The organism is Halomonas sp. ALS9 (assembly GCF_001651035.1).
GTDB lineage: Bacteria > Pseudomonadota > Gammaproteobacteria > Pseudomonadales > Halomonadaceae > Vreelandella.
The window spans coordinates 1-115343 of record NZ_LXRG01000210.1 but is presented as its reverse complement, the minus strand read 5'-3'; the positions used below and the strand labels follow the sequence as shown (position 1 = coordinate 115343).

Here is a 115343-nt window from a genome sequence, read left to right as displayed (position 1 = left end):
GCGTTCGACTTCCCCCATAAGCGGGCCATGCTCGGCATGCAGCTACGCGAACACTTTTTTAACGAGCGCAGTTGGATACCACTGCCTCCGCACCCTGGGTCAGCGCCACGACCCGACCCACGCTTCACCTTATAAACACGTAAGCCAAGAGGACTCTTATGCATATTCACGACTTGATCGGCATCGGCTTCGGCCCCTCCAACATTGCTCTGGCCATTGCCCTCGACGAGCAACGCCAGGCAGGGCAAGCACGGGATGCCTTGTTTATTGAGCGTCAGCCCTGCTTTGCCTGGCACCCGCATATGCTGCTGGAAAATGCCCATATGCAGATCTCTTTCCTCAAAGACCTGGTCACGCCCCGCAATCCAGGCAGCCGTTTCAGCTTTCTCAATTACCTCCACAGCAAAGGCCGCCTACAGGACTTTATCAACCTGCAGACCTTTTTCCCCAGCCGTCACGAGTTCAATGATTACCTAAGCTGGACGGCCAGCCACTTTGAACACCAGTGCGCCTACGGAGAGGATGTGTTTGAAGTGCTGCCCGAAACTGACGACGACGAGGTCGCCTACCTCCGCGTTCGCTCACGGGATGAAAGCGGCGCGGTACAGGAAAGGCTCACCCGTTCACTGGTGATCAGCGTAGGCGGCGCGCCCAATGTGCCTGAATGCTTCGCTGGGCTAAAAGACGACCCGCGGGTCTTCCACTCCAGCCACTACCTCCGGGAGCTGGCGAAGCAAGACGCCCCCAAACGCATAGCCGTCATCGGTGCAGGCCAGAGCGCCGCTGAGATCTTCCTTGATCTGCACAACCGCGAAGGCATTCAGGTGGATCTGATTAGCCGGGCGTGGGCCTTTAAACCCTCGGACGATAGCCCCTTTGTCAACGAGATTTTCAATCCCGAATACACCGACTACGTGTTCAACAACCCCACTGGCCAGCGGGAAGCGCTGCTACAGGAGTACAAAAGCACCAACTACTCGGCACCTGACTTGGCGCTGATTCAGGAAATTTACGATGTGTTCTACCAGCAAAAAGTGACCGGCCAGGCCCGCCATCGCTTCCGCCGCCGCCATGAGGTTATTGGCAGCGAAGCAGGCCCTGAAGGCGTTGAGCTACTTGTGCGCGATTTGGAGAGCGGCCATACCGAGTCCACCCGCTACGACGCAGTGGTGTTAGCCACCGGCTATGTGCGCGACACCCATAAACGGCTACTGGCCCCCGTTGCGAACTACCTGCCTGATTTTGCCGTCAACCGTCACTATCAGCTCTATACCAAGCCTGAGTTCAAACCGGCTATTTTCCTGCAAGGCAGTTGCGAACCCACCCATGGCTTAAGTGACACCCTGCTATCGATTTTGGCGGCACGGACAAGTGAGATTTGTGAAGTGCTTAATGAGGCGCTACCAGCAGCCCATTCAGATATGCCGATTCCATCACTGGTAGCCACAGACTAATAGCCCATCAAAGCATGGCCGCTCTCTCAGGGCGGCCCCAAATATCGAGACTTACGCCCATGATGTCCTTACATCCTGATATCGCCGCTTTCTTAGAACTGGTCGCCGATAGCGGCAGTCCGCCTTTCCACTCGCTCTCACCACAACAAGCACGCGCTGCCTACGAAGCATCCTCACAGATGCTAGATGAGCCAATATCTAACGATGCAACGTCACTAAGCATCACCTGTCGAGATGGCCACCCTCTTGAACTACGCCACTACCAAGGCGAGGAGTCTTTATCACCCACCCTGCTCTACTTCCATGGCGGCGGCTACCTACTGGGCAGCCTGGATTCCCACGATTCGCTTTGTCAGAGCATCGCTCAAGCGACTGGCTACACAGTGTTGGCAGTCGATTATCGCCTGGCTCCCGAGCACAAGTTTCCGACAGCGTTTCACGACGCTGAAGATGCCTATTGCTGGCTGCTGAAGCATGGCGAAGAGATGGGGCTCAATACCTCACGTATCGCCGTGGGTGGTGACAGTGTTGGCGGCACCCTGGCCACGGCTCTTTGCATGTCAGCGCGTGATAATGGTTGGCACCCGCCACGCTGCCAGATCCTGCTCTATCCCTGTACCAGTGCCTGGCAGGACAGTGAGTCTCACCGCCGATACGCACAAGGCTATCTGCTGGAAGCAGATACCCTGCAGTGGATGTTTGGCCACTATCTCAATAGTGATGAGGAACGCCACGACTGGCGTTTTGCGCCGCTGGAGGCTGCGGAGCTCAACAACCTACCACCTGCCTTCATCGCCCTGGCCGAACATGATCCCCTGGTTGACGAAGGCATTGCTTACGTGAACCGTTTACAGCAAGCGAACGTGGATACACAACTGACTGTTTACCCCGGCATGGTGCACGACTTCGCACGCCTGGGCAGCATTACGCCCGATGCCACCGGTCAGGTGCGTGCGGATATCGTTAAGGCGCTACGGCAACATCTCATTAACCAGCCAAGCCCAGTAGATGTCTAGTTGTCGCCGCATGGGGCACTGCATGGATGGTGAATGTAGCGCCTCTAGTCACAGGTACCTTTTTAAGCAACAGAGTGTTGCAAGAGCGTACAAATTCAGAACATAATACTAATAATAACAATTACTATTAACATACAAAATATCATGCAAGGGGATTCCTATGCACCAACTTCGTACCGGCCTGCGCAGACACCTGCTCACTGTGGCCATTGCCAATGCCTGCGCTGCATCGCTATTCGCGGCTCCGTCGGCTTTCGCTCAAGGCACCAATCTACAACCTAATGAAAGCAGCGATACAAGCACCGCACTACCTACCCTACAAGTAACCGAAAGCCGTCTCTATGAAGAAGCAACAGGGCCTGTAGATGGCTACGTGGCAACCCGCAGTGCAACGGGCACTAAGACCGACACTCCTCTTAACGAAGTACCACAGTCGATATCTGTTATTACCCGTGATGAAGTTGAAGCGCGGGGAGCTCAGTCTATCGGTGATACCTTGAGCTACACTGCAGGCGTTATTGGTAACTCTAATGGGCTAGACCCAAGACGTGACTTTGTTTCCATACGTGGTTTTAGTGCTACAGAGCTTTTTTATCGTGATGGATTACGGCTCACTGCTTTCAATAATCAGGGCAGAACCGTCTCAGAACCTTATGGTTTAGAGAGAATTGAAGTTCTCAGAGGGCCTTCCTCGGTTCTTTATGGACAAGGCGGCCCAGGAGGAATCGTCAATCTAGTTAGCAAAAAACCCACCGACATACCCCAAGGCGAAGTTAGAGTTTCTGCTGGAAGTAACGATCTGAATCAGATCGCTACCGATGTTAGTGATTACCTAGATGACCAGGGAGCACTGAAGTATCGTTTTGTAGGTTTACTAAGAGATGCGAATGCAGAAATTGACTATACAAAAAATGACCGCACCTATCTTGCACCAAGCCTCTCCTGGACACCGAATGATAGAACTTCTCTCACCTTATTAGCAGAATATAAAGAACTGGATACTGTTGGATCTTACTATGCCCTACCTCAGGCAGGTACATTGGATAGCAACCCCAATGGTGAAATCCCTCGCTCGCGTTTCATCGGCGAGCCAGGCACTGACAACTTCGAACAAACTTATTTTTCAGTCGCAAGCTTATTCGAGCATAGGTTCAATGACACAGTAACCATTCGGCAAAATACTCGCTATCGTGAAGCAGAAACAGATATTACAAATATTTATGTTGGTCAATTGATGGATGACCTTCGTACAGTACCTCGATATGGATTGAGACGAGATGAAAATGTTGATGCTATCACGACGGATAACCAGCTACAGTTTGATATAAATACGCAAGGAGTTGATCATAAAATTCTGGTAGGTGTAGATTGGCAAAAAGCCAATAACGATTTCACTGTGGACTTACCTCAAGGCCTCACACCTATAGATGTCTTCAATCCCGTTTATGGTACTAGCAGCCTCTCGTGGACGACCCAAGGCAGCGCTTCACAAGAGTTAGAGCAGACAGGTTTATATCTTCAGGATCAAATAAAAATTAATGACCGCTGGGCTTTAACACTTGCTGGCCGCCATGACTGGAGCAGTCAAACTGATCGTAATCGTCTAACAAATACAGAAAATAAAGCAAGTGACAAAGAATTCACTTATCGAGCAGGACTAGCTTACACTGCAGATAATGGATTAACACCCTACATTGGCTACTCTACCTCTTTTTTGCCAGTGGTAGGCCAAGGTGCTGATGGTGCAACTTTTGAGCCAGAAACAGCCCAGCAATATGAGACTGGTATAAAATACCTTTCTAATGACGGCAATCTTTCAATCACTGGTTCAATATTCGACTTGGCTCGCCAAAATGTTACAACTTCCGATTTAAACAATCCAGGTTTCAATCAGCAGACAGGAGAGTGGCGTTCTAGAGGTCTTGAGCTTGAAGGAAGAGCAAGTTTACCCGTTGGTTTAGATCTAGTAGCCAGCTATACTTACTTGGATCTAGAAATCACTGAAAGTAATACTGACAACCTAGGAAAAAGACCAACTGGACAGCCTGAAAATATGGCGAACCTATGGGCCAACTACAATTTTAATAGCGGAACATTGAATGGTTTAGGTCTGGGTGCCGGTGTTCGATACATAGGCTCAAGTTTCTATGATAGCGCCAATGAAAACTCACTACCTTCTACGACACTTTTTGATGCATCCATGAGCTATGATTTTTCAAGTATCGATGCTAGCTTTGAAGGCTGGCGTGCACAGGTCAATGCGAACAACGTTACAGATAAGGAGTACGTAAGTGACTGTGGATATTTTGGAAACTCGTGTAAGTATGGCGTAGGCAGGAGCGTAATAGGATCTATATCCTACGCTTGGTAAAACAAAGCCCCGAATTTAAATTCGGGGCTTTTTATTTAACCTACTCAATGTTAAAAACATGCTAAAAAAACTTCTACTTACTTTTATTGTTTGCTTATTCTCAAGCTACTCTGCTGGTTCTGAAAGACTGGCAATTGTCACTTCTGATTGGGCTACTGCTGAAACACTTAGCATGCTAGGAGTAACACCTATAGCAATCACTCAACTTAGAGGCTATCACATTTGGACTGGCAATGAGACCCCATTAGGCGACGCTATCGACATAGGCTTAAAACCCATGCCCAACTTAGAGTTAGTAGCAGACTATAACCCTACGTTTATATTTGGTGATAATTCGATTTTATTACAGCATATCTCAGGGATGGCACCAACTTCTAATATCTCTCTTTACCCATTCAAGGAAAACCCATGGGAATCTATTATAAATTTTACTTTAGTTATTGCAGCACAACTTAACCTCTTTCAAGATGCTGAGAGAATTACTGCGCAAGCAAACCAAAAAATGGCGATTTTAAGGGAAAAAATAGAAGATAAAGACACTCCAGTTCTGATTGCTCAATTCAGAGATGATCGTCATGCTTGGGTTTACGGGAAAAACAGCTTACTACAAGGTGTTATTGATGAGTTAGGGTTAACCAATGCTTGGGATCGGCCCACAAGTGATATCGGGATTTCACTTGTATCTATCGACCAATTGGCAAGATCAGGAGGCCACCTACTTATTATTGAAAGCCCTGCTTTTCAGGCAACTATCCGTAATCGCCTTGAAAATAGCGGCATCTGGCGAGTACTTATTAGCCAACGTGAAGAAAAAATCACTTATCTTCCCGCCAAGTATTGGCCAATAGGAGCTCTTCCATCCGCTCTTCGGTTTGCAGACTCTTTGACCACCGCACTGATAGACAGTGAGAATGGCTCATAAATAACTGACTCTCCCCAGCATGCAGCTGGGAAGAGAGTTGCATGGTATAAAAGCTACTTAGGCTAGGCCTTTATTAGCAATAGGTATATAACGTGAAGCCTCTCTTTCATGTAATAACTCCACTATTTGCGAAAGTAATGTTTTACCAATGATGATTGAGTAATGGTCATCAAAAGTGTTGATTGTGCGCCTCAATAGCTGGCCCAACTGATGTTCTAGAGCTTGTCGCTGCTCCTTCGGTCGTCCATCTGCCCACCAGCAGTCTGCTTTACAGCGTAGTTTTGGCAAAGTACTAGTCTGTAAGGAAAGAAGCTTCAAGTGCCGCGCTACACAAAATATCCGGGCTAATTCCTCACTACCCAATGCAGCGTAACCCTCACGGCCAGATGCATCGCATGATGCAATCAACCCCTCCAGCTTAATGGCAAACTTCTCCTCACTAGGTTCCTGCACGCCCGTCTCATTACCGCCAAGCGCTTCAAGCGATACACCTGGCAATATTACTGATGCAAAGTTAACAAAATCCTTCTGCCAAACATCAGCGCTCTTCTGGCCGCTACCGGGGATATAGGGATCCACCAGCGCCAACAGGCTCACCTCCTGGCCTTGCTTTTCAAGCCGTGCCGCAATCATTGCGGCCAAGGTACCACCTAGGGACCAGCCCAATAATCGATAGGGCCCCTGAGACTGCAAGTTTCGGATAGTTGATGCATAATCATCAGCCATCGCTTCCAACGACGTATCACAATGCTGAGGGTCGGTTAGCATTCGGCACGGTAGCCCATATACCGTGCATATTCCCTGTAGACGCCGCGCCAGCGGCTGATAGTCGTAAAGAGTGCCCATACCAGCATGCACGCAGAACAGCGGGGACTGACCCTGGCTCTCACCATTGAGCATAACCACACCATCCAGCAAGGCACCCGAAGCTTCGCTCAGCCCCAACAAGCCGGCAATGGTCGGCTTCTGCATCAGGTCGCGAAGTTTGAAATCGAGCTTAGCAGACTTAAGAGCCCGCACACGGCTTAATACCTTTAGACTTAACAGGGAGTCTCCACCCAGGTCAAAGAAGTTGTCAGTTTCGCCGACTCGTTTGACACCCAAGACCTCCTGCCAAATTTCAGCCAGCTGCCAAGCCTCTGTAGTTGAAGGTGAAATGTATTCACGGGTTTCTTCTAAATAAGTTTTTGGTAAGGCATTGCGATCCACTTTACCATTTGCATTCAGTGGTAGTGCATCAAGCATGACCACGTATCCCGGCACCATATAATCCGGCAGCTGTTTCCCCAGTCGCTCGCGTAATGCACTAGTGTCTAGCTCAATACCGGCTTGGGAGACTACATAAGCCACCAGGCTCGAACTACCATTGCCTTCTTGGGCAACCACTACTGCTTCTCGAATTTCCCGCTGCGCTAGCAGTTCAGCTTCAATCTCACCGAGTTCAATGCGTAATCCTCGAATTTTTACTTGGTGATCAAGACGGCCCAGGTACTCGAGCTGGCCATCCTCCCGCCAGCGCACTAGGTCACCAGTGCGATAGAGGCGCTCTCCCTCCGTGAACGGATCGGCGATAAAGCGCTCCGCTGTCAGATCACTGCGATTGAGATATCCACGGGCAAGGCTTATCCCGCCGAGATGGAGCTCTCCCGCAACGCCCTGTGGTACTAGGTTCAGTTCACCATCCAAGACGTAGGTTCGGGTACCGCTAATGGGTCGCCCAATGGGGATCTGGCGATGAGCCTCATCTCGGCACCACCAGTGAGTAACATGGATGGTGGTTTCGGTGGGGCCATAGAGATCATGCAGGTGGGCACCATCAAGGCACTCAGCCACATCTTGCTGTAGCGTGGCTGGAACGGCCTCGCCACCGCACATAATATGCTTGAGCCGCGTCTTGGCCTTAATATCAGGATAAGCCAGGAAGGCCTTGAGCATTGAGGGCACAAAATTGAGCGTAGTAACGCCGTGCCGCTGGATGAGCTCGATGATACGCTCGGGATCCCGATGATCGCCCGGCTGGGCGATCACCAAACGTGCCCCAACACTCAGCGGCCAGAAAATCTCCCATACAGAGACGTCGAACCCGAATGGCGCCTTATGCAGTACGGCATCAGTATCGGTGAGCTGGTAGGTCTCCTGCATCCAAACCATGCAGTTGGTCAAGGCATCATGGCGGATGGCCGCGCCCTTAGGCCGCCCGGTGGAGCCTGAGGTGTAAATCACATAGGCGAGGTGTTCGCCGTGCAGCGTCACCGCTGGATTGGTAGAAGCGTGATGCGCAACATCTAGTCGATCCAACTCAACAACGTTTAGGCCATCAGCTACCGGCAATGACGCGCGCAAGTGGTGCTGGGTGAGCAGCAGCTCGATGCCACTATCATCGGCGATGAAGGCCAGCCGCTCAGAGGGATACTCGGGATCCAGCGGCACATAGGCGCCCCCCGATTTGAGAATAGCCAAAAGGCCCACCACCATATCAATGGAGCGTTCCATGGCGATACCCACTCGAACCTCGGGTTGCACTCCCAGCCCAATCAGATAGTGAGCCAAGCGGTTTGCACGAGCATTGAGATCAGCGTAACTGAGATGCTGATCATCGAAGATAAGGGCTGTACTCTCTGGGGTTACCGTAGTTTGACACTCAATCAGGTGTTGGATTGGAGAAGTGTCGAGATACTGTTGAGTATTCTCACCCCACTTGCCCAACAGTTGTCGTTCGTCTTTTCCTAACAGACTGATCTCGCTTATTGATTGCTGAGGAGCCGTTTGAAGACTCTTCACAATCCCGGCCATAGCAGCACTCATGTAATCACACAGCCGCTGGGCGCCGATTACACGACTAACTTGCCCTTCCAGTTGGAAGCCATTACCCAGGTCATCCACCGACATAGTGATTGGGTAGTTAGTACGCTCTTGACCGCCTAACATTTCCATACCTTCCCAGGTATGAGCGGGACGTCCCTCTCGTTGAGGTGCGCTATAACGGTAATTTAACAAACTGGTAAACAGTGGGGTTCCCCCAGGTAAACCACTGCAGCGTTGTGCCAGACCGAGACTGGCATGTTCATGATGGAGTAATTCAGTCAGAACGTCATGGGTGTTACGCAGGCACTCATCTGCACCTTGTGACTTTGTTTTAATACGCACCGGTAGCGTATTGATAAACATACCCAAAGCTCGTTCGGCGCCTTCAATGCCTTGCATACGCCCGAATAGCACGGTACCGAATACAACATCGTCATGCCCTGTGGTTTTACTCAGAACCAACGCCCAGGCTAAGTGGAACAGGCTGGCCGTACTGACTCCATGCCGCTGCGCCTGTAGCCGCACCTGCTGGGCTAGCTCTGTTTCCAGAGGAACGCGCACTTCTTCAATATCCCCACCATCGCCAAGTACGTCCAGCAAACCGAAAGGCGCTGTCGGCTCTTCTATATCGCCCAGCCGCTCTCGGAAAAAGGTCTCGTGCTCTTCTAAACTTACCCCTAAACGGGCCTGAGCTACAAAGTTGCGGAATGGAATTGGTTTGGGTAACTCGTCTTCGCGGCATTGTTGAATCAGAGCGATCTCATCTACCAATAGCTCAAGGGTGGTGTGATCCATCACCAAATGGTGGCTAGGTAACTGCAAGAGCCAGCGGTTTCGCTCGGTATCACATGCAGCCACCGCTCGTAGCATGGGTGCCCGGCGCACATCGAGACGATGATATTGGGGATCCACCTCGACGTTAAGCTGTTCGGCAATACTGAGAGAGGCACCTTGGCTCACTTCCAGCCATTCAAGCACCAGAGAAGCATACTTGTACACCACCTGCACCGGTTCACGAAGCCCTTCCCAAAGTACGGCGGTACGAAGAATATCGTGGCGCGCAATGAGCTGATTGAAACTAGCAATAAACTGTTCCAACCGCTCCTGACTATCAAAGCCCAACAGCCGAGGGGTCACATAGGCATCTCCCTTCTCCTGCAACCGGTGGTGGAAGAGAATTCCCTCCTGTAGCGGTGCTAGTGGGTAGACATCCTGGATGTTAGCAGCGCCACTCGGCACTAGCGCTTCAATCGCGCTGATTTCTTCAACATTGAGTTCAATTAGCGTCAACATCTCAGGCTGCAGCGCTTGGCAATCATAAGGAATCAGGTTGAGGGGGATGACAACCTCGGCTTGCTGTGACGCTCGTAACAGCGCATGAGCGAAAGCCTCCAACTCCGGGTACTGGAACAAAGTGCGCACCTGGGCCTTCAGACCTCGATACCGCATTTTCTCCAGCACTTTCAGAGCCAGCAGCGAATGTCCGCCTAACTCGAAGAAGTTATCGTATCGGCCAACACGCTCTACGCTCAATACTTCAGACCAGATCTCTGCTAAGACTTCTTCCACTCGACCCTGAGGTGGCTCGAACTGCAATCCAATAGCTAAATCCGGCTCGGGCAACGCCTTGCGATCCACCTTGCCATTGGCATTCAGCGGCAGTGCTTCAAGCCTGACCACAGCACCCGGCACCATATAGTCCGGCAGCCGCTGCCCCAGCGTTTCACGTAGTGAACTAGTGTCGAGTACACCGTCAGCCTGGGGAACCACATAGGCCACCAGCCTAGAACCACCGGGGCCTTCTTGGGCGACAACCACCGTCTCGCGAACCTCCGGCAGAGAGAGCAGTTCGGCTTCGATCTCTCCTAGCTCGATACGCAGGCCGCGGATTTTCACCTGGTGATCAAGACGGCCCAGGTACTCGAGCTGGCCATCCTCCCGCCAGCGCACCAGGTCACCGGTGCGGTAGAGGCGTTCACCTTCTCTGAACGGATCAGCGATAAAGCGCTCCGCCGTGAGATCACTGCGATTGAGATAGCCACGGGCCAGGCTTACCCCGCCCAGGTACAACTCTCCTGCGACACCTTGTGGTACCAGATTGAGTTCCCCATCCAAGACGAAGGTACGGGTCCCGCTAATGGGTCGCCCAATGGGGATCTGTCGGTGGCCGTCATCACGGCACCACCAGTGAGTGACATGAATGGTGGTTTCGGTGGGGCCATAGAGGTCGTGCAGGTTGGCACCGTCGAGACATTCAGCCACATCTTGCTGCAGCGTGGCTGGAACGGCCTCACCACCGCACATAATATGCTTGAGTCGCGTCTTGGCCTTCACATCGGGATAGGCCAGGAAGGCCTTGAGCATTGAGGGCACAAAATTGAGCGTAGTAACGCCGTGCCGCTGGATCAGCTCGATGATGCGCTCTGGATCGCGATGGTCGCCCGGCTGGGCGATCACCAAACGTGCCCCAACACTCAGCGGCCAGAAAATCTCCCATACAGAGACGTCGAACCCGAATGGCGCCTTATGCAGTACGGCATCAGTATCGGTGAGCTGGTAGGTCTCCTGCATCCAAACCATGCAGTTGGTCAAGGCATCATGGCGGATGGCCGCGCCCTTAGGCCGCCCGGTGGAGCCTGAGGTGTAAATCACATAGGCGAGGTGTTCGCCGTGCAGCGTCACCGCTGGATTGGTAGAAGCGTGATGCGCAACATCTAGTCGATCCAACTCAACAACGTTTAGGCCATCAGCTACCGGCAATGACGCGCGCAAGTGGTGCTGAGTCAGCAGCAGCTCGATACCACTATCTTCGGCGATGAAAGCCAACCGCTCCGAGGGATACTCGGGATCCAGCGGCACATAGGCGCCCCCCGCTTTGAGAATCGCCAGCAGCCCTACCACCATTTCGATAGAGCGCTCCGCTGCGATACCCACCCGAGTCTCAGGTTTTACACCTAGCCCGATCAAGTAGTGGGCCAAACGGTTGGCGCGGTCGTTGAGTTCGGTATAGCTGAGTGACTGATCTTCGAATACTACTGCTGTGGCCTTTGAGATTGCCTCAGCCTGTCGCTCAATTAGGTGATGGATTGACGCAGCCTCGGAAGACTGTTGAGTACTCTCTCCCCACTCGTTCAACAGCTGCCGCTCATTTTTACCTAGCAGGCTGATCTCACTTATCGCTTGCTGTGGCGCATTTTGCAGGCTTGCTACGATGCCGGACACAGCCGACTGCATGTAATCACACAATCGCTGAGCGCCTATCAAACGGCTCACCTGTCCTACTAACTGGAAGCCCTCTCCGAGATCATCTACCGCCATAGCAATTGGGTAATTGGTACGCTCCTGGGCACCCAGCACTTCCATTCCCTCCCAGACATGATTGGAACTACCGTCGTGCTTAGGTGCGCTATAGCGATAGTTCAGAAGACTGGTGAATAGCGGCATGCCACTAGGCAGCCCACTACAGTGCTGAGCAAGGCCAAGGTTAGCGTGCTCGTGATGCATTAACTCAGATAATGCATCATGAGTACGCCGCAAGCTCTTATCGATACTTTGAGAGCCCATCTTGATACGCAAAGGGAGCGTATTGATAAACATACCCAGCGCCCGCCCGGCACCTTCGATCCCCTGCATCCGGCCGAAAAGCACGGTGCCGAATACCACATCATCTCGCCCGGAGGTTTTACTCAGCACCTGCGCCCAGGCCAGATGGAACAAGCTGGCCGTACTCACGCCACAGCGCTGAGCCTGTTGCCGCACCTGTTGGGCTAGTTCTATATCCAAAGGAACGCGAACTTCCTCTATTTCGCTGCCATCGCCGCGAACGTCTAGTATCCCAAAGGGCGCTGTCGGTTCATCAATATCGCCCAACTGCTCTCGGAAGAAAGCCACATGCTCTTCCTGATTAACTCCTAGACGGGTCTGGGCAACGAAATTACGGAATGGAAGTGGTTGGGGTAGCTCATCTTCGCGACCTTGCTGGATCAAGGCAATCTCTTCTACCAGTAGCTCGAGAGTGGTGTGATCTATGACCAGGTGGTGGCCGGGCAGTTGCAGCAGCCAGCGCCCAACCTGGGCATCATGCGCAGCCAGAGCCCGAAGCATAGGTGCTCGGCATACATCGATACGATGGTGCTCAGGATCTACCTGGGTATATAACCATTCGGTCACACGGCCGGTGGCCTCATCCGGCACCGTTGACCATTCGATATCTAACGCAGCATGTCGGCAAACCACCTGCACCGGCTCACGCAGATTTTCCCAAAGCACAGCAGTGCGCAGAATATCGTGGCGGGCAATCAGCTGGTTAAAACCATCAATAAAGGCTTCCAGCCTTTCCCTGCTATCAAAGCCCAGCAGCCGGGGCGTGACATAGGCATCGCCCTGTTCCTGCAGCCTATGGTGGAAGAGAATCCCCTCCTGCAGTGGTGCCAGTGGGTAGATGTCCTGAATATTGCTAGCGCCACCGGGCACAGCGGCTTCGATCTCACGAAGTTCTTCGGTATTGAGCTCGATTAGCGTCAACATCTCGGGCTGGAGAGCCTGACAATCGTGAGGAATCAAATTGGGTGGGATGGTGATCTCAGCTTGCTCGGGCGCTTTCATCAACGCTTGAGCCAAGGCTGTTAGTTCCGGGTGTTGGAACAGCGTGCGTACCTGCGCCGCCAGTCCCCGATGCCGCATTTTCTCAAGCACCTTCAGAGCCAACAACGAATGGCCCCCTAGCTCGAAGAAATTGTCGTGACGACCGACCCGCTCAACGCCCAAGACTTCTGACCAGATTGCCGCTAACGCTTCTTCTACCTCGCCTTGGGGTGGCTCGTACTGCGAGCTACCGACCAAATCCGGTACAGGCAGGGCCTTGCGATCCACCTTGCCATTAGCATTCAGCGGCAGCGCTTCGAGGGCGACCACAACTCCCGGCACCATGTAGTCCGGCAATCGTTGCCCCAGCACCTCACGTAGTGAGGTGCTGTCGAGTTCGCTGTCCGATTGGGGAACCACATAAGCGACTAACCTAGAACCACTGGGGCCTTCTTGAGCGACCACTACTGCCTCGCGAACCTTAGGCTGAGCTAACAACTCAGCTTCGATTTCACCTAGTTCGATCCGCAAACCACGGATTTTTACCTGATGATCCAGGCGACCCAGGTACTCGAGTTGGCCATCCTCCCGCCAGCGTACTAGGTCACCGGTGCGGTATAGGCGCTCGCCCTGCGCAAACGGATCAGCGACAAAACGTTCTGCAGTAAGGTCAGGGCGGTGTAGGTAGCCCCGCGCTAAGCCCACGCCACCCAGATAGAGTTCCCCCGCGACGCCAGGCGGTGCCAAGTTAAGATCGCCATCCAGTACATAGGTACGAATACCAGCGATCGGTTGACCGATTGCTACCTGGTTGCGCCCATCCTCTTGGCACGTCCAGTGGGTAACATCAATGGCTGCTTCGGTGGGGCCATACAGGTTGTAGAGTCGCGTGTGAGGCAAACGAGCGAGCACCTGATTCTGCAGTTCGGCCGGCAGCGCCTCACCACTGCATACCAAGCGTGTCAGACTGGTGCAGTCTTCTACCTCGCCATGAGCCAGGAAGGCCTGAAGCATTGAAGGTACAAAGTGCAGTGTAGTGATGTTATAGCCACGGATTAGCTCGACCAGTTGTGCCGGTTCACGGTGGGCTCCCGGCGGCGCCATCACCAGCCGCGCGCCCTGCATCAGCGGCCAGAAAAACTCCCACACCGAGACATCGAAGCTGAATGGCGTCTTCTGCAGCACCGCATCGTCGGCTGTTAGGCCATAAGCTTCTTGCATCCACTTTAGGCGATTGGTCAGTGCATGATGACGATTGGCGGCGCCCTTGGGACGCCCGGTGGAGCCCGAGGTGTAGATCACATAAGCAAGATTTTCGCCGTGCAGGGCCACGTTCGGATTGGTCGACGCATGACGCGTCACATCCAACTGATCCAGTTCAATGACATTCAGGCTTTCAGCTACTGGTAACGACTCACGAAGGTGTTGCTGGGTAAGCAGCAGTTCGATGCCACTGTCTTCGACCATATAGGCCAACCGATCTCTCGGATAATCGGGATCTAGTGGCACATAAGCACCACCCGCTTTGAGGATACCCAGTAGCCCCACCACCATTTCGATGGAGCGCTCCATGACGATGCCCACTCGGTTTTCGGGTTTTACACCTAATCCAATCAGATAGTGGGCCAAGCGATTGGCGCGATCATTGAGTTCGGCATAGCTAAGTGACTGATCTTCAAATACTAGCGCCGTGGCCTCTGAGGTTGCCACAGCCTGGCGCTCAATCAGGTGGTGGATCGTTCCAACTCCTGTTAAGTGCGGAGATCCCCGCCCCCACTCGGCCAACTCTCGTCTCTCACTGGCGCCGAGAATATCAAGCTCTCCCAGGCGACTATTGTAATTCTCGCAAAGCGTCGTCAAGACCTGCTGGTAGCGCTCGAGCAGCTTTTCAGCAGTCCCCTGCTCGAAGAGATCGGTACGATACTCCAGATCGCATTGAACGCGCTCTTTTCCAATCACACAATTGAGGGAAAGCTCAAATTTAGTCGTGCCATTTTCTGCCCTCATCGACTCAGCAATGGCGCCATCAAACTCCAGTTGCTCGACATCGCTAGACATCTGAACGGCAAACATAACCTGGAACAGTGGATTGCGCGACGGATCGCGCTGCTCACTACGAGATTCCAATAGAATCTCTAGAGGCAGATCCGCATGATTCATCAACCCGAGTGCATCTTTCCTAACCTGCTGTACGATGTCGCGAAGCGTCATAGCAGGTGCTAAGTTGGCACGAAAGGCTTGGGTCGAAACAAAGTAACCCATCAGGTCTTGCAGCTCATCGAAAGGTCGGCCAGCATGTGGTACACCAACAGCGAACTCCATCTGATCGCTGTAGCGCGCCAGTAGAACTTGCCATGCCGCTAATAGGATCATGAAGGGCGTACACTTTTCTTTCCGACAGAGTTGTCGCAACGCATCAGCAAGGTCAGCAGGCAACGCTATAGAAGAACGAGCACCGGAAAACTTCTGCTCCCCAGGCCGCTTATAGTCCGTGGGAAGTTCGATGTCTGGTATTTGATCACCAAGATAACTATTCCAATACGCTAAACTTTTCTCAAACTCACCACACTTATATCTCTCGCGTTGCCAGGCAGCATAGTCTGTATATTGGATATTCAGTTCTGGTAGAAAGACCTCTTCCTGGGATGCCGCTGCCAAGCGGTAAGCTGTTGCCAAATCCTTGGCGAGAATAGGGTTTGACCACGCATCGGAAACGATGTGGTGCATACACACCGCCAGCACTTGCTCTTGCTCACCCACTTTTATCCATTTCGCCACCAATGCTGGTGATACGGTAAGGTCAAAGACATGACCTGTGACCTCACTGATGGATGCAGTCAGCCGGTGTTCTCGTTCAGATGGCGTAAGCACCGATAAATCCTCGCACTGAAGTGCGAATTTCACATCAGGTGCAACCACTTGCATCGGTTCCCCGTCTCGTTCGACGAAACGGGTACGCAGCACGGCATGCCGTGCAATGACAGCCTGAAAAGCTCGCTCCAGTGCCTCAGGATTCACGCTCCCCTTCAGACGAAAGACCCGAGGTAGGTTATAGGCACTCAACCCTGGCTCCATATTCTGCAGTAGCCATAACTGATGCTGAGAGAAAGAGAGGGGAATGTACTCTCCTACCTGGGTGCTCGCTTCGATACTCTCTTGATACCATCCACTCTGATTAGCGGCTAGAGATTCCTGACTCATACCATTCATTGCTGAATCCTTAACTAGAGGCTGCTATTCGATTGACAAGGAAGGATGTGTCTCTTCCTGTATTCCGTATTCACTCTCGCGTAGAGCGGCACCCAGCTCAGCAGCAGTGGGATGATCAAATACCACGCCAGGAGCTATCTCGATGCCGAACTGCTTACGGATGCGGGCCACCAGTTTGATTACCAGCAAGGAGTGCCCACCCAGCTCGAAGAAATCGTCATCAATGCCTATTTCATCGCGGCCAAGCAGCTCAGTCATGGCTTGACACAGGTTGGCTTCCACGGCGTCCCGGGGCTTCACCAAGGTTTTTCTTTTCGCGGTTTTTTGGGCCACGGCTTCCAGCGCGGAGGTGTCTACCTTGCCGTTACCTAGGCGGGGGAAATGCTCAACAGGGATAAAACGAGAAGGACACATGGGTTCAGGCAGTAGCACAGTCAGCTGCTCGCGAAGCTGGGTCTGGCCCTCAGCAGACATCGCCTCGGGTTCTCCAATCAAAAACGCTACGAGTTCCTGGGTATCAGCTCCCCTACCCATCAGGCGAACCAGGCTTTGCTTAACCCCTGGTTGTGCTTGCAACACGCTTTCGATTTCTGCTGGTTCAATGCGAAAGCCGCGCAGTTTGATCTGATCGTCAGCTCGCCCAATAAGGCGTACGCCTCCCTCGGGCAGCACGCACGCCAAATCACCGGTGCGATAGAGACGCTCACCGGCAATAAAGGGATCTTCGACAAACGCCGAAGCATCGCTATTGAGATAACCACTCGCCAGTTGGGCGCCGCCCAGGTACAGCTCACCCACGGCACCGGTGGGGGTCGCGTGCAAGTTATCGTCAAGCACTCGATAGCGGCAGTTCGGCAGCAACTGAGTTAGCGGCAGCGGGCCTGCTATATCCTGCGAAAGTGATACCGGGTGCACCATCACGCCCACCGTGGCTTCTGTCGGGCCATAGTGGTTGTATAGTTGGCACTCGGGGGAGATCCGCGCGATGCTCGAAAGCAAGGTAGGTGAAGCTGCCTCGCCGCCTAGAATCAGCGTTTTCGGCAACTGGGGGGCCTCGCACTCCAGCAGGGCCTCCAGATGAGACGGCACTATCTTGAGCGCATCGATATTGGTCGCTGACATAAAGCGCGCAAAGTGGTCGCCATCCTGCATATCGTCAGGTGCGGCGATCACCAGGCGGGCACCATTGAACAAGGCGCCGAACAGCGCCGTATTGCCCAAGTCAGTGGCCAGCGACCCGGTCAATGCCCAGCGCTGGCATGCCGATAGCCCCATAGCCTTTGTGGCACCGGCTACGTAATTGAGCAGTTGACCATGCTCAATTACCACGCCTTTGGGCGTACCGGTGGAGCCAGAAGTATAGAGAAGGTAAGCCACATCGCTGAGGTCAGGCTCTGGAAACGGCAATGCGCTACTACCCGCCCCTTCCACTTCTCTTGGCAGCCCCAAACTGCGGATACCGGGAAAGGCCAGTGCTGCGAGTTCCGCCTCGCCATATTCAGTGCTCACTACTAGCGCAGGCTGGGCATCCTCAAGCACACGCCGCTTACGCTCTACGGGCCACTCTGGATCGAGCGGCAGGTAGGCGGCACCTACACGCCATACTGCCAGTAGCAGCACGACCAAATCGGTGGAACGAGGCAGGTTGAGCGCTACGTAATCTCCATGTTTGACGCCCTGACTATCCAACCACCCCGCGATACCATTAGTGCGGGCTTCTAATTGGGTGTAGCTCAGCGTGCGGCCCTGCTCCTCAATGGCGATAGCATCCGACGTCGAAGCAGCCCAAGCGGCGATATGGGTAGCTACGCTACGCTCGCCCAAGTCGAGCACATTGTCTTCAATCGTCAGTAATCCCTGCTGTTGCTCAGGGGAGATAAGCGGCACCGAAAATAGCTTTTGCGCAGGGTCAGCTAGGCCCGCCTGAAGCAGTGTCTGGAACTGATCCAGCAGGCACTCGGCCGCCGCTCGGCTATAGCGTGATGGGTCAGTGTAGAGCGTTGCCACTGCGCCGCTCTCACTGCGGCCAACGTGCAACGCAAGTTCAAATTCTGCCGATGGCCCTGGCACTTCTCGCAAGCGCCACTGCAAACCCGCCGACTTTAGCTCACTCACTTCCTCTGAAAATGCGAACCCCACTGCGAGGTGGCGCTTATCGGGCAGCGCATCAATTGACCAGTACTCTTGGGCTTGAGTATGCGCCTCTAGTTGCTCTGCTAAACGGGCAATCCAGCTAGAGAAGTCGCTATCCGCGACGCCTTCAACCAGCACCGGCAGCACCTTGTCGAAGAGCCCGATCGCCCCTTGCATCACCTCGTAATCCTGGCGGCAGTCGTGTTGCCAACCGCCTATCACACTCTCATTGCCGCTAATTCTGGTGAGTAACGCCCACCAAGCCGCCTGCAGCACTGCCTCTGCGGATACTTGAAGCTCGTCTGCCAGGCTATCGATACGCGCCACTAGATCCGCTTCAAGCTGACAGGCCACATATTCATGTTCTGCCCGCATATCATGGCGGTTCGCTTGTCTGGCAGGTAAGCGGCATGCGCCTGCCTGCTCGGCATGCTGCTGGTGCCGTTGCCAATACTCACGGCCCTCTTCGGCGTCATCGTCGTTTTCGAGAGAAGCGCGCCACTCGATAAACTGGGAATACTGTAGCGCCGACTCATCATCGGCTCCCCCGCTCTGACCGTAAGCCTCCACCAACGCTGAGAACAACGACTGCAGACTGCCGCGATCCGCCACCAACGCCGAAACAGCCAGTACTAATACCCAGGTTGTTTCGCCAGTTCGCAGGAGCGCTGGACGCACCAGTTCGCCCCTCTCGATAGCCATGGGCCGGTGCTTTAGTGCTTCGCTATAGTCACGAACATCATTGAGCAGCGCCTCCTCGTCATCGCTGCCGCGTAAGTCTTCATTCCGCCATTCGATGGCAGGTAGGTTTTCAAGCGCTTGGTGACGCAGCCCGCGATACCCCGCCACGCTTTTCAGAGCCGTAGACAGGGCTTCATGCTGCTGTCTAAGGTCGCTCAGTGCTTGCTCCAGCCGCAAGCTATCAAGTGCCCCTTGAATATCGACCACCATGACATTCGCCTGCGCCAGTGCTGCCTGCTGGGTATCACTTGCATTAGCTTCCGCCGCCACCAACACTGCACGCTGTTCAGGGCTAAGCGGCCAATGGGCGAGGTTCTGCTGTTCCGTTATTGCATTCATTTATAGACTCCCAAATCCCGTGACTTCATTGACCGACCAGCTCGGCATCGGCATTTACCCCTTGGGCCTCTTCCAGCGCCGAGCGCTCATAGATGTCTCCCATCGCCACTACAATCTTGCGTGGCCCTTCGAAGGGATCCCGGGCATGGGCCGCTAACATGTTGTCGACCATCACCACATCGCCCCGGCGCCAGTCGAAACGCACCGCACAGGCTTCGTAGGCTTCTCCGACAACCTTCATCATCTCGTCGCTAATCACGGAGCCGTCGCCGAAGTAGACATTTCGCGGTAGGCGCTCCTGACCCACCATGCCAAGCAGGTCTTCTTTCACATCAGGCTCAAGGCAGCTGACGTGGTGGAGCTGCACCTGATTGAAGAACACCCGTTCACCGGTTACAGGATGGGTGACTACCGCTGGGCAGCGTGTACGTGTCTGCAGCTCATCATCACCCAACCACTGCCACTCAATTCCCGCTTCTTTGAGCCGCGTCTCAACCTCTTCCTTGCTATCGGTTTTGAAAAAGTCTCGCCAGCTCACGTCCAGGTTGCGGGTGAAGGTGCGCACATAAAGCAGCCCTTTGCGTTCGAACTCCTCCACCACATCGGTGGGTAGTTGGCGCAACATCTCGCGGCAGTCAACGATCGGTGTGGCACCTCCCACGGGAGAGGGGAACTCACAGAAGAACAGTTGCTTGCGCGGCCAGCGCTCCAAATGCGAGCTTTCGTTGTGATAGAGAATCATCTGGCGCTCGGGATAGGGGGTTGAGCGGTAGGTATTGCGCCCCCCTTCTTTCTTGGGCAGGTCACCATAGTTGCCGTAAAGGCCCGGCTGGATAGCCTCAGCAAAGGCTTCAAACTCTTGCGGCGTGGTCAGCCCAAAGTTACGGAACAGAATGCCTGCATGCGTGCGTAAGTGTTGCTCGATAAAGTCACGCTGGGAGGCTGCCCATGCAACCGCATCAAGGTCAGCGTCCGTCGCTTCGATCACGAGAGGAAAGACTCTTTTCTCGTCGAGCAATGCCGTTCGTATCGGTGAGTCACTGTTGGTCGAGGGGCGCGCACCTGGCTGGGATTTCAGGCTGCCAAGCTTGTTGAGTTTGGAACCTTTTGAAAGCTTGTTTTGCATGGCGTGTTTCTCCATTAGGGGTAAGCGAAACTCCTCGATCGGCGTGCTGGGAGCTTCCACGATCTGCGCTAGTAGCGACTGCCAGGCACCGGTCAAGTGCTCGATGGTTTCGCGTCGATACAAGGCAGTGGCATAAACCCACTCGACTGATAGTCCGGTATCACTTTCATCAACGAATACCGCCATATCGAACTTCGACTCCTGCCGGGGTTGAGGCATTACCTCCACCTCAAGACCCGGAAGCGAGAACCGCTCGGTTGGCGTGTTTTGTAGTACGAATAGGGTTTGTATCAGGGGGGAACGATCTCGCTCACGGCTAATGCCCGAAAGCTCGACAATTCTGTCGAAGGGAACATCTTGATGATCGAACGCATCCAGCACGCTGGTCTGTACGTGCTCGAGCCAGTGGCCGAAATCAATCTGGCCATCAGCAAAGCGAGATCGTAGTGGGATGACATTGACGAAAAAGCCAATTAGCGGCTCGACATCGGGATGGCTACGGCCGGCGACATCGGTTCCCACCACTAGATCTTGTTGTCGGGTCTGGCGGTGCATCAACAGCTGAAAACTCGCCAATAGAAGCGTAAATAGCGTGGTGCCACGCTGCGCGGCAAGCTTGTTCAACGCTTGTGATAGGTCTGGACTCAGTTTCATGCTCAGAGCACTACCGGCATGCGATACTTGACTAGGCCTGGCGAAATCCGCCGGTAGAGTTGAGAGCGGTGGGGCACTGTTTAGATAGCGACGCCAGAAGGTTGCGCTTTGCTCAAAGGCCGCTCCCGAAAGTGCTTTCTCATGCCAAGCGGCATAGTCCACGTACTGAATGGGGAGATCGGGAAGCTCACTCTCCTCATCATCAATAAGCGCGCGATAGGTTGTGACGAACTCGTTGATGAAGACAGCTTCTGACCAGCCGTCGAATACAATGTGGTGAACACAGAGCAGCAGCAAATGCGACCGTGGCGATAACCTAATTACAGCGGCACGGAGAAGCGGCCCTGAGGAGAGATCGAAGGCACGCCGTGCATGCTCTTCCATAAGTTGCTGGACTTGATCACGCTGCTGGTCGCCCTTGAGATCCACCAAGTCGACCCATTCAACCTCGACAGGGTTACTGGGTGCGATGATTGCGATCGGTTCACCCACTTCGTTCTCTGGGTAACGGGTACGCAGTACTTCATGACGATCTACAATCACATCAAGCGTCGATTTAATCGCTTCTGTATCAAGCTGCCCCGTGAGGTTTAGAGCAGCGGACATGTTGTAGCTTGTTCGCTCGCTGGAAGAGCCTGCCAATCGATCGACCAGCCATAACCGCTTCTGGGCTGGAGACAATGGCATTTGCTCACTCCGAGGTATGGGAAGCAGTTGCGTATCGCCCACCAGATCATTCCCTCCTGTAGAGATAAGGAGCGCTAATTCGCGCAAAACGGGGGACTTAAATAGGTCGCGAAGGGCCAAGCTCTGAAAACCTGTCGCTCGTATGCGTGCAAGCACCTGCAATGCCGATAGCGAATGCCCTCCTAACTCGAAGAAGTTATCGTGACGACCCACTTGCTCAACACCCAGCACCTCGCTCCAAATCGCCGCTAGCGTTTCTTCCGACTTACCCTGGGGAGCCTCGTACTGTGAGCTACTGGATAAATTCGGCTCGGGCAACGCTTTGCGGTCTACTTTGCCATTGGCATTCAGCGGCAGTGCATCAAGCGAGACCAGCACTCCCGGCACCATATAGTCCGGTAGCTTTTGAGCGAGTGCTTCACTTAGCACGACGGTATCGAGTTCACTGCCAGCTTGGGACACCAAATAAGCGACTAACCTAGAACCACCAGGGCCTTCTTGAGCGACCACGACTGACTCGCGCACCTCTGGCTGAGCGAGCAGTTCGGCTTCGATCTCGCCCAGCTCAATACGCAGGCCACGAATCTTCACCTGATGATCGAGGCGGCCCAGGTACTCGAGCTGACCATCCTCCCTCCAGCGCACCAGATCGCCGGTGCGGTAGAGGCGTTCGCCAGGCACAAATGGATCAGCAATAAAACGTTCTGCGGTAAGATCTGGGCGTTGTAGGTAGCCCCGCGCCAACCCAATGCCTCCTAGATGTAGTTCACCCGCGACACCTGGCGGCGCTAAGTTAAGATCGCTATCCAACACAAAGGTACGGATACCAGCGATCGCTTGGCCGATGGCTACCTGGTTGCGCCCATCGTCTTGGCAAGTCCAGTGGGTAACGTCGATGGCCGCTTCGGTGGGGCCGTAGAGGTTGTAGAGCGCCGCATGAGGCAAGCGGGCAAATACCTGATTCTGCAGTTCTGCCGGTAGCGCTTCGCCGCTACATACCAGGCGCGTCAGGCTGGTACAGGCTTCTACCTCGCCATGCGCCAGGAAGGCCTGAAGCATTGAAGGTACGAAGTGCAACGTGGTGATCTTGTAGGTACGGATCAGCTCGACCAGTTGTGCCGGTTCGCGATGGGCACTTGGTGGCGCCATCACTAGCCGGGCGCCCTGCATCAACGGCCAAAAGAACTCCCATACCGAGACATCGAAGCTGAATGGCGTCTTCTGCAGCGCCGCCTCGTCAGCCGTCAGGCCGTAAGCTTCTTGCATCCACTGTAGGCGATTGGACAGCGCGTGATGGCGGTTGGCCGCGCCCTTAGGCCACCCGGTGGAGCCCGAGGTGTAGATCACATAAGCAAGATTTTCGCTGTGCAGGGCCACGTTCGGATTGGTCGGCGCATGGTGAGCGACATCCAATCGATCCAGCTCAATGACGCTCAACCCATCAGCCACCGGCAACGTATCGCGTAGATGCTGCTGGGTAAGCAGCAACTCGATACCGCTGTCCTCGACCATATAGGCCAGCCGCTCGCTCGGATAATCCGGATCCAACGGCACATAGGCGCCACCCGCCTTGAGGATAGCCAGCAGCCCCACAACCATCTCGATGGAACGCTCCATGGCGATGCCCACTCGAGCCTCAGGTTTTACACCTAGCCCGATCAGATAGTGGGCCAACTGGTTGGCGCGAGTATTGAGTTCAGCGTAGCTGAGTGACTGATCTTCGAAGACTACGGCCGTGGCCTCAGGTGTTATCTCGACACGATGTTCGATCAGACGGTGGATAGGGTCGGTCTTGGTATAGCGCTCACCATCGACGCTCCAAGCCTCGATTTGCTGCCGCTCTTCATCACTTAGCCACTCGATTTCCCCGACTGGTCGAGTAGCCGACTCACTCAACTGCTCAAGCGCTCTGACCAGATGTTGGATCAATAGCGCAGCAGTGGAATCGCCTAGTTTTGATCGTGAATAGCTGCAGCAAAGCTCCAACGTTTCCTTCTGGAAAATCACCAGCGTGACGGGGTAATTGGTCTGTTCGCGGTTGGCCACCTCGCCGAACACCAATTCACCCGGCAGGTTCTGATGCAATGCTGCGTCAACGGGATAGTTCTCGAATACCAGCAAACTATCGAACAGCGACTGGCCACCCTGCCCCGCCCAGCGTTGGATGTCGTAGAGCGGCGTATGCTCATGTTCGCGACTCGCCAGGTTTTGTTCCTGCAACTGGCGCAACCACTTATCGACACGCAGCGAGGGATCCAGTGAGACAATGACCGGTAAGGTATTGATGAAGGGGCCGATCAACTGCTCTGCCGCCGGTAGCTCCGCAGGTCGCCCGGCGACGGTCGCACCAAAGCAGATGCTATCTTGCCCCGTGTAACGGGCCACCAGCAGCGACCAGGCACCTTGCATTAATGTATTAAGCGTTACGTGAGCAGCCTTGGCGAAATTCTCCAGTCGCTGAGTGGTCGTGCTATCCAGTGACAGGGTGATCTCTTGATGCCCAGCTTGCGCTTCATGGGATTTAGGCATGGCGCTGACGAGATGCGTAGGCGCATCGAGATGCTGTAATTGGTCACGCCAGTAAGCTTCACTGGCCTGAGCGTCACGGCTCTGTAGCCATGCGATGTAGTCGCGATAGCGCCCTTCTGTAGGTGGCAGCGCCTCCCCGGCGTAACAGCGCAGTACCTCACCCATCAGTTGCGAAGTACTCCAGCCATCCAGCAGCAGATGGTGGCGCGTCCAGATAAAGCAGTGTCGGATATCTGCGATTTTCACCAGCGCCAAGCGCATCAGCGGCGGCGCCGTTAGATCGAATGGCGTCCGTTGCTCCTCGGCCAGCTTCTCAAGCGCCGCTGACAGATCCGCGCGTTCACGCCAATCCGCTTCGAACCAAGGCAGCTCGACGGTGCGTGCTACCCACTGCAGCGGCGTTCCGGCGGGCTCCAGGAAACCGCTACGCAATATCTCATGGCGCACGAGTACGTTTTGCCAGGCGCGCCGGAAGCGTTCGACATCCAGGTGGCTAATCTCTACCTGCAACTGGTTGAGGTAGGCCATCCCCTTGTCATCGTAGAGGCTGTGGAACAGCATGCCCTGCTGGAGTGGGGACAGCGGATAGATATCCGCCGGTTGATCGGTGGCATCCAATCGCAAGCCGTCCAACTGCGCTTGACTCAGCCCCGCCAGCGGGAAGTCCGATGGCGTGGCGCCACGAACGCCGCTATCACAGTGCTCAATCAATGCCTCTAGTTGCGCTTGGAAGCTTGCTTGCAAGGCATGCATCGCTGCCTCGCTGTGAATCTCGCGACTGTAATGCAAGTCAAAGCGCAGTTGGCCCTCCTGAACCCAGGCCACTACCTCAAGCCAGGTACGGCGCTCGCTTTGCGGTGCGCGGGGCTGCCCTGCGTTCTCTTTGGCGAGCCACCAGGCCGAATCGCCCTGCAGGAAGCGGTCAAACTGACCTAGATAATTGAAAGTGACCTGGGGGTAGGCACCACCCACCAGCGCGGGCTCCTCTTTCAAATAGCGCAGCACGCCGTAGCCGAGCCCCTTGTCAGGCACTTGGCGAAGTTGCTCTTTGATTGCTTTTAGGCTCGTAGCAGGCTCCGCATTACCCGGCGTCAGGCGAACCGGGTAGAGGGAAGTGAACCAACCTACGCTGCGACTGAGGTCGACACCGTCGAACAGGTCTTCGCGGCCATGGCCTTCCAGTTCGATCAGTACACTGTCTCGCTCCGTCCATTGGCATAGGGCACTCGACAGCGCAGTGAGGAGCAGGTCATCCACCTGGGTGCGGTAGGCTTTATGCACCGGCCCCAGCAGTTGCGAGGTCGCCTCGGTAGACAAGCTGCCAACGAGCGAGGCGGTATCGGCAACGGTGTTGCTACCCTGGAGATTCTGTGCCGGTAGGTTGGGCTCTGGCTCTTTGACGAGACTTTCCCAATAGGGGCGTTGCTCAGCCAACGCCTCCGATGTGGCGTAGTCGGCCAGGGCGTGCGTCCATTCATCTAGCGAGGTGGTTGCCGGTGGTAGGTCGATTGTCTTGCCTGCACTTAACTGCGTGTAGGCCGTTTGCAGGTCGTCGAGAATCACGCGCCACGACACGCCGTCTACCACCAAGTGGTGAGCCACTAGCAGCAGTCGTCCGCCATGCTCGCCTCCCAGTTCCATCCAGATGGCACGGAACGGCCGCGCCAGGCTTAGGCTGCGCTGTGCAGCATCGGCGGCCTGAGTGATGGCCTGCGCCGGATCCGCATGATCGCTTAAATCCACGTGCTCGAAGAGGTCTTCGGCTAGCTTGCCATAGGCTTGTTGCCAGCTGTCGCCAACGCGCTCAAAGCGCAGCCGCAAAGCGCCATGGAGATCTACCACTGCCTCAATGGCACGCCGTAACAGCGCGGCATCTACACCACTGGCCGCTTCCAGCATCAACGACTGATTCCAGTGGTGTGGCTCGGCGAAGTTCTGCTCGAAGAACCAGCGCTGCACCGGCAACAGTGCAAAGGGAGCCACCTTATCAGGCGCAGCCGCTTGTTTAGGTGCGGCCGCCGCCAGGGGCGTGGCCATCGCCGCCACGGCTGCAACGGTCTGCCCTTCCATCAACTGCTTGGGCGTTACCTTGTAGCCACGCTTGCGCGAGCGAGCGACGATTTGCAGACTAAGGATGGAGTCGCCCCCCAGCTCGAAAAAGTTGTCGTTACGCCCCACCTGCTCGCAGCCGATCACGTCAGCCCAAACCGCTGCCAACGCCTCCTCTGCTTCTCCTTGGGGAGCTTCAAAGGCTTTACCACCGCCGGTTTGCACCGGCTCAGGCAGCGCCTTGCGATCCAGCTTGCCATTGGCGGTTAGCGGCAGAGCCTCCAGCCGTACTATAGCGCTGGGCACCATATAGTCAGGCACGCGTTCGCCAAGCTGCGCGAGTAACGTGGCGTCATCGACATCACTCCCGGCGGCTATCACCACGTAGGCGAACAGTTGCGCGCGGCCTTCCTCGTTTTCCCGTGCTATCACCTCGGCCTCTGCGATGCACGATTGATCGCGCAACAGGGCAGCGATTTCGCTCGGCTCTACCCGATAACCGCGAATCTTGACCTGATCATCCACACGGCCAAGGAACTCCAGGCTACCGTCGGCCAGTTGGCGCACACGGTCACCGCTGCGATAGAGTCGCTCCCCCGCATGGAAGGGGCTGGCCACGAAACGTTCCGCTGTTTGCCCCAGCCGCTGTAGATAACCTTGAGCCAACCCAGGGCCACCCAAGTAGAGCTCGCCGGCAACGCCTTGCGGCACCGGATTAAGCCAGGGGTCGAGCACATAGGCCTGAGCATTGGCCAGCGGCGTGCCGATCGGCAGTGTGCTGGCACCTCGATCGGCCATGCCGGCTTGCTGGGTGAGAATACCTACCGTGGTTTCCGTGGGGCCATAGTGATTGAGCACCTGGCAGGTGGGCTTGAGCTCGACGATCCGCTCCAGTAGCGCCCAGTCGGTCGCTTCGCCGCCCAGGATCAGGCGCTCGCTCGGAAGTACATCAGCCGGGATTGCAGCATTCAACAGCGCACGTATGTGGCTAGGCACTATCTTGAGCACATCCACCTGCTGTTCCCGCATATAAGCCGCAAAGGCATCCGGGTCGAAGGCGCACTCGGGGGAAATGAGGTGCAAAGTGCGCCCCGTGCACAAAGCACCAAACAGCACGGTATGGCCGAGATCCGCCGCTACCGTCGACACCATCGCCATATTGCGGGCACCTTCTGGTAGCGCCAGCACCTCCAGAACGCCCTGCACGTAATTAGCCAGGGCACCGTGGCTTACTGCCACCCCTTTGGGCTTGCCCGTAGAGCCAGAGGTATAGATCACATAGGCCGTTTGGTGGGGGTGGATGACGGGTAGTTCGTGCTCTACTGACGCCGGAGAATCGTCGGCAAACGCCAGCTCTATTACCGGAACATCAGCGTTCCAATCGCAAGCCGTACTGCTCAGCATTAAGCGAGCACCACTATCAGCCAGTTGATAGGCCAAGCGCTCGCTCGGCAGTTGTGGATCCAGCGGCACGAAGGCTCCACCCGCTTTGAGTACGGCGAGGATGCCCAGCACGTACTCGCATGAACGCTCGGCGTGAATGGCAACACGTACCTCGGGGCCGACGCCCTGTGAAATTAGTGCTTGTGCCAGACGCTGGGCCTGGGCATCCAGACTGGCGTAGTTATAGCGGTATTGCCCATCGTCTACGGCTAACGCCTCAGCATTAGCTGGCACCGCTTTCGACAGCAGGGTGGGTATATCCTGAGCAAGAAATTCGCTTTGGTTGCCTTCCAGCACGGAGATAGGCTCGGGTAGCGCCAGCATCTCCGTTTGAGACTGCGGATCAGCGACGACCTGCTCAGCCAGGCACCGGAATGCCTGACAAAAACGCTCGATCGTAGCGGCATCGAACAGCTCTGCGGAGTAGGCGAATAGACCTGCTATTCCCTCAGGCTCATCGCAAAAATCGAGACTCAGATCGAAGTGGGCAATGCCCGTGAATACCTGCTCAGCTTGAACGGTCAGGCCAGCCACGTGGCGATCCGCCTGCCACATTTCCTGCTGAGTGCACTTCACCTGGAACAGTGGATGTACACCCGGTTGACGTTCGAGCTGGAGCGCTTCGACTAACTGATCGAAAGCGACATCCTGATGCAGTTGGGCATCAATCAGGGTGGCATTCACCTCCGCCAGCAGACGTTCGAAATTCGCAGTGGGATCAACCTGAGTGCGCAGCACAACGACATTGATAAGGTAACCAATCAAGCCCTGGAGCTCGGCTTTATGGCGATTGGCAATGGGAGCCCCTACCTTGATATCTGTCTCACCGCTAAAGCGATGTAGTGTCAGCTTTAATAGTGCCAAGATCACGGCGTAGAGCGAAACGCTTCGTTCACGGGATAGGCTACGTAGCTGCTCGCTCAACTCATGAGGAAGCGTAAAGCGCAGTTGGCCTTCGCTCGGTGCGGACAGAGCTTGGCGTGGACGATCCAAAGGCAATGCTAGCGGGGGATGATCCCCGGTGAGGCGTTCACACCAGTGAGCAAGTTGGCTATGTCGCTCACTGCTGTTTCGCTCACTACTATGTTGCTCACTACTACACTGCTGACACTGCTGCCAAACCGCATAATCTGCGAATTGTATTGGCAGTGGTGCAAGTTTGACTTCTCGCTGCGTGCAGGCGCCCTCATAAAGTGCGCATAGATCATCGATGAGTACTTGTACTGACCATCCATCGCCAGCAATGTGGTGCTGCACGACAGCTAACACATGGTGCTCATTGGATAAGCGGTAGAGGGCGATGGTTAAGGGAGGTGCCTGTTCAAGATCAAAAGGTTGCCGCGCTAGTTTAGTGAGTGCGTCATGCAGTGCCTGATCCTGTTCATCCGTGGTATCACCGGGTATATCGTTACAGATCAGCTCATGACTCCAGTCCTGCGCTAGCCGCTGAACAGGTTCTCCCGCCTCACTCAAGGGGTAGTAAGTACGCAAAATGTCATGTCGCTGAACCAACGCCTCCAGCGCTGCATTGAGCGCTGATAGGTTCAACACCCCCTTGAGGTGCAGTGCCCCTGCCATATTGTAACCAGCACTCTGGGGGTCGAGTTGCCACGTCAGCCATAGGCTACGCTGCCCTTCTGACAGCGTTATATCGCCTTGACGTTGAGCATCTTCAAGGCGTGGGATGACCAGAGCCCGTTGATCCGATGATGCCGCCAGGCATGCTTCGATAGCTTTGGCCATGGCAGACAAGCGCGGTTGTTCAAACAGCGCGTGCAGCGATAGCTCGACGCCCCAATGATCACTGATGGCGGCGGCTAGGCGCACCGCCGCCAGAGAATTACCACCACTAGCAAAGAAGTGGGCATTGCTCCCCAGTGGCATTTCCTTGTCATCGCCCAGTACTTGGCGCCAAAGCGTCGCTAGCGTCCGCTCGGTTTCGCTCCCAGCTTCTGCGGTAGATTGCGATGACTCTCCACCAGCAGCGTCCTCATCGTCTCCACCACTGACAAAATGCCCAAAGGCATGAATGGCGTAGGCGTCCAGGCTGCCCGCCTCCCAGCCTTGACGGCAGGCGCTGCGCTGTAGCTTGCCGCTGGAAGTTTTGGGGAGGCCACCGGGGTTGAGTAGTATCGCGACAGAAAGCGGCTCATGGCAGGCGGATCCTACTGCCTCACTGAGTGCCTCGATCAACTTCTCGGCGGGCACCAGCTTCTGCATACCGCGGGAAACTTCTGCCGCCACGCCGATCCCCTCGGCGCCTTCCGGGGTAGTCACGGCAAAGGCAGCCACGCGCCCCTTACGCACCGCTTCCACTTCCGCCTCGATAGCGCTCTCGATGTCCTGGGGGTAGACGTTATTGCCGCGCAGAATGATCAGGTCTTTAATACGCCCGGCGATATACAACTGCCCTTGGTGCAAAAAGCCTAGATCGCCGGTGCGCAGCCAGCGGGCATCATTGCCTTGTGCATCAGTATCGCGAGCGTCGCTATCACTAGCCTCGGTACGCTGCCAGCTGACCCCATCACGGGTAACAAAGGTTTTGGCCGTGGCTTCAGGGTTTTGCCAGTACCCATGTGCCACGCTAGGCCCATTGACCCAGATTTCACCGACGTCGCCTTCGGGCAGGGAGTGAAGCCCCTCTGGATCAACAATGTCGATTGCGTGACCTGGTTCCGGGGTGCCGCAGCCCACCAGCGTATTGCCTTCAACCGCTGAAGCGGCCTTACCCTCGGCCAGCGACTGTTGCGAAAAAGCCGTACCCACCACGCCTGTACCGCGTGAATTACAGCTGACCAATAGCGTGGCTTCGGCCAAGCCATAGCAGGGGGCTGCGGTGTCAGCGGCGAAGCCCGCCGGGTGAAAGCGCTCAATAAAGCCTGTGAGGGTTGCGTGGCGTACCGGCTCGGCACCAGAGAACGCGACCCGCCAGCTGGATAAATCGAGGGTCTCAATCTGATCATCGCGGATACGCTCAAGGCACAGCCGATAGGAGAAATCGGGGCCACCGCTAATCGTGCCCCTGTGGCGGGAAATCGCTTCCAGCCAGCGTACCGGCCGCTGCAAAAAGAAGGTGGGGCTCATCAATACCGCAGGGATACCGCGATAGATGGGCTGCAGCAGGCCACCGATCAGGCCCATATCGTGGTAAAGCGGCAGCCAACTAACGAAGACATCGTCAGCTCCAATCGAGAAGCCCGTTTCGATAGCACGCTCGTTGGCCATCAGGTTGCCATGGCTAACCATAACGCCCTTGGGCGTGGCCGTGGAGCCAGAGGTGTACTGCAAAAAGGCAATATCACCGCGCTTGGGGCGATGCTCGACCCAGTGTTCAGCGCGGGCCTCATCTACGCTATCCACGGGGATCAGTTCGGCGCTGCCGAACCCTTCGCTTGCCGAGGCAACCACATCGATAATCGTCGTAGAGGTAAGCACACAGGCGGCCTGGGAGTCGGCGGCAATGGCTAGCAGACGTGCCAGATGCTGCTGTTTGGCCGACTCCGGTGGAAAGACCGGTACCGCAATCACCCCGGCATATAGGCAGGCGAAGAACGCCACCACGTAGTGCTCATCGTTATCCAGCAGAATCAAGGCACGCTCACCCGCCGGGAATCGCTGCTGGAGATCGCTGGCCAGGGCGCGGGAACGCCGCTCCAAGGTGGCATAATCGAGGGTGATTTCACCTTGAGCGTTCACCACAATCAGCGCCCTGTCGCTGGGCCTTTCCCGGGCCAGTCGACTTAAATGCTCGACATAGCTTCTAAAAACGTCGTTGTGGTTTGCGTCGTTGCAAGATGGGTTACTGAAAGCTGTCTGAGCGTGCCTAATATTCATATGCGTACCTGCTGGAGCTCCTGGCCGTGGGATAAGGCGTTATGTTCAGTCGTTGGAGAGGTTGCCGTGGCCTTCTGCCATGGCGACGACGACTTTGCGCGGCCCTTTAAACGGCGTGCGCGCGTGGGCGACCAGCATGTTGTCGAGCATCAGTACATCGCCCGCTTGCCAGGGGAACATCACCGTTTCTTCGGCCAGTACGCCGCGGATCTCATCGAAAATGGCATCGTCAATGGGGCTGCCATCGGCAAAGAAGACGTTGCGCGGCATATCTTCGGGGTCGAGCAGCTCTTCGAGCGATTCACGCACTTCTGGCTGCAGGTTGGAGACATGGAAAAGATGGCCCTGGTTAAACCACACCTGCTCACCGGTGACCGGATGAGTCTCTATGCTTTGGCATAGCTGGGTGGTGCGCAGATCGCCGTCGGGTTTCCACTCACAGCGAATCCCCGCGCGTTGGCAGAATGCCTCCACTTCGGCGCGGTCTTCGGTGTTAAACACCTTTTGCCAAGGCATATCGAAATCGCCGTAGTTGCGAACGTAGAGAATGCCGGGGGCAAAGCGCTCGCGGATCTCTGCTGGCATACGGCGGTAAATGGCGCGGCTATCGGCAATCGGCGTCTCTCCCCCTTCAGGGGAAGCGGTGACACAGTGAAACCAGATTTTCATCGGCCACTCGCGGGTATAAGCCTGCTCATTGTGGAGGGGAATATGTTGGTGAGCGGGGTATTCGGTGGAGGTATAAATGCCCGATGACACCGCTGAACGTGGCGTGGAAGCGAACTCATAACTCAGCAGCGGATGACCAAACGCAGCGGCAAACCGCTGAAAATCGTCAACGGAGGGAACATCGAAACCTCTCAGTAGCACGCCGCCCACCCTGGTCACTAATGACTCGATATCCGCACGCAAATCGCCGAACGCTTCCAGCAGCGGCTGCCCTGGGTAGGCGGGGGAAATCATAATGGGCAGCTCTGAATCAGTTGGCCCCTGACGTTTGGATATGGTGTTGGCTGGTTGCGTTGGTGCTGTGCTTTGGCTGTCCATTATTAATCTCCTAAAAAGTCGTTAAGTAGCGTTAGCACTGGGCGGCATGGGCGTGGCCCGTATCGAGATAGCCCTGATCGATATAGCCCTGATCGATATAGCCTGAATCGACATACCCCAGGGCAGCGGCATAGCCACTCGGCGCGGGCAGCGGCCATGCTTGCAAAGGTGATAAAACGGGAAGCGAGTGCTCAAGGCAGTAGCTAGTGGGTGGCACTGAAGATGGGCTAACCGAAAGCGCTTGCAGGTGGTCAGCGATTCCTAACCCCAAGGTTTTGAGTACCGCTTCTTTAACCACCCAGCGCTCCATAAAGGGCAGCGTGGCGCCGCCAATGTGGTCGCGCTGCTCGCTAGGCGATAGCACCAGCCCGTGTAGCGGCGCCAATTCGACCTCGGGTCGGCGACGCTCAATATCGACCCCCACCGCGCCGCCGGGAGCGAGCGCGATCAAGGCGACATTGCCAGAGTGGGAGACGTTGAAGGCAGGCCCATCAGCGCCTTCCAGCGCTGGTTTGCCGTAGGCGTTCCGGGTGAACACCAGCTTTTCTGGTGCCACTCCGGTATGTGCGGATAGCAGCCGCCGCAGGGCAGCCCGTGTCGCCACGGCGCGCACGACATCGGCGTGATGGCGGAGCCGTTGGGCGCGCTGCCACTCGACTCGGCTCAGCAGTCGAGCATCGTCGTCGGCCACCGGGGCGTTAAGGTCGAGCGCCAGGCACCAAACCTCAAGCCCTTCGGGCACCCCTTCAGCTAACCGCAGGCGCTGCATGGTGCACCTCTTCTAACCGCAGGGTCAGCGTCTGTTCGATGGCCGCCAGCACTTCCGCTTGCTGCTGACGGATAAAGAAGTGCCCTCCCTCGAACCAGCTCAGCGAGAACGCCCCGCCCGCTTCGCGCTGCCATGCTTCCAGACGCACCTTCTCGATATCATCACCAAGGCCTGCGAAAACCTTGACCGGGTAGTCGAATGGCACACCGCCGCGATAGCGGAAACTGCGACAAAGGCGATAGTCCGCCGCCAACACATCCAGGGTGAGGCGCAGCAGCTCTGGGCTTTCGAACACCTCCTCTGGGGTGCCGCCCTGTTGGCGCAGATCCGCGATTAAGGCCTCGTCATTATCCAGCCCCGCCAAACGCTCTGGGTCGCGCATTGAAGGGGCCGCACTGCCTGAGGCGAATAGCATCCGTGGCTGAGGGCGCCCCACATCGCGCAAACGTGCCGCCATGCCATAGGCCAGCAGTGCCCCCATACTGTGACCGAACAAGGCAAAGTCGCCGCGCATCCGCGTTGCCTGCTCTTCGCATAGCCGTACCACCTGGGTCTCGAAGTCGTCGATCAGCGGCTCACCCAGGCGTTCGCCACGCCCAGGCAATTCGACGGGATATACCTCGACCCAGGCGGGCAACTGGCGTTTCCAGCGCAGATACATGGTGGCGCTGGCCCCGGCGCAGGGCAGGCAGAGCAGCCTTAAACGCTTAACCTGCATTCACCTGCTCCGCCTCGGCGCTTGCCTGCTCATCCATCCACTGGCGCAGCGAGAGTGGCCGCATATCAGTCCAGGTTTTTTCGACATAGGCTAAGCAGGTTGGCTTATCGCCAAGCACGCCGGTATCCGTCCAACCGGCAGGAATCGCCTTCCACTCTGGCCATAAGGAGTACTGCTCTTCGTGGTTAACCAGTACGCGGAAAACACCATCTTCACGATCAAAACAGCTTGTCATGGGTCTAACCTCACCGTTGCCTAAGGAATGAGAAATAAAACGCAATTGCTTCTCATTACTCAATGACGAGTGAGACGCTAGAAAATTTAGTGTTGGAGGGAAGAAAATAGAAAAATAAAGGGAGGGGGGATTAAAAAAAGGGGAACAAAAAACAGTGGCGTGTCAGCTACGCTCATCACCACTTGGGATAAAACCTGTTAGCAGCCAGAGCTGTTCTGCTTCACGAAACACTTGGCGATGCTGGGAAGAAGCCGCTAACCACTCATGCAGCGCTTCGCGATCAGCGTCACTCAACGTCTGCTCATGCTCGCGCATCAGCCAGTCCAGTGCTGTTTGCCAAACGGCATCGTCGCCGCCGCTATTGTTTTCCATCGTTACTGTCCAGCCTCGCTACTGCTATCTAACTGCTAATACCTAGCTACCAAGAGTTTCAACTTTATAGCTACTCAATAACAGTGTAACAAAGCGAAACAAAGGGGGCACCGCTAAATAACGTTACCGCCCTTGCAACGACCGACGGCAATGAGTCAGCGCATCGCGAATCATAAAGTTAACTGACGTGGTAGAAACACCTAGCTGTAGCGCCACTTCCCGCTGGGTATGGCTTCCCGAACGGTAGAGCTCAAAGGCGCGGCGCGTACGCTCTGGAAGCTCGTCCAACGCTTCAACCACCTGGGCCAAGGCCTGGCGGTCAATCGAAATCACCTCAGGTGAATGTGAGGCGTAAGAGGCGTTATCCCCCTCCTCTTCTTTAGCAAACAGCGCTGACTCAAACGCGGAACGACGGCAGCGGTCAATGGCGAGGTTGCGCACCACCCGTGACACGTAGGATATGGGCTGCTTGACCTCAAAAAGCGTGGTTGCTTCTGAAATTTTCAGATAAGCATCCTGCACCACATCGTCGGCTTGATCAGCACTGCCCAATACTCTTGCAGCGACACAGCAGAGCCTAGGCCGCTGATTAACGAAGATGTCTTCTAACTCAGCGCTCCAGGTCTGGGTATCCACAGCACGGCCTCCTGCCTTGATTAACACCACGAAATAAATGGCAATAATTATTATTTGCGTTAGAGCCCGGTAAGTCAACTGGTGAGAGCTAACTCACTTTTTATAACGATATGCTTGTTGCTAGAACGGCAGCATGAGGCACTATCCTCGCGAATACTTGTCACCTAGTTGCCATCCACGTTTTTCGCTAATTTACGCCTTAAAGCCACTAACCCCCACACTGACCATCTCGTCACTGGCCAGCACAAACTATCGACATGCTAGACTATTGGCCATATCGCTGTTTTTGCTCTGGAGGCCCACCGTGACGGATGCCCACCGCCGTAAGTTACCCATCGGGATTCAGACGTTCTCGGATATCCGCGAGGGCGACTATTATTACGTCGATAAAACTCCGCACATTGAACGTCTGGTTAACCAGAACAAATACTACTTCCTCTCGCGGCCACGCCGCTTTGGCAAAAGCCTGTTGCTGGACACCTTGCGCTGCCTGTTTGAAGGTCGCCAAACGTTGTTTGAAGGGCTTTATATCCACGATAAGTGGGACTGGCAACAGCGCTACCCCGTCATTCGTATTAGCTTCGCCGATGGCGTAATGCAGAGCCGTGAAGGACTGGACGAACGTATTCGTGAACAGCTAAGGGTTCAACGCGAGCAGCTCGGCATTACCCAGCACCATAAAACCGATATCCCTGGCGAGTTCTCCGCCCTTATCCGCGCCGCCCACCAGCAGAGCGGTCAGCGGTTGGTAGTGCTGATTGACGAATACGACAAACCGATTCTGGACAATATCCTGGCCCCCGAGCGCGCCCGGGAACTGCGCGAGGGGTTGAAGAACCTTTACAGCGTGCTTAAAGACGCCGACCCGCACCTGCACTTTGTATTGCTGACCGGCGTTTCCAAGTTCAGCAAGGTCAGCCTGTTTTCGGGATTGAACAACCTCAACGATATCACCCTGGATGCCCCTTTCAGCACGATTTGCGGCTATACCGACGAGGACATCGATACAGTTTTCGCCCCGGAACTACCCGATCTTGATCGCGATGAGATCCGCCAGTGGTACAACGGTTACCGCTGGGGTGGACGTGCGGTAACCTCCGTCTACAACCCCTTCGACGTACTGTTGCTGTTTCAGAAGCGCGAGTTTGGGCCTTACTGGTTTGAGTCCGCGACGCCGACGTTTTTGGTCGACATTCTTAAGCAGCGCGGGGTATTTACCCCTTCATTGGATCACTGGGAAACCGAGTACGAACTGCTCAGCCAGTTTGATGTTGACCAGATCAGTACCGAAGGCCTGCTGTTTCAAACCGGTTACCTGACCATTCAGCAGGTAGAAGAGCCCTTACTGGGCTACCGCCAGTACACCCTGGGCTTTCCTAACCGCGAAGTCGAAACCAGTCTCAACCATGCACTGCTGCCGTCACTGGGCGTCGAGAACGCACCACGAGAGCGCCGTACGCTGTTCCGTCATTTAAGTCAGCACGACCTTGCCGGGTTAGAAGTTCACCTCAAAGCGCTCTACGCTGGTCTCCCCCACGATTGGTACCGTAACGATCTCAAAAACAATCCGATAGCCCGCTACGAAGGGCATTATGCGAGCGTCTTTTACAGTCACTTTGCAGCACTAGGGCTGGATGTGACGGTGGAAGATGCCAGCCACCATGGCAAGGTGGATATGAGCGTGGACTTTGGCGGGCATATCTACCTGTTCGAGTTCAAGGTGGTGGAACAGTTGCCGGAAGGTAAAGCGCTGGAGCAGATCAAACACAAGGGTTATGCCGATAAACACCGCGCCTCCGGCAAACCCATTCATCTCATCGGCGTGGAGTTTTCCAGCGCCCAGCGCCAGGTTGTGGCGTTTGAGGTGGAGACCTTGGCTTAACTAGCGCCGCTGTCATCGGCTTGTCATGAATGGTTCGTTACATTGCACAGGTAAATAACCGCCATGCACTAAACACGATGAATGTTCAGGGGAAACACAATGCTCGACAGTAGCAATGACCTACTCGAAACGGTAAAGCAAGCCGCCTATGAGGCTGGCACCCTGCTGCGCGAGGGGTATTCCCAAAAGGGGCGAATTGCTTTTGAGCAAAAGGGCGCGTCAGACTTTGTCAGCTACTACGATACGGCAGCGGAAAACATCATTATCGACTGTATCAGCAGCGCGTTTCCCGATATCGCTTTCTTAGGCGAAGAGAGCGGCCTGACACCCACCGATAGCGACTATACCGTCATCATTGACCCTCTTGATGGCACCAGCAATTTTTTGCATGGGGTGCCCCACTTTTCGGTCTCCATCGCTGTCACTAAGGGCGATGAGCTGATCATCGGTGTTGTTTATCAACCCTTGCTTGATGAAATGCTGTGGGCAAGCCTTGGTTCCGGCGTTTTCCTCAACGAGACGCCGCTCACTACGCCAGCTCCGCGCCCATTAAACGAGATGCTGGTAAGCACCTGCCTGCCCTACCATGCTAAAGGCGACTGCACGACGGCCATGAATCAACTCGCCGTGCTCATGCCCCAAGTAGCTGGCATCCGCAGCCCCGGCTCGGCGGCGCTGGAGATCGCCTATCTCAGTCTAGGTCGCTTTGATGCCTTTTGGTCTCAAGGCGCGGCGCTTGAGTTTTGGGATATCGCCGCCGGCATTGTGATTGCCCGAGAGGCTGGCTACACCGTCACGGATCTCTCTGGTGAGGCGAATCTCACTCAATGGAACAGCTTACTTGTGGCACACCCCGAGAGGCATGGACAACTGCTAGCGTGTTTAAAGACCTGCTGATAAACGATCAACGTGGCCTCAAAGCACACACAATGTTTCGCGGATGTAACTAGTCACAGTTGTAAGCATCTCCCGCTTATTTTTTGTGCTTTCCTCCCTGCCGCGCTTTGAAACGCGGATTGGCCTTACAAATGACATAGAGACGCCCACGTCGTTTGACCACATGGCAATCGGGATGGCGGTTCTTGGCAGATTTGAGTGAGCTAAGTACTTGCACGCCATATCCTCTATTTAGCGTCAGAAGAGCGGCGCGAAACCGAACCGAAGCGCTGCTGAAAACGCGCCACCCGACCTTCTGCGGAGACTCTGCGTTGCTCGCCGGTATAGAAAGGGTGAGAAGCGCTAGAAACATCCAGGTCAATCACTGGGTAGGTGTTGCCATCGTCCCAGACAATTGTCTGCTTCGAGGTGCAGGTAGAACGAATCCGAAAAGTAGCGCCGCAGCTGGTGTCGCGAAATACCACATAGTCATAGGCAGGATGAATCCCCTTTCGCATGTTCGACTCCTTCAATCAAAATTGATATAAGATAACATACCAATTAAACATGATTCTCATTAGCGTGTAAAGGTTGATATCGATGAACGCGTAAAACCTGCCTACACTCAGAACACCCACTTCGTGGCAAAGAGAATTGCGCTGATGGCATATTCCGATTTTCTAGCTACCACACTATTCATTGGTGGCCTGCTGGCCGCTAACACCGCTGCCGCTCAAGAAGAGCCTGACACAAAGTTCTGGGATGATGCCCTGGTTAAGGCGGCACAGCAGGTAACGCTGGGCCCGCGCCCGCTGTTCCTGGTGAACGACATGAGCGCGGATAACGATCACGAGCGTGAACTGAAAGCCTCCTTATTGAGTTGCGCAGCTGAGCAAACTCAGTGGCAGCGGTCTCCTTTGGCGATTGGGCATCGTGGCGCGCCGTTACAGTTTCCTGAACATACTCTCGAATCTTATATTGCCGGCGCCCAAGGTGGGGCAGGCATTCTGGAGTGCGACGTCGCCTTCACCGCCGATGAGGAGCTTGTCTGCCGCCACTCCCAGTGCGATTTACACGCCACCACCAACATCGTCGAAACCGACTTAGCTGAAAAATGTAGCGTGCCTCCCACTTTTGATGAAACCAGCGGCGAGCTAAACAATGCGGCAGATATTCGCTGCTGTACCAGCGACATCACGTTAGCTGAATTTCGTAGCCTGCAAGGCACCATGGAGGGCGTGGACACCGATGCCGCCACCCTTGAAGAGTACCTGGCAGGCACGCCCGAATGGCGCACAGAGCTCTATGCTACCCGAGGCACATTGATGAGCCATGCCGACAGTATTGCTCTGTTTCAGCAGCTTGGGGTGCAGATGACCCCAGAACTAAAAGCGCCAGAAGTCGAGATGCCGTTTACCGGCCATTCAAAACAAGGCTTCACGCAGCAGGCATATGCACAAAAAATGATAGATGAGTACAAAGCGGCAGGCGTTCCCCCCAGCGATGTGTTCCCGCAGTCGTTCAACCTGGACGATGTCCGTTACTGGATTGAAAATGAGCCTGAGTTTGGGAATCAGGCAGTTTATCTGGATGGTCGCTACAGCGATGAAGGCTTTGACCACACTAACCCCGATACATGGCAGCCAAGCATGCAGTCGATGGTGGAAAGTGGTGTCCAGATCATCGCCCCGCCGACCTGGATGCTGGTCGAAGCAAATCCAGCCTTTGGAAGCGATGAACAGGCGAAGCGACTGCAACCTTCACTTTACGCCCGCCGCGCCCGGGAAGCAGGCCTAGCCATGATTACCTGGACACTTGAGCGTTCAGGGCCGTTGGAGGAAGGCGGCCAGTGGTACCACAGCACCACTGAAGATGTTATTCAGCGTGATGGCGACAAGCTGATTACCTTAGATGCCCTCGTCAATGACGTTGGCGTCATAGGCGTGTTCAGCGATTGGCCCGCCACAGTTGCCTTCTATGACAACTGTGCGCTGCGGGGCGCCCCCTAAGCGGAGGCTAGCTGACTGAGATTCATCCTTTGACTGCTTTCCCCAAGCGGCGTTTGTTTTTTCTTGCGTAAATCATTTCATTTTTTTGTTAAAAATGAGAACTATTAGCACTAGAATAGAGCCATTATCATTAACCCTATCGCCAGGAGTCATTCATGTTCGAGGTCAAAGGCGCCACTTTTGAGATTAATGGCAAGCCGATTCTAAATCCCATTGACCACAGCTTTCATGAAGGCAAGGTTTATGGCCTGATTGGCCACAATGGCTCAGGCAAGTCGACCTTGATTAAATTGATGGCCCAGCAGCAGCCCACCAGCCAAGGTGAGATTCACTTTGACCAGCGCCCGCTAAGTGATTGGGGAAACCGCGAATTCGCCCGCCAGGTGGCTTACCTACCCCAGCATTTGCCCAGTGCCGAAAGCCTTACCGGGCGCGAGTTGGTAGCTTTTGGCCGCTACCCTTGGCACGGTCTACTGGGGCGCCACACCCAGAAAGACAAAGACGCTATTGATCGCGCCATTGCCCTTACCCATACCGAGGCCTTCGCCGACCGCCTGGTCGATACGCTCTCCGGTGGTGAACGCCAACGAGTGTGGCTGGCGATGCTGCTGGCGCAAGGCAGCCGCTTTCTACTCCTTGATGAGCCACTTGCAGCGCTGGATATCGCCCACCAGATCGAAGTGTTGGCACTGATTCGCAAGCTGTGCGATGAGCTCAATCTCGGGGTGATTATCGTATTGCACGATATCAACATGGCCTCGCGCTACTGCGACGAACTGATGGCGCTGCACAGCGGCCGTCTGCTGGCTCATGGCGCCCCAAACGATATGATGTGCGACAGCACCCTAGAAGCGATTTATGGCCTACCGATGCAGGTCATGAAGCACCCCAACGGAGAGCACAATATCGCCGTTGCGCAATGACAGGTTACCTGCCCAATGGGCTGTTAGCGCTAGCCTGCGCCGGTTTTCTGGCTAACAGCCATGGTAGGGCTTCAGCGGATGTTGTGACCCTGGACTGGACGATCGCCGAGACGCTGGTTGCCCTCGACAACCCACCGGTAGGCTTAGCGGAGATTCCCTCCTACCAGCGCTGGGCGGGTGCAGAGGCGTTACCCGAAGGCGTGCGTGATGTGGGCCTTCGCTCGCAGCCTAATCGCGAACTCATCGCTCAGCAGGCACCCGATCACATCCTACTCTCGCCGCTGTTTATGCGCTTAAGCGACCAGCTTGAGGCCATTGCCCCTGTCACCGGGTTAAGCACCTATCAGCTGGGCGAGCCTTTATGGCAACGTCTTCAGAACACAACTCATAGCTTAGCTGAGCTAAGCGGTAACCAAGCGGCAGCCGCGGCGCTGGTCAACGCCGTCGAAACCTATCTGGATCAACAAAAAGCGCAGCTTGTGGAGCAGCCACCGTTGCTGGTAGTGCAGTTTATCGACGCACGGCATTTGCGCGTGTTTGGCGAGCAGAGTCTTTTTCAGGCGGTGATTGAACGCTTGGGGCTTACCAACGTTTGGCAACAGCCCACCAATCAGTGGGGCTTTTCGACGGCCGCTCTAGAAGAGCTGCTGAATTACCCCGATGCGCTTATCGTTGTCGTTGAGCCGCTACCAGTGAGCATGCGTGATGGTTTTTCTAGCAACGCGCTATGGCAACATTTACCCGCGGTGCAAGAAAACCGGGTCGTTCGCCTACCGGCCGTATGGAGTTTTGGGGGCTTGCCATCGGCGGCGCGCTTCGCTGAACGGCTCAGCGAAGCGCTATTAGCCCGCCAGGGATAATTTAGAAATCGAGCGAAGCGGAGAGTTTTACCGTGCGCGGCTCGCCCTGAGTCAAATACCCCCCGGTTGCCGAAGCCCAGTAGTTCTCATCGGTGAGGTTTTCGATATTGGCACGCAGGGTGAGCGTGTTGGTATTTAGCGGCATTGCGTAGCGAACGCCGAGATCCCAGCGGGTCCAGGCACCTACCTCAAGCTGGTTTGCGGCATCTAAATACTGGCTGCCATTACGAACGGCGCGGCCGCTGAGTGTCCAACCCGGCGCCTGGGGAATATCCCACTCGCTGCCCAAGACTAAACGATAGCCAGGCACACCCACTGAGTCGTTGCCTTGGTTAGTGCCATCGTCCGTGCGGGTCAGCTCAGGATCGATCCACATGGCACTACTCAGCAGGCGCAGCCCGTCCAGCGGTTCACCGTAAACGCTCAGCTCCACGCCACGGTTGCGCTGTTCGCCATAGTAGCCATAAACGCTGGTCTCAGGGTCGATAAAGGCGTTGGGCTGTTCGATTTCAAACAGGCTCAAACTACCGCCCAGGTTACCCAGATCGAGTTTAGCGCCTATTTCGTTCTGTTCAGCTTCAACCAAACCGATACTCTGCCCTGCATTAACCGCCGTGGTGGGTGCCGTATCGCCCGGTTGTAGTGCTTCGATATGGTTGGCGTAGAGCGATAGGGAGTCGGTCGGTTTTACTACGACGCCATATACAGGCGAAAGACGTGTATCGCTAAAGTTTGTGTCAAAGTTGCCGTCGTAATCATAGTTGCTGACGTCGACCTCCTGATAACGGGCGCCTAAGGTCAACAGCAGCCGATCATCCAGAAAACCTAGCGTATCAGACAGCGATACGCCGTTATTGCGAGTACGGCTGCGCAGGTTCGGGTTATTCATATCCCCACCTGCAAACACAGGGTCACGCAACGAGACGTCAGTGGGCTGATAAATATTGGTGGGTAAGCCCGGAGAAGCCATTTCATAAGCCGAACGCGTGGTGCGATAGACGCTGGAATAGCCTAAATCCAACTGGTGGCTGACCGCGCCGGTATCAAAGGCGCCCCGCAAACCAGCCTGCCCACCAATACTTTCAGCACGATAAGGCACTTCCATTTGCCCGATAGTGGCGGAACCATCCGCTGCATTCACTACAGGCGTTGCATACATACCACTTTCACGAGTGTCGCTGCCACCCAGCGCTGCATAGGCAGTCCAACTGTTGGCAACCTCGTACTCACCGCGCAGCATCGCAAAATTGGTCTTCAACTCGGTATTGACCCACTCCGGCGCATAGTTGCTACCTGCTGAGGGAGCATCGGGGATGTTCATCAGGCCAGCCCCAACCCTGACTACCGGACGCCCACCATTCACTGTGTGAGCTTGATGCCCTATATCCAACGAGGCACGACCGCGTTCACCGCGGTAATCCAGTCCCACCACGGCGGAGGTTGCACGACGCTCTTCATCATCAATCGCGACTTCACCCCGGCCACGCTCAATACTGGCACGAACGCCAAACTGATGCTCATCGCCAAAACGCCGCCCAAGCTCTATGCCACTTTGAACATAGCCGCTATCAGTCACCCCCGTAGTCAGTCGGTTAAGTGGAGCGTCTGCGGCCCGTTTAGGCTCAATGTTGATAGCACCACCGACGCCAGAGCCACTGGGTGAAACACCATTGGCAAAGGCATTGGCCCCTTTAAACAGCTCCACACGTTCGGCAATATTGGTCGCGACCACTTGCCGTGGCAACACGCCATAAAGTCCGCCGTAAGCGATGTCTTCGCCATCAAGTTCAAAGCCACGAATTTGAAACTTTTCGGCGTAGTTGCCATAGCCATAACCGCTTTGTACCGATGCATCATTGATCAACACATCGGCCAGCGTCTCCGCCTGCTGGTTGTCGATCAGCTCAGCGGTAAACCCAATCACATTGAACGGCACATCGGCTGCATTGCGCTGCCCCCAGGTACCAACACGTGCGCCAGCAGCTACTTGGCCACCGGCAAACACAGGTACTGGAATATCACCCCGCGCGGTCGCCTCCCCGATCACCGTTACGGTCTCAAGTGAAGTGTTGTCATTAGAGGATGCTTGAGCCCAGACAACGCTGGGCACAGGCAGCGTCCCTAGCAGCATGAACGTGAACGAGCGCCAGAAAAGAAAGGGTCGTGACATGGGGAGTTCCTATTTTAATAAGAGCAGGCAGTAGATGAATGACGCAATGAGAAGATAAACTCTACATCAAAGCAGAATCATTTGCATTTAGCATAACGACGCGTTCAAACACATATAACTATTTTAGTGATATGCATTATCGTTTATGATGGCTTCAGCCTTATATCCCCAGCGCCTTGTGTGACAGCACTGTGATAAAGCCCTGTGATGGAGACCCGCGATGCCCAACGCGCTACGTCAGCCGCAACTGTTCGAGCCTTCGTTGGCCGCCTGCTACACGGGGCCGCTAGCGAACTTTACGCCGCCCTTGATTGGCGGCACGCCCCCGCTAGAAGCGTTCAAAACAGCCCGTTGGAGGGATACCGATTGGCTCAAAGAAGATCTCGCCCGCTTCGCTGAACAGTACCCAGGTGGTGACCCGCGGGCAGTGGTATCTCTATGGTCGAAGTGGCACTTCAGCGCTCTTACCGTCCCTACGCTGACCGCTAACCTACTGCTTAACCGTGACCTGCCGGTGGGGCTAGACGATATGCAGGTTATCTTTAACGATAAGGGCGCTACCTCGCGGTTGTGGCTGCCCCACGAAGGCACGCCGCTAACCACCTACGACCCGTTTGAGCGTTTTACCACCCTGATTGAACGGCACTGGGCACCGTTGATTGAGCAGTTAGCAGCCATTTCCGGCGCCGCCCAGCGGGTGTTCTGGAGCAATGCCGGTGGTTACCTAGACTTTTACGTCAACGCGCTGGGCGAACACCCGCTGGCTAATCGGCAAGCATTTGAGGCGGCCAAGGCGCTGCTGGAAGCACGCACCCTGCCCAACGACAAGCGCAATCCGCTGTTTCAGCCGGTGCGTTACTTTACACCTAAGGGTGGTGAGGAAGTTAAGCGGGTGCGCAAGCTCTGCTGCCTGCGCTATTTACTGGATGAGTTTGATGTCTGCGGCACCTGCCCGCTAGAGGGCTGCGACCTGGAAGCGCGTAAACGCGCCAGACAGGCCGCCCGTTAAAGCGGTTTAGATATTTATTTGCGCGACAGCATCTTCACTCGCGCGCGCACGCTGCTCGCCCGTCAGCTCGCTTAACTGCCCCTTCGACATCTCCAGCAACCGGTCTGCGTGGACGAAGTAGCTGTCGTCATGACTAATAGCGAACACGGTTTTGCCCATCTCCTTTAGGTGCGGTAACAGCTCGCGGTAGAACAGCCGCCGGAACTGCGGGTCTTGATCCGCCGCCCACTCGTCGAGCAGTAAGATATCGCGCTTTTCGGCAATCGCCAGCAGCAGCGCCAAACGTTTACGCTGGCCTTGGGAGAGCTGGGTGTTGATAACGCGATCTCCCTCCCATTGCAGTTTGTGCTGCATCTGCAGCCGTTCAAGCCAAGTATCGACAACCTGCGGATCAGCGGGCAGCCCGTCAGGACCCATGGTCTGATCAAACTGGTGGAAATCGGTAAACACGCTGGCAAAGCGTGCGCGGAATGCTTCCCACTGATCAGCAGTAACCACCTGCCCATCAATCTTGATAGTACCGCTTTGGGGGCGGTATAAACCGGAAAGCAATCTAGCCAGAGTCGACTTACCGCTGCCGTTACCGCCGATCAGAAACACCTGCTCACCGCGCTCTAGGGTCATATTAAGCGGCCCTACCTGGAACCCTTCGCCTTGGGCAGTATCTGGATAGTGGTAGGTGACCTCCGCCAGCTCAAGGCGCTGCCAACCGGCCAGTGTATCGTCGACGGCAAAGCTTGGCTGATACTCGGCTAGCTCCAGGCTGCTCAATTTATCAAAGGCCACTTGAGCACTAATTAAGGTTGGCCAGGCGCCCACCGCCTGAATCAGCGGCGTGCGCAGGAACAGCAGCGTCAGCGCAAACGTTGAGGCTACCGTGGTATTGGCCCAACCCAACCCATTAGAGAGGAAAAACACCACGCCGATGGCGCCCAACATCATAATGTTAGACCAGTTATTAGCGCTTAAATGATAGGTATCAGCGCGGATAATGTGGTGACGATAGTCGCGGGCATTGGCGGTATAGCGCTCATCATAGAAACGCCGGGCACGGTCGCGGTTCAGCGCCAGCTCTTTGCGCCCTTCTATGGCGGCCTGGAAATCTTTATACAGGCTGTCTTCACTTTCACGCACCAAGCGAAAGTGGCGATACACCCGCGACACCAGCACCCACCCCACGCCCATGGTGAACGCGATCCACAGCACAGTGATCACCACCATTTGCGGTGAAAGCCAAGCCAAGTAGGCCACCGAAGCCAGCGTCAGCACTACGCCCTGAATCAGCTCTGGCAGGCGCACAAAACCAATGGTGATGTTGCGCACATCGCTGGACAGGCTGGCCAGCAGCGTGGCGTTACCCAGCTGCTCCAGGCGCTCAATATCGGTGTCGAGAATCCGCTTCACCAGCCTCGAACGTAGGTCAAACACAAAGTGGTGCCCCAGCACGGTCAGCGCCAACTGCGTACTTAGCGTAACGGCCAGTAGCACCGCCAGCAGACCTAGAAATTGCGGCAGCGCGGCCATACTGCCTACTTCAATAAGCCGTTGATTGATAAACGCAATCACCCCAACGCCTAAGCCAGCGCTCAATAGGCTTAAAGCAATGGCGCCTAAAAAGGGCCAACGGTAGTGATGAAATACTAAGCGCAGCAGTTCCATGGGGCTCCTAGCCTTCCTGTAAAGGGCGCTGAAGTCTATCAGCAGCAGCTCTTGCCAAGAAAGCGTTATGCAACAGGGTTAATCAAGATGGCTAATCAACATGATGCTACGTGCTATCAGGTCAGATGGTTATCCCAGCTGAGTTCCAGGCTGGCGAGCAGTTCGGGCGCTGCCGTGTCAGGCGTGACACGGTAGAGCCCGCCCTGGCCGGAGGAGACCAGAAAGCCGCCGTTACCATCGCAGCGGGCACCGGCGGCGTCGGGTAATTCCAGGTTGGCGTTCAGACGGCCTTTCTCCGCATCCAGCAGCAGCACTCGATTGCCGCGCGGGGCGGTCACCAGAACGCTGGCCGAAACACGGCTAAACGCCACGCTGGCGGTGTAATGGTGCAGGCTGGCGGTGACGCTCTCGGGCAGCGACAGTTCAGAAAAGTGCCCGTCGGCATCCAGGCGGCAGATCAGCGGGTGGGACTCCCACTCGGGGCCTTCAAACTGGTAGCCCGCGATCACCGTACCGTCCGCCGCCACATCAAGATGACGGCAGCTTAGCTGGTGATGCGAAGGTTCGTGACGGGCCTGGATCTCGCCGCTGTGGCGATCCATCAGCAGCAGCGCCGGGGCCATGGTGTCCAGATTAAGCTTTACCCGGCCGTAGTCAGGATGAGTCTGGATACCGCCCAAGCCAATCACCAGGGTGTCACCATCCGGCATCAGCCGAAGCTCATGGGGCCCAATACCCTCAAGCGGCATGTCGCGCACATGGACATAGTCGTTGGCAGCGTCGTAAACCCGCACTAGCCCGGCGCTATCCGCCAGACGGTTGGCGGTGACATACAGGTAGCGTCCATTCAAGTCGAACACGCCATGGCCGTAGAAGTGATAGCCCTCCCCGGCCGCAATGGTGTGGGCGAGTTGGCGGCTGTTGCCATCGATCACGTGCATCCGCGTGCCGGGGCGGCGGGCAAACAATACCGCCTCGCGGGAAGCGGGCCGCAAACAACCGCCGTGGCAGCGCTCGGGCACCTCGATCATAAAGCGGGCCTGGCCATCCAGTGCCACACCGGCGATGAAATGCCCGCCGCTGGGATCATCCACCGCGCTAAACAGCCAGTCCACCTCCTCACGGGCGGGCAGCGCCCAACTCAGCGGCGTCAGCGCCATGGCGACGCTGCCCAGGCCCACCTTGAGTACTTGCCGCCGCTGCATGGCTTAATCTCCGTCGCTGGAATTAAAGCCGCGCACCAGTCCCAGTTCGCCTGCGATCTCGTTACCTAGCAGGTGGCGCAGCTGGCTGATATCAAGGTAAAGCGACTGCAGGCCGCGAAACGCCGCTTCGTCGCCCAGAGCAGGCACCAAGCCCGGCGGCAGCTCGCTAGCTTGGGTGAGCGCCTTATCGAGCTGATCACGAAACGCCTCGGCGAGGGGCAGCGCGTCGGCCTCGCGAAGCAGTGCCGTGAGGCCGGGCAGGAAGCCGGTACGCAGCCCCTCCAGGCTGCTCTCTACTAAACGAACCGTCTGCCCACTACGCCAGGCTTCCGCCAGATAGCCGTTGGCGGGGGCGCCTTTGAGGCCCATGGGTTCACCAAGGCGCTTATCCTCAAGCAGTTCAAGGGCCTGGATGGCGCTGGCCAGGGTGGCTTCGGTGTAGTCAGAGGTATCAAGATAGTGCTCGCCAAAGGCCTGCCAGTCGCGATGCAGCGCACTGGTGGTATCCGCGATATGCGTCGTGATGGCCTGCATCAAATCGCAGGCGGCTGGATCACTAAGGGCCTGTTCGTCCATGGCCTCGTCATAAAGTAGGTACTCAAGGGCTGGAAAGCCCTGGATCGCCACACTGTCACCAGCAATCGCCTCGGCATCCGGCGCGTCGGCTGCTTTTAACCATCCGTTCACCTTGCGGCCTACCAGGTTTTTGCGATCCGGCCAGAACTGCAGCTGCCAGCCCCGGCTGTTCTGCTCAACCGGGCCAAACTGGATAAAGCGCACCGCCTGCCAGGCCTGGTAAGCGCTCAGCCAGTCATTTTCTAAACGCTGCCTGAGTGCTGCGTCGGGGCCCTGACAGAAACGTGCAGCGCTAGTCTCTAAGCGCACGGAGGCGGCACTCAGCTCAGCATACTGTAGCTCCACTGCGCCGTGCCAGATATCCCGCGGCGCGGGAGCATCCGCAGCAAAAGAGAGCGGTGCAGCCAGGAGCGTAAAGGCCAGCAACCCCAAGCGGCGAAAAGATGCGATCACATAAACTCCTTGGCGATCAAGCCTTTCAACAATTCAACAACCCCTTATAGGGATTCAAGAAAACGGATAAGTTCAGCGCGCTGGTCTTCGGGCAAGTCGCGATAGCCCTGAGTGGCCTCTTCCGCCTCGCCGCCGTGCCAGAGAATCGCCTCTTCCAAGGTGCGAGCTCGGCCATCGTGAAGAAAACCTGCCCGAGGGTTAACCGTGTGTGCCAAACCAATCCCCCACAGCGGCGGGGTGCGCCATTCGCGGCCATCGGCCTTAAACTCGCTGCGCTGGTCGGCCAGGGCGTCGCCCATATCGTGCAGCAACAGGTCGCTATAGGGCCATATTATCTGATCCGCTAGCGCCGGGCGGTCGGCATTCGCCGCAGTACGATGACGAGGCGTATGACAGCTGGCGCAGCCGAGCGCATTAAATCGCTCAGCTCCCTGTTTCACCGCTGGGTCATCCATATTTCGGCGCATCGGCACCGCAAGGCTGGAGGCGTAGAAGGTCACGAAGTCAGCTACGTCATCGCTGACTTCAGGCGTTCCGCCATTGGGAAAATCATCACAGCCCTGGCTCTCTGTGCAGTCAGTGTGCGGCACCAAACTGGAGGTTAGCCCCATATCGCCAGCAAAGGCGTGCAGGCCTTGCTGTTCAATGCTGGGCTCGCCGGCTTTCCAGCCGAAGCGCCCCATGACGGTGCTGCCAGTGCGCAGATCCCAAACCCGATTGGCGCGGCCGGAAATGCCGTCGCCATCGGCGTCGTCAGGATCGGCGGCGGCCAGCAGATCGGCTTCGGGAATCGCCTCCAGCAACCCCAGGCCAATCATCGGCGGCGCCAGCCGCGGCGAGGTCTGCAGATTCTCGGGCAACTCGCCATAGGCGGGTTCGGCAATCGAGTACAGCGGCTCCTGCAAGGTAACGCTAGAGCCATCGGCAAACGTCACTTCCCGCGGGCGATACTCGATCAGCATTTTGGCCTCTGGCTGCGCGCCAGATATCGCCGCCGTTTGTAGCTGCAAGCCGTAGTTGGGCACGGGAAGCGCACCGCGTTGTTCCAGAACCTCAGGCTCCGCTTGGCTGGAAGGCAGCGAGAGACGCAGAAAGAGCGCGATAGGGTTTTCATCGCCCGTCGGAGGATGTCCCCGGCCATCTTTTATGTGACAGCCCTGACAGCTATTGGTATTGAATAGCGGGCCCAGGCCGTCGCGGGCCTCGGTGCTGGCGGGGGCCGCCACCCAGGGGTTACGGAAGAAGCTATTGCCGACGCTGAAATCCAGCCGCTTGGTCATCGACATATTACCCAACGGCAGCGAATAGGCGTTGTGGTCGAACTGCTCCACCGAGCCATCGCCGCCGCTCATGGGCGTCGTTTGAATGGGCGGTGACTCACTGGCATATAGCGGCGCTGCCAGCAGCATCGTAAAAAAGCCGACTCGAATATAACGGCAGGGATAGACAATACGCCTACAGTGACTCATCACGCTCTACCTTGTGTACCTAATCGCTTGTCAGGAAAGCAAAAGCCGCACGACAGCGATGCTGCCGGCGGCTTACATTGCAACGCCAGTTGATCCTAGAACTGGTGACCAGCATCGTCAGGCTGCAAGGAGGTAACCCCTAACTTGCCAGCCGCCTGTTCGATGGATCCCGTTTGGGCAACGAGAGTGAGAATCGCCGCATTGATCAGTTCGCTGCCTTGCTCATTGCCCGGCGCGATCATCATGTCGAAGGCCATCGGCGAGCTCTCGGCTTCCGCCGCCTGCTTGATAGCGTCAAGACGCACCATCGTGGCGTCGAGCTGCTGAGCAAGCGTATCGGCAAGCTCGCCATCTTCCTGGGTTAGCAAGTCCTTCATTGAAGGCCCCTCTACCACGCTGCCATCAAGGCGCTGATAGGTGCCGGTGTAAATATTTTGAATACCCTGACCGTTGTAGTAATGGGAGTTGTGGGTATTGTCGCTGAAGCAGTCGTGCTCATCCTCAAAAGAGTTGGCTTCAAGAGCGACCTTTAAGCGCTCACCGGCAAGCTCCCCCAGGGACAGCGAGCCCATACCGAACAGCATGCGGCGCAAGCCCTCCTGATCACTTTCCGCCAACAGCTCCTGGCGATAGTTGCCCTCGGCATCCGGCGCCCACTGGGCGACCATCCACTCCAGGTCGTCGACTAGCAGGTCGGATACCGCGTCTAGGTACGTGCGACGACGGTCGCAGTTGCCATGGGTGCAGTCATCGCCGGTTTGGTAATCGCTGACCGGACGCTCCCCGCTACCTGCCTCAAAGCCGTTCAGATCCTGGCCCCAGAGCAAAAATTCGATGGCATGATAGCCGCTAGCGACGTTGGCTTCCGAGCCACCGATTTCATTTAGATCGGCCAGAAGTTGCGGGGTAATCTCGCTGACGTCCAGGCTTTCGCCCCCAACATTGATTTGCTCGTTGGCAATGATATTGGCCGTGGCGCCTTCGTTGCCCAGCTCGTGCTGGTAGTCATCGCCTTCGACGTAATCAATCATGCCTTCATCGAGGGGCCAGGCGTTTAGCTGCCCTTCCCAATCGTCTACCACGGCATTGCCGAAGCGAAACACTTCGCTCTGCTGATAAGGCACCCTCGCCTGCAGCCAAGCTTGCTTGGCTGCGTTCAGGGTCTCGGTAGTGGGATTGGCCAGCAATTCGTCGATGCGCTCGTTCAACACCTCGGCGGCGTTGAGTGCATCGGCGTAATTGGCATGCGCCAAGTCGGCGTAGTGGGTCACCACGGCATCGGCGCTAACGGTGTCGGCAGCAGCAGTGTTGGCAGTAAATACGGCGAAAGGCATCAGCGCGCTAAGCGCAACGATGCCAGCAAGAGGGCGACGGAGCATGATGGCGGGCATGATAGTGTCCTTTGGGCTATGGCGTTACAGAAACTGCTAAAATACACAAATAACTAAAATAAAGTGCTAAGGCATCTAGCTAGCGTTGGTGTTACATCTCAAGTTGAAATGTAATTCATTGGCCTATGAGATTCAATCCCATTAAATCTCATATTAATCGCACCGCCGGGTTTAATCGCCATTTTTTTGTTTTACGTCACTTTTTTGCTGCTATGGAATGGGAACACCGCCATGCTGGATTACAAACTACTTCACGCCTTAGCGACAGTGGTGGAATGCGCTGGTTTCGAGCGCGCAGGCGATATGCTGGGGCTTTCGCAGTCGGCCGTCTCCCAGCGCATCAAAGCGCTGGAAGTTCGCCTGGGCCAGCCAGTGCTGGTTCGCCACCCGCACTTAGCCCCCACGCCTGCGGGCCAGCGGCTGCTGACCCACTACCAGCAAGTGCAGCTATTAGAGCGAGACCTGCGGGGCTCCCTACCCACGCTGGATGATCAAGCACCGCGCCTGCGTATCGCGATCAATGCAGATAGCCTGGTCACCTGGTGGGCTCAGGCCGTCGCACATATCTGCCAGCAGGAGGGGGTACTGCTGGATCTAGTAATTGAAGACCAGGATGTCGGCCTTAAGCGCTTGCGCGATGGCGATGTAGCCGCCTGCCTATGCGCCACTCCACAGCCGATTGCCGGGGCACGCTGTGTGGCGCTAGGCGAAATGCACTACCACCCACTCGCCTCACCCGATTATGTGGCGCGCCACTTCCCGGAAGGGCCCAACGATGAAGCTTTTCAACAGGCACCTGCCATTGTCTTCGGCCCCCATGATCAGTTGCAGCACCAGTTTCTCGCCCAGTGCGGTTACCATGGCCGCTTTCCTTACCACCTTTGCCCTTCTTCAGAAGGGTTTGTGCGCTTAGCCGCGGCCGGTATCGGCTATGGCATGATGCCCCAGCTACAGGTCGGCGAATTAATGGCAAGCGGTCAATTAACCAGTGTTGCTCCCGGCCACTCTTTAGCGGTGCCACTTTATTGGCATTTTTGGCGCCACAGCGGACAGCTCATTCAGCGACTTACTCAGCATTTGAGTTATGTCACTCATTAAGTATGAGGGTTTTAGACACGATCTTTTGCCAAAGCCAACTACACTCAAAGAGCTTATCGTACGGCACAGGGAAATTTGAGCAGCTAGCGCTATGTCGACGAATTAGCGGCCCCCGGCGGGTGAGGGAACCCAGGGAACAGCGGACGGGGTAAAAAAACGAAAAAAGCGATACCCTAATGCATGCAATACGTTTAACGGCGGGTGTTTACACCGGCCTGTTGCTGCTGCTTGCGGTTTTTTTTATGCCGTGGGCCCAGGCAAGCACTCTTTTGTCCGCATCGCCAAGCCAAGCGAGCTATTCACTTGCCGCTTATAACGAGTTCTGGCACGCCGACGAAGCGTCTTTAACGATTAACGATCTACTCGCCAAACCGCGTTCCTTTAAACCTACCCACCACGCCGAAGATTTAAATTTCGGCTATACCCGAGGTGATGTATGGCTGCGCACTCAGGTGCGCAACGACTCGCCGATTCCCCAACGTTGGGTGGTGGAGTTTGAGTACCCGTTTCTGGATTACGTGACGCTTTACACGTTTCGCCAACAGCTCAGCAAAGTACAGCTGAGTGAGGTGCAACTGAGTGAAGTGCAAATAAGCGGCAGTGCGGTTCCCGTTGAACGGCGCGCGCTCGCCCACCGCCAAGCGGTTTTTCCCCTTGAGCTGGCCGCCTTTGAGACTGTTACCCTGTATACCCATGTGGCTGCATCGGGCAGCAAGATGCTTAGCTATAATTTATTAACACCCAAGACCTTTTATACTCAAAACGATCAGCATAATTTTTGGCTGGCCACTTATTTCGGCATGCTGTTGGCGATGGGTTTATACAACTTACTGCTATTTTTTGGCTTTAAAGAGCGCGTATTTCTTCACTACTCGCTATTTGTCGCTGGGTTTGGGCTTGCCATCCTGGCATTTAATGGCATTGGCACACTGATGTTTTGGAGTTTTTTGGGTGAGAACACGTCACGCTTGGTGGCACTCGGTTTCACCTTCGCCTCTACCATGGCTACGCTGTTTGCGCAGAGTTTTCTTAACACCGAGACATACTGCCCACGCTGGCATCAGATATTAAACACCTTTCGCAGTTACTGCTGGCTGGCCGTTATCGCGTCACTGCTGCTACCGATTCCTGCGGCGCTTCATCTCATGGATGTGACGGGCTTTATGGCTGCGTTACTACTGCTGATATGTGGTGGCTACTGCAGCTTAAGACGGGTGCCAAGCGCCCGACTGTTCGTGTTTGCGTGGTCAGTGTTCCTGCTCGGCGCTGGCACCTTCGCGCTGCGCAACCTGGGCGTACTGCCCGCCAACTTTATTACCCTGCACGGCATTCAAATTGGCTCTGCACTAGAAATGTTGCTGCTCTCGTTTGCTTTGGCATCACGCTTTAACAAACTTAAAAGGCAAAAAGAGCGTGCTCAAGCAGCTATGTTAACTGCACTTAAAAAGCAGGAAGCCGTGTTGGAACAAAAAGTCGCCGCCCGCACTCGTGCGCTGGAGCATTTAGCCAGCTGCGATATGCTGACCGGTTTATTAAATCGCCACGGCCTCGCCCACTGTGCAGCAGAAGCGCTGGAGCGCAATCGTCAATACAACCAACGACTGGCATTGCTGATGCTCGATCTTGATCGTTTCAAACCCATTAACGACTGTTACGGCCATGAGGCGGGAGATTTTGTATTACAACAAATAGCTAAACGCATTGCCCATCTGGCACGTACGGGCGACCACTGCGCACGCTTTGGCGGCGATGAGTTCGTTATTATCATGGAGAATATCGAACCCGACGATACGCTTGATAACATACAGGCTCGAGTCGAAGAAGCTATTCGCTCACCGATCAAGCTCCCCTGCGGGGAGCGAGTCAGTGTCAGCGTGAGCATCGGGGTAAGCACTTGCCAAGGAACGGACGACGCTACGCTTGAAAGCCTGCTGCGGGAGGCCGATAGCCATATGTACACTGTCAAATCGCGCCAAGCAGTAGAGTGTTACCGCTACGGCTCGGCGAGTTAGTCCTCGGCGATTTAGTCCTTGGCAATTTAGTCTTTAGCCATTTTCAAGACGGTTAATCAAACAGGCTCATTCGCTTCATCACGTTATCGCGCTTGATTTTCCAATGGAATATCGCCCCCGCGACGTGCAGTACCACCAAGCCTAAAATGGCCCACCCCAAACGTTCATGCCACATAAACAGCTGTTCAGATAGCTGCTCGCGCTCGCCGATTAACCCTGGCAAATGCCAGTGAAAAAACTCAACGGGGAATCCACCGCTGGCCGTTGCCGCCCAGCCCAACAAAGGCATGATAATGAGCGCTAAATAGAGCAAATGATGAACGCTGGTACTCACCACTCGCTCGAAGGCGTTTAAAGGCGGCTCATGGTCAGGCACCACGAAGGCCAGACGGGTAATAATACGTAGCGTCATTAGTAGCAGGATCAGCACACCCAGCGTTTTATGGCTGGTATACAGCAAGTTCGTGAGCATATTGCCGACTAAAGCGACGGTGCGTTCATAACCTAAAAAGCCTAACGTTAAACCGCTAGCCAAGGAGAGCAACACCGCGCCCGCCACCAGCCAGTGCAGTACCCGATGCGGGTAGATATAGTGATCCAGTTCGTGCATGTAGTGCTCCTAACAGCCATTGCATTTTTTTAGTCTAGTCAGTAACGCTCCCTTGCGCTGATTAAAGCACTACGCGGCCATCAACGCTAAACGTTACTGACGAAATACCTTATAGCGCTTGTTCAGGCACGGCCAACTGCTCGCGTATTAACTCTCCCAATCGACGCGCAGGCTCCGAAGGTCGGTGCGGTGCCCGGTGCAGCGCCAGCTCAATCATCGGCAGCGCAGGCAGCCCACTGCTCTCATCCAGCGGCCTCAACGCAGGGGTTAGCATGCTGCGAGTCACCACTACGATGGCCAGTCCAGCAGTAACAATCGGTGCTAGCCCGGCCATGGATTGGCTGGTATAGGCCACACGCCAGCTACGCCCGGCTGATTGCAACGCTTGCTCGGCTACTTCACGAAATACGTCTGCCCCCGGTGAATAGAGTGCCAGGGGCAGCGGGTCACTAAGCAGCGGCTGCTGGTTCATACCGACCGCCCACAGCAGCGGTTCCCGACGAATCACATCGCCGCCCGGTGAATTACGCTGCCGGGTCACCAGGGCGAGATCCAACTCTTTAGCCTTAACCTGCTCAACGAGATGTGTGCTGGTGCCACAGATCACCTTGAGCCCCACGGCGGGGTAGAGCTGATGAAAGTATGCGAATACTGAGGGCAGCAGCGAGGCGTAATCTTCAGGAATGCCGAGGGTCAAATCCCCTGTTACCTGTCGCGCCTGCATATCGCTCCACGCTTCATCGTTAAGCGCTAAGAGCCGCCGGGCATGGTTAAGTAGGCGCTCCCCTTCTGAGGTAAAGCGTATTCTTCGCCCTTCCCGCTCATGCAGCGTGAGCGATAGCTGTGCTTCTAATCGCTGCAGCTGCATGCTTACGGTGGATTGGGTGTACGCCAACCGTTTAGCGGCTGCGGTCACACTGCCGGTATCCGCAATGGCTACCAGGGTGCGCAGCAGGGTTAGGTCTAACGTGGGTGCACGCATATATCACCAAGCTTGATGAAACCGATCATAAAAGATCGATATTGTGATGCATTGATGATGAGTATGCTGCCCAGCAACTGCTCAAATCAAGGAGATCTCTTATGCATCCCGTTCACTCCCCCGCGTTATTCCCACGTTGGTACAGTGTTGGTGCGGCGCTGGTGGCCGTGATGCTTTGGAGTGCGGCACCGCTGCTGGCTGAATTTGCCAAAGCGTCTCCGCCCTTGCAGCTTACCGCCGTTACTCTGTTAGCGGGATCATTGGCAACGCTTCCGTTAAGCCGCCGCGTAAACGTAGCCGCCTGCGGCACGGGTTGGCAGCTCAGCGTTTGGGTGGGTATTCCGCTTCTCATCTTTGGCGCCGTCAGCACCTACTTTATTGGCATGCGGTTAGCGCCCGCTGCCGAGGCGGCGCTGATTACCTACACATGGCCGGTGCTGTTTGTGTTACTCAGCCAGTGGAGCCGTTGTGGCCGCCTGCAAATTGCTGGGGTTATCGGCGCGCTGATTGCGTTTTCGGGTGCGGCGCTGCTGCTGGTTCCTCAAGCCATCAATGGAGGTCTGGGTGGCGCCACCACAGGCTATGCGCTAGCCCTGTTGGCCGCCTGCTGCTGGGCAATCTATTCATGGTTAAGCCAAGCAGCGCCAGTAGCATTAACGCCACTGCTGCCGCGGCTACTGCTCATCGCTTGCGCTATTGCCGTAGCGGCGAGCCTGGCACTCGAAGGCACGCTGGCATTTCCCAGTGGAGAAGCATTGTTGGCAGGTATTGCCCTGGGGTTAGGGCCTTACGGAGTCGCCATGGTGGCGTGGGATAAAGCGTTGCGCTGGGGCCACGCGAGCCTAGTGGGCAGCTTGGCGTATGGCGTGCCGATCTTGGCCGCCCTGCTGCTGGTGCTGGCAGGCATGAGCGTACTCGACTGGCGTTTACCCGCCGCAGCCGTGCTGGTGGTGGTAGGCTGCCTCAAAGCTGGCCGTTAACTCCTTACTATTTATACTACTTACTATTTATACTCCTTACACCTAACAATTTACTCCTCACTACCGACCAACGCCCCTATCACGATAAGCAACAGGGGCGTTGGGCATTATCGATCAACGCTAATCATTAAAGCTAATCATCAAAGCTCTGGGGGAATATTCGTCGGTTCCATCTCAAGGCTTAGTTCGAATAAGCCGCTACCGGTAGCGCTAAAGCCCCGAGCGCTGACCGTGTAAGTGCCGGGCAGCAAGGGCTCCTGAAGCCGTGAGTCAGTACCGCCCGCGCCATCGTCATCGCTGGCGACAAAACCTTGGCCACTGATCTCTATAAAGGTATCAAAATCAGCAGAGCGCATTTCCAACGTCACTAGCGAGCTCTCAGTCACCTCCAACTGGTACGTCAGCGGTTCACCGCTGTACCAACCGTTGAGCGATTCACCAGGGGTAAGCATGCCTTCATTACGCAGATCCACATCGGGCATATCCCGCGGTTCCATGGAGAGCGTAAACATCCCACTACTCTCGCCATAGGCAGTGCGTGCCGTTAACTGATATTCACCGGGGGCAAGGAAATCAGCGATGCTGGCATCCAGATTACCGGCACTGTCATCATCTTCGCGGTAGTAACCGTTAGGCCCCTCAAGCACCAGGTAAGAATCGATGTCGCTGGAGCGCATTTCTATCTGGTACATACCCGCTTCTTCTACCTCTACTTGGTAGCTAAGATCCTGACCACTGTACCAACCGTTGAGAGAATCATCTGGGGTTAGCGCTCCATCATTACGCAGCTCACCATTACCCGGCAACTCGTGAGGCGCGACTGAGAGCGTATAAACGCCATTGCCATCACCGTAGGCGCTGCGTGCTGTCAGAGTGTATTCACCCGGCTCCAGGAAATCGGCAATGCGCGCGTCTAAATCACCAGCACTGTCGTCGTCTTCACGAGCGTAACCATTCGGCCCTTTAATCTCCAGGTAGGCGTCGAAGTCGTCAGAGCGCATTTCCAACTGGTAAAGACCCGCTTCTTCTATATTCAGGGTGATTTCACGGGCATCGCCTTGCAACCAGCTGTCGATTGGCTCGCCCACGGCCACCGTGTCGGCATCCGTCAACTCAACGGTGCGGCTGACAACGGTAAACGGGCCATAGCTATGGGCATCGACACCGCTAACCACCACCACATAGTCACCGCTCTCCTCAATACGGTGGCGCACGACAGGGGCATTATCAAGCAGCTGTAGCTGGTCATCATAAAGCGCCACAACGCCCTGCAGGGCTCCGTTGAGAGAAACCTCAACAATCTCATCCTCTTCCAGTGAAATGGCATAGCGCATAAAGCGGCTACCATCGTTACCGTTCAATTCGCTGGCCGAGGTTATTTCGCCACGCAGGCGCTCATCAAGGGTGAGCTTTTCAAGGCCAACAATAGCCTCGGCAACCGGCGGCTGATCGGTGATCTCAGCGCTTTCGGCAGGCACTTCATCGGCGGTTTGCCCTGGCAAGGGAATAATTTGAGCGGCGAGAAAACCAACGGCGGCGCCACCAACCGCCACCAATACAAACGCAAACGAAGAGGATTTAGCCATGAGCGGTTCCTTGTTGAGTCGCAATGACAATCATTAATTAGATAAGCACTTTTGATTATAAGATGCTTACTCAATTAAAGTGAGCGTTTAATGAAAAATGCTGCATTGCACAAGAATCTTTCTCTATGCGTTTCATACCTAGGCTGATAAGTCACTGAAACCCAAGGCCACATAAGTAGAGATTAAAAAATCTTGAAATTGAACCTATCTGCATCGATCTTCTCAAAGCTTGCTGACTCGTTGCGACAAGGGTAGTATCGACAGGCCTATCAGGCACCTCATCAAGAGTGCGGGATTCGCAACACGCAAAACCGAGGTACTCCTATGGGAGCCCAAAAAAGACTGATCCGAACGATTTGCTTGGCAGCAGTAGTAGTAAGCAGTGCTGCCAACAGTGCTTTTGCACATGAGACAGAAACGCAGGAAGGCGTTGCCTCCTTTTACAGTGACCGCTTTCAAGGCGCGACCACTGCCAGCGGAGAGCCCTTTGACCAGCAGGCATTGACCGCCGCACATCCGAGTTTGCCATTTGGCACGAAGGTGTTGGTGACACGCCCGGACACGGGGCAAGAGGTAGAAGTACTGATCAATGACCGCGGCCCCTTTATTCAAGGACGCATTATTGATTTATCTAAACGCGCGGCTGCGAAGCTTGGCATGATTCGCCGCGGTACAGCTCCAGTGATGGTAACGCTGTTGGATTAACGGATAACACATCCTTGATTGTTGTGTGATACCCCTTAGCCTAATCAATGTGACAGCACACAAAGCACCATTAACACAAGACAGCAAACAGACAGGGCGACCAGCGATGGTTCGCCCTGTTTTCTTATGCGGCTTACCTCATGTGACTTACTTCCCGATACATTAACGAACTTGCAAGCAGGCTAAGTGTCTCTATGCTGCAAGGAGTTCAACACGCTATTTGCAGGAGGCACTTATGCAGTCACAATTTTATACGCTTACCGATTACCCCAACGGCCTACCCGACCGCGCACTATTCAAGCTGGAAACACAAACCCTACCCGATCTAGCCGAGGGTGAAGTGCGCATTCGTAATCACTGGCTTTCCGTCGACCCCTACATGCGTGGTCGCATGAGCGGTATTCGCACTTACGTGGAGCCGTTTGAACTCGGCAAACCGATGGAAGGTGGCGCCATTGGTGAGGTGATCGAGTCCAATGATTCAAGCCTGAAAGTGGGCGACAAAGTCAGCCATATGGGCGGCTGGCGGGATGTTGCCCAACTTCCCGCACAGAGCGTCACCAAGTTACCCGATCTCGACGTTCCCGAGCAGGCCTACCTGGGTGTGCTGGGCATGCCTGGCATGACCGCCTGGACTGGCCTCAACCTGATTGCCGAATGTAAGCCTGGCGACAATGTTTTAGTCAGCGCGGCCAGCGGCGCAGTTGGCTCGTTAGCCGTCCAATTGGCTAAAGCGAAGGGCTGTCATGTGGTGGGTATTGCGGGCGCCGCTCATAAGCTCGCATGGCTGGAGTCATTGGGCGTCGAGCCGGTCAGCTACCAAGATAGAGACGCTCACGAGCTTGGCGATGCCATTAAACTCGCCAGCCCCAACGGTATCGACGTCTATTTCGAAAATGTCGGCGGCATTTGTCTTGAAGCGGCACTTAGCCAGCTTAATGAAGGCGCTCGGATTGCCGTGTGCGGCATGATTGATGGTTACAATGCCAAAGAACCTGCTCCTGGCCCTCGTAATCTTGCTCAGCTAATTATGCGCAAAGCCAAAATGCAGGGCTTTATCGTCACCGATCACTGGGCGAGCTACTCCTATTTCCTAAACGAAGTGGCTCCCCAGGTAGCGGAAGGTAAACTGGATTATAAAGAGACCGTGAAAGAGGGCTTAGAAAGCACGCCCGACGCCTTCCTCGCCCTGTTTGATGGCGGCAACACCGGTAAAATGCTGGTCAAACTGTAGCGTTCCGCTCATCTCTATACCACCCTTATTGCACCCTGGCCGCAGCACGCGTTGCGCTTCGGCCAGGGCTTCAACTAAGAAAAAATTATCAAAACGTTAGACCAATAGCGAATTGATAATTAAAATTGTCTTTAAGAAATGTGTGTTTTAACCCATCGGCGCTGTCGATGGGTTAGAGCGCGTTGTTGGTACATTGTTACAAGGGGACATCTCATGGAAGAAAGCACGCGCGATCACGGTAAAGGGCCAGCGATTGTCGCTGGCCTGTTACTACTTATTGTCGGCTTGGCGCTCGCTCTTGGCGGCAGCAAGCTCGTCAGCGTAGGCGGCAGCGCCTACTACTTAATTGCCGGACTTAGTATTATTGCCTGCGGCGTTTTATTTGCTCTGCGTCGCGGCGCCGCGCTGTGGCTCTACGCGCTGATACTTTTCGCCACTTTGGTGTGGGCATTGTGGGAGGTTGGCCTCGACTGGTGGCAGTTAGTGCCTCGCGTCGCCATTCTCTGCTTGATTGGCATTCTGCTGCTTCTGCCCTGGTGGCGTAAGCCGCTGCACTCAAAAGGCGGCAGCCTGGCGCTTGTTGGTAGCATTGCTGCCGCGGTTATCGTGGCCATTGCCAGTCAGTTTAACGACCCCGGCGCTATCGAAGGGTCGCTGGCAACTAACCGCTCATCAACGGCCGATAGCGTTAACCCTGCCCAAGTGGCGGACGATGACTGGCCCGCCTATGGCGGTACCAATGCGGGCACCCACTACTCTTCCCTTGATCAAATTACCCCGGACAACATCGGCGAGCTTGAAGAGGTATGGCGCATTCAAACCGGTGACAAAGCGGGCCCCAACGCGCCCCCGGAAATCACCAATCAGAATACCCCGCTAAAAGTGAACGACAGTTTGTATATCTGTACGTCTCACAGCCGGGCGATGGCGCTGTCTCCTGAAACAGGCGAAACCCTGTGGGCGTTTGACCCCGAAATCAGCACCATGGGGGCAGATGACTTTTCCGGCTGGGCGCATATGACCTGCCGCGGCCTCGCCTACTATGACGCCGCTAACTATTCTACTGATACTAGCGACGCTGCGACCGATAGCACAGAAGAGACGAACAGTGACGCTACCCCGAACAGTGCTACAGCGCTCTCTTTTGATATCTTCGATAGCAACGACATTTTCAGCCTGGATCTCTCCTTCTTGTCACTGATGTTTGGGGCTGAAGAAGAAAACGGCACCCCACAGCCAATGCTCAGTGAAACCGACGTTATGTGCCCACGCAGGCTCTACCTGCCGACGGCGGATGCGCGTTTGATTGCACTGAATGCTGACACGGGTGAGCGGTGCGCCAGCTTTGGCGATAACGGCGAAATTGATCTTACTAACAACATCGGTGAATTTTCTCCAGGCGGTTACTACTCCACCTCTCCGCCCACGGTCACTGAGAACCTGGTTATTCTAGGTGGGCACGTCACCGACAATAGCTCCACCGACGAGCCGTCCGGCGTTATCCGTGCCTTTGATGTGCATACCGGTGAGCTGGTATGGAACTGGGATAGCGGCAATCCCGATAACACCGACCCGCTACCAGAAGGTGAAACCTACACGCGCAACTCCCCCAACGTATGGGCACCAATCAGCGTTGATGAAGAACTGGGCCTCGTATACCTGCCCATGGGTAACGCTACGCCTGACCAATATGGCGCCAACCGCACCGAGAACGACGAAACTTATAGCGCAGGCCTGGTAGCACTTAACGTCGATGACGGTCAGGTGGCGTGGGTTTATCAGTTTGTGCACCACGACCTATGGGATATGGATACACCGGCACAGCCCGTGCTAATTGATTTGGCGACTAATGAGGGCACCCAGCCCGCGGTTATTCAGCCGACCAAACAGGGCAGCCTGTATGTATTGAACCGCGAAACCGGCGAACCGATTGTACCCATCGAAGAAGTACCGGTTCCGCAGGGCGCCGTAGAAGGCGACTGGACGGCCGAAACGCAGCCGCGCTCAGCGCTTAACCTGCTGCCATCGCCGCTCACCGAGCGCGATATGTGGGGTGCTTCACCGTTTGACCAGATGATGTGCCGCATTCAGTTCAATTCTTTGCGCTACGAAGGCCAATACACACCGCCTTCGCTGGAAGGCAGCATCGTTTATCCAGGTAACGTGGGGGTAATGAACTGGGGCGGCGTTGCGGTGGATCCTGAACGCCAAGCGCTGTTTACCGGGGCTAAATATTTGGCCTTCGTTTCCACGCTGGTGCCCCGCGAAGAAGTCGAAGAGGCTGAAGGCTCTGCCAGTGAACAAGGGCTGCAAATTAATGCAGGCGCGCCCTATGCCGTTAAATTAGGCCCGCTGCTATCAGTACTCGGCCTACCCTGCCAAGCGCCTTCCTGGGGTGACGTTGCGGGCATCGACTTGCAAAGCAATGAAGTGGTATGGAAACACCGCAATGGCACCACGCGGGACAGCATGCCGTTTGACCTGCCGATTGGTTTGAACGTCGGTGTTCCTGCGCTAGGCGGCCCATTAACCACCGCTGGCGGTGTGTCATTCTTGAGCGGCACGCTGGATCAGTACCTGCGCGGATACGACATCACCACCGGCGAGGAGCTGTATAAAGCGCGCCTACCGGCAGGTGGCCAAGCTACCCCGATGACCTATACAGGCCAAGATGGCCGACAGTACGTGGTCGTCACGGCGGGGGGCCACGGTACCTTTGGTACCAAGATGGGCGATTATGTAATTGGCTACGCGCTACCGGAGTGATCGGTTAGCTTAGCGACGCGTAAGGACAATCGCCAACGAGAACGGGCGGCCTCATCAATGAGCGCCGCCCGTTTTTATTTACAAAGCCTTTAAAACTTCTCTTTTAAAAGAGCACTTTTTTGAAACGTATCTCTTAGAAACTTACCTCTTAGAAACGCACCTCTAGCCCGCCATACACACTGCGCCCAGGAGCAGGTTCGTAGAAACGTCCAAAGGTGCCGTTCAAGCGCACGTTGGCGTAGTGCTCTTCATCAAACAGATTGCGCACACCTACGTAAGCATTTAGCCGTGTATCGCTACCCAACTGCCAACCATCCCCCACCCGCAGGTTCACCAGCCAGTAGCTATCCACCTCTGTCTCGTTAGCGTTGTCCGCCACCAAATCGCCCACATACTGGGTTTCCAGCGTGGCAAAGCGCTCATCAAGGCCTTGCCAGGTTAGCTGGTTGACCCAGGTTTGCTCGGGCAGGCCGGGAATACGGTTACCAGCGAAGCTTTCAGTGGGGGTGGCGAACTGATCAAACTCATAACGGGCTAGCGTCAGGGCGCTATTTAGCCGCCACTGGCTGGCCACCTGCCAACCCAGCGCCAGCTCAATGCCGTCACGGTCGGTGTCGCCTGCGTTTTGATAGAAAGTGCGGCCGCCGTCATCATAAGGCACCAGCTCATCGCGTACGCGTACTGAAAACAGCGCTAAATCGTAATCCATCGCCAGCGGCTCTACATAACCCCGCAGACCCACCTCACGGTTCCAGGCTTTTTGCGGTGACACCGATGGGTTAAAGCCGCCGCCCGCGGGGTTAGCAAACTCTGAGAACGTCGGCGTTTCAAAAGCGGTACCGGTATTGATATAAGCCTGATGCTGCGGGCGGTAACGATAGCTAAGCCCCGCCGAGCCGCTCCATTCGTTGAAGGTTTGCTCGCCGCTTTGATCACCATCGTCCTGATAGCGGTCATCTACCTCCAGCTCTACTCGGTCAAACCGTGCGCCAAGCGAAAGCGTCACTTGCTCGGTGAGCGCCAGATCGCCCTGGGCAAACACTCCCGCCGAGGTCGCAGTCTGCGTCTCTTCCGCCACCTGCTCGCCGATAACGCCTTGGCCGTTTACATCGTTGCGGAAGCGCTCATCGTCCTGGCGGGCCACATCAACACCGGTGATATAGCTTAACGGCAGGCTACCCAGGCTGACTTCATGGTGATACTCAGCGCTCGCGCCCAGGTAGTCGCGCTGGTAGCCGATGCGGCTATCGCCCACGTAGGGCAGTTGCTGCTCAAAATCACGCTGGGCGATAAAGCCTTTGAGATAAAGCTCGCCAGAGCCAGCGGACAAATCTTCGTACTGTAAGCCAAGCAACTGCTGATCGACATTCTGCCCTGCGTCTAGCGCCAGCGAATTAGGTGCGGCTTGATCACGGCCACTCGCCACTTCACGCGCGTTCAGCGCGCCGGGATCTTCGGAGCGCGGGTTGTCGAGCAGATTGATGATCGCGGTTAACGCCCGGTCGCTGCCTAGCTCGCGGCGCAGCTTGGCATTCAGCAGGTACTTCTCTGTGGAGCTTTGCTCCCGATAGCCATCCACATTGAGCGCCGAAAAACTCACATGGTGCGACCAATCCCCCTGAGCGCCCCCTGTTTGCACAACCGCCTTGCGGTAGCCATCGCTGCCCACTTCGGTGCGCACACTCGAGCCAGGGTTATCACGCCCATCGGCGGTGGTGACATCAATCACCCCACCCGCCGCGTTACCGTAGAGCACCGAAGAGGGCCCACGGATCACTTCAATGCGCTCTGCGCTGTCCAGATCAATGGCATCCAGCTGCGCCTGGCCGTCCGGCAGCGTATAGGGAATACCATCCACCATCACAGTAATCCCGCGCACCCCAAACGGCGCCCGGGCGCCAAAGCCGCGAATGGAGATTCGCTGGCCTTGGGCAAAGTTATCGCGATTTTGCAAAAACACCCCTGGCACGCGTACTAACGCCTCATCCAGCCGTGTACGCTGCTGCCCCTGAGCAATCGCTTCGTGGTCAAGCGTTGAAACCGCAGCGGGCGTAGCGTAAAGCTCCCGCGATAGCCGAGGCGCCGTCACTTCCAGCGTGGCCAAGTTATTGCTATCGGTCGGACTCTCTTGCGCCCAGCTTGGGCTTGCGCCCAGGCAGCTTAATAAGCAAAAAGACGTGGTAGTTACTTTTAACGGTACTTTTTTTAACGACGCTTTTTTTAACGATGCTTTGAACACGGGATTCCTTCCAAACAGCATAGAGCGGAAATAAATGGCGGAGTTGAACGAATGTCTACTCGGCTAGTCACAGAGGATTCGCCAAGGCATGGATAAATAGATAGATCGTGCCTACACTTGTACAAGTTACACCAATGAAAGCAAAGGAGGCTTCATGGCGTTTACAGCGACTGATCCAATCAAGATGATTTTTGCCGTAATACTTCCCCCACTCGGCGTTTTTTTTGAGGTCGGTTTTAAAGGGCATTTCTGGCTGAACATTATTCTAACGCTATTTGGCTTCGTACCGGGCATCATTCATGCGTTTTATGTAATATTGAAACATTAGGTTTTAACAGCCTGGTTTTAATAGCCGGTTATTGAGAGCCACGTAGCGTAAAGACGAAGCCGCCCAAGCTAACACTTGGGCGGCTTTTTTATGTCATTACGACAAGCGGGCATGGCGCCGCTTATGCAACGCGTGAACGCGCTCATCCAGCTCCGCTATCGGGCCTTCCACCTTGAGCCCAGGCACCACCTGCTGAATAGGCAGAATCGCGACTGGCGATGGGGACACACCTAAATCGTCAAGCCAGCGACTCAGCTGTTGAGATGAACTGACGTAGACAATTCGCCCAAGCCCTACCCAGCCATGGGCAGCGGCGCACATAGGGCAGTGCTCACCCGATGTATAAACGGTTGCCTTTGCTCGCGCCTCTGGCGTCATATGCTGCGCCGCCCAGCGCGCCAGGAAGAACTCAGGGTGCTGAGTTGAATCCCCACCGGCAATGCGATTACGGTCTTCTGCCAAGACATCCCCTTCGGCACTTACCAGCACGCTGCCAAAAGGTTCATCCCCCGCGTTAAGGGCCTCTTCGGCTAGCTCAACGGCACGGGTCAAATATCCAAGCTCTCGATTATCCATTGTAGGTTCTCCGCTGGATTAGTGACTGTCTCAACAACTGTCTCAACAACTGTCTCAACAACTGTCTCAACGACTTTACTCAACGACCTGCGCTGATTAGCCTTTTACTGCTTCTGGCGTGTCGCCTTCGGGCACTTCCTGTAACTGCTCACCTTCGCTTCGAGCAATGACTGAGGTGCCGACCAAGTCGCCTGTCACATTTAACGCGGTAGCGCCCATTCCCACCAGCGCATCAATCGCAGCCAGCAGCGCAACCGTCTCGATGGGCAGCCCCACTTGGGCAAACACAGTGGCAATCATGATGATACCGGCCCCTGGCACCCCTGCCGTACCTACCGATACCAGCGTGCCAATTAGCACGATCTGCACCATGCTAATGAAATCCAACGGCGCGCCAATCACATTGGCCGCAAATACCGCCGAGATAGCGATACGAATCGCTGCCCCATCCATATTTAAAGTAGCCCCTAACGGCAGGCTGAAGCCATAGATGCTTTTGGGGATCCCTAAGCGGTGGGCAGCATTAATAGTGAGCGGTAATGTACCCGAGCTACTTTGGGTGGCAAACGCAGTGGCCATCGGCGTACGGGCCTCGCGGAAAAAGGTGCGCAGCTTCACGCCAAACAGTCGCATGATGCCGCAATAAATCAGCAACTGGGTTGCTAGAGCGATATACAGTACAACCACCATATCGCCCAAAGAGAGCAGCGTTTCCAATCCCTGCTGACTCACCGTTTCAGCGACAATCGCAAACACCCCGATAGGCACATAGTGCAGCACCCCTGACATCACTTTTAGCGTGACCTCGTTGAGCGCCTCAATCACGCCATAAAGCCGTTCCCCCATGGCATGCTGACGCTCCGACTGACGCATTTTTAGCAGCGCAATACCAAACACCAGCGCCGTGAAAATAATGCCCAGCATATTGAGTTCGGCAAACGCACCAATAATATTATCCGGCACGATATTCAGCAGCGTATCCACAACGCCTGGATTCTCGGGCACCGAGAAGCTGGCACTCTCGTCCAAGGACATACCACTGCCGGGGCTAAACAGCGTGGCAACAGCCAAGCCCACCATGATCGCCAGCGCCGAAGAGGCCAGGTAATAAATGAACACCTTACCGCCGACGCGACCGGCACTGCCCTCGCGGGACTGGTTCACCCCGACCATCAGTGTGAATAGCACGATAGGCACAATCAGAAATGTAAGTAGTCGCAGAAGCAAATCCCCTAACGGCGCCAACCAAGCAGCCACTGCCTCACCACCGACAAGGCCAACCACAACCCCCAGCACTAGCGCGATAGTGACGCGTAAAATCAATGACGCCTGTGAATAGGCCTTCCAGATACTTGTCATTTAAGTCCCTAAAGATTTGAGGAAATTGGTAGGTCTAATAGTACCTACCACTCTATTAGTGTGGCACAGCGATATCTAGCAAGTGGTAAAGCAGGTAGCTTTCAAAGGCCTCACCGAAAGTGTATTGAAAATGGGCTGGTAATAGCGTCTTTCACTGACCCCATAGGTAAGATAATCCAGAAAGGCTTTGACACACGCTACGATCCATGACACTGTAGCGTCAGTTGGTTAGCAAGCAAGCATGGTTTCAGAAGTGTACGAAAAAGATTTAGAAATGTACGAGATAGACATGTACGAGATCTTTCGGCAAGACTGTAATTGTATTCCTTGTTTTATCCGCTATTAATCTGGGTGATACCAGGAACTTTACTAAGCGCTTTGCGCGAAAGGATTTTATTATGTCTACTGGCACAGTTAAGTGGTTCAACGATACTAAAGGCTTCGGTTTTATTGCTCCTTCTGACGGCGGCGATGACCTGTTTGCACATTTCTCTGAGATTCAAGCAGACGGCTTCAAAACCCTGCAAGAAGGTGCTAACGTTTCTTTTGACGTTACCCAGGGTAAGAAAGGTCTTCAAGCTTCAAACATCAAGCAAATCTCCTAACATTTATTGTTAGCAGTTTGCTCGAACCTTTCGAGGTTCGGATAACAAGGCCCGCTTATGCGGGCCTTGTTGCGTTTGGAGTATGCTGCGTTTGGAATATAAAGCAGAGGCTTCAAACCCTCAGCCACTGCACTACCCGAACATCCACCGTCACTAACAGCATCTCAAGCGCCGCCGCGCGAGCACGCCCTTCAGCGCTGGCCCGGTAAAGATGCGGCGTCATCGCCAACAGATCGGCAATTTCTTCGCTTCCCTTCAGTGTTAACGAGTAGCTTACTCTCTCGCTGCTATGGTTGGAAAAGCCTTCCGGCACTCCCACCTCATTCGAACGTTCGGGTTTTAATGTGGGATAGATAATTTCCCGCAGCTCGCGCAGGTGATCAGGCCCCGCCTCTACTTGCAGCAGCACGCCGCCCGTTTTTAGCACACGAGCAAATTCGCTAGTCACAGGAAAGCCAAACATGCACAGCACGCTATCCAGCGTTCCTGTTTGCACCGGCAAGTGCGCATTGCTACCCACCACCCAACTGCTTAGCGGTGATTGCTTAGCATCTTGTTTGGCAGCAGCCAGCACTGCCCACTTAGAGATATCCAATCCCATCAGCGAAAGTGCCCGCGCGTTAGGCGCAGCGTCAGCTAATTGGCGAAGGTAGTAACCTTCCCCACAGCCCGCATCAAGGCAGCTAAACGGCTCACTGCTTAGCGATTGAACCTCAGCATGGCCCAACACGGCATGACTGACCGCATCCGCAATGGGCTGATAGTGCCCCGCCTCAAGAAAGCACTGCCTTGCAGCCACCATTGCTTTGCTATCACCCGGATCGTGGGAGCGCTTTTGCTGCACCGGCAGCAAGTTAACATAGCCCTGCTTGGCGGTATCAAAGCTGTGCCCCTCAGGGCAGCGCCAAGCGCTGCCCGAGTGAGCTAGCGGCTTGCCATCTAATGGGCAGGCCAGCGCCTGGAAAGGAGTGATGCTCATAGCTGTTTCTGTAACCATTGTGGAAGGGCTGGAAGTGCCACGGCGCGCTGGCCATTCAGCGCGTCACCAGGACAATGCCGACCAAAATAACCCCGCCGCCGATCAGAAAATTGATGCTTAGCGGCTCATTAAGCAATAGGGTACCAAAAAGGACGCCAAAAAGTGGGCCTAGAAAAGAGAACACGCCCAACTGGGACGCGCGATAGCGGCGAAGCAGGGTAAACCACAGCATCAGCGCGGCAAATGAAATAATCAGCGCTTGAAAAGCGAGGCTAGCAACCGCCAGGGAAGTAAACTGCGCGCTCACTAACTGACCCGACAGCGCCGCCACTGGCAGTAGCAGCAGTGCCGTCACACTTAGTTGATAACTCAGAGTAAGCTCTGCTGGCGCTTCAGACAGCGATGTCTTGCGGATCACCACCGTCGTCGCCGCCCAAGAGAACCCGGCCAGCAAACCCAGCGCATCCCCGATGAGAATATCGGTGCTGTAGGCACCGCTCGGCGCCATGGCAATCACCATGCCCAGAAAGGCCAAGCCAACGCCCCACCACTGGCGAAGGGAGAGCTGCTCCCCCGGCACCCAAAGATGTAGCCCAAGCGCTGCGAAAATAGGCGCAGTATAGAGAAAGACCGACATATGCGATGCCAGCGTGTAGGTCAGCCCCCAAGCGACAAAAGCGAACTCGGCAGCAAAGCCAAGGCCAACCAGTAACCCAGGGCCCCAGTGGTGCCCCACATCCCCCCAGCGAATGCCGCGCCAATAGGCGAGCAATCCCACCAGACAACCGGCGATAGCGGAGCGCAGAGCGATCTGCACCACAGGTGAGATATCCTCAGCCACGCCTTTAATCGCCACCTGCTGAAACCCTAGCACCAGACAAAACAGTAGCATTAGCGATGCAGCCGTCGAATCCACAGACTTTCGCTGCGTACGCCCTAGCATGCTCGCAGCATGGGCATTTGAGGCTATCCTTTGATTATTCATGGTGAGCTCCTATAACATCAAGGCGCTCATTGCAGCAGGAAGCGAAACGGCATACAAACGATTACTTATCGGGCCTAGGCTTAGGAAAAGTCATGCTATGAGACATGCTATGCGAATTGAAAGGCTACCGCTGAATGCGCTGCGCGCGTTTGCCGAAGCGGTGCGAGAAAATAGCTTCAAAGCCGCCGCCTATCGTTTAGGGGTGACCCCTGGCGCCGTTAGCCGACAGGTGAAACAGCTAGAAGATCACTTGGGCGTGGTGCTATTCGAACGGCATGCCAATGGCGTGTGTGCGACCGAAGCAGGCCGGGGGCTTGCTGAAGATGTGCAAGCGGGTCTTTTGCGTATCGCCAGCGGCGTGCAGAACGTCACCGAGCGCTCCGAGGATGCTTTTCGTTTGCTATTGAGTGCGCCACCTTCTTTCCTACAGCTTTGGCTACTCCCTCGCTTACCCGGTTTTGAAGCCAATGAGCGGAAAATAGAGATCTCACTGGATGCCGAGGCGCGCTTGACGCCGCCGCTATGGATGCCCAACCGGGCGCGCTTATCGTTACGCTACGGCCAGGGGCCCTGGCCCGGCGTCACCAGCCAGCGTCTGTTTGAAGACACCCTCTTTCCTGTTTGCTCGCCCACCCTGTTAGCGCAGGAAAATATACGCACGCCCGAAGACCTGCTGGCCCAGACACTGCTCACCGTTGATTGGTGCAGCCATGCGGGTCACCCGATCCCAAGCTGGCGCGATTGGTTTAAAAACGCCGGGGTGGCAATCAAGAAGATCCCCCACCAGCGCCAATACTCGCTCTACAGTTTGGCGCTCGATCAGGCTATGGCCGGGCAGGGCGTGGTACTGGCCAGCTACCCACTGGTGGCTGACCGGCTCGCTAGCGGGGTGTTGGTACGTCCCTTTGCGGAGCACTACCCGCTCACCTCACCATTTGCCTATGAACTGATTCTGCCTTGTGAAGGCGTAACACCACCGGCGGTGGCACGCTTCATCGAGTGGCTCGAGCAAGAAGCCGCTCGCTTTCGTGGCGCAACGCTTTAGGGCTTTGCCTCGGCTTCTCGTTTGTAATCCTGAAACAGCCCATACTGCCACTGCCTTACCGCCAGCACTGACGTGGTGCCAAACCGCTGGTGAATAGGCAGCCCACTTTCTCTTTCACACAGGGAGTGGAACTCTTTAGCAAGACGCTGCATGGTCTGCTGCCATTCGGCATTACCCGCGGGCGACAGCAAGCCATTGAGTACCATCAGCTTTTCGCTGTCGCTATCAAAACGGGAGCGGAAAAACTCGTTGGCAATATGCTGCTGAAAGAAACGCTGGATCGGCCCGCCCGCCCGCCAGCGAAAATTAGCGGCTACCCTACGTCTGATGCGGTTGCCGGGGAGTAGCTCAATCAACTGAAGCCGCTCAAGCTTGAGTAACTGCCGGGTACACTCCGGTTCACTTAGCTGGTACTGGTGATGAATTTCGTCGAAGCTATAGCCATTGATAACGCACACGGCTACCAGGAACAGCTCGCGGTCATCGACGATACTTTGCTCCTGGGCCTGAGTCAGTTCCTGTAGGCGCTGCTCCCCTGCCTGCATGGCCTGCACCAGCTCAGCGAACTCAAGGTTAAGCTGATCACAGATGCACTCCAGCCGCGCCAGCGTAAAGTGCTTTTCAGCGAACAGGCGCTTCACCGAGGCCTCGCTCAGCGCTAACCACCGGGCAACATCGGCGTAGGTTTTACCCTGAACGCGCAGCTGGCGTTTTAGCGTTTCAATCAGAGAGTCGGCTTGAGACATAGAAACCTCATTAGGGGGCACGGAAGGCATTACACATAAAAGTATCGCATAATGCTACCAAGAAGCACTCATATCACAACTTTGTGCAAATGGGTTGCAACAAGTAAGCCTCATAGCGAAAGTGCTACCACTTACGGGGATTTATAAGGCTACACAACGATGCATCGACTGCTGCACTTAAAGGGCGCTTGGCCCTATCTGATCGCCATCTTTCTCAATGCCTTTGTGGATTTGGGGCACAAGATCGTCATTCAGAACACGATCTTCAAAAGTTACGATGGCGAAACCCAGGTCGTACTTACCGCGCTGGTTAACGGGCTTATCCTGCTGCCGTTTATTGTACTGTTTAGCCCGGCGGGCCACGTGGCAGACAGCTACCCCAAGGTGCGCGTTTTACGCATCTCTGCCTGGGCAGCGGTGGCGGTTTCTCTGGGCATTACGGCTGCTTACTATCAGGGCTGGTTTTGGCTGGCATTCGCGATGACGCTGCTGCTGGCTATTCAGTCGGCCTTCTACTCACCGGCCAAATACGGCTTAGTGAAAGGGTTGTTCGGCAAGCCGCGCCTGGCAGAAGCCAACGGGTTGATTCAGGCCGTCACCATTGGCGCCATTCTGGCAGGCACCGTGGCGTTTACCGCGCTGTTTGAAACCTGGGTAACACCTACTGACCAAACCCCAGCGCAGCTGTTGCGCCAGATAGCGCCACTGGGCTGGCTACTGGTGCTTAACAGCGCTATTCAGGTGGCAACGCTTTATCGTCTGCCGCTGGATAACACCACGCGCCCTGATACTCCGCTCACCTGGCATCGCTACATTAAGGGCGCTGCCCTGAAAGACAATCTGAAGATTATCGCCCGCCAGCCGGTCATCAGGCTCTCGATTATCGGTCTGGCCACCTTCTGGTCGGTGGGCCAAGTGCTTCTCGCCGCCTTTCCTGCCTATGCCAAAGATGCGTTAAGTATCGACAACACCCTGGTGCTGCAAGGTATTCTGGCGGCTAGCGGTATCGGGATTGCACTGGGTTCCATGCTGGCCAGCAAGTTTTCACATAACCGCATAGAGACAGGCTTGATCCCTGTCGGCGCTGTCGGGGTAGCCGTGGGGCTATGGTGTCTGCCGCTGTTAACCACGCCTGTTGGCCAAGCGCTGAACTTTGTGTTTATCGGCATGATGGGTGGGCTATTTATCGTACCGCTTAACGCGCTGATTCAGTTTCACGCCGCCGACAACGAACTAGGCACCGTGCTGGCCGCCAACAACTGGATTCAAAACATCGCCATGTTGGGCTTTTTGCTGCTCACGGCGCTGTTCGCTTTAGCGGGTGTGGATAGTCATTACTTGCTGTTACTCATTGCCACGGTGGCGATGGTCGGCGGCGGCTACACCATTGTTAAGCTGCCGCAAAGTCTGGTGCGCTTTCTGTTGAGCTTCCTGCTGACACGCCGCTACCGCGTCAACGTTCATGGCTTGCAAAACCTGCCCGCCCAGGGCGGTGTGCTGCTATTGGGCAACCATATCAGTTGGGTAGATTGGGCCATGGTGCAGATTGCCAGCCCCCGCCCCGTGCGCTTTGTGATGCTCAGATCGGTTTATCAGCGCTGGTACCTGCGCTGGTTCTTCAAAGCCCTCGGCTGTATTCCCATTGAGCGCGGCAGCGGTGCCGAACAGGCGCTAGCCGATGTGGCGGAACAGCTCAACGCAGGCGAGGTGGTGTGCCTGTTTCCTGAAGGGGCGATCAGCCGCACTGGCCAGCTGGGTGAGTTCCGCCGCGGCTATGAGCGCGCCTGTGAAATGGCCAACCCCGATGTAAAAATCGTACCTTTCTACCTGCGCGGTCTGTGGGGCAGCCAGTTCTCCCGCTCGTCCAGCAAGTTAAAAGAGCTGCGCAACGCGCCGCTGCACCGCTCGGTTGTGGTCGCGTTTGGCAAACCGCTGCCCAAAGATACCCCCGCTGATGTGCTTAAACGGCGCATCTTTGAACAGGCTACCCGTTCCTGGCAGCGGGCCATGGATGAGCTACCCACCCTGCCAGATGCCTGGATTCAAAGCGTTAAGCGCCGCCCTAGCGACCTTGCTCTGGCAGATACCCTGGGCCGCCCACTCAACGCAAGCCAGGCACTCACCGCCAGCCTCCTGTTAGCAAAACGTGTTCGCAAGCTCAACCCAGGACAGAACGTCGGCCTACTGCTGCCGACCAGCAGTGGCGGGGTTATCGCCAATATGGCCACGCTACTGGCGGGTAAGACGCTGGTAAATCTTAATTACACCGCCGACCAAGCGGCGCTCTCTTCTGCCCTTTCCCAGGCTGAAATTACCACCGTGTTCACCTCACAGCGATTTGTGAAAAAGCTTGAGCAGCGTGGTCTCGACGTTAACCAGCTACTGAGCGGGAAGCAGGTGGTTTTTTTAGAAGACCTGCAAACCACGATTGGCCACGCCGAGCGTTTGAGCACTTGGCTTGCGGTGCGCATATTGCCGACTTGGCTACTTCAGCGCTGCTTCTGCCGCAGCCATGATACCGACGCCACGGCGGCGATTTTGTTCTCAAGCGGGAGCGAAGGCGCGCCCAAGGGTGTGATGCTCAGCCACCGCAACCTGATGGCCAATATCAAACAGACCTCTGACGTGCTTAACACTCAGAGCAACGACGTGGTAATGGGCTCACTGCCGCTGTTTCACGCCTTTGGCCTTACGGTCACCCAGTTACTCCCGCTGATTGAAGGGCTGCCGCTGGTATGCCACCCCGACCCCACCGATGCCCCTGGCATTGCGGGCGCGATTGCCAAGCACAAGGCCACTATCATGTTTGGCACCTCCAGCTTTTTAAGGCTGTTCGTACGCAGCTCAAAAGTGCACCCATTAATGCTGGAAAGCCTGCGAGTGGTTGTGGCCGGGGCCGAGAAGCTTGATGACAACGTGCGCGAAAGCTTTGCGCTGAAATTCCACAAACCCATATATGAAGGCTACGGCGCCACTGAAATTGCCCCCGTCGCTTCGGTCAACCTTCCCGATGCCATGGGCGTTCACTATCAACAGGTGCAGCGGGGCAGCAAGCCAAGCACCGTGGGTATGCCGCTGCCCGGCACCAGCTTCAAGATCGTCGACCCGGAGAGTTTTGAAGAGTTGGCTACCGGCGAGGCGGGCATGATATTGATCAGCGGCCCGCAGATCATGCAAGGCTACCTCAATGACGCCGAGCGTACGGCCAAGGCACTCCACGAGGCCGATGACCACCGCTGGTACATCACAGGAGATAAAGGCTTTATCGACGAAGATGGCTTTTTGACCCTGATTGACCGTTACGCCCGCTTCGCCAAGATCGGTGGCGAAATGATCAGCCTCAGCGCGGTTGAGGCAGCGGTTAAAGCGGCTCTGGAAGATACAGATACGGCGGTGATGGCGGTTAGCCTTCCCGATAGCCGCAAAGGTGAGCGCATTGTGCTGCTGTCAGAAACAGCGCTGGATGCCAAAACCGTTAAGACCGCGATGCTCGCCAACGGCACCTCATCCATGATGATCCCCAGCCACTGGTTTACGGTGGAGACCGTTCCTCATCTAGGCTCTGGCAAGGCAGATTTCGCAGGGGCGAAACGTTTGGCTCAAGAACTGATAGAGGAAGAGCTGAAGTAATAAAAAAGCACCAACTAGTGCTGTACAGCAAAGCATCGCTACTCGCTGTACAGCACTCGCTCCTCGCAATATCACAGCTCAGAATCCAGCAAGCCTCTTGGCTACCAAGAGGGGCTTTTTGGGTGGGCAGAAAAGTGCTGGAGGGTGACGCCACATACAACGCCAATCAAAGGCAGGCATCCACTTACCAATACAAACTTCTTTTCGCACCAAAGCGGAGATATTCCCTAGAAACATGCACTAGGTTGAATGTTTCTACCAGTTCTTATTGACTTCAAAGCATGTATAAACTTTCACTTATATAACCAAAACAAAGGGTTAATTTAATTTGGCACATCACCTGCATACGTTCAAATGTTTCGTATATAGGCCAGATAATTAGAGCCCTGCAAATTCGTTCATCACAGCGCCTGCTGCAGTAGGACGACATCGCGCTTCTGAAAGGACTCTACTTGCCTGCCTTTGACTTCATAGCGAGGTAGCAATGTCATTCAATCCAGAAGGTGTGACGCGTCGATCTTTTTTGGGCATGGTGGGCGCGGTGGCCGGTGCAGCAGCCATGTATTCCGCAATGAGTACAATGGGCTTTGCTTCCCCATCCAATTGGCGGGGGCGTTTAAACCTTCAGGGAGCTCCCGATAACACCAATATCTTAATTTTAGGGGCTGGTTTAGCGGGCATGACGGCAGCTTTTGAGCTGCGCAATGCGGGCTACAATGTAAAAGTCCTTGAATACCGAGATAAAGCTGGTGGCCGTTGTTGGACACTACGTGGAGGAGACAGCTACACCGAGTTAGGCGGATTTACCCAGCATATCGACTTTGCAGAAGGCAACTACCTAAATCCCGGCCCATGGCGGATCCCCTCTGATCACTTTGCCGTATTGGATTACTGCAAGCGCTTCGGAGTAAAGCTAGAGCCATTTATCCAAGTCAACTACAACGCCTACTTACACGACTCTGAGGCCTTTGATGGTAAGCCTCAACGCTTTAAGGAAGTAGCCACTGATTTTAGAGGACACGTGGCAGAGCTACTTGCCAAAGTCGTTGATCAAAAAGGATTAGATCAGGAAGTTACCGCCGAAGATGCTGAAAAACTTTTGGCTGCACTGAAACGTTATGGCGCACTAAACGACGGATTTGAGTATGTGACTGGCTCTGAGTCTTCCGCCTTTCGGGGCTGGGCGCACCATGAAGGGGGCGGTGTAGACGGTAAGCCGACGCCGTCCCAGATCAATTCACTGTCAGAAATACTGAACTCAACGTTATGGCGTAACCTTACCGCTGGCGACAACTTACACATGCAGTCCACCATTTTCCAGCCGGTGGGTGGAATGGACATGATTGCGAAAGGGTTTGAAGCACAGGTTGGCGAACTGATTACCTATAACGCAAAAGTTACCCGCATTAGCCATGAAGGCGATCAAGTCAACGCTGCTTGGGTTTCAACTGATGGTAGCGGTAGTGAACAAATAGAAACCGCCGATTACTGCATCTGCACCATTCCTTTTTCGGTGCTCAGCCAAATCGACCACGACTTCTCTCCGCGTATGAGCGAAATCATTGATTCAATGCCTTATGCCTCGGCTTTCAAAGCTGGCATTGAGTTTAAAAGACGCTTTTGGGAAGAGGATGAACATATCTATGGCGGCATTAGCTATACCAATCTACCCATTACGCTAATTTCTTACCCGCCCTACAATATGTTTAGCGAGGGCCCTGCTGTCTTGCTGGCCGCTTACCCATGGGGCGCCTTCGCCTATCAATTTAACGCCCTCTCTCCCGAAGACCGTATCGCCAAGGTAATGGAGTACGGTTCCCAGATTCACCCTCAGTATTACGACGAGTTCAAAACAGGCGCCTCAGTGGCATGGCATCGTGTCCCATGGACATTAGGCTGCTACGGCCTGTGGCAAGACCGTGAAGCGGATTATCTAGATGCCACCGCAATGGACGGACGAACGCTAATGGCCGGTGAGCATATTTCATACCTTCCTGCCTGGATGGAAGGGGCTGTGCTTTCCGCATTGGATGCGGTCGAGCGCCTACACACCACCATTACTGAGGCTTGAGGAGTTCGCGATATGAAAGCACTCATCACATCAATAGCACTCACTCTCTCCATTTCGGCCCTCGCGCAGGAGACCTCCATTGATACCAGCACTTGGTTTGACGATCCTGCCACATTAACTCAAACCGATGGTGCCTCCATCTATGCAGGCGTTTGCGCTGGCTGCCATATGCCCAGTGGGCAAGGCGCCAACGGAGCAGGAAAATATCCAGCGCTTACTAACAATTCCAGTTTGATGGCGACCGCATACCCTATCAGCCTTGTTATCCACGGACACAAAGCAATGCCCCCGCTAGGAGGCTTACTGGATGACGAGCAAGTTGCCTCAGTAGTGAACTTTATCCGCACCAACTTTGGCAACAATTACGCTGACAACCAAGCTAGCGCAGAACTGGTTAAGAGTATGCGCTAGGGTTTTCCATTAGCAATACAGCGATGAACAAACTGTAAAGCAGCAAAGACTACTTTCATTACTCACCCGAAAGGAAATACATGATGAGCTTTAAAAGCACGATTATTGGCCTAACACTTCTTTCTGCCTATGCAAGCAATGCACTAGCTGAAGATATCATTCGCCACCCTATTCCAAACTCTGATTTTCCTATACTTCAAGCAGTAGAAGTACCCGCTGATAAGACAATGGTTTATCTCAGCGGCACGGTTCCTAGTGTCATTAATGAAGAAGCTGATCAAAACAGTGTTGAAGCGTTCGGAACAACCGAGGAACAGACAGTCACGGTGATGAAGCGCATTGAGGCACAGTTGGAGAGCCTTGGGTTAGGCGTGGGCGATATCATCAAAATGCAGGCATTTCTGGTAGCACCAGAGGGCGCGTCAGTCGATTTCCAAGGTTTCATGGCCGGTTATACGCAGTTCTTTGGCACTGAAGAGCAGTCAAACCTACCCGTTCGCTCCGCGATGGTCGTCGATGCACTGGTCAATCCCGGCTGGCTGGTAGAAATCGAAGTCACCGCCGTTAGGCCATAAATTTAGGGCCAGAAAAGCAAAAAAACGGCTGGCTAGATAAAAAGTAGCCAGCCGTTTTTATAACACGCTGTTAGCTGGTTATTTTTTAAGGTTTCATCAAACTCCTGGAAAAGAAGCCTAGCAAAAGCTCATAGTGCTTATTCTGCCCTGAGCTACTCGGCATATGATCTTCACCTTCGTAGTAGTGAACTTCTGGGGAGCGGCCATGCTCGCGCAGGCGTTGTTCCAGACGCTTGGTCATCTCAACCGACCACATTCGGTCTTGGGTGCCATGGGAAAGAAACAGCGGCCCAGGGTAGCGCTCAATTGCTATCGGTGTGGTGGGCAATAAGCCTTCATGGCTCCCCTGCCATGTCCAAGCGCGTTTACTGACATCCCACGCTTGCCAGCCGGGGTCACCCGCATCGCGAAAGCTGCGTGCATCAAAGGCACCGCACACCACATCGGGCGGGCTATGAGCCGCGATAGCATCTGGCGCCCCTTCGATCTTATCTCTTGCCATCAGTGAACCAAGCAATAACGCGTGCTCGGCGCCGCGTGAAAGCCCATAAAGCCCTACTCGTTCATCAACGAACTGGAATTCTCGTAGGGCTTTAAACGCCTCCGCGCTGCGTTCGAGCGGATAATCGATAATATGCCCGGCGTTCCAGGCATTACCGCCGCTTGAGTAGCCATAGGGAAAGGCCAAGAAACCATGCGCTGCGAATAGCATTGCGTCCCGGTGGCTCCACCCTGCCCACGCGCCTTCAGAACCATGCAGCAGCATGATGGCTGGAAAAGGGCCATTACCCTGCGGGCCATAAGTAACGCCCCAGCCGGGTAGTGCGCGCTGCACGATATTTAACGTCATTTAGGCAACCACACCTTCGCGATTTTTTGTCATAACTCTTTCTACCAACAATGTGTTAATCATCAACAAGTGCCAATCTTGTCATCTAAGCAGGAAACGGCAACACGCCGTTATACAGAAAATCATTGAGATAGTAGGTATGCACACCAAGTGCATCTTTGCGTTTGAACGACACTTGTTCAGCATTGGTTACGCAAAGCCATTGGCGCATGTCGGTTGGCTCATACTGTTTGAACGCCTCAGGGGTAAACAAGCCCACGCACGCACCACCCTGAACATCTCTTGCGGAGGCATACTCAAAGGCCTCAAGGTTCGCCGTGCGCATCGCACTGCCCAATTGCTGACACGGGGCGTAATCAACCGGATGCTTTAATACATCAAGGTGTTCGATGAAGGGTTGTGCATTTAACTTCACTCCCCATTTAACGGCATAGTCCACCGAAAAGAGCGTGTGTTCTGAGCGAAGTGACTCCGCCACAGGCTCCCCTTCCATTGAGCCCCAGAAGACAAGCCGGTAGAAAGCAGACTCTGCTAATGTGGTAACAATGCTTTTGCCACCATAAAAGATGCTTGGCTCAAAAGTTCGGCCAAAGCGTGATCCCCATTTGAGTGGCGGGTAGCGAAAAGGCGTTTTCAGTAGGTAGTGCAGCTCTCGCTCTTGCTGGGGATAAGGTGGCTTAGCCGTTTCAAGCAGAGCTTCAAGAAGCTCCTGCTCTTCAAGGGTATCCACGTAGCTAAGCGTTGCCACCTGCTCTTGGCTTTCTACTAATCGATAGAGGGTACCGGTGATAGGCTCGATATAACTTTCACCGCCACAGACTTCCCATAGACTCACACCTTACCCCGCATACCATCCACGAATCTTAAAACAGCAAACAGCCCCTCTAACCGTATCACCTGCTCCGCCGGTATGCCGCCGGTGACACGGTTAGACGTATGCATAAAGTGCTGAATCCATTTTTGATCGCCGCCGGTTAGAGTAAACAACGCCCGAGCCAAACGAATGAGCAGCAAGGCCAGTTCGCCCTGTTTAGAATTAGGGTCAAGCCTGAGGTTTTTCTTAAGCTGCGTAATGGTGGTGCGGTGTACGCCAAGCACTTCTGCTAAATCAGACTGCGATAACCCCAACTGCTCGGCGGCACGTAGCACCGCTTTAGCTAACACCATTTCAGAAGCGGGCTTTGTTTGAGCAAGGGCAGGCATGGCGCACCTCTACTAGATGTATTTTCATCAATCATAGCAAAAAAGTTGTTTATTCACACACCTACATCATCTTCACTTGTGAAACGAGTGCGTGCATAGTCACGCCTATTTAATTCACCTGTATCTCGTCAAGTTTATTCTATTGCTCAATTACCCAGGCAGCGGCACTTGCCGCTGCCTAATCGTCGGCTACTCAGGTGAATCTTTCTCAGCACTCTCCGTTCCCGAAGCGCGTTTGCCATGCTCACCACGGGCGATATCGTGGTGGCTGATCACCACGATCTCCCTTGGCCACCACTCGGGATGATTATCACGGATGTAAGCAAGTAACTTCTCGCGCACGCTCATCTCCGCAGCCCAACCTGCCAGCGGGTCCGAGGTCATTAAGTAGCAAGAGACGGTTTGCGCTGTACCCGTTTGCGCGGTCACATAGCACAGCAACTTGTGATGCTCGATAACGCTATCTTCTTCTTTCGCGAACTCGATAAATTTATCCCTTAATACGCCAATATCTGCGCTCAAATGCAGTGTCAGCTCAAGGAATCGGTACATCTTGGTGCTCTTGACCGACAAGTTCTCGAACGGCTTGGACGTAAAGTACGTGACAGGCACGATCAAACGCCGCTCGTCCCATGTCCTTAAGCGAATGAAGGTATAAAAGATGCCTTCTACATAGCACCACTGGTCTTCAAAAATCACCAGATCGCCAATACGAATGGGCTTGGCAAACGACAGTTGAAACGACGCTAAAATGTTGCCCAATACCGCCTGGCCCGCGACACCTACCAGCACTGCCAACACACTAGCTGAGGCCAGGATAGATAAACCTAAAGATTCAAAAAGTTGCACCTGACCAAGGATATAAATAGAAACACCTGTCACGGTGATCAGAATAATCGCCCGGCGCAACGCATAAAGAGATGTCAGCAGCCTGCGCTCATCCCTGGGTTTAGTGTCATCAATTTCGCCTACAATGCGGCGCGTCAAACGCAGCATGATGGTATCCACCAAGCGCAGCGCAATCGTGCCGACGCCCCAGGCCAAAATACTAATTAACAGCACCCGAAAGGTGGTCGTGGCGACCGCCGAAAACGACACCACATAATCCAGCAACATCTGGGTGACCAGTGACATCGCAATCAGCGCGGCAGGCATGCCAATTTGGCTGGCGAAAATACTTGATACCCCTGAAGGCAGCCATTTCGACATTAAACCAACCAGGCAATGAACTCCCCATCCGACGACACCAACGAAGATCAAAAAAATCGGAATGGCAAGCCACTCCCAAATCCTCAAGATGCCAAATGATGACTGGAGACGCTCAGGGATATAGCTTTCCAGCATCGAGGGGCCGTACTGCTCATAAAGCACCGGAATGTACGACACGCTGATCGGCATGATTAGCCACACAGGCTCCTCTTCACCGACGCGGTAACGACCTAGCCGAATATCATAGGTTTCACCATTGACTTTTAAGGATGACACTTCGATATTACGACGCGTCTCACCGACACGAGGATTTTCGCCTGCAGCGCCTTCAATTAAGGCATCTTCTCGGCCCGGTAGATCAGAGACGCTAAGCCACTCTCCGCGCTGAAGGATCTCCGCCAACTGCCGAGCTAGTTCGCTACCCTGCTCGCGCTGTTCGTCTTCTGAGAATTCGGCAAGGTTGAGCATATGCGCAGCGGCCTCATACTCTTCCTGCCCCGTCAGATCCAGAAAACTCCTGATCGACTCCCTTGGCGTTACCCGAACTGCCTCTTCAGGGGCCTCGCCAAGGCCGTTATTCAGTGAATCAACCGTAAACCACCGGCTATCCTCGCTCTCTCCTCCTTGAGTTTGCGCCGCGCATAGGTTTGAAAAGGTCAGAGCCAATACCACCAACCCCCATGCGAGCCACGAGCCGTTTGCTTTCATATATGCCTTATTCAGTAAAGTGGGCCAGTTTGCTAACCACCGACAGACTAAACACGTAGCCAGAGCCCCGTGAAAAACACGGCGCCATCCTTGGTAGTGGAAGCGCAAATTACAGCCTACCTTTCATGATGGTGCAAGGCGCAGCAGGCAATTGAACGTTAAGGCTGCGACATGCAGTTCGTCCGTCAGGGCCGATGCAGTGATCGTTGCTTACGTCGCCACGTCGCTGGAGGCTCTCCAAATGCGCGCTTGAAAGCCTTGCTGAAAGCAGCTTCAGACTCGTAACCCACTTCCAATGCGATACGCGAGATGGGGGTCGGTGTCTCGCGCAAGCGACGGGCAGCGATCTGCATACGTAGCCTTACCAAATAGCGCATCGGAGGCACGCCCACCAACTCGCTGAAACGCTCGGCAAAGGCAGAGCGAGAAAGCCCTACCTGGCTCGCCAACACTTGCGTTGTCCAGTGTCGCGCGGGGAAGTCATGTAGCTGGGTCAACGCACGGCTGATAAAGGGGTCAGCCAACCCTCCGACCCAGGATCGCTGCTCGGGCGGCAGGCGGGAGAGATAAAGCTGCGCGGCTTCGATGAACAGCAATTCGGCAAGCCTAGCCAGCAGCGCTGGCGAGCGTATCGACCCAGCGGCTAACTCAGAGGCGGCAAAGCGAAAGGAGCTTTCGATCCATGTCCTGGCTGCCCCCTCTACCACGTCCAATGCCATCACCCTGGGTAGCACGCCTATCAGTGCAGCACAGGGCGTCTCACTATGTAGAAAACCACACAGCAAGCGCGTGGTTTCACCGCCACCGCCATGAACGATCCGAGCCAGCCCGCTACCGCTAATGGGCTTTAGCAGATGGTCAACGCTGACGGGCTGAACACCCAGCTCACTGCCGAGAAGATGCGGGTCATTGCGCGGCAAGAGCACAATATGTCCTGCCGACACTATCACGGGTAGCTCCTTGCCGACCTGTAGCAACAGCCGCCCAGCACTGACGTAGTGATAGGCGAGGATACTTTCAGGCACTGGGGTGAATGGCTGGCAATCTTCTGGGGTGACCTGTGCCCTCACACACCAGGGCGCAGTGAACTCTGCATCAAGAAAGATGCCACCGGTAAAGCGAATCATGCGCAGCACATCGAGTGCAGCATCCATGGGGCTTTGCCTCTATCGCGGCGGATCGGACAACAAAGCCGGCGCCTCGACCATTAAAGTCTCCCGTACCTCATCGTAGTCTAGCAGCCTGGTGAGTGGGCTGGCCGCCGCCGAGGGGCAAAAGACTGTCACCGCCAATAATCACAACACCAAACTGGAGATACCTACTATGCTGACCGACCGCCAAGGCAACGCCCTGCCCGGCGCCACATCCGAAACCCAGGAGCTTTACCACCGCGCTATCGACGCCTTCAATCTCTACCGCGGCGACCCTGTCACCCCGTTGGATCAGGCGATTCAAGCTGCCCCAAACTTCACTATGGCGCGAATCGCCAGGGCCTATCTGTTTGCTCTGGCCACAGAACCCGCCGCTGCAGCCGCAGCCAAAGCCGACCTGGCCGCTACTAACGGTGCACGCTTGAATGACCGGGAGGCCTCCCATGCCGCCATCCTAGCGCAGTTGCTTGCCGGCGAATGGAGCGCCGCGGGGATCGCCCTGGATTACCATAATCTGCGCTACCCACATGATCTGCTGGCCCTGCAAGCCGGTCATTTAGTCGACTTCTACCGCGCTAATGCACGTAACCTGCGTGACCGCATCGCTCGCGTACTGCCTCGATGGTCATCTGATATCCCCGGGCATTCGATTGCAATGGGCATGTATGCCTTTGGTCTAGAGGAGACAGGCGACTATACCCACGCCGAGGAGGTGGGCCGACAAGCGCTGGATCTGCAACCGCTCGATTGCTGGGCGCACCACGCCGTCGCCCACGTCATGGAGATGCAGGGCCGTGCCCAGGATGGCATTGGCTGGATGACCGCACGCGAGCCTTACTGGTCGGGCGACGACAATCTGTTCAAGGTGCATAACTGGTGGCATCTCGCCCTCTGCCACCTCGATCTCGGACAGACCAGAGAAGTGTTGGCTCTCTATGACGGCCCAATCCGCCAAGAGCGCAGCGCCGTGGTGCTGGATATGATCGACGCCTCAGCGTTGCTGTGGCGGCTGACTCTCACCGGACAGGACGTCGGAGAGCGTTGGCAGGAACTGGCGGCCGCCTGGGAACAACACGCGGACGGTCAGCTTTACCCCTTTAACGATTGGCATGCGGTCATGGCCTACCTGGGCGCCGGACGCGACGGCCGGGTGGAGGCACTGCTGACGATGCTACGCAATAATGACCACAGCTCCGAAGCAGCAACCTGGGCTCGACGCATCGGGCTACCCTTAGCCGAAGGGTTTGTTGCCTTCTGGCATGGCGACTATGCCACCGCGACCGCGCGCCTGCATGCGGTACGCTTTATAGCCAACGCCTTCGGCGGTAGTCATGCCCAGCGCGACATCATCGACTGGACGCTGACAGAGGCCGCCTTGCGCGGCGGTAATCGAGAACTTGCTGAGGGAATGGCCAACGAACGCTTGTCGCTCAAGCCGCACAGCCCCATCAACCGAGATTTCCTACGCCGAGCCACCGCTTCGGCCACAGCTGAGCGTCAGATTGCTTAAGACTCGAAAGCCCTCTACGGGCTGAGGTTCGCAAAGGCTTCATCGTGTAGAGAAACGAGCAAGGGGTCACCTTGCTCGTTGACACGGAACTGCCCGTAGCGAGCAGATTCATAACGTTCGCCGTGCCCCTCCTGAAAGAAGAATGCATCGGTGGCGAAGCGTACTTGGCCGCTGCGCAGCCGGTAGCGAAGGCGCCGTTCGTCATCGCGTAAAGGCGAGCCTTCGTCCAGTCTCTGGAAGTGGGCAATACGCTGTTCATCCAAATGCACCACCACGTAGCCGTTACGTGCTTTGAGCGAGTTCGCATCATGCTCCCTCTGATGAAGCGCGCTTTGAATTTGATTACCCAGCGCAAAGTTTAGCGCCATATAATCGCCCTGCATCAATGAGCGCGGGTCGACCGGCGCCAGTTCCAAATAGACGATCTCACCCACGGCCAAGTGGCGCTCTTTCTGCCAAATCGCCCAGTTCACCACTGCAAGAACCAGCAATGTGGCCACAATAATGACAGTCCGGTGCCATTTAGCGCGACGCATCATGGTTTAAGCTCCCGCTTATCATCCAACGGACTCAACCACCGTAACAACCAACGCAGCGATAGGAGCATTACCCCTATCACAATTAGCGTTAGTGCTTTGATTAATAACGTGGTATCCAACCAGTAGTAATAACTACCCATGGCCAGCAGTAACGAAAACATGCCTAGCCCCACCAACAGGCGATGACCAATCGCGAAACCTAGTAGCAACACTACAACGCCTTGCACAACCGCTGGCAGGTAAAGAGAAATCAGCAGCATCACGGCCACACCTATAGCGGCATGCCAATACAGCATGGGTGAGCGGAGCGTGTGAAAAATGCTATACAGCAGTAATACTAGCGTCAGCGCTAACAATACAGCGCTTAACCAAGGGTCTATATCCTCAAGGTCTATCCCAAGAGCCATCCAAGCGCCGTCGCCTATTTGCTGTCCTTCAACCCCTAACCAAAAGGGCTGGCCACTATGCGCTAACCCTTGTATGACGAGTAACCCCATTAGCAAGCCGTAGCCCCACGCCTGAACACTCCTTATACGCTGCGGCCAACGAAATTCATTCAGCCAAAGCAAGGTAAGTGCTAATAGCACCAGCCCATTTGCAACGAGTTCCAAGTCGCTTACTGCCAAGGCCATATACAGCGCCAAGCTGGCGGCAAAGGCAGAAAACGTGCGATGAACCAGGCTCGGTATTACCAGCGCCAGCACCGCCTGCAAGCCAAATAGCGACCATCCCAGCAACGACCATAATGAGTAAGCGGATTCGCTCCAGAACTCTATCGCTGCCCAGGCCACTAGCAATTGCCCCGCCAGGCTCACCGCCAGCGCCAAGTGTTCAAGCACATCGCTACGCGCCGAACGTAATAGCGCACATGCAGCGCCGATCATGGCAAGCCCCAGGCCTAACGACGCCGCTGGGCTCTCCACCATAAACACCACCCCCATGGCGATAAATCCGAGCAAAAACAGCGCCGCCAGCCAGCCTGAAAACGCCTGCAGCGCACGTACAAACCAAGGGGTTTGCAACTGCGCTGAAGAGGTAGGCTCGTTTAACGGAATACCCGCTTGGCTCAGCCTAGCTTTTAACTCATTCATGTTGTTCATGGCGGGGACATCTCCCGATGCAGCCGCTTCAGCCAAACCACCGCTCCGGCGCCCATCACCAGCACCGCAATGGCGATCAGCATCAGACTTCCCTCCTGCCACTCACCCTCCCAGAGCAACATCCTGGCAAGCAGTAGCGTGGCCACCGTTAACAGCGAAATACAGCCCCCCGCGATCATAAACAGCTCAGGCCGCCAGCAACGGTAAACGCCATATAGCGCTGCCAACCAGAGCGGGTAAGCCGCCAGCACTGGCGACCAAGAGAGGCCTGAATCGGCGATCAGCGTCATCATTAACAGTGTTATTGGCACCCCACTGCCCACCGCCAGCAAGCGTACCGCCCACTGCCGTGGCCAGCTCCGGAAACGGGCGCCCCACTCCCAAATGACCAATGCTAGAGTATTGAGCCCAAACAGCCCCCACAGCGCTGCATCACTACTGATGAGAACGCTCAACGGCCCTCCCCAGGTGCGCAAATAGAGCCCGATAGCCAAATTCAGCAACCCCAGCCACAGCACCCAAAGCAGCTCAAAACGCGCTACCCAGACCCAGGGCAACGTCAACACCGCCCAGCTAAAAAACAGCTGCCAGGGGTCGGCACCGGTTTGGTAAACCTGCCCAAACAGCGCCAACAGTACGCCCACCAGCAGCGAAGCAGCCGTTAACGCTACCCGCTTGACCGTAGGGCTGGCCTTGCCCCAAACGGTGACGCCCATCGCCAGCACTATCGCTGCTTGCACCACCCCAAAGCGCAGCCAGCGCCCCATTTCTGCCCAGTTATAGGCCACGAAAAACAGCACCGCGAAGGCCAACGCCAAGCCACCTAGCCATAGCAACAGGCGATCGATAAATACCGTCCAGGCGCGGGCAGAAGGGTGTAGTCCGGCAGTGGTCACTGCGCGCGTCACTTGGTCAGGCGGAATGACGCTCTGCTCAATTAACGACACCAATTCTCGGCGTGTAGTGGCCATGGGGTTCCTTGTTGATTGAACGCTGAATACCAGTCAGTTGACACCACAAAAGGGGTACTGTCATCACTCTATCCTTTACCCGTCGTGATACTTTTGTGAGATATGCGCGATACACTCTTTAGTATTGCGTGATTCTAGTGTGATGGTGAGCACCGAGAATGGTGACGAACCTGCCCGCCGGGCAGGCCTAATTCTCGGGAGAATTTACGATGAAAAAGCTCACTACCATTGCCGCCATCTGCCTATTCAGCCTGATGGCTACCGCCAGCTATGCGGATGAAATGATGTCTGACGACGGCATGATGGAAGACGACATGCATGAGTCAATGGAAAATGGCGACATGGAAAGCGGCTCTATGGAAGGCGATATGGACATGGAAAGCGATATGGATATGGAAGAGGAAATGGAAAGCGAGGACATGTAAGACTCCTCTAAGCGCGAGCGTTTAAAAGCCAGGCAGCTATGACACGAAACGTACTGATTATTGAGGACAACCCTGGTATCGGCGAGCTCGTCCGCATACACGTGGCCGAACTCGGCATGACCCCCGTTCTTTGTGAGCGGGGTGATACCGGGCTTGAGCGGTTTCGTGAAGGCGGCATCGACCTGGTGGTGCTTGACCTAATGTTGCCTGGCATAGACGGGCTTTCCGTATGCCGCGAAATCCGCGCTGGCCCAGGCTACGTTCCCGTACTGATGCTGACGGCTAAAAGCACTGAACTGGATCGAGTACTAGGCCTGGAAATCGGGGCAGATGATTACCTCACCAAACCCTTCAGCGTGGCCGAGCTGTCCGCAAGGATAAAAGCCCTGTTCCGGCGCGTGGATGCCATGGCTTCCAAGCTCGTCGCGGAAACCAGCAGTGACGAGTTAATCGCCGAAGGGCTGCGTATTGACCCTGTCCGCCGGCGGGTATTTATATACGAACAAACCGTCGAACTCACCGCGCGGGAGTTTGACCTGCTCTGGCACTTTGCCAGCCATCCGGGGCGGGTATTTAGCCGTATTCAACTACTCGACGCCGTTTGGGGTTACAGCCACGAAGGCTACGAGCACACCGTCAACACCCACATCAACCGGCTGCGCGGTAAAATCGAAACGGATCCCGCTCACCCGGCATTTATTCAAACCGTTTGGGGGGTGGGCTATCGCTTCCGCGACTAAGCTATGCTGAAAACACTCTACACCCGGCTAGCCCTCGGCCTATTTCTGCTGTTGCTGGCCGTCGGCCTGCTGTACACCTTTATTAGCCTCTATTCGCTGCGTGAATACAGCGCCTCCGTCAACCAAGCACTGCATCAGAATCTGGCCCAGAACCTAGTGTCCGACCGGAATTTAGTCCGTGATGGTGAGCTTGACCGTAGCGCCCTGGAAGAACTCTTCGCCCTCTACATGGCAATTAACCCCAGCATCGAGATCTATCTGCTGGATCTGGAGGGCACACTCCTCTCCTATTCGGCGGATCCGGCGAAAATCAAACGCAACCAAGTGTCCCTGGCGCCCATACGCAGGCTGATGGATGACATGAGCCTTTACCCGCTACTTGGCGACGACCCCCGCAGCCATGATCGGCAGAAAGTCTTTTCTGTTACCCCGGTACCCACGGCGGACAACCCGGAAGGCTATCTTTATGTGGTATTGCGGGGCGAGGAGTACGATGCGGCAGAAACCCTGGCCCGTGGCAGTAAAGTGCTCGAAATGAGCGCCTGGGCGCTGCTGGTTAGCCTGGCGGTGGCGATGGTCGCAGGGCTGACCATTTTCCGCCTGTTAACCCGTCGGCTAAGGTCACTGACACGACTGGTCGAGGAGTTCGAGAACAGTGATATGAGCCAGAGCCCACACAACACCTGGCACAACAAAAGATGGCGCGATAAGCGTCCCGTGGTGCGCGACGAAATCGACTACCTGGGTGCCACCTTTGACACCATGGCCCAACGGATTGCCAATCAGATTGAGCAATTGACGGAAAAAGACGCCCAGCGCCGCCACCTGGTCGCCCAAGTATCCCATGACTTACGTACACCGCTGGCGTCCATGCAGGGCTATATCGAAAGCCTGAAGTTAAGACATGACCGCCTCAGTCCCCAGGAGCAGGATCGCTTTCTCGATATCGCCCTCAAAGAAGGGCGCCGTTTAAGCCGCCTGGTGGACGAACTCTTTGAGCTTGCCGCCCTTGAGGCGAGGGAAAAACAGCCGGTGCCGGAACCCTTCCCGTTGGCCGAGCTGGTTCACGACGTCGTACAGAAGCATAGCCAAGCCGCGCAGGACAGTCAGTTGACGCTAAGCCTAAGCGGCGACCCAGCATTGCCCACCGCCTACGCCGACCTCGCCATGACTGAGCGCGTGCTGGATAACCTGATCAGCAACGCCATTGCCTACAGCCCACTAGGCGGACGAATTGACGTCATTGTCGGCCAGGCGGAGGGTAAACCCGAGGTTTACGTGCAGGATAGCGGCCCAGGTATTGCCGCGCAGGATCTAGCACATATTTTCGACCCTTTTTACCGCGGTGAAGCGCCTGGCGGCGCCGGCCATGCAGGGCTCGGGCTAGCGATTGCACGCAGAATCATGACCCTTCAGGGCGGTGATATCAGCGTGGAAAACCTCGCCTCGGGAGGCGCATCCTTCTGCATACGCTTGCCTGTCGATGCTGCCTGCTGAGTCGACGTTTAAAAAACGTAACAACTTTAAGAGTTATCTGTGATAAATCTTGTACAAAATGGTCACAGTAATAGCACACACCTTATCCATCGACAGTGGAGGCATCACATGCTTATCAAGATTGCCAAACCCAGTGACTTGCACGAGTCCGATGTAACGCCTGAGTCCATCTACCTCTCTCGACGGCGCTTTATGGGCGGTATGGCAGGCCTAGGCGCGGGGCTCGCCCTGTCCGGCCACGCTCAAGCAGATGCCGACTACTCTGATGTTCCTGACGGCGATGCCCCCGCGTGGTTAAAGGAGAAAATCAGCGACACCCAGTGGCGGGCTATCACCCCAAGCGACCCTGACAAAGATAAAATAGCCCCCTTTGATGACGCCAGTGGCTACAACAACTTTTTCGAGTTCGGCACCGACAAGGGCGACCCTGCCCGCCATGCAGGCAGCCTGCAGACCGAACCATGGAGTGTGGTGGTAGATGGCGAAGTCAACAACGGTGGGCGTTTTGCCCTAGAGGACTTTGCCAAGCCCTCGCAGTTTGAAGAGCGCATTTACCGCCTGCGCTGCGTAGAAGCGTGGTCGATGGTGATTCCTTGGCTGGGTATTCCGCTGGCGGAAATCATCAAGCGCGCCGACCCCACCAGCAAAGCCAAGTACGTGCGCTTTGAAACCCTGGTAGACCCCGAGCAAATGCGCGGCCAGCGCTCCTCGTTTTCGATCATTGATTGGCCCTACGTGGAAGGCCTGCGCTTAGACGAAGCCATGCACCCGCTAACGCTGCTGGCCATGGGTATGTACGGCCGTGAGCTGCCCAACCAAAACGGCGCTCCCTTACGTCTAGTCGTGCCCTGGAAATACGGCTTCAAGAGTATCAAATCGATTGTGCGTATCTCGCTGGTCGAAGAGCAGCCGGTTAACTCCTGGCAGCAGATTGCCTCGGACGAGTATGGCTTTTATGCCAACGTTAACCCCCAGGTTGATCACCCGCGTTGGAGCCAGGCCACCGAGCGCCGCCTGCCCAACAGCCTGTTCAACCCCAACACCATCGATACACTGATGTTTAACGGCTACGCCGACGAAGTCGCCGAGATGTATGCGGGGTTAGATTTGAGGAAGAACTACTGATGGCACCGCAGCACAAATGGTTAGCCTGGCGCGGCGCGGTATTTCTAGCGGCGCTAGCACCGCTGCTGTTCTGGAGTTGGCAGGTGGCGAATAATGCCGCGGGCCCCGAACCGGGGCGCTACCTACTGCTGAATATTGGCATCGGCGCGCTGTGGATATTGCTACTTACATTGAGCCTGACGCCATTAACCAAGCTCACCCGTTGGAAAGGCTTTGCGCTAATCCGTCGCCAGTTGGGTCTCTGGGCACTCGCCTACGCCACTCTGCATATGCTCAGTTATGCGCTGTTTATTCTGGGGCTTAACTGGGCGCTGCTGGGCAGCGAGATCGTCAAACGCCCGTATATTATCGTCGGCATGATCGCGCTGATCGGCCTTGCCGTGCTGGGGGCAACGTCTAATAAATGGTCGATGAAACGCCTAGGCAAACGTTGGAAGCCATTGCACAAATTTTCTTACGCCATTTTGGGTTTGGTGCTGCTGCACTTCTTCTGGGTGGTACGCGCCGATATGCAAGAGTGGGCGATGTACGCTGCGATTGCTGCGCTGATTATGGTTACCCGCCTGCCGCCTGTTGCCCGCTCCCTGCCGAAACTGCGTTATCGTTTTAGCCGTTAAAACACAATAGAGGCCCTCGCATACCGAACGGATTCATGTTCTGTTCAGCTAATACGTTTATGCTGCGTGCAGTTAATCGAATCTCGTTTGGAGTAAGAGGCATGGCAGTAAACTATTGGAGCACTGGTCGGCTGGTTTCGGCGTTGGCGCTAATGTTGATCGGTTCTGCCGCGGTTGCTGAGCAGTCTGCGCAAGCCGAACAGCCGTTGCGAGTCGAACAACTGCAGCGCTGTGGCAACCTGCTGCAACTGGATAGGCAAACGTTTTGTCTGCGCGTCAGTGGGCTTGAGAACGGCGATTTTCAGCTGAAGCTGAACGGCACAGCGCTTCAGCCAGATGACATCACCCACGACAATGATCGGGTGCGTGTAAGCATCAGCAGCGCTGATGCGCAAAGCGGCCCACTATGGTTTGAGCAGCGTGAGCAGTCCAGCAACCCGGTTTGGCTCAGTCTGAACGGCAGCCACGTAGTCGCAGCCACGGATCAAGAGGTAGCGAAGAATATGGATGGCTTGACCACCTACGTAGATCTGGTCAGCCTGATTATTGAAGAGAGCCACGATGGCGCCGAGGAAGCCCAGCGTTTGGCAGAGAAGTACGACGCCGAAGTCGTCGGTATGATCCCACCGCTCAACACCTATCAGCTGCGCTTGCCCGCCAATAACCTGGAACAGCGCGACGCGCTGGTACTTCGGCTGGGCAGCGAAGTGAGCGTGGATGCGGTAGTGGTCGAAGAGTCGGGGGCAGAAGAAAGCATTGAGAGCGAGATGGAAAAGCCGCCCGCTGCGGATAATCAGGAGTGGGCGTCGAACCGCTTTCTGGATGCCGTGAACTATTACCAGCGACGCCTATCACGTCAGGGCCACGGCGGGGGTATCGAGACGCAGCCCATACGTATTGGCGTCATCGAGCGTGAGGTAGACTTTGACGCGCCGGACTTCGCCGATTACCTGGGCGACTGCCGCACTGATTCGTCTAGAACCTGCGTTTACGCCCGCGATGCGGCTAAGCCCGACGGGCATGGCACTACGGTCGCTGGTGTATTTGCCGCGGCCTGGAATGAAGGCGGCAATAGTGGTTTTTTACGCGGGTTGGACGACGTGGGCCCTGGCTTTGATGTGATTGTGGATCGCAACTCAGATGCAGGCATAACGGCGAATGTTGCGGCTTCAGTCAATCTGGTAGAGGACGGCGTACGCGTGCTCAACTGGAGTTGGGGCATCCACCGAGTAGGGGCCATCGACATAAACGGGAAGGAAGTCGATTCGCTGGTGCGTTCCGGCATCGCCATGAGTGGTTACGAAGAGCTGCTCGAAGAGTTCTTCTTATGGCTGCGCCGCGAACACCCCGACGTAGTGGTCGTGAACTCAGCAGGCAATGCTTCGTCATTTTCGGGAAGTGACGATTATCGCCTGCCCTCCTCGTTTATTACCGACCAACTGTTTGTGGTGGGTGGGCATCAACGCAGCGATGAAGATGTGCAGGTTGACGATCCCCGCTATGTGGTCAAACGTAATGCATCCAATATCGATATGCGGGTGGATATAACCGCAGCGGCCTGTGTACGGGGCTCTTCACTGGTAGAAGGTGAGCAAGGCGAAGCCCACTGCGGAACCTCCTACGCGACGCCTCTAGTCGCCGGCCTATTGGCGGCAATGATGTCGATTGACCCCGAGCTTACCCCGGCACAATTACGCATGCTACTTCGCCGCAGCGCCATGACGATCGGGGAAGAGTACGATTTCGAGCCGACAGACGCGGATGACCTAACCGCACCGATACTGCCATCGGAACGGGCTAACGAGCTGAACCACCCGGATATAGGCCTTTCCGCCCGGCTGGATATGTACAAGGCGCTGGATCTAACGGTGCAAAGTCTGGATCGGGATCGCTAGGTCAGATAAATCAGCCAAACAAAGCCCACTTCGCGAGGTGGGCTTGTCCGAATCAACTACGTTAAGCCAAGTACTTTAGCCAAGCACTTTGCGAAGATGGGCACGATAAGCCGCTTTGTCGCGATCGACATCCGGCATCTTCATCACATCGTTGGCGATAAAGGTCGGCAATGCCTCTAGGCCGATAAACTCCTGCGATTTGTGGAATGGGAAATAAACCCCATCCACACCACGCCCTTCAAAGAAATTGTCCGGCTCGTCGAAGGCTTCCAAAGGGGCATTCCAGGTCAGCGACAGCATGTAGCGGCGCCCTTGCAGCAAGCCGCCACTGCCATACTGTTTAGTGGGGTCTTGCCGCGAGCGGCCATCGCTGGCGTAGAGTGAACCGTGGCCTTCTGTGAACACCTCATCGATGTAGCGCTTAACGATCCAGGGCGTTCCCATCCACCAACCCGGCATCTGATACACAATGGTGTCCGCCCATAGGTAGTTCTGCACTTCGGTCTCAAGATTGTAGCCTTGATCAACCACCGTCTCGCGCACCTCATAGCCCATTTCCTGCAACGTACTCACTGCCACGCCGTGCAGGGTATTGTTGAGCTCACCGCCAGAGTGGGCAAACGCCTTGCCACCGTTAATCAGTAGAATCTTCATCTAACGCTTTCTCCCAAAGAGGTTCATCATCAAAGCTAGCCGAATAGATTTGACGTTAATGGCGCGTATTGTGGGAGTAACAGCGCGGAAAAAGAAGCGACGTACCAGCAAGACTCTTTTGATTTTAAATCAACAATGTTAAACACTCACCAAGGCAAACGGCAGCGCTATGAAAAGCAATTTATGAAAAGCACCCTTGAAGAACAACAAGCATTTGTGACGGTCGTGGATAGCGGCTCTATCACCGGCGCTGCTGAGCGACTTGGCATGACCGTTTCCGGGGTTAGCCGTACGCTTAACCGTCTGGAGCAAAAACTTGGCGCCACGCTATTACGTCGCACAACGCGCCGCTTGGAACTGACCGAAGAGGGAGAAACGTTTCTACACCACTGCCGCCATATTCTGGCTGCTGTTGAAGAAGCCGAAGAGGCAATGCTGGATCGCCACAATCAGTCCCAAGGCAGGCTGCGAGTTAACGCCGCTCCCAGTTTTATGCAGTTCGTGATTGTGCCGGTGATTGGCGAGTTCCGCGCTCGCTACCCTGGTATTACGCTGGAGCTGGATACCCATGATCGCTTTGTCGACCTGCTCGAACAGCGGGTTGATCTGGCCATTCGCATCGGCAATCTGGAAGACTCATCCCTGCACGCGCGCTTACTCGGCCATAGCCCGCTGCGCCTTCTTGCCAGCCCCGCCTACCTTGAACGCCACGGCTCACCTCAAAGCATCAATGACCTTCAACAGCACAGTCTGCTGGGTTTCAGTCAGCTCGACCATCTCAACCGCTGGCCGCTGTACAACGCCGATGGTAAACCTTTTCACATCACCCCGGCATTGGCTGCTTCTAGCGGCAGCACGCTGATAGAACTCGCCATTGCGGGAGAAGGGATTGTTTGCTTGGCCGACTTCATGACCATTGCACCCCGCCAGAATGGCGCTCTCGTGGACGTATTGCCCGACCACATTGAACCGCAAACCCAAGCCGTCAACGCCGTGTACTACCGCCAAACGACACTTTCCCAGCGCACACGGCTGTTTATGGAGTTTTTGGCCGAACGGCTGCCAGGGAAGTATTTGCAGGGGTGAAGGGCAATCTGACCTAAGCCATTGCGCGCCAAAAGCGCACTAGCGCCACGGTAACCAATCTCTCTGCTTTGGATTTCAATACAAAGCCAATTTTCACTTTGTTTGCCTTTTATTGACACGCCAAGATCCTTCCGGCATATCAATGTCACGCTGCGCCTCATCAAGTGCCTGACGCAACCCCTCGCGATCGTACGGTATACAATAAGCAGGTTTGGCGCGCTCAAAACGCCAGCTTTCCACAAGCGGCCCCGCATCAACAATATCGAAGCCAAACTGGCGCACTAGGCTTGCAACGATCTCCTTGGCCACGTCATCATCCCCCGCTATAGGTAAGGCTCGCCGGGTTCCCGAAGGTAGTGTTTGCCCGCCTTGCTCCAGATCGGTGGCCAGGATCGCATTGAATGCCTTCACGAGATGGGAACCTGTCAAATGCCGCGCCAACAGTCCACTCGTTGTCGCCATACGCTTATCCAGTTCTGGGATCGATCCATCCCGATCCGGGTAGTAGTTATTGGCGTCCAACACGATCTTATCGCGTAGTAACTCAACCGGAAGAGTGGCGTATTGATGAAAGGGAATGGCGATCAGGATAATGTCACCGAAACCGATGGCCTCTTGCACAGTACCAATTTGTGCGCCAATTTTCGGCGGGATGCTGCTGAGTGTCTGCGGCCCCCGCGAGTTACTGACCATGACCTCATGGCCTGCCGCAATCGCCAGCCGTGCGAACGCTCGTCCGATAAAACCCGCACCAATAACGCCGATCTGCATGTCTTTCTCCCGACAGCTTTAAGATAAACTGCACTTTATTCCTCTACCTATACGTGATAAATATCACTTTAGTTACTTAATTATCTAACAAGAGTTGATAATGCTGGATCGACTAACGAGCATGGCTATTTTTATACGGGTTGCCGATCTTGGCTCCTTCACGGCCGCCGCCGCAGCATTCGGCCTATCGACGCAGATGGTTTCCAAGCACATCATGGCACTGGAGCAGCAGCTTGGGTCGCGGCTATTGCACCGCACCACACGCAAACAGAGCCTGACCGAGATCGGGCACCTCTATCATGAGCGTTGCCAAACGATCCTCGCAGAAGTCGAGGCGGCCGATGCAGTGACGAAACAAGCCCATGCCGAACCACGGGGCCGTCTCAGAATCAACGCGCCCGTCACGTTTGGCAGTCAAAGGCTGGTTCCTTTCGTTACCCGCTACCTTCGTGAGTATCCAGAGGTGGAGGTCGATCTCACCTTGTCGGATCGCTTGGTCGACCCTATCGAGGAAGGCTACGAAGCTGTCATTCGCCTTGGGCCAATCGACGACAGCACCACACTGGTGGCACGTCCGCTTGCTCCATATCGGCTTATCGCCTGTGCCTCGCCTACCTATTTAGCTGAACACGGTGAGCCTAAGACACCTGCGGATCTGGTGGAGCATGAGTGCCTGGGCTTCGCCTATGGGTTCGGCACTTTGGGCAGAAAGTGGCGCTTCAGTCGAGACAGCTGCACATATGATGTGCCCGTGAATGGGCGGCTACAAATCAATGACTGGAAGGGGCTGCTTCGCGCAGCACTGGAGGGGTTCGGCATTACATTGGGCTACGAAGCCGCACTCGCTGAGGAGTTATCCGCCGGGCGGCTGGTGCGCATCTTGCCAGACTATAAGGGGCCTTCAAGACCCATGCACTTGCTCTACGCCGCCGATCAGCGCATGACACCGAAGCTGCGTCATTTTATAGACGATATTGTGACTACATTCGTTTAATTGTGAACACATTCGCTTAGTCGGTTATCGAGGGCGCATCTGCTTCAATCTGTGCCACCTTTGCAGAGAGTAGATACCCGACGTCCCCCCCATCTCGTACTCTTAACAAATACTGCTTACTCCACCACCCACTCATTAAAGACCCGCTGTTCGGTATCGATGCCTTTATGGGCATAGTAGACCAGCCGCAGGTGGCGCTCTTCATCAACGGTGAGCGTCGTGTGTTCAAACGCCACAACGCCGAGCGCTTCAAGATAAAGATGACGCACTCCCTGACAGGGCGCGTTGACCTCCTGATTTTTCCACCATGCCTTAAACTCTGGTGCCACTTTGGTTAACTCTTCAACCAGCTCATCGATAGCGGGATCTTCGGTTGCACGGGCAAAGTCGCGCTGGAAACTGGATAGCATCTGGCAAACCTGCTCTTCCCAGGGCGATAGCAGTTTGCGCATGGCAGGGTCGGTAAATAACAACCACAGCATATTGCGGCGCTCAGGTGCATGGGCAGAGAAGCTGAACAGCTTATCGGCAGCCGCGTTCCAGGCCAGCACGTCCCAGCGTAGGTTCAGGATATAGGCGGGCCGTGTGGGCAGGTCGTCCATCAATGTTTGCACCAGCGGCGGCACGCTGCACCAGGTTTTACCTAGCTCAGAGGGTAGCCGCTGATGGGCAAGCAAGAACAGATGGCGGCGTTCAGCTGCATCCAGCTTGAGCGTCTTGGATAAATTGTCCAGAAACGTCGCCGATACGCTTATATCCCGCCCCTGTTCTAGCCAGGTATACCAGGTCAGCCCCACGCCCGCTAACGCGGCAACCTCTTCGCGCCTTAATCCTGGCGTGCGCCTTCGGCGGCCACGAGGCAGCCCCACCTCTTCCGGCGCGATTTTCTCACGATGCTTGCGTAGAAATGCAGCCAAGTCTTCCCGCGTTCGAGTTAGCGTCCGGGCAGCAGTCATTTTATTACCTTTAATAACTTATCACTTTTAGTAATAGCATAAATAGTTAAATTGTACCCCTTTAAAAGCCTCTCCAGAATAGCCTCTCGCTGGCAGAACTAGCGGTGATTTTTCGATCCTTATCTAACATGGAGAGCGTAATGGCTGATCAGTCTCGTTTATCGGTTTATTTAATAGCCCTGGGGGCATTTGCACTGGGGATGGCCTCTTATGTGACCGCTGGGCTTATTCCACTTATTGGCGACGCTTTTAGTGTCTCTTCAGCCAAGGCCGCCCAGTTAGTCACGGCGTTTACGTTGGCCTATGGCTTAGGCTCCCCCGTCGTCGTAGCACTCCTGCCCGGCCATCATCAACGCTTGGGCTTACTGGTGGCGTTAGCCGTTTTTATCGTGGCTAACATCGCCAGCGCGCTGGCCACCAGCTTTATCACCCTCGCTATATGGCGCGCCATCGCAGGCATTGGCGCGGGGGTTTATCTTGCCATGGGCATCGCCGCCGCAGCCGCCATCACGCCCGAAGCACAGCGTGGTAAAGCGATTGCGATCATTATGGGCGGCATGGCGAGTGGCACGGTACTGGGTGTGCCGATCAGCCTATTGCTGGCCGAGCGTTTAGGTTGGGCGTCAGCCATGTGGCTTATCGCAGTACTCGGCTTCATTGCCTATGCGGGGCTACAGCTTAAACTGCCTGCGCTTCCACCCGCACCCATGCTGTCACTTGTCCGCAAACTGGCGATTTTGAAAAGCCCTCATGCCATGGGCATTCTGGCAGTTTCCCTATTGGCGGCCATTGCCAGCTTAGGCATGTATACCTTTATTGCCCCGTTTATGGCGGCCGCCGAGTCAGGCGCTGTTGAGTCGATCACCGGTTATTTGTGGGTGTGGGGAATTGGCGGTGTCGTAGGCAGCTTTCTGATTGGCCCATTGGTCGACAAATTTAACGGCCCAGTAATTACCTTGGCGATTATGCTGCTGCTCTGTATAGCGCTGATCGCCCTTCCCCTTTCAGCATCTATTCATCCACTGCTGACGCTACTGCCGATTGCGCTTTGGGGAGCCGTTGGCTGGGCGCTGCAAGTGCCACAAAACAACGAACTCGTGCGTACGCGCCAAGCCCATGGCGACGGCAACTTGGCGGTCGCGCTCAATGAATCGGCGCTCTATTTAGGCAGTGCAATAGGCGCGGCGAGTGGCGGCATTTTGCTTGCCTTTCACCTGCCCGTTTCGACATTAGCGGTAGGTGCAGGGGCGATCGCCGCATTAGGGGCATTCGTACAATTGGCGCTTGTGGTAAAAGCCCAGCATTAAGGCCACAGATGATTAGCGGAGAGCACTCAGATACATAGCAGGCCTAATGCCACGCCAATTTAGTCAATCGTAACCATTCAACCGGCGAAGGGACGTCACTACCCGCTAGGCTCTTCTGGCGTCCATCCACTTACTTGCCGTACGCACGGTGATAACAATCGCGCTCAAAGGAACGATGATCAAAACAGCCCCCAGCGCCAGCATCGCCTTGAAACCAAACAAATTGAACAGCACTAATCCGACGATACATCCGATCAGAAATGAAAAAATCGTCGTCAAATGCGTATACAGTTGCTTTCGGCAAGAGCGACGGTCGGTCGCCTCACCGCGTGCCACCAATGATGATAAGAACGAGCCTAACGCGATACCAGCATCCGTTAGAGTGCCGGTCACGTGAGTCGATCTCACCCGACCGTTCGACAGTTGCGTTGAAGTCGCGTTGTGTACTCCCATCAAGAAGCCCAGTGCTATCAGCACTTCCTCGTTGAAGCGTGTCGAATAAAACAGCAGTTCAAACACCGACACCGCCGTCAATGCCACGCCTTCCGCCATGAGGATCAGGCAAAAGATAGTTCTGAGTTTCTGCCCCACGACCACAGCAACGCGTGCGAGCGTACTGCCGAACACGAATGCCAAAAGCAGAGCTGCCAGAAACAGCAAGCCATAGGTATCGGAACTGGCCACTTCGGTTGATATCTGTGAGGCATTGCCGCTCATATGGGAAGGCAGAAACCCAAAGGCACCCAACGCCATGGCATTGAGAATACCGGCAGCTGTTGCTAGCACCAGTGCCAGACAACGATCCTCAGTATGAGATCGAGCTTTCTTCTTTTTGATCAGCAAGCGCCTTCTCCAACCACCTAAGAGTTGGCAAGTATGACACTCATACTAAAGCATAGTTCTAATTTCGCTAATGGAGTGAGTGCTGACATATCAACGCCTGAATTCGAGCGTTAAATGCCAAACATCAGCGTTCGATGCGCAGCAAGCCCCGCCATGGTGCGACGCACAGCGGCAGCGTTGGTGACTAGCATGGCGCCAATCTGTTCAGAGGTAATCGGCTGGGATTCTCGCGCAATATGCAGCAGCACATGCAGCATACGGGAGAGGCGGCTATCGGTTCTCACAGGTAATGATCAACTATTCAAAGAAACAACAAAGGAGTAACGAGTGAGAAAGCACCTTAACATATTCATCTGTTAAGGCTGCTCGCCATCGGTTGGGTTGCGCTTCTTCTGAAACGCATCGCTAAACGCTGCCGCTAAAATACCGGTAGGCATGGCGATAATACCAATACCTGCTACCGCGGTTAGGCCCGCAAAAAACTTGCCCAGCGCGGTGATAGGCGTCACATCGCCATAGCCCACCGTGGTAAGCGTCGCGATACTCCACCACAGCGCACGGGGTACGCTACCGAAAGTTTCCGGCTGGGCGGAGGCTTCAACGACATACAGGCAGCAGGATGAAAACAGCAACAACAACGCAGCCACACCTGCACTTAACCATAGTTCATAAGAGCGCGAGTGGAGCGCATCCGCCAACTCCGTCCATGCTTGGCTGAACCTTCCCAGGCGGGCTAGCCGTAACATACGCAGCAAGCGCAACAGCCTTACCAAAAAGGCGTTGTCATGAACCATAAAACCTAAGAAATACGGCAAAATAGCAATTAAATCGATCAGCGCCCAAAACGAAAAAATATAGCGAAGACGGCCACTCCAACCACGATACCGAGGATCTTCCCCTATCGAATAAAGCCGCAGAAGATATTCAATAATGAACACCACCACGAAGATCGTTTCGAGCGTGGGAAAGAGCCATGGCGCGATTGCGCGAAGCGTAGGTTCAGTTTCTAAAATAGCCGTCAAAGAGGCCAACAAAATAAGCACACCAATCACTTGATTGAGTATTGAAAGCCCATTCTGCTGACGTGCTTCCGGCGCCAACTGCCGATAGAGCGCGGCTTTATTCATCGTTATATTCACACCTACCCATCCACATCATTTTTTTCAATTCCATTGCTCGCAAACAACTGAAGCAGCCCTTTTCGCGAAATAAAACGTCAACGTTGGTGTTGATGCCCCCGCCGATCAACGATAGGCGCATGCTGCGCCATCAACTCCACGACCCAATCGATAAACACGCGCAGTTTGGCGCTGACGTGCCGATTCGGTGGAAACGCGACGTACATCGGCATTGGATCGAGGTGCCAATCCTCAAACAAGCGCACCAGTTCGCCGCGCGATAAATGCTCCCTGGCCATGTAGTCTGGAAGGCATAATACACCGAGACCCACCAGGCCCGCTTCAAGCCCAGCGTTTCCATCGTCGACCGAGATCACATAGCGCCCCTGCACGCTGACACGCTCCTCGTTGCGGTGTAGGGCGAAGGGAAAGGCCAAGCCCGAGCGCGCCCACCTGAAACCAACGATGTAGTGAGGCGGGAGTGATAACTCTTGCGGGTGCGAAGGTACACCCGCCTTTTCCAAATAGCTCGGTGCGGCGTAAACACCAAGACTCAGGTCTCCTATGCGGCGTGCCACCAACGACAAATCGGTAAGTTCCCCGCCGCGCACCACACAGTCCACGCTTTCACCAATCAAATCCACCAGGCGATCGCTCACGCCCATATCGATTTGAATATCGGGATATTGAGCATGGAACGCAGGCAAGGCGGGAATCAGGATCATGCGTGCAAAAGGGCTGGGTACGTCCACTCTTAGTCGACCGCGGGGTAATACCGAGGCATTGGACAAGCTGGTTTCGGCATCATCCATATCGGCCAGCAGCTTGATGACGCGCTCGTAGTAAGCGACACCGTCCGCCGTGACGTTAACCTTGCGGGTGGTTCGGTTGAGCAGCGTGACACGCAGTCGTGCCTCCAGCTGCTGCACGAGTTGCGTCACGCTGGTCTTGCTCATGTGAAGTGTCTCAGCGGCCTTGGTAAAGCTGCCCGTCTCCACGACCCGTGCAAAGGCCTGCATTGCGTTAAAACGATCCATGGCTGTGCCAAGCACCTCGTGATTGTTTGAAATATACAAACAATGTTGAACAGAATTCGCCGTTTATCCACCATGAACGCAGGCTTAAAGTGGCTTCATCATAACTAACAGGTCAATTTTGACTTACTGATGGAGATACATATGGCAAAACGTGATGTCGTTTTCCCGAAAGGCCGCCAAGCGCTTTATGAGCAGAACGCTTATTCTGCTGCCGTTCGCTCCGGCGATCTACTGTTCGTGTCGGGCCAGGTCGGCAGCCGAGAAGACGGCTCTCCCGAGCCGGACTTCGACGCCCAGGTTCAGCTCGCTTTCGACAACTTGCAGAGTGTTATGGAAGCCGCTGGCGCAAGCTTCGCGGATATCGTCGACGTGACGACCTTCCACACCAACCCCGAAGCCCAGTTCGCCGCGGTCATGGCAGCCAAGGCACGCGCGTTCCCGGAAAAACCCTACCCTAACTGGACTGCTGTCGGCGTGACGTGGCTGGCAGGGTTCGATTTTGAAATCAAGGTGATAGCCAGACTGCCCGAGTAATCAGGAATACAGTTCAAGCCCCTATTCGTTGCGACGACGGGGCGTTTCTGCCCGCTGCCTTCGGAGAAGGTATGACCTTTTCAGTTTGCCATTTGACGAAGAGCGTGACTTCGTATTTGCTATCGCTAAGCTGGCATTTTTAACGCTGCCCGAACGGATCGCCCTCAACCATTCAGAGCTTATGATCAACGCCTTTGCCGTCTCCAACTACCGCAGTCTGAAAAACGTTGTCTCTCCCCTGTCGGGTCTCAATGTCGTGACCGGGCCCAACGGGTGTGGTAAATCCAACCTGTACAAGTCGTTGCGGTTACTGGCAGACACCGCCAAAGGCAATCTGATCGCATCGATCGCCCAGGAAGGCGGGCTTGATTACACCTTTTGGGCGGGCGCGGAAAAACTCACCAACAGCATGAGAGACGGGTCTGCCCCCATTGAGGGCACCGCCAAAAAAAGCAATACCCGCCTCAGGCTGGGGTTTGTCGGTGAAGACTTTGGCTACGCTATTTCGTTGGGAATGCCTGCGCCCCAGGGGTTTGCGGGCTACGGGGATCCCTCCATGTTCCAGTTCGACCCCGAGATAAAGCGTGAATGCATTTGGGCAGGCGACGTTTGCCGACCCAGCAGTTGCCTTATTGACCGCGTTGGCTCTGTGGTCAAAGTGCGCGTCGGTCGCAAATGGGAAGTTTACAACGCCCACCTGAATAGCTACGAAAGCATCCTGAACGAAATCAGCGACCCGGTCGCCGTGCCTGAAGTCCATGCGGTTCGACAGACAATCCGCCACTGGCGCTTCTACGATCAGTTCCGAACCGACCCGCAATCCATTATTCGCACACCGCAAATCGGCACCCGCACGCCGGTGCTGGATCACGATGGCCACGACCTAGTGGCCGCCTTACGCACCATTCACGAAATCGGTGATCGTGAGGCACTGTATGCAGCAATTGAAGACGCCTTTCCGGGCGCGAGCATCAAGTTTGCAGCCGACGCCGGTAACCGTTTTGTGCTGCAATTTCTGCAGGAAGGGTTGTTGCGCCCGTTAAACCAGTCGGAATTATCCGACGGCACACTTCGCTATCTGCTGTTAGTGGCGGCGTTGCTCACCCCTAGGCCGCCTTCACTGCTGGTATTAAATGAGCCCGAAACCAGCCTACACCCGGATTTGCTACCCGCCTTGGGGCGCCTAATAATACGTGCATCACAGGAGACCCAAGTGTGGGTGGTTTCCCACGCGCCACGCTTGGTGGCGACGCTGGAACAAGATCAGGCCTGCAACTCTATTGCGCTGGATAAAGCGTTTGGTGAGACCGTTATTCTCGGCCAGGGCTGGTTGGACGAACCGCCCTGGCAGTGGATGGATTAAACAGCAAAGCGATCAGTCGCGCGTATCAACTGATCGAGAATGCCGGGTTCGCTCCAGGCATGCCCTGCGCCTTCGATTATATGGAGCTCCGAATCTGGCCAAGCATTATGCAGCGCCAGCGCATAACGAACAGGGCATGGCATATCGTAGCGGCCGTGAACGATAACGCCGGGGATGCCTTTTAGCCGATCGGCGTTAGCAAGCAGTTGCCCTTCTTCCAGCCAGGCTTTGTGGGTAAAGAAGTGGTTCTCTAACCGAGCAAAAGCTAACGCAAAATATCCCTCTCTATAGGGAGCCGAAAAGGCAGGATCTGGTAGAAGGGTGATGGTTTCCCCTTCCCAAATCGTCCACGCCTTTGCCGCCTCAAGCTGAGCAACAGGGTCATCCCCCATTAACCGGCGACGGTAGGCGGCCACCATATCGTGTCGCTCTAATTCAGGGATAGGCGCCTGAAACGCCGCCCATTTATCGGGGAACATTTCAGACACACCAAACTGATAGTACCAGTCGATCTCCGCTTGGGTGACCGTATAGACGCCTCGCAAAATCAGCTCACTGACACGATCTGGATGCGTCTGGGCGTAGGCAAGGCCCAGGGTAGAACCCCAGGAGCCGCCAAAAACCATCCACTGGGTTACGTCAACATGTTCACGCAGCCTCTCGATGTCTTCGACTAAATGCCATGTCGTGTTGGCTTCGATACTGGCATGAGGCTCTGAACGACCACAGCCGCGCTGATCAAAGAGAAGAACGTCGTAGCGCTCAGGATCAAAAAGGCGTCGATGATCAGGTGAAATTCCACCGCCGGGGCCACCATGCAAAAACACTGCAGGCTTTCCGCCTGGCTTGCCCACACGCTCAAAATAGACCGTATGACCATCCCCCACATTAATCATGCCTGTTTCGTAGGGTTCGATCGGTGGGTATAGGGTTTTCAAGTTCGTCATTCAAGCCTCCCGCTTCAGTTGCACCTTTCCAGATACCGTTTGACACTTTTATCTTCGTCAACGACTTTACTACAGGCGGCTCTCGAATGACGTCGAAGAGCGAACAGTAATGCTAGTATCTAGAGAAGGAAGTGAATCAGAAAGCGGTATAGTCCGCTCTGGATCAATCAAACATTAAATGAAAAGGATCTCATCATGATTGAATCAATAGAAGAACTCGACGCCATCAGAAAGTCGTGTCACTCAATGGTCACTAAGAGTTCGAGTCTTTCTGCGGGCACCGCAATCATCCCGATCCCCGGGTTGGATATTGGCTCAGACGTGGCCATATTGATGCGTTTAATTCCCAAAATTAATGAACAATTTGGCTTGTCACCAGAACAAATCAACGGTCTGGATACCCCATCAAAGCTCTTTGTGATGACCGCCATTTCAAATACCGGAAGCAAATTGGCCGGGAAATACATCACCAAAAAACTCATCGTAATGTTGCTACGCAATATGGGCGTCAAGGTAGCGTCCAAAGGTGTTGCTAAGTTCGTTCCCTTTGTCGGTAGCGCTGTAGCAGGTGGTATTAGCTTTACAGCCATGAAGTACATGGGTAACAGCCATGTTGAAGATTGCTACCAGATTGCCTTGGCAACACTGGAAAAAAACCGGCTGGAAACCGAAGTAGTCATTGAACCAGACCCAAAACTCACTAAGAATGGCACCCTCAACGTAGCCAGCGATTATACAAACGACGTTTAGTAATCAATGGTTAAAACTTTTGTTGAATTGCCGATAAATTATCGGCATTCTTATTTTGCATTTTTCACGTACCGAACCTCAACTCAGCTCGCCCTACTTTAATCACCAAAAGCTTTTTTAAATATCAAATCCTCTACAATCTTTTATTCAGCTAATACATTAGAACCACTCCTACTCAGAGATTTTAAAATCCTCCTGCAATTACCAACTGAAATTATAAAGATAAATTTACAACCCTGCCGACAAGGATAGCTAATTAAACTATCAGCTATCCGAGCAATAATCATTTTATCGCACATAGACTTAATTTAGCAGGGTTATAAACCCTAATAGTGTGGATCTTTAACTCCCAGTCAGTGACTTTAAAAATACTAACTAGAAGCCTATTTAGGCTTGCGTGCCAACTACTGCGCCAGCAGTATCTGACGCCGGAGGCCCATAGCTAATACGTAATCGACTGCTGGAGTCTACCCATAGATAATGATTATTTAGAACCAGAGTATTATCAAACGTACCTTTACCGACCGTAACATGACCACCGTATGGATTGATCTGTAAGATGCGATGTGAAATGCCTGCTTCTACAGCTTGAATGCGTGCCATATTGGCAGCGTCGTCATACTCAAAAGAAAGACGTTTTGAGTTGGAACTCTCTGGGCTAATAGCAAATTGGCCAGCGTTTCCAGTATCACCCAAGTCACCAGCCATTTTCTTGCCAGCTACGTGAAAACCAGAAGCTTCTGCTTCAGTAGTGCCAGCACCCATATTACCATTGTAGGAAATAAGCGAACCAACCTTAGAGTTGGTGCCATCATTAAGAACGTTAGCGATCAAGCCCTCATAACGACCACCAATAAGTGTCGGTGTCGCGTTAGTTACACCCGAAGGAATGTAAAAACCTACTTTGTGATTCTGGAAAGCCATACAACCAAGAAATGTAACAAATGCCTTGTTTCTCGGGCCACCAATTAAATAGCCAACTCCGAAAGCTTCAGGATCTTGACTATTAGCTTTTGCAACGCAGGATGTGAAAGTGGCAAAGTCATTATCAATACGGTAACCGTGACGCCTGCAGCCATAAGACATCAAGTTAGTGCCGGAAGTGTAAGAAGCAATTGCATCGAACCAAAAACCATCATTCTCACAGAAGAAAGCCTGGCAATTGACGATATGACTATCTGATCCTCCAATGTAAAAACCAGTACCTGACTCAGTTGTACCGGCCCAGTCATAATCACGCTTAGTAGCATACGCGATACAATTACTGAATACTGCTTGGGCGCCAGCACCTAAGTCTAGAATAAAACCAATATAAGAGCCTTCATCTAAGCAGTCAGAAACGATGCAGTTATTGCCGGAACCAATATCGACCGCCGCGCCAAGGCGACCACGAGGCGTTGGAACACCATCAATTAGCTCTTTCAAGCCAGTTGCACAGCCGCAGTTAGAACCGCGACAACCGGTAACACGTACCATACGCGGCGCGCTAGCGATAATAGTATCATTTTCAATACGGCAAACTGCGATACCATTATCCGCACCGTTAAGAACCGTAACGTTACGAGCTTCGCACTCATCAGCCTCCAAAAAGATAGCAGAAGCCCAAATTAGGTGTCCACCACGGTCGTTAATGGGGCCATGATTCTGACCATTGTGGTTAACTGCACGTACACATAAGATAGCTTTATCGGCACCCTTGGCTAAGTATACAGCTGGTCGAGAGGGTTGGTTATTGGCAATTTTAAAATTAATAATGCCATTGCCACCGAAACGCTGGTTAGGTGTTGTCATGCTCAGGGTGTCAGAAATAAGATACGTTTTTCCGGAAGAAAGGTATACATCTTCGCCACTATCTAACGCAAGTTGCAAGCTAGCAGTATCGTCAGTAACATTATCGCCCACTGCACCGAAGTTTTCTACGTACATAGCTTCAGCTAGTTGTTCATCAAGTGGGCGGGGGGATTTACCTCCTTTAACTAGCACATTCCACCGGGCATCTAACGCTTCAAGAACTGTTTGAGTACCAGTAGACGTAGTAACTTCTGTAGAACTAATACTATCCGCTAAGTTGCTAACACCTCTAGTCGTGACGCCATCCAATGTTTCAGCTGCATTATCGCGAAACTTGCTATTATTCATCTACTTTCCTTCATGTATTATGTTAATGATGATTTTTTCTACTAAAAAACACAGCAGAATTATAAAACGCCTCAAAAAATTGGCTAAAACATCAATTTATGGTGCATTTAAAATTACACAGAATTAAAGTCATAGCCAATCATGTAAGCTGCTTTATCCCATAGGTCATATGACCTATATTCTTTTAGTTAGTCTCAGCAGCTAACAAAAGCCACTTCAAGACGACCTTACTTATATTTTTTACTTTTCATTTATTGCTGATTTTTTTTCAGAAAGTTCATTCAAATACTGCATGGCTTCATTGAAGTAAGGTACTTCGTGACCCTTCAAATCACAGCGCATAAGAAACTCACTTGCTGCGCGTATTTTCTCTATCTCGTTCATATTAAGCTCCAATTAGACCATGACCTGTCAGGTCTTCAATCAGGGCCTTAACTCGCTCAGCCAATTGAGAGGTTGTGACATTCGATGTATTAAATTGCGCTCGATTAGTGGTACCGCTTACACCCCCCCAGCCGCCTTTGCGTTGGCCCAGTACTTTAGTACCTGCTATTTGTAATCCCGTGTCACTTACCGGATTGGCAATATTAAGGGCTCCGCCGGTAATGCTGAGGGTAGTATTGCCCCCCACCAAGCTAACTCTACGGGCTCCGTTGGAGTACCAAGAAAGACGCTGTGTGACGCCAAGACGCCCGACTTCATTGTCAGCGAAAACCGCTTCGTCTGTTTTGAAGGCATATTTGAATACACCGCCGTGCGAGGTATTAGCTCGGGCGAAGCGAAGGCCACCGATGCTTCCAGAGGAACTAATTGGCGCATCTATACGGATGGCCTCTCCATCATTTCCAGTACTGCGTACGATGGAACCTGCTTCAAATCGAAGCCCGGTATGAAAGCCGTTGTTATCACCACCTTTAGTATTTCGGCCTACAGTCAGGGCGCTACCGAATCGGTTAGTGTCAGCTGATCGATCAGCCATGCATACCCGGACAAGCTGGTGGTTAGAGCCATATCCAGGATCATAGGTTACGTTGGCATTAAGCTCAGCTGCATGGCTAGCTTCACTACTCTGCACTTGACCGGAAAAATAACCCCAAAGAGCATATCCGCGGCCACCTGAGGTTACCCGAGAACAGCGAGCATGAATCCCAATGGAGTCTCCAGATCCACCAGTGACTCGGGCATTTCCAGTGATTGCTGCACCGTATGCGTTACCAGTAACCTTAGTTAACTGTGAGTAAAGCCCACCTTGTTCCCATTCCGATGAATTCTGGTTGCGGTTAGCAGACGAGTACTTCTGAAGAAATAAAATGGGGTTAGGGTCAGTGGTTGGCTGATTACGTAGCCCTCCCTGTATCAGTTGATACAGCGGGCTGTTGTAATTGCCGTAAATGTTGTCGGGCAGGTCTGTAATGGCGCCGGAAAGAGGCTGGGTTTCGTTAATACGGACTACGCTCATAAAATTCTCCTATTGCTTCGGCTTAGTATTACTTAGGTATAGATAGATTCAGTGTTCACGCATTCCCCGATTTAAAATAAATGCGGGAACTTATGTGGTTTTTATTCAATTGATTACCCGCATGGGCTAGGTTTAGGGTGCTATCACCTCCTTATCTTGTCTCGATTTTATTTGTCATCGTAAGATGCTGTTTTGATAGAAACTGCATGGTGAAGATAGGTTAAATAGGAATTGCGTTTTCAAGATCGTTATATTGCTGCGTGTCAGGCGCGACTTACTGCTGTTGATTCGGCAGCCCCTGCAGTGGAATCTGGTTTAGCGTTAACTGCTAACCGGGCTTGTTTGCCAAGAGTCTGCCCCCTCGCGGTCGGCAATCCGCTCTATTCTCTTCCGAGTGTGCAGACATATGCCCCACTGCGTAGTCAGCGCGGCCTTTCAGCACTCCCAGCATTTCGACAGCCCTGGGCGGCATATTCCTAGCGACCTCTTGTGGGATGCAGTCCCCTACGGGTAGCTAGGCTTATCGAATTGTTAAAGAGCATCCACGTTTCCCGGTGGTGCGGGTCATGCTGCTTGCAATGAACCTAACTATACAAGATAAAATTGTAATATCAAGCAAAAAAACAAGCTGCGCCAGACGCAATTACAAGAAATAAATGTAAACAGTTGAATTACAGGCGAAAAAAAACCGCCTCAAAAAGACGGTTTTCTTACAAAAAAGACTTGTTACGAAAAGGTTTCCCACCAGAATACACGCCCAATTATCTTCGGTGCTTCTGGATCACCCATCGAATACACTTCCTCCGGAAACTCTTCATGATTTTCGCTGACTACGCGCATGCGGTTGAGTGGTAATCGGTAGAGCTTTTTGACCCGAAGCATGCCGTCATGGTCTAGCGCGTATATTTTCCCATCAATTATGTGACGGCAGCCTTTATCGATACCGATAGGCGAGCCATCTATAATTATAGGTTCCATAGAATTACCAGTAACCGTGGCACAACCAGCGTTACAAGGCTGGACATTGGCCCTGGCCAAACGTTGAAGGCTAAATCGCATTGTGCGGCCGTGATTTTCTATTACTTGGGTTCTTCCGCTTCCTGCTGCCATTTCAACCTCACGAAAAAAAGGCACCTCAATCTCATCGGGCGGTATTTCACCCTCTTCTTCGTATAGCACCGTCTTGTGAAGCACCACCTCATCTTGCACACCCTCTACCATGGGGCCTTGCTCCAGGATAAGCCACTGCGGCCTCACATTTAACTGCTGCGCCAATGAGTCTATGCGCTTGTGGCGAGGCATCGTTCCACCTGATTCCCACTGTTGAACCGACTGCGCAGAAACACCAAGCATCTCGCCCAGCTGGGTCTGGGTAAGACCACGTCTTTCACGGGCTATTTTAAGTCGTTCTGAAAATTCCATTGGTTTGCCCAAAGCGCTTTTTGACTGAATGATGTAAATTTTCAGCAGTGTACAAGGCAAGCTTGTTACAATGAAACAAGAAATAATTGTAATTGAAGGATTGTAGGTTTATCCTGATTACAGGAAATACTTGTACACTAAGCTATGACGCCGAAAAGGCACTCGAACAGGCAATCACGATCTTGACCGGGGATTGCGGTGTTTCTTAGCAGTAGCGCGAATCAGGAAATGTTCTTCTTGCCTGCGTTTAGGTGGACTTTTCTACATGCACTGGCGCCGCAACCGCGCCCGATCATCGCCCTAGAATTTTCTTGGAACGCTCAGTTACCCGGGCGCTAACCCAAAGTGAATGTGATGTTTGAGCACGTAATTGCTATAGCAAAGCCGCTGAATGATCAGCTCTACGAGATGCAGTGTAGAAAGACAATGCGAACGGCTAAATGCCAACGGGCTTAGGTTAGCTTTTTTGGAGCGTTTAAGAGGCCCTGCCAAGTCGTATCGAAATAAACCATAAACTAAAAACCCGGCATGAATCGCTTGAGAGCGTGTCGGGCCTTGAAGTAATTCAGTGAGGTAAATATGAATAATGCAGTAGCAATAATCCAGTTCTCAGATTATCGGGATGCCGGACAAGCATCCACGCAAGATAGGTATAGAAATATTCAGATGAAGCAAAACCTAGCATTGCTTATTAATGCGATAAGCTCGTCCTATTATGAAACACCTCATAATTTCACATCGTGAGGCGTTGGAGACCTACATGCCCCGAATTACCTCCCAAGCCACTGACGGCAAGAATGTATGCGCATTTCTCGACGTGCTGGCGTTTGCTGAGATAGGCAAGCCCATGCTTCAAGACCCCCGCACTGATAACGGCTACCGAGTGATTGTCGGCTCTATCCCAAGCAAGTTGATCCTAATGGATCACTACGCCGACCACCCTCGCCAAAGAATGAAAGTGCGTAAAGGGCTGTATTCTACAGCTGCAGGCCGATACCAGCAGTTGAGCCGCTTTTGGCATCACTACCGCATCAAGCTTAGCTTGCCCGACTTCGGGCCAATAAGCCAAGACCGTTGTGCAATTCAGCAAATCCGTGAACAGCAGGCCTTGCACCTAATTCAGGCGGGCGAGATCGCCGAGGCCATTCACCGATGCAGGAATATTTGGGCATCGCTGCCAGGGGCTGGGTACGGCCAGCATGAGTATTCGCTTGAGCGCCTGCTGCTGGAGTTCAAATGCGCTCACGGTGAGCTGTGCACTAACGACCAAACTTGGTACGAGCGCATCAAGCTTCGGAGGGCGGCGTAATGGTTCAGCAACGCAATGTGAAACCTTCAATATTTGAGCGGCATATGCAGACAGGAATCCAGGTACTGTTAGTAACGCTGATCATTTGGGCTGGCTCTGAACTGGTGAAGCTCGGCCAGCAGTCGGTTGTATTAGAAGAGCGCCTGACTATACAGGACTTGATGCTTCAGGAAATGCGCCAAGAGCTGAAAAGCAGGGGCGATACGTACTACCGCACAGTTGATTCGCGCCGTGAGCTTGATAATATCGAGGGGCGCATCAATAACTTAAATAGCCGAGTGTCAGCGCTGGAGAGCTTGCGATGAATATAGCGACTAAAGCGTTATCTGTTATCACCGGCCCGCTGTTTAACGTGATCGACAAGACATTGACCGACAAAGATGAAGCGGCGCGGCTTAAGCACGAGATACAAATTCAATTGATCGATGCGGAAAACAGCGCTCTCAAAAGCCAGATGCAAGTCGTGCTAGTTGAGGCTGAAGGCGAAAGTTGGCTACAGCGCAACTGGCGTCCCATCTTAATGCTTACTATCGTAGCGATCGTCGCCAATAACTATCTTATCGCGCCTTACCTATCAGCCATGTTTGGCGTGGGCCTGACACTGCCATTGCCCGAAGCACTCTGGAACCTGATGACGCTTGGCGTCGGCGGCTATATCGCGGGACAGACTGCCGAGCGCGGCATATCAACATGGCAAAACGGGCAAGTGGCTCAAGAGCAGGCAAAAGCCCAGCACAATATTTACCAGCAGCTTCCAAAGCAGTAACCTGTTCCACTGATTAGCAACGCGGCTAAGCTGTGATGTATTGCCTGGGCAACCCCCAGTTATTCTGTTCATCCTGGATCACCAGCCTTGAATTGTCTCTCTGGCTAATTATAAATGCCATGCGTAGGCGACTGCGCAAACTTAAGTTTTATTAACCTTAACAATGACCTCGCTCTCTAGACGATCGATCTAACGCCTCCTCAGCTAATCTCGCGCCCCATCACCAGCGATATTAGGCAGAGAGCCTACACACCGGTAAGGGCGTCACCGGTGAACTCCTTGCCTATGGTCTACTCCAACAGCTTTCTTGATAGATAAATAAGGAGAATTTAATGCCCGCTTATGTCGTACTGACCCGCGAACACACCCACGACGCTCAAGAGATGGAGCGCTATGGCAAGAAAGCCAAAGCCGCTCGTGAAGGTCACGACCCGCAACCGCTCGCGTTCTACGGTGATTTTGAAGTACTAGAAGGCAGCGCCATGGAAGGGGCAGTGATCCTGCGCTTCCCCGATATGGCCGCTGCCCGTGCCTGGTATGACAGCCCCGCCTACCAGGAAGCCCGCAAGCACCGCTTTCAGGGCGCCGACTACCGGGTGTTTATCGTTGATGGCCTAACAGAAGCCTAAAAAGCAAAACCCCCGCCAGTAATGAACTGACCCCATAAACT

The 115343-nt window shown here is 54.7% G+C and carries 87 protein-coding genes (1 of these 87 running past the window's edge); 41 read left to right on the top strand and 46 right to left on the bottom strand.

The window, feature by feature from the left end; genetic code table 11:
- The 5 genes from A6R74_RS19710 to A6R74_RS19690 all read left to right on the top strand — a co-directional run.
- Positions 1-135, top strand: the 3' end of a protein-coding gene (locus tag A6R74_RS19710; RefSeq protein WP_064236166.1) for a GNAT family N-acetyltransferase. Its footprint begins 978 nt before the window's first position; only the last 135 of its 1113 coding nucleotides appear in the window; its start codon lies beyond the left edge, outside the window; the stop codon is at positions 133-135.
- Positions 136-158: 23 nt separating this feature from the next.
- Positions 159-1454 (top strand): lysine N(6)-hydroxylase/L-ornithine N(5)-oxygenase family protein, encoded by a 1296-nt coding sequence (locus A6R74_RS19705; RefSeq protein ID WP_064236165.1) that lies wholly within the window; start codon positions 159-161, stop codon positions 1452-1454.
- 59 nt (positions 1455-1513) lie between these two features.
- A complete protein-coding gene (locus A6R74_RS19700; RefSeq protein WP_240488276.1) occupies positions 1514-2470 on the top strand; it encodes an alpha/beta hydrolase in 957 nt (318 codons plus the stop codon).
- A 160-nt stretch (positions 2471-2630) separates the two neighbouring features.
- Positions 2631-4841: a TonB-dependent siderophore receptor gene (locus tag A6R74_RS19695; protein WP_064236164.1), complete on the top strand. Its 2211-nt coding sequence runs from the start codon at positions 2631-2633 to the stop codon at positions 4839-4841.
- A gap of 58 nt (positions 4842-4899) precedes the next feature.
- The gene (locus A6R74_RS19690) at positions 4900-5763 is read left to right on the top strand and encodes an ABC transporter substrate-binding protein (protein WP_064236163.1); all 864 of its coding nucleotides are present in this window, start codon (positions 4900-4902) and stop codon (positions 5761-5763) included.
- A gap of 57 nt (positions 5764-5820) precedes the next feature.
- Here the strand turns inward: A6R74_RS19690 and A6R74_RS19685 are convergent, their stop codons facing one another.
- The 9 genes from A6R74_RS19685 to A6R74_RS19645 all read right to left on the bottom strand — a co-directional run bounded on the left by A6R74_RS19685 (position 5821) and on the right by A6R74_RS19645 (position 35674).
- Complete coding sequence (locus tag A6R74_RS19685) at positions 5821-16362, bottom strand: non-ribosomal peptide synthetase (protein WP_064236162.1); 10542 nt, start codon at positions 16360-16362, stop codon at positions 5821-5823.
- Positions 16363-16386: 24 nt separating this feature from the next.
- Entirely contained in the window at positions 16387-19575 is a 3189-nt protein-coding gene (locus tag A6R74_RS19680) for a non-ribosomal peptide synthetase (RefSeq protein WP_064236161.1), read from the bottom strand.
- A 25-nt stretch (positions 19576-19600) separates the two neighbouring features.
- Positions 19601-31897, bottom strand: coding sequence for a non-ribosomal peptide synthetase (locus A6R74_RS19675; RefSeq protein ID WP_082906757.1), 12297 nt, complete (start codon positions 31895-31897; stop codon positions 19601-19603).
- Positions 31898-31942: 45 nt separating this feature from the next.
- Complete coding sequence (locus tag A6R74_RS19670) at positions 31943-32944, bottom strand: TauD/TfdA family dioxygenase (protein ID WP_064236160.1); 1002 nt, start codon at positions 32942-32944, stop codon at positions 31943-31945.
- Between the two features lie 31 nt (positions 32945-32975).
- The gene (locus A6R74_RS19665; RefSeq protein WP_082906756.1) at positions 32976-33713 is read right to left on the bottom strand and encodes a 4'-phosphopantetheinyl transferase family protein; all 738 of its coding nucleotides are present in this window, start codon (positions 33711-33713) and stop codon (positions 32976-32978) included.
- Positions 33691-34431 carry a thioesterase II family protein gene (locus A6R74_RS19660; RefSeq protein WP_064236158.1) on the bottom strand — a complete coding sequence of 247 codons (741 nt, stop codon included), beginning with the start codon at positions 34429-34431 and terminating at the stop codon, positions 33691-33693. The genes A6R74_RS19665 and A6R74_RS19660 overlap by 23 nt, the downstream gene beginning before the upstream one ends.
- Entirely contained in the window at positions 34421-34666 is a 246-nt protein-coding gene (locus tag A6R74_RS19655) for an MbtH family protein (protein WP_064236157.1), read from the bottom strand. Before A6R74_RS19655 ends, A6R74_RS19660 begins: the two co-directional genes overlap by 11 nt.
- A gap of 162 nt (positions 34667-34828) precedes the next feature.
- The gene (locus A6R74_RS19650; RefSeq protein ID WP_064236156.1) at positions 34829-35038 is read right to left on the bottom strand and encodes a FecR/PupR family sigma factor regulator; all 210 of its coding nucleotides are present in this window, start codon (positions 35036-35038) and stop codon (positions 34829-34831) included.
- Between the two features lie 123 nt (positions 35039-35161).
- Positions 35162-35674, bottom strand: a complete 513-nt coding sequence (locus A6R74_RS19645; protein WP_064236155.1) for an RNA polymerase factor sigma-70 — start codon at positions 35672-35674, stop codon at positions 35162-35164.
- A 304-nt stretch (positions 35675-35978) separates the two neighbouring features.
- Here A6R74_RS19645 and A6R74_RS19640 point away from each other — a divergent pair, with 304 nt between their 5' ends.
- On the top strand, positions 35979-37556 hold the full coding sequence (locus A6R74_RS19640) for an ATP-binding protein (protein WP_064236154.1): 1578 nt from the start codon (positions 35979-35981) through the stop codon (positions 37554-37556).
- A gap of 99 nt (positions 37557-37655) precedes the next feature.
- Positions 37656-38453: an inositol monophosphatase family protein gene (locus A6R74_RS19635; RefSeq protein ID WP_064236153.1), complete on the top strand. Its 798-nt coding sequence runs from the start codon at positions 37656-37658 to the stop codon at positions 38451-38453.
- A gap of 76 nt (positions 38454-38529) precedes the next feature.
- Here A6R74_RS19635 and ykgO read toward each other — a convergent pair whose 3' ends face one another.
- Both ykgO and A6R74_RS19630 read right to left on the bottom strand, forming a co-directional pair.
- Positions 38530-38670 carry a type B 50S ribosomal protein L36 gene (gene ykgO / locus A6R74_RS22425; RefSeq protein WP_082906754.1) on the bottom strand — a complete coding sequence of 47 codons (141 nt, stop codon included), beginning with the start codon at positions 38668-38670 and terminating at the stop codon, positions 38530-38532.
- 10 nt (positions 38671-38680) lie between these two features.
- Complete coding sequence (locus A6R74_RS19630) at positions 38681-38950, bottom strand: type B 50S ribosomal protein L31 (protein WP_064236152.1); 270 nt, start codon at positions 38948-38950, stop codon at positions 38681-38683.
- A gap of 144 nt (positions 38951-39094) precedes the next feature.
- On the opposite strand from A6R74_RS19630, the gene A6R74_RS19625 reads away from it, so the two are divergent.
- The 3 genes from A6R74_RS19625 (at position 39095) to A6R74_RS19615 (ending at position 42224) form a co-directional block, all read left to right on the top strand.
- A complete protein-coding gene (locus tag A6R74_RS19625) occupies positions 39095-40441 on the top strand; it encodes a glycerophosphodiester phosphodiesterase family protein (RefSeq protein ID WP_064236151.1) in 1347 nt (448 codons plus the stop codon).
- Positions 40442-40596: 155 nt separating this feature from the next.
- Positions 40597-41364, top strand: coding sequence for an ABC transporter ATP-binding protein (locus tag A6R74_RS19620; protein ID WP_064236150.1), 768 nt, complete (start codon positions 40597-40599; stop codon positions 41362-41364).
- Positions 41361-42224, top strand: coding sequence for an ABC transporter substrate-binding protein (locus A6R74_RS19615; protein WP_064236149.1), 864 nt, complete (start codon positions 41361-41363; stop codon positions 42222-42224). The genes A6R74_RS19620 and A6R74_RS19615 overlap by 4 nt, the downstream gene beginning before the upstream one ends.
- A gap of 1 nt (position 42225) precedes the next feature.
- On the opposite strand, the gene A6R74_RS19610 is transcribed toward A6R74_RS19615, so the two are convergent.
- Positions 42226-44394 carry a TonB-dependent receptor gene (locus A6R74_RS19610; RefSeq protein ID WP_064236148.1) on the bottom strand — a complete coding sequence of 723 codons (2169 nt, stop codon included), beginning with the start codon at positions 44392-44394 and terminating at the stop codon, positions 42226-42228.
- 220 nt (positions 44395-44614) lie between these two features.
- On the opposite strand from A6R74_RS19610, the gene fhuF reads away from it, so the two are divergent.
- Positions 44615-45403 carry a siderophore-iron reductase FhuF gene (gene fhuF, locus A6R74_RS19605; protein ID WP_064236147.1) on the top strand — a complete coding sequence of 263 codons (789 nt, stop codon included), beginning with the start codon at positions 44615-44617 and terminating at the stop codon, positions 45401-45403.
- A gap of 6 nt (positions 45404-45409) precedes the next feature.
- On the opposite strand, the gene A6R74_RS19600 is transcribed toward fhuF, so the two are convergent.
- From A6R74_RS19600 to A6R74_RS19580, 5 genes are all read right to left on the bottom strand, one after another.
- Positions 45410-47062, bottom strand: coding sequence for a multidrug ABC transporter permease/ATP-binding protein (locus tag A6R74_RS19600; protein ID WP_064236146.1), 1653 nt, complete (start codon positions 47060-47062; stop codon positions 45410-45412).
- A 116-nt stretch (positions 47063-47178) separates the two neighbouring features.
- Positions 47179-48267 (bottom strand): DUF1513 domain-containing protein, encoded by a 1089-nt coding sequence (locus A6R74_RS19595; protein ID WP_064236145.1) that lies wholly within the window; start codon positions 48265-48267, stop codon positions 47179-47181.
- Between the two features lie 3 nt (positions 48268-48270).
- Positions 48271-49296 (bottom strand): imelysin family protein, encoded by a 1026-nt coding sequence (locus A6R74_RS19590; protein ID WP_064236144.1) that lies wholly within the window; start codon positions 49294-49296, stop codon positions 48271-48273.
- Between the two features lie 44 nt (positions 49297-49340).
- Positions 49341-50765 (bottom strand): di-heme oxidoreductase family protein, encoded by a 1425-nt coding sequence (locus A6R74_RS19585; RefSeq protein WP_240488275.1) that lies wholly within the window; start codon positions 50763-50765, stop codon positions 49341-49343.
- A gap of 95 nt (positions 50766-50860) precedes the next feature.
- On the bottom strand, positions 50861-52156 hold the full coding sequence (locus A6R74_RS19580) for an imelysin family protein (protein WP_121499428.1): 1296 nt from the start codon (positions 52154-52156) through the stop codon (positions 50861-50863).
- A 231-nt stretch (positions 52157-52387) separates the two neighbouring features.
- Between A6R74_RS19580 and A6R74_RS19575 the strand changes: the two genes are divergently transcribed.
- Both A6R74_RS19575 and A6R74_RS19570 read left to right on the top strand, forming a co-directional pair.
- Positions 52388-53254, top strand: coding sequence for a LysR family transcriptional regulator ArgP (locus A6R74_RS19575; RefSeq protein ID WP_064236143.1), 867 nt, complete (start codon positions 52388-52390; stop codon positions 53252-53254).
- A gap of 176 nt (positions 53255-53430) precedes the next feature.
- A complete protein-coding gene (locus A6R74_RS19570; RefSeq protein WP_064236142.1) occupies positions 53431-55266 on the top strand; it encodes a diguanylate cyclase in 1836 nt (611 codons plus the stop codon).
- A gap of 52 nt (positions 55267-55318) precedes the next feature.
- Here A6R74_RS19570 and A6R74_RS19565 read toward each other — a convergent pair whose 3' ends face one another.
- Together A6R74_RS19565 and A6R74_RS19560 are read right to left on the bottom strand one after the other, a co-directional pair.
- Positions 55319-55876 carry a cytochrome b gene (locus A6R74_RS19565; RefSeq protein ID WP_035577052.1) on the bottom strand — a complete coding sequence of 186 codons (558 nt, stop codon included), beginning with the start codon at positions 55874-55876 and terminating at the stop codon, positions 55319-55321.
- 109 nt (positions 55877-55985) lie between these two features.
- Positions 55986-56858 carry a LysR substrate-binding domain-containing protein gene (locus A6R74_RS19560; RefSeq protein ID WP_064236141.1) on the bottom strand — a complete coding sequence of 291 codons (873 nt, stop codon included), beginning with the start codon at positions 56856-56858 and terminating at the stop codon, positions 55986-55988.
- 101 nt (positions 56859-56959) lie between these two features.
- Here A6R74_RS19560 and A6R74_RS19555 point away from each other — a divergent pair, with 101 nt between their 5' ends.
- A complete protein-coding gene (locus A6R74_RS19555) occupies positions 56960-57838 on the top strand; it encodes a DMT family transporter (protein ID WP_064236140.1) in 879 nt (292 codons plus the stop codon).
- A gap of 140 nt (positions 57839-57978) precedes the next feature.
- Here the strand turns inward: A6R74_RS19555 and A6R74_RS19550 are convergent, their stop codons facing one another.
- On the bottom strand, positions 57979-59424 hold the full coding sequence (locus A6R74_RS19550) for a hypothetical protein (protein WP_064236139.1): 1446 nt from the start codon (positions 59422-59424) through the stop codon (positions 57979-57981).
- 324 nt (positions 59425-59748) lie between these two features.
- On the opposite strand from A6R74_RS19550, the gene A6R74_RS19545 reads away from it, so the two are divergent.
- From A6R74_RS19545 to A6R74_RS19535, 3 genes are all read left to right on the top strand, one after another.
- Entirely contained in the window at positions 59749-60129 is a 381-nt protein-coding gene (locus A6R74_RS19545; protein WP_064236138.1) for a septal ring lytic transglycosylase RlpA family protein, read from the top strand.
- Positions 60130-60364: 235 nt separating this feature from the next.
- Entirely contained in the window at positions 60365-61363 is a 999-nt protein-coding gene (locus tag A6R74_RS19540; RefSeq protein WP_064236137.1) for an NADP-dependent oxidoreductase, read from the top strand.
- Between the two features lie 213 nt (positions 61364-61576).
- The gene (locus tag A6R74_RS19535; protein ID WP_064236136.1) at positions 61577-64129 is read left to right on the top strand and encodes a glucose/quinate/shikimate family membrane-bound PQQ-dependent dehydrogenase; all 2553 of its coding nucleotides are present in this window, start codon (positions 61577-61579) and stop codon (positions 64127-64129) included.
- 148 nt (positions 64130-64277) lie between these two features.
- On the opposite strand, the gene A6R74_RS19530 is transcribed toward A6R74_RS19535, so the two are convergent.
- On the bottom strand, positions 64278-66368 hold the full coding sequence (locus A6R74_RS19530; RefSeq protein WP_353048331.1) for a TonB-dependent receptor family protein: 2091 nt from the start codon (positions 66366-66368) through the stop codon (positions 64278-64280).
- Positions 66369-66522: 154 nt separating this feature from the next.
- Between A6R74_RS19530 and A6R74_RS22060 the strand changes: the two genes are divergently transcribed.
- Complete coding sequence (locus A6R74_RS22060) at positions 66523-66696, top strand: YqaE/Pmp3 family membrane protein (protein WP_009722289.1); 174 nt, start codon at positions 66523-66525, stop codon at positions 66694-66696.
- Positions 66697-66792: 96 nt separating this feature from the next.
- Here A6R74_RS22060 and A6R74_RS19525 read toward each other — a convergent pair whose 3' ends face one another.
- Positions 66793-67272: a nucleoside deaminase gene (locus A6R74_RS19525; protein ID WP_064236135.1), complete on the bottom strand. Its 480-nt coding sequence runs from the start codon at positions 67270-67272 to the stop codon at positions 66793-66795.
- A 96-nt stretch (positions 67273-67368) separates the two neighbouring features.
- A complete protein-coding gene (locus A6R74_RS19520; protein ID WP_064236134.1) occupies positions 67369-68631 on the bottom strand; it encodes a dicarboxylate/amino acid:cation symporter in 1263 nt (420 codons plus the stop codon).
- Positions 68632-69029: 398 nt separating this feature from the next.
- Between A6R74_RS19520 and A6R74_RS19515 the strand changes: the two genes are divergently transcribed.
- Positions 69030-69236, top strand: coding sequence for a cold-shock protein (locus A6R74_RS19515; RefSeq protein WP_007111402.1), 207 nt, complete (start codon positions 69030-69032; stop codon positions 69234-69236).
- Positions 69237-69348: 112 nt separating this feature from the next.
- Here A6R74_RS19515 and A6R74_RS19510 read toward each other — a convergent pair whose 3' ends face one another.
- On the bottom strand, positions 69349-70215 hold the full coding sequence (locus A6R74_RS19510) for a putative RNA methyltransferase (protein WP_064236133.1): 867 nt from the start codon (positions 70213-70215) through the stop codon (positions 69349-69351).
- Positions 70216-70270: 55 nt separating this feature from the next.
- Positions 70271-71200, bottom strand: a complete 930-nt coding sequence (locus A6R74_RS19505) for a DMT family transporter (protein ID WP_064236132.1) — start codon at positions 71198-71200, stop codon at positions 70271-70273.
- Between the two features lie 109 nt (positions 71201-71309).
- On the opposite strand from A6R74_RS19505, the gene A6R74_RS19500 reads away from it, so the two are divergent.
- Positions 71310-72245, top strand: a complete 936-nt coding sequence (locus A6R74_RS19500) for a LysR substrate-binding domain-containing protein (RefSeq protein WP_064236131.1) — start codon at positions 71310-71312, stop codon at positions 72243-72245.
- On the opposite strand, the gene A6R74_RS19495 is transcribed toward A6R74_RS19500, so the two are convergent.
- The gene (locus tag A6R74_RS19495; RefSeq protein ID WP_064236130.1) at positions 72242-72991 is read right to left on the bottom strand and encodes a helix-turn-helix domain-containing protein; all 750 of its coding nucleotides are present in this window, start codon (positions 72989-72991) and stop codon (positions 72242-72244) included. The two genes, A6R74_RS19500 and A6R74_RS19495, sit on opposite strands and share 4 nt — an antisense overlap.
- A gap of 159 nt (positions 72992-73150) precedes the next feature.
- Between A6R74_RS19495 and A6R74_RS19490 the strand changes: the two genes are divergently transcribed.
- The 4 genes from A6R74_RS19490 to A6R74_RS19475 all read left to right on the top strand — a co-directional run bounded on the left by A6R74_RS19490 (position 73151) and on the right by A6R74_RS19475 (position 79678).
- Positions 73151-76621 (top strand): acyl-[ACP]--phospholipid O-acyltransferase, encoded by a 3471-nt coding sequence (locus tag A6R74_RS19490; RefSeq protein WP_064236129.1) that lies wholly within the window; start codon positions 73151-73153, stop codon positions 76619-76621.
- Between the two features lie 484 nt (positions 76622-77105).
- The gene (locus A6R74_RS19485) at positions 77106-78692 is read left to right on the top strand and encodes a flavin monoamine oxidase family protein (protein ID WP_082906752.1); all 1587 of its coding nucleotides are present in this window, start codon (positions 77106-77108) and stop codon (positions 78690-78692) included.
- Positions 78693-78704: 12 nt separating this feature from the next.
- Positions 78705-79103: a c-type cytochrome gene (locus A6R74_RS19480; protein WP_082906751.1), complete on the top strand. Its 399-nt coding sequence runs from the start codon at positions 78705-78707 to the stop codon at positions 79101-79103.
- An 83-nt stretch (positions 79104-79186) separates the two neighbouring features.
- Entirely contained in the window at positions 79187-79678 is a 492-nt protein-coding gene (locus tag A6R74_RS19475) for a RidA family protein (protein WP_205634221.1), read from the top strand.
- A gap of 85 nt (positions 79679-79763) precedes the next feature.
- Here A6R74_RS19475 and A6R74_RS19470 read toward each other — a convergent pair whose 3' ends face one another.
- From A6R74_RS19470 to A6R74_RS19450, 5 genes are all read right to left on the bottom strand, one after another.
- Positions 79764-80528, bottom strand: coding sequence for an alpha/beta hydrolase family protein (locus A6R74_RS19470; protein ID WP_064236127.1), 765 nt, complete (start codon positions 80526-80528; stop codon positions 79764-79766).
- 85 nt (positions 80529-80613) lie between these two features.
- Positions 80614-81363 carry an RES family NAD+ phosphorylase gene (locus tag A6R74_RS19465; RefSeq protein ID WP_064236126.1) on the bottom strand — a complete coding sequence of 250 codons (750 nt, stop codon included), beginning with the start codon at positions 81361-81363 and terminating at the stop codon, positions 80614-80616.
- The gene (locus A6R74_RS19460) at positions 81360-81731 is read right to left on the bottom strand and encodes an antitoxin Xre-like helix-turn-helix domain-containing protein (protein WP_064236125.1); all 372 of its coding nucleotides are present in this window, start codon (positions 81729-81731) and stop codon (positions 81360-81362) included. The genes A6R74_RS19465 and A6R74_RS19460 overlap by 4 nt, the downstream gene beginning before the upstream one ends.
- Positions 81732-81920: 189 nt before the next feature.
- Positions 81921-83648 (bottom strand): mechanosensitive ion channel family protein, encoded by a 1728-nt coding sequence (locus tag A6R74_RS19455; RefSeq protein ID WP_064236124.1) that lies wholly within the window; start codon positions 83646-83648, stop codon positions 81921-81923.
- 185 nt (positions 83649-83833) lie between these two features.
- Complete coding sequence (locus tag A6R74_RS19450; protein WP_064236123.1) at positions 83834-84802, bottom strand: helix-turn-helix domain-containing protein; 969 nt, start codon at positions 84800-84802, stop codon at positions 83834-83836.
- Positions 84803-84893: 91 nt separating this feature from the next.
- On the opposite strand from A6R74_RS19450, the gene A6R74_RS19445 reads away from it, so the two are divergent.
- Positions 84894-86309 (top strand): tetratricopeptide repeat protein, encoded by a 1416-nt coding sequence (locus A6R74_RS19445; protein WP_240488274.1) that lies wholly within the window; start codon positions 84894-84896, stop codon positions 86307-86309.
- Between the two features lie 14 nt (positions 86310-86323).
- Here the strand turns inward: A6R74_RS19445 and A6R74_RS19440 are convergent, their stop codons facing one another.
- Genes A6R74_RS19440 through A6R74_RS19430 form a run of 3 tightly spaced genes read right to left on the bottom strand, consistent with a single transcriptional unit; the run spans position 86324 to position 88919 of the window.
- A complete protein-coding gene (locus tag A6R74_RS19440; protein ID WP_064236121.1) occupies positions 86324-86848 on the bottom strand; it encodes a GDYXXLXY domain-containing protein in 525 nt (174 codons plus the stop codon).
- Positions 86845-87948: a DUF4401 domain-containing protein gene (locus tag A6R74_RS19435; RefSeq protein ID WP_064236120.1), complete on the bottom strand. Its 1104-nt coding sequence runs from the start codon at positions 87946-87948 to the stop codon at positions 86845-86847. Before A6R74_RS19435 ends, A6R74_RS19440 begins: the two co-directional genes overlap by 4 nt.
- Positions 87945-88919 carry a DUF2157 domain-containing protein gene (locus A6R74_RS19430; RefSeq protein WP_064236119.1) on the bottom strand — a complete coding sequence of 325 codons (975 nt, stop codon included), beginning with the start codon at positions 88917-88919 and terminating at the stop codon, positions 87945-87947. The genes A6R74_RS19435 and A6R74_RS19430 overlap by 4 nt, the downstream gene beginning before the upstream one ends.
- A gap of 209 nt (positions 88920-89128) precedes the next feature.
- Between A6R74_RS19430 and A6R74_RS19425 the strand changes: the two genes are divergently transcribed.
- The 6 genes from A6R74_RS19425 (at position 89129) to A6R74_RS19400 (ending at position 95218) form a co-directional block, all read left to right on the top strand.
- Complete coding sequence (locus A6R74_RS19425; protein WP_064236118.1) at positions 89129-89344, top strand: hypothetical protein; 216 nt, start codon at positions 89129-89131, stop codon at positions 89342-89344.
- A gap of 38 nt (positions 89345-89382) precedes the next feature.
- Positions 89383-90084, top strand: coding sequence for a response regulator transcription factor (locus tag A6R74_RS19420; protein WP_064236117.1), 702 nt, complete (start codon positions 89383-89385; stop codon positions 90082-90084).
- Between the two features lie 3 nt (positions 90085-90087).
- Positions 90088-91581 carry a HAMP domain-containing sensor histidine kinase gene (locus tag A6R74_RS19415; protein WP_064236116.1) on the top strand — a complete coding sequence of 498 codons (1494 nt, stop codon included), beginning with the start codon at positions 90088-90090 and terminating at the stop codon, positions 91579-91581.
- Positions 91582-91689: 108 nt separating this feature from the next.
- Positions 91690-92706, top strand: coding sequence for a protein-methionine-sulfoxide reductase catalytic subunit MsrP (gene msrP, locus A6R74_RS19410; protein ID WP_064236115.1), 1017 nt, complete (start codon positions 91690-91692; stop codon positions 92704-92706).
- Positions 92706-93323, top strand: coding sequence for a protein-methionine-sulfoxide reductase heme-binding subunit MsrQ (gene msrQ, locus A6R74_RS19405; protein ID WP_064236114.1), 618 nt, complete (start codon positions 92706-92708; stop codon positions 93321-93323). The genes msrP and msrQ overlap by 1 nt, the downstream gene beginning before the upstream one ends.
- 101 nt (positions 93324-93424) lie before the next feature.
- The gene (locus A6R74_RS19400) at positions 93425-95218 is read left to right on the top strand and encodes a S8/S53 family peptidase (RefSeq protein ID WP_121499427.1); all 1794 of its coding nucleotides are present in this window, start codon (positions 93425-93427) and stop codon (positions 95216-95218) included.
- A 75-nt stretch (positions 95219-95293) separates the two neighbouring features.
- Here the strand turns inward: A6R74_RS19400 and A6R74_RS19395 are convergent, their stop codons facing one another.
- Positions 95294-95872, bottom strand: coding sequence for an NAD(P)H-dependent oxidoreductase (locus tag A6R74_RS19395; RefSeq protein ID WP_064236113.1), 579 nt, complete (start codon positions 95870-95872; stop codon positions 95294-95296).
- 183 nt (positions 95873-96055) lie between these two features.
- Here A6R74_RS19395 and A6R74_RS19390 point away from each other — a divergent pair, with 183 nt between their 5' ends.
- The gene (locus A6R74_RS19390; RefSeq protein WP_064236230.1) at positions 96056-96958 is read left to right on the top strand and encodes a LysR substrate-binding domain-containing protein; all 903 of its coding nucleotides are present in this window, start codon (positions 96056-96058) and stop codon (positions 96956-96958) included.
- Between the two features lie 93 nt (positions 96959-97051).
- Here the strand turns inward: A6R74_RS19390 and A6R74_RS19385 are convergent, their stop codons facing one another.
- A complete protein-coding gene (locus A6R74_RS19385; RefSeq protein WP_064236112.1) occupies positions 97052-97729 on the bottom strand; it encodes an NADPH-dependent F420 reductase in 678 nt (225 codons plus the stop codon).
- Positions 97730-97829: 100 nt separating this feature from the next.
- On the opposite strand from A6R74_RS19385, the gene A6R74_RS19380 reads away from it, so the two are divergent.
- Positions 97830-98723 carry a LysR family transcriptional regulator gene (locus A6R74_RS19380; RefSeq protein WP_082906750.1) on the top strand — a complete coding sequence of 298 codons (894 nt, stop codon included), beginning with the start codon at positions 97830-97832 and terminating at the stop codon, positions 98721-98723.
- Positions 98724-98839: 116 nt separating this feature from the next.
- Here the strand turns inward: A6R74_RS19380 and A6R74_RS19375 are convergent, their stop codons facing one another.
- Positions 98840-99679 (bottom strand): helix-turn-helix transcriptional regulator, encoded by an 840-nt coding sequence (locus A6R74_RS19375; RefSeq protein ID WP_064236111.1) that lies wholly within the window; start codon positions 99677-99679, stop codon positions 98840-98842.
- 140 nt (positions 99680-99819) lie between these two features.
- On the opposite strand from A6R74_RS19375, the gene A6R74_RS19370 reads away from it, so the two are divergent.
- Positions 99820-100986, top strand: coding sequence for an MFS transporter (locus tag A6R74_RS19370; RefSeq protein ID WP_064236110.1), 1167 nt, complete (start codon positions 99820-99822; stop codon positions 100984-100986).
- A gap of 105 nt (positions 100987-101091) precedes the next feature.
- On the opposite strand, the gene A6R74_RS19365 is transcribed toward A6R74_RS19370, so the two are convergent.
- The 4 genes from A6R74_RS19365 to A6R74_RS19350 form a co-directional block, all read right to left on the bottom strand.
- The gene (locus A6R74_RS19365) at positions 101092-101829 is read right to left on the bottom strand and encodes a YoaK family protein (protein ID WP_064236109.1); all 738 of its coding nucleotides are present in this window, start codon (positions 101827-101829) and stop codon (positions 101092-101094) included.
- Positions 101830-101939: 110 nt separating this feature from the next.
- Positions 101940-102113, bottom strand: coding sequence for a hypothetical protein (locus A6R74_RS19360; protein ID WP_240488273.1), 174 nt, complete (start codon positions 102111-102113; stop codon positions 101940-101942).
- 72 nt (positions 102114-102185) lie between these two features.
- The gene (locus tag A6R74_RS19355; RefSeq protein WP_064236108.1) at positions 102186-102956 is read right to left on the bottom strand and encodes a potassium channel family protein; all 771 of its coding nucleotides are present in this window, start codon (positions 102954-102956) and stop codon (positions 102186-102188) included.
- Between the two features lie 89 nt (positions 102957-103045).
- Complete coding sequence (locus A6R74_RS19350; RefSeq protein ID WP_064236107.1) at positions 103046-103984, bottom strand: LysR family transcriptional regulator; 939 nt, start codon at positions 103982-103984, stop codon at positions 103046-103048.
- Between the two features lie 141 nt (positions 103985-104125).
- Here A6R74_RS19350 and A6R74_RS19345 point away from each other — a divergent pair, with 141 nt between their 5' ends.
- Both A6R74_RS19345 and A6R74_RS19340 read left to right on the top strand, forming a co-directional pair.
- Positions 104126-104518 carry a RidA family protein gene (locus A6R74_RS19345; RefSeq protein ID WP_064236106.1) on the top strand — a complete coding sequence of 131 codons (393 nt, stop codon included), beginning with the start codon at positions 104126-104128 and terminating at the stop codon, positions 104516-104518.
- Between the two features lie 181 nt (positions 104519-104699).
- Positions 104700-105881, top strand: a complete 1182-nt coding sequence (locus A6R74_RS19340) for an AAA family ATPase (RefSeq protein ID WP_064236228.1) — start codon at positions 104700-104702, stop codon at positions 105879-105881.
- On the opposite strand, the gene pip is transcribed toward A6R74_RS19340, so the two are convergent.
- On the bottom strand, positions 105878-106828 hold the full coding sequence (pip, locus tag A6R74_RS19335) for a prolyl aminopeptidase (protein ID WP_064236105.1): 951 nt from the start codon (positions 106826-106828) through the stop codon (positions 105878-105880). The genes A6R74_RS19340 and pip overlap by 4 nt on opposite strands.
- 195 nt (positions 106829-107023) lie before the next feature.
- Between pip and A6R74_RS19330 the strand changes: the two genes are divergently transcribed.
- Positions 107024-107578: a hypothetical protein gene (locus tag A6R74_RS19330; protein ID WP_082906749.1), complete on the top strand. Its 555-nt coding sequence runs from the start codon at positions 107024-107026 to the stop codon at positions 107576-107578.
- Positions 107579-107965: 387 nt separating this feature from the next.
- Here the strand turns inward: A6R74_RS19330 and A6R74_RS19325 are convergent, their stop codons facing one another.
- The 4 genes from A6R74_RS19325 to A6R74_RS19315 form a co-directional block, all read right to left on the bottom strand.
- Entirely contained in the window at positions 107966-109717 is a 1752-nt protein-coding gene (locus A6R74_RS19325) for a glycosyl hydrolase family 28-related protein (RefSeq protein WP_064236103.1), read from the bottom strand.
- Between the two features lie 240 nt (positions 109718-109957).
- Positions 109958-110101 carry a hypothetical protein gene (locus tag A6R74_RS22845; protein ID WP_165603405.1) on the bottom strand — a complete coding sequence of 48 codons (144 nt, stop codon included), beginning with the start codon at positions 110099-110101 and terminating at the stop codon, positions 109958-109960.
- A 1-nt stretch (position 110102) separates the two neighbouring features.
- Entirely contained in the window at positions 110103-111176 is a 1074-nt protein-coding gene (locus tag A6R74_RS19320; RefSeq protein ID WP_064236102.1) for a hypothetical protein, read from the bottom strand.
- 726 nt (positions 111177-111902) lie between these two features.
- The gene (locus tag A6R74_RS19315; RefSeq protein ID WP_064236101.1) at positions 111903-112598 is read right to left on the bottom strand and encodes an XRE family transcriptional regulator; all 696 of its coding nucleotides are present in this window, start codon (positions 112596-112598) and stop codon (positions 111903-111905) included.
- A 760-nt stretch (positions 112599-113358) separates the two neighbouring features.
- Between A6R74_RS19315 and A6R74_RS19310 the strand changes: the two genes are divergently transcribed.
- The 4 genes from A6R74_RS19310 (at position 113359) to A6R74_RS19295 (ending at position 115302) form a co-directional block, all read left to right on the top strand.
- Entirely contained in the window at positions 113359-113907 is a 549-nt protein-coding gene (locus tag A6R74_RS19310; protein ID WP_064236100.1) for a glycoside hydrolase family 24 protein, read from the top strand.
- Positions 113908-113951: 44 nt separating this feature from the next.
- Positions 113952-114212: a hypothetical protein gene (locus A6R74_RS19305; protein ID WP_125410306.1), complete on the top strand. Its 261-nt coding sequence runs from the start codon at positions 113952-113954 to the stop codon at positions 114210-114212.
- Positions 114209-114673 (top strand): 3TM-type holin, encoded by a 465-nt coding sequence (locus A6R74_RS19300; protein ID WP_064236098.1) that lies wholly within the window; start codon positions 114209-114211, stop codon positions 114671-114673. Before A6R74_RS19305 ends, A6R74_RS19300 begins: the two co-directional genes overlap by 4 nt.
- Positions 114674-115005: 332 nt before the next feature.
- Entirely contained in the window at positions 115006-115302 is a 297-nt protein-coding gene (locus tag A6R74_RS19295) for a DUF1330 domain-containing protein (RefSeq protein ID WP_064236097.1), read from the top strand.
- Positions 115303-115343: the final 41 nt, after the last annotated feature.

Coding starts and splice junctions, on each gene's coding strand:
- A6R74_RS22060 (WP_009722289.1), top strand. CDS start 66,523: ATGGCGTTTACAGCGACTGATCCAATCAAGATGATTTTTGCCGTAATA.
- A6R74_RS19575 (WP_064236143.1), top strand. CDS start 52,388: ATGCTGGATTACAAACTACTTCACGCCTTAGCGACAGTGGTGGAATGC.
- A6R74_RS19570 (WP_064236142.1), top strand. CDS start 53,431: ATGCATGCAATACGTTTAACGGCGGGTGTTTACACCGGCCTGTTGCTG.
- A6R74_RS19555 (WP_064236140.1), top strand. CDS start 56,960: ATGCATCCCGTTCACTCCCCCGCGTTATTCCCACGTTGGTACAGTGTT.
- A6R74_RS19495 (WP_064236130.1), bottom strand. CDS start 72,991: ATGTCTCAAGCCGACTCTCTGATTGAAACGCTAAAACGCCAGCTGCGC.
- A6R74_RS19420 (WP_064236117.1), top strand. CDS start 89,383: ATGACACGAAACGTACTGATTATTGAGGACAACCCTGGTATCGGCGAG.
- A6R74_RS19680 (WP_064236161.1), bottom strand. CDS start 19,575: ATGAATGCAATAACGGAACAGCAGAACCTCGCCCATTGGCCGCTTAGC.
- A6R74_RS19340 (WP_064236228.1), top strand. CDS start 104,700: ATGATCAACGCCTTTGCCGTCTCCAACTACCGCAGTCTGAAAAACGTT.
- A6R74_RS19380 (WP_082906750.1), top strand. CDS start 97,830: ATGCTGGATCGACTAACGAGCATGGCTATTTTTATACGGGTTGCCGAT.
- A6R74_RS19345 (WP_064236106.1), top strand. CDS start 104,126: ATGGCAAAACGTGATGTCGTTTTCCCGAAAGGCCGCCAAGCGCTTTAT.
- A6R74_RS19560 (WP_064236141.1), bottom strand. CDS start 56,858: ATGCGTGCACCCACGTTAGACCTAACCCTGCTGCGCACCCTGGTAGCC.
- A6R74_RS19455 (WP_064236124.1), bottom strand. CDS start 83,648: ATGAAAGCAAACGGCTCGTGGCTCGCATGGGGGTTGGTGGTATTGGCT.
- fhuF (WP_064236147.1), top strand. CDS start 44,615: ATGCCCAACGCGCTACGTCAGCCGCAACTGTTCGAGCCTTCGTTGGCC.
- A6R74_RS19370 (WP_064236110.1), top strand. CDS start 99,820: ATGGCTGATCAGTCTCGTTTATCGGTTTATTTAATAGCCCTGGGGGCA.
- A6R74_RS19440 (WP_064236121.1), bottom strand. CDS start 86,848: ATGATGCGTCGCGCTAAATGGCACCGGACTGTCATTATTGTGGCCACA.
- A6R74_RS22845 (WP_165603405.1), bottom strand. CDS start 110,101: ATGAACGAGATAGAGAAAATACGCGCAGCAAGTGAGTTTCTTATGCGC.
- A6R74_RS19430 (WP_064236119.1), bottom strand. CDS start 88,919: ATGGCCACTACACGCCGAGAATTGGTGTCGTTAATTGAGCAGAGCGTC.
- A6R74_RS19600 (WP_064236146.1), bottom strand. CDS start 47,062: ATGGAACTGCTGCGCTTAGTATTTCATCACTACCGTTGGCCCTTTTTA.
- A6R74_RS19305 (WP_125410306.1), top strand. CDS start 113,952: ATGCAGACAGGAATCCAGGTACTGTTAGTAACGCTGATCATTTGGGCT.
- A6R74_RS19535 (WP_064236136.1), top strand. CDS start 61,577: ATGGAAGAAAGCACGCGCGATCACGGTAAAGGGCCAGCGATTGTCGCT.
- A6R74_RS19475 (WP_205634221.1), top strand. CDS start 79,187: ATGAGCTTTAAAAGCACGATTATTGGCCTAACACTTCTTTCTGCCTAT.
- A6R74_RS19480 (WP_082906751.1), top strand. CDS start 78,705: ATGAAAGCACTCATCACATCAATAGCACTCACTCTCTCCATTTCGGCC.
- A6R74_RS19520 (WP_064236134.1), bottom strand. CDS start 68,631: ATGACAAGTATCTGGAAGGCCTATTCACAGGCGTCATTGATTTTACGC.
- A6R74_RS19580 (WP_121499428.1), bottom strand. CDS start 52,156: ATGCCCGCCATCATGCTCCGTCGCCCTCTTGCTGGCATCGTTGCGCTT.
- A6R74_RS19350 (WP_064236107.1), bottom strand. CDS start 103,984: ATGGATCGTTTTAACGCAATGCAGGCCTTTGCACGGGTCGTGGAGACG.
- A6R74_RS19450 (WP_064236123.1), bottom strand. CDS start 84,802: ATGGATGCTGCACTCGATGTGCTGCGCATGATTCGCTTTACCGGTGGC.
- A6R74_RS19460 (WP_064236125.1), bottom strand. CDS start 81,731: ATGCCTGCCCTTGCTCAAACAAAGCCCGCTTCTGAAATGGTGTTAGCT.
- A6R74_RS19505 (WP_064236132.1), bottom strand. CDS start 71,200: ATGAATAATCAAAGGATAGCCTCAAATGCCCATGCTGCGAGCATGCTA.
- A6R74_RS19675 (WP_082906757.1), bottom strand. CDS start 31,897: ATGAATATTAGGCACGCTCAGACAGCTTTCAGTAACCCATCTTGCAAC.
- A6R74_RS19330 (WP_082906749.1), top strand. CDS start 107,024: ATGATTGAATCAATAGAAGAACTCGACGCCATCAGAAAGTCGTGTCAC.
- A6R74_RS19415 (WP_064236116.1), top strand. CDS start 90,088: ATGCTGAAAACACTCTACACCCGGCTAGCCCTCGGCCTATTTCTGCTG.
- A6R74_RS19400 (WP_121499427.1), top strand. CDS start 93,425: ATGGCAGTAAACTATTGGAGCACTGGTCGGCTGGTTTCGGCGTTGGCG.
- A6R74_RS19395 (WP_064236113.1), bottom strand. CDS start 95,872: ATGAAGATTCTACTGATTAACGGTGGCAAGGCGTTTGCCCACTCTGGC.
- A6R74_RS19295 (WP_064236097.1), top strand. CDS start 115,006: ATGCCCGCTTATGTCGTACTGACCCGCGAACACACCCACGACGCTCAA.
- A6R74_RS19545 (WP_064236138.1), top strand. CDS start 59,749: ATGGGAGCCCAAAAAAGACTGATCCGAACGATTTGCTTGGCAGCAGTA.
- A6R74_RS19625 (WP_064236151.1), top strand. CDS start 39,095: ATGGCATATTCCGATTTTCTAGCTACCACACTATTCATTGGTGGCCTG.
- A6R74_RS19485 (WP_082906752.1), top strand. CDS start 77,106: ATGTCATTCAATCCAGAAGGTGTGACGCGTCGATCTTTTTTGGGCATG.
- A6R74_RS19320 (WP_064236102.1), bottom strand. CDS start 111,176: ATGAGCGTAGTCCGTATTAACGAAACCCAGCCTCTTTCCGGCGCCATT.
- A6R74_RS19300 (WP_064236098.1), top strand. CDS start 114,209: ATGAATATAGCGACTAAAGCGTTATCTGTTATCACCGGCCCGCTGTTT.
- A6R74_RS19655 (WP_064236157.1), bottom strand. CDS start 34,666: ATGACAAGCTGTTTTGATCGTGAAGATGGTGTTTTCCGCGTACTGGTT.
- A6R74_RS19325 (WP_064236103.1), bottom strand. CDS start 109,717: ATGAATAATAGCAAGTTTCGCGATAATGCAGCTGAAACATTGGATGGC.
- A6R74_RS19385 (WP_064236112.1), bottom strand. CDS start 97,729: ATGCAGATCGGCGTTATTGGTGCGGGTTTTATCGGACGAGCGTTCGCA.
- A6R74_RS19525 (WP_064236135.1), bottom strand. CDS start 67,272: ATGGATAATCGAGAGCTTGGATATTTGACCCGTGCCGTTGAGCTAGCC.
- A6R74_RS19670 (WP_064236160.1), bottom strand. CDS start 32,944: ATGGACAGCCAAAGCACAGCACCAACGCAACCAGCCAACACCATATCC.
- A6R74_RS19500 (WP_064236131.1), top strand. CDS start 71,310: ATGCGAATTGAAAGGCTACCGCTGAATGCGCTGCGCGCGTTTGCCGAA.
- msrQ (WP_064236114.1), top strand. CDS start 92,706: ATGGCACCGCAGCACAAATGGTTAGCCTGGCGCGGCGCGGTATTTCTA.
- A6R74_RS19375 (WP_064236111.1), bottom strand. CDS start 99,679: ATGACTGCTGCCCGGACGCTAACTCGAACGCGGGAAGACTTGGCTGCA.
- A6R74_RS19490 (WP_064236129.1), top strand. CDS start 73,151: ATGCATCGACTGCTGCACTTAAAGGGCGCTTGGCCCTATCTGATCGCC.
- A6R74_RS19565 (WP_035577052.1), bottom strand. CDS start 55,876: ATGCACGAACTGGATCACTATATCTACCCGCATCGGGTACTGCACTGG.
- A6R74_RS19355 (WP_064236108.1), bottom strand. CDS start 102,956: ATGAATAAAGCCGCGCTCTATCGGCAGTTGGCGCCGGAAGCACGTCAG.
- A6R74_RS19690 (WP_064236163.1), top strand. CDS start 4,900: ATGCTAAAAAAACTTCTACTTACTTTTATTGTTTGCTTATTCTCAAGC.
- A6R74_RS19635 (WP_064236153.1), top strand. CDS start 37,656: ATGCTCGACAGTAGCAATGACCTACTCGAAACGGTAAAGCAAGCCGCC.
- A6R74_RS19660 (WP_064236158.1), bottom strand. CDS start 34,431: ATGCAGGTTAAGCGTTTAAGGCTGCTCTGCCTGCCCTGCGCCGGGGCC.
- A6R74_RS19310 (WP_064236100.1), top strand. CDS start 113,359: ATGCCCCGAATTACCTCCCAAGCCACTGACGGCAAGAATGTATGCGCA.
- A6R74_RS19620 (WP_064236150.1), top strand. CDS start 40,597: ATGTTCGAGGTCAAAGGCGCCACTTTTGAGATTAATGGCAAGCCGATT.
- A6R74_RS19695 (WP_064236164.1), top strand. CDS start 2,631: ATGCACCAACTTCGTACCGGCCTGCGCAGACACCTGCTCACTGTGGCC.
- A6R74_RS19610 (WP_064236148.1), bottom strand. CDS start 44,394: ATGTCACGACCCTTTCTTTTCTGGCGCTCGTTCACGTTCATGCTGCTA.
- A6R74_RS19515 (WP_007111402.1), top strand. CDS start 69,030: ATGTCTACTGGCACAGTTAAGTGGTTCAACGATACTAAAGGCTTCGGT.
- A6R74_RS19540 (WP_064236137.1), top strand. CDS start 60,365: ATGCAGTCACAATTTTATACGCTTACCGATTACCCCAACGGCCTACCC.
- A6R74_RS19700 (WP_240488276.1), top strand. CDS start 1,514: ATGATGTCCTTACATCCTGATATCGCCGCTTTCTTAGAACTGGTCGCC.
- pip (WP_064236105.1), bottom strand. CDS start 106,828: ATGACGAACTTGAAAACCCTATACCCACCGATCGAACCCTACGAAACA.
- A6R74_RS19685 (WP_064236162.1), bottom strand. CDS start 16,362: ATGAATGGTATGAGTCAGGAATCTCTAGCCGCTAATCAGAGTGGATGG.
- A6R74_RS19390 (WP_064236230.1), top strand. CDS start 96,056: ATGAAAAGCACCCTTGAAGAACAACAAGCATTTGTGACGGTCGTGGAT.
- A6R74_RS19615 (WP_064236149.1), top strand. CDS start 41,361: ATGACAGGTTACCTGCCCAATGGGCTGTTAGCGCTAGCCTGCGCCGGT.
- A6R74_RS19510 (WP_064236133.1), bottom strand. CDS start 70,215: ATGAGCATCACTCCTTTCCAGGCGCTGGCCTGCCCATTAGATGGCAAG.
- A6R74_RS19665 (WP_082906756.1), bottom strand. CDS start 33,713: ATGCAGCGCCTGCGGTTAGCTGAAGGGGTGCCCGAAGGGCTTGAGGTT.
- A6R74_RS19315 (WP_064236101.1), bottom strand. CDS start 112,598: ATGGAATTTTCAGAACGACTTAAAATAGCCCGTGAAAGACGTGGTCTT.
- A6R74_RS19650 (WP_064236156.1), bottom strand. CDS start 35,038: ATGGAAAACAATAGCGGCGGCGACGATGCCGTTTGGCAAACAGCACTG.
- A6R74_RS19470 (WP_064236127.1), bottom strand. CDS start 80,528: ATGACGTTAAATATCGTGCAGCGCGCACTACCCGGCTGGGGCGTTACT.
- A6R74_RS19630 (WP_064236152.1), bottom strand. CDS start 38,950: ATGCGAAAGGGGATTCATCCTGCCTATGACTATGTGGTATTTCGCGAC.
- A6R74_RS19585 (WP_240488275.1), bottom strand. CDS start 50,765: ATGAGTCACTGTAGGCGTATTGTCTATCCCTGCCGTTATATTCGAGTC.
- A6R74_RS19435 (WP_064236120.1), bottom strand. CDS start 87,948: ATGAACAACATGAATGAGTTAAAAGCTAGGCTGAGCCAAGCGGGTATT.
- A6R74_RS19595 (WP_064236145.1), bottom strand. CDS start 48,267: ATGCAGCGGCGGCAAGTACTCAAGGTGGGCCTGGGCAGCGTCGCCATG.
- A6R74_RS19425 (WP_064236118.1), top strand. CDS start 89,129: ATGAAAAAGCTCACTACCATTGCCGCCATCTGCCTATTCAGCCTGATG.
- msrP (WP_064236115.1), top strand. CDS start 91,690: ATGCTTATCAAGATTGCCAAACCCAGTGACTTGCACGAGTCCGATGTA.
- A6R74_RS19550 (WP_064236139.1), bottom strand. CDS start 59,424: ATGGCTAAATCCTCTTCGTTTGCGTTTGTATTGGTGGCGGTTGGTGGC.
- A6R74_RS19705 (WP_064236165.1), top strand. CDS start 159: ATGCATATTCACGACTTGATCGGCATCGGCTTCGGCCCCTCCAACATT.